General features: G+C 33.0%; 110 protein-coding genes, 1 tRNA gene, 1 pseudogene and 1 riboswitch (1 of these 113 only partly in view). Of the genes and pseudogenes, 78 read left to right on the top strand and 34 right to left on the bottom strand.

Annotation, left to right across the window (positions count from 1 at the left end):
- Positions 1 to 251: the end of a 1,4-dihydroxy-2-naphthoyl-CoA synthase gene (gene menB / locus MHB47_RS09100; RefSeq protein WP_002508054.1), read on the top strand. It extends 568 nt beyond the left edge of the window; only the last 251 of its 819 coding nucleotides appear in the window; its start codon lies beyond the left edge, outside the window; it ends in the stop codon at positions 249 to 251.
- 374 nt (positions 252 to 625) lie between these two features.
- Positions 626 to 1,078 (top strand): MarR family winged helix-turn-helix transcriptional regulator, encoded by a 453-nt coding sequence (locus tag MHB47_RS09095; RefSeq protein ID WP_002508053.1) that lies wholly within the window; start codon positions 626 to 628, stop codon positions 1,076 to 1,078.
- Positions 1,079 to 1,149: 71 nt separating this feature from the next.
- On the opposite strand, the gene MHB47_RS09090 is transcribed toward MHB47_RS09095, so the two are convergent.
- The gene (locus MHB47_RS09090) at positions 1,150 to 2,313 is read right to left on the bottom strand and encodes an aminotransferase class I/II-fold pyridoxal phosphate-dependent enzyme (protein ID WP_340756277.1); all 1,164 of its coding nucleotides are present in this window, start codon (positions 2,311 to 2,313) and stop codon (positions 1,150 to 1,152) included.
- Positions 2,314 to 2,436: 123 nt separating this feature from the next.
- On the bottom strand, positions 2,437 to 3,441 hold the full coding sequence (locus MHB47_RS09085; RefSeq protein ID WP_340756275.1) for an acyltransferase family protein: 1,005 nt from the start codon (positions 3,439 to 3,441) through the stop codon (positions 2,437 to 2,439).
- A 204-nt stretch (positions 3,442 to 3,645) separates the two neighbouring features.
- Here MHB47_RS09085 and MHB47_RS09080 point away from each other — a divergent pair, with 204 nt between their 5' ends.
- On the top strand, positions 3,646 to 4,068 hold the full coding sequence (locus MHB47_RS09080) for a MarR family transcriptional regulator (RefSeq protein ID WP_340756273.1): 423 nt from the start codon (positions 3,646 to 3,648) through the stop codon (positions 4,066 to 4,068).
- 142 nt (positions 4,069 to 4,210) lie between these two features.
- Here the strand turns inward: MHB47_RS09080 and MHB47_RS09075 are convergent, their stop codons facing one another.
- The 4 genes from MHB47_RS09075 to MHB47_RS09060 all read right to left on the bottom strand — a co-directional run bounded on the left by MHB47_RS09075 (position 4,211) and on the right by MHB47_RS09060 (position 11,972).
- Positions 4,211 to 9,442 (bottom strand): GW dipeptide domain-containing protein, encoded by a 5,232-nt coding sequence (locus tag MHB47_RS09075; protein ID WP_340756271.1) that lies wholly within the window; start codon positions 9,440 to 9,442, stop codon positions 4,211 to 4,213.
- A gap of 233 nt (positions 9,443 to 9,675) precedes the next feature.
- Complete coding sequence (locus tag MHB47_RS09070; protein WP_340756269.1) at positions 9,676 to 10,098, bottom strand: GNAT family N-acetyltransferase; 423 nt, start codon at positions 10,096 to 10,098, stop codon at positions 9,676 to 9,678.
- Positions 10,099 to 10,175: 77 nt separating this feature from the next.
- Entirely contained in the window at positions 10,176 to 10,646 is a 471-nt protein-coding gene (locus tag MHB47_RS09065) for a DUF2538 family protein (RefSeq protein WP_002508047.1), read from the bottom strand.
- A gap of 21 nt (positions 10,647 to 10,667) precedes the next feature.
- Complete coding sequence (locus MHB47_RS09060) at positions 10,668 to 11,972, bottom strand: LCP family protein (protein WP_340756267.1); 1,305 nt, start codon at positions 11,970 to 11,972, stop codon at positions 10,668 to 10,670.
- A 476-nt stretch (positions 11,973 to 12,448) separates the two neighbouring features.
- Here MHB47_RS09060 and MHB47_RS09055 point away from each other — a divergent pair, with 476 nt between their 5' ends.
- Complete coding sequence (locus MHB47_RS09055; protein ID WP_340756266.1) at positions 12,449 to 14,107, top strand: phospho-sugar mutase; 1,659 nt, start codon at positions 12,449 to 12,451, stop codon at positions 14,105 to 14,107.
- A 19-nt stretch (positions 14,108 to 14,126) separates the two neighbouring features.
- Complete coding sequence (locus tag MHB47_RS09050; RefSeq protein WP_340756264.1) at positions 14,127 to 15,275, top strand: serine hydrolase domain-containing protein; 1,149 nt, start codon at positions 14,127 to 14,129, stop codon at positions 15,273 to 15,275.
- Positions 15,276 to 15,428: 153 nt separating this feature from the next.
- Here MHB47_RS09050 and rihC read toward each other — a convergent pair whose 3' ends face one another.
- The 6 genes from rihC to MHB47_RS09020 form a co-directional block, all read right to left on the bottom strand.
- Positions 15,429 to 16,337, bottom strand: coding sequence for a ribonucleoside hydrolase RihC (gene rihC, locus MHB47_RS09045; protein WP_340756262.1), 909 nt, complete (start codon positions 16,335 to 16,337; stop codon positions 15,429 to 15,431).
- A 204-nt stretch (positions 16,338 to 16,541) separates the two neighbouring features.
- Positions 16,542 to 16,832, bottom strand: a complete 291-nt coding sequence (qoxD, locus tag MHB47_RS09040; protein WP_002508041.1) for a cytochrome aa3 quinol oxidase subunit IV — start codon at positions 16,830 to 16,832, stop codon at positions 16,542 to 16,544.
- Positions 16,829 to 17,434: a cytochrome aa3 quinol oxidase subunit III gene (qoxC, locus tag MHB47_RS09035; protein WP_002508040.1), complete on the bottom strand. Its 606-nt coding sequence runs from the start codon at positions 17,432 to 17,434 to the stop codon at positions 16,829 to 16,831. Before qoxC ends, qoxD begins: the two co-directional genes overlap by 4 nt.
- Positions 17,424 to 19,412: a cytochrome aa3 quinol oxidase subunit I gene (gene qoxB, locus MHB47_RS09030; protein ID WP_021338631.1), complete on the bottom strand. Its 1,989-nt coding sequence runs from the start codon at positions 19,410 to 19,412 to the stop codon at positions 17,424 to 17,426. Before qoxB ends, qoxC begins: the two co-directional genes overlap by 11 nt.
- Positions 19,412 to 20,533, bottom strand: a complete 1,122-nt coding sequence (gene qoxA, locus MHB47_RS09025) for a cytochrome aa3 quinol oxidase subunit II (protein WP_340756259.1) — start codon at positions 20,531 to 20,533, stop codon at positions 19,412 to 19,414. The genes qoxB and qoxA overlap by 1 nt, the downstream gene beginning before the upstream one ends.
- A gap of 270 nt (positions 20,534 to 20,803) precedes the next feature.
- A complete protein-coding gene (locus tag MHB47_RS09020; protein WP_002508037.1) occupies positions 20,804 to 21,121 on the bottom strand; it encodes a DUF5011 domain-containing protein in 318 nt (105 codons plus the stop codon).
- Between the two features lie 226 nt (positions 21,122 to 21,347).
- Here MHB47_RS09020 and MHB47_RS09015 point away from each other — a divergent pair, with 226 nt between their 5' ends.
- Entirely contained in the window at positions 21,348 to 21,641 is a 294-nt protein-coding gene (locus tag MHB47_RS09015) for a hypothetical protein (protein ID WP_340756257.1), read from the top strand.
- Positions 21,642 to 21,828: 187 nt separating this feature from the next.
- On the opposite strand, the gene folD is transcribed toward MHB47_RS09015, so the two are convergent.
- Entirely contained in the window at positions 21,829 to 22,686 is an 858-nt protein-coding gene (folD, locus tag MHB47_RS09010) for a bifunctional methylenetetrahydrofolate dehydrogenase/methenyltetrahydrofolate cyclohydrolase FolD (RefSeq protein WP_340756255.1), read from the bottom strand.
- 202 nt (positions 22,687 to 22,888) lie between these two features.
- On the opposite strand from folD, the gene purE reads away from it, so the two are divergent.
- Genes purE through purD form a run of 11 tightly spaced genes read left to right on the top strand, consistent with a single transcriptional unit; the run spans position 22,889 to position 34,121 of the window.
- Positions 22,889 to 23,371, top strand: a complete 483-nt coding sequence (gene purE, locus MHB47_RS09005) for a 5-(carboxyamino)imidazole ribonucleotide mutase (RefSeq protein WP_340756253.1) — start codon at positions 22,889 to 22,891, stop codon at positions 23,369 to 23,371.
- Positions 23,358 to 24,491 carry a 5-(carboxyamino)imidazole ribonucleotide synthase gene (purK, locus tag MHB47_RS09000; protein ID WP_340756251.1) on the top strand — a complete coding sequence of 378 codons (1,134 nt, stop codon included), beginning with the start codon at positions 23,358 to 23,360 and terminating at the stop codon, positions 24,489 to 24,491. Before purE ends, purK begins: the two co-directional genes overlap by 14 nt.
- Positions 24,491 to 25,192 carry a phosphoribosylaminoimidazolesuccinocarboxamide synthase gene (gene purC, locus MHB47_RS08995; protein WP_021338637.1) on the top strand — a complete coding sequence of 234 codons (702 nt, stop codon included), beginning with the start codon at positions 24,491 to 24,493 and terminating at the stop codon, positions 25,190 to 25,192. The genes purK and purC overlap by 1 nt, the downstream gene beginning before the upstream one ends.
- A gap of 2 nt (positions 25,193 to 25,194) precedes the next feature.
- Complete coding sequence (gene purS / locus MHB47_RS08990; RefSeq protein ID WP_002508031.1) at positions 25,195 to 25,455, top strand: phosphoribosylformylglycinamidine synthase subunit PurS; 261 nt, start codon at positions 25,195 to 25,197, stop codon at positions 25,453 to 25,455.
- Positions 25,455 to 26,126, top strand: coding sequence for a phosphoribosylformylglycinamidine synthase I (gene purQ, locus MHB47_RS08985; protein WP_065337707.1), 672 nt, complete (start codon positions 25,455 to 25,457; stop codon positions 26,124 to 26,126). Before purS ends, purQ begins: the two co-directional genes overlap by 1 nt.
- Entirely contained in the window at positions 26,119 to 28,308 is a 2,190-nt protein-coding gene (gene purL / locus MHB47_RS08980) for a phosphoribosylformylglycinamidine synthase subunit PurL (RefSeq protein WP_340756247.1), read from the top strand. Before purQ ends, purL begins: the two co-directional genes overlap by 8 nt.
- Positions 28,287 to 29,774, top strand: a complete 1,488-nt coding sequence (gene purF, locus MHB47_RS08975) for an amidophosphoribosyltransferase (protein WP_340756245.1) — start codon at positions 28,287 to 28,289, stop codon at positions 29,772 to 29,774. The genes purL and purF overlap by 22 nt, the downstream gene beginning before the upstream one ends.
- Positions 29,767 to 30,795 (top strand): phosphoribosylformylglycinamidine cyclo-ligase, encoded by a 1,029-nt coding sequence (gene purM / locus MHB47_RS08970; RefSeq protein ID WP_340756243.1) that lies wholly within the window; start codon positions 29,767 to 29,769, stop codon positions 30,793 to 30,795. The genes purF and purM overlap by 8 nt, the downstream gene beginning before the upstream one ends.
- A gap of 2 nt (positions 30,796 to 30,797) precedes the next feature.
- A complete protein-coding gene (purN, locus tag MHB47_RS08965) occupies positions 30,798 to 31,364 on the top strand; it encodes a phosphoribosylglycinamide formyltransferase (protein ID WP_002508026.1) in 567 nt (188 codons plus the stop codon).
- A gap of 16 nt (positions 31,365 to 31,380) precedes the next feature.
- The gene (gene purH, locus MHB47_RS08960; protein ID WP_340756241.1) at positions 31,381 to 32,859 is read left to right on the top strand and encodes a bifunctional phosphoribosylaminoimidazolecarboxamide formyltransferase/IMP cyclohydrolase; all 1,479 of its coding nucleotides are present in this window, start codon (positions 31,381 to 31,383) and stop codon (positions 32,857 to 32,859) included.
- A gap of 23 nt (positions 32,860 to 32,882) precedes the next feature.
- On the top strand, positions 32,883 to 34,121 hold the full coding sequence (purD, locus tag MHB47_RS08955) for a phosphoribosylamine--glycine ligase (RefSeq protein WP_340756238.1): 1,239 nt from the start codon (positions 32,883 to 32,885) through the stop codon (positions 34,119 to 34,121).
- Positions 34,122 to 34,267: 146 nt separating this feature from the next.
- Here the strand turns inward: purD and MHB47_RS08950 are convergent, their stop codons facing one another.
- From MHB47_RS08950 to graF, 4 genes are all read right to left on the bottom strand, one after another.
- Positions 34,268 to 35,074, bottom strand: coding sequence for an energy-coupling factor transporter transmembrane component T family protein (locus MHB47_RS08950; protein ID WP_340756236.1), 807 nt, complete (start codon positions 35,072 to 35,074; stop codon positions 34,268 to 34,270).
- Positions 35,067 to 36,488, bottom strand: coding sequence for an ABC transporter ATP-binding protein (locus tag MHB47_RS08945; RefSeq protein WP_340756234.1), 1,422 nt, complete (start codon positions 36,486 to 36,488; stop codon positions 35,067 to 35,069). The genes MHB47_RS08950 and MHB47_RS08945 overlap by 8 nt, the downstream gene beginning before the upstream one ends.
- Positions 36,489 to 36,500: 12 nt before the next feature.
- Positions 36,501 to 37,076 (bottom strand): ECF transporter S component, encoded by a 576-nt coding sequence (locus tag MHB47_RS08940; protein WP_002508020.1) that lies wholly within the window; start codon positions 37,074 to 37,076, stop codon positions 36,501 to 36,503.
- An 84-nt stretch (positions 37,077 to 37,160) separates the two neighbouring features.
- Positions 37,161 to 37,262: riboswitch (TPP riboswitch) on the bottom strand.
- Between the two features lie 302 nt (positions 37,263 to 37,564).
- Positions 37,565 to 37,699, bottom strand: coding sequence for a glycopeptide resistance-associated protein GraF (gene graF, locus MHB47_RS08935; RefSeq protein WP_002508019.1), 135 nt, complete (start codon positions 37,697 to 37,699; stop codon positions 37,565 to 37,567).
- Positions 37,700 to 37,954: 255 nt separating this feature from the next.
- Here graF and auxA point away from each other — a divergent pair, with 255 nt between their 5' ends.
- The 5 genes from auxA to ptsP all read left to right on the top strand — a co-directional run bounded on the left by auxA (position 37,955) and on the right by ptsP (position 43,367).
- Positions 37,955 to 39,256 carry a lipoteichoic acid stability factor AuxA gene (gene auxA / locus MHB47_RS08930; RefSeq protein WP_340756231.1) on the top strand — a complete coding sequence of 434 codons (1,302 nt, stop codon included), beginning with the start codon at positions 37,955 to 37,957 and terminating at the stop codon, positions 39,254 to 39,256.
- A gap of 194 nt (positions 39,257 to 39,450) precedes the next feature.
- Complete coding sequence (locus MHB47_RS08925) at positions 39,451 to 40,620, top strand: class I SAM-dependent rRNA methyltransferase (RefSeq protein ID WP_002508017.1); 1,170 nt, start codon at positions 39,451 to 39,453, stop codon at positions 40,618 to 40,620.
- Between the two features lie 57 nt (positions 40,621 to 40,677).
- The gene (locus MHB47_RS08920) at positions 40,678 to 41,220 is read left to right on the top strand and encodes a hypothetical protein (RefSeq protein ID WP_021338646.1); all 543 of its coding nucleotides are present in this window, start codon (positions 40,678 to 40,680) and stop codon (positions 41,218 to 41,220) included.
- Between the two features lie 163 nt (positions 41,221 to 41,383).
- Positions 41,384 to 41,650: a phosphocarrier protein HPr gene (locus tag MHB47_RS08915; protein WP_002508015.1), complete on the top strand. Its 267-nt coding sequence runs from the start codon at positions 41,384 to 41,386 to the stop codon at positions 41,648 to 41,650.
- 1 nt (position 41,651) lies between these two features.
- A complete protein-coding gene (gene ptsP / locus MHB47_RS08910; RefSeq protein ID WP_002508014.1) occupies positions 41,652 to 43,367 on the top strand; it encodes a phosphoenolpyruvate--protein phosphotransferase in 1,716 nt (571 codons plus the stop codon).
- A 213-nt stretch (positions 43,368 to 43,580) separates the two neighbouring features.
- Here ptsP and MHB47_RS08905 read toward each other — a convergent pair whose 3' ends face one another.
- Positions 43,581 to 43,811 carry a glutaredoxin family protein gene (locus MHB47_RS08905; protein WP_002508013.1) on the bottom strand — a complete coding sequence of 77 codons (231 nt, stop codon included), beginning with the start codon at positions 43,809 to 43,811 and terminating at the stop codon, positions 43,581 to 43,583.
- A gap of 202 nt (positions 43,812 to 44,013) precedes the next feature.
- Here MHB47_RS08905 and MHB47_RS08900 point away from each other — a divergent pair, with 202 nt between their 5' ends.
- The 3 genes from MHB47_RS08900 (at position 44,014) to MHB47_RS08890 (ending at position 47,140) form a co-directional block, all read left to right on the top strand.
- Positions 44,014 to 45,366, top strand: coding sequence for a cytochrome ubiquinol oxidase subunit I (locus MHB47_RS08900; RefSeq protein ID WP_340756229.1), 1,353 nt, complete (start codon positions 44,014 to 44,016; stop codon positions 45,364 to 45,366).
- Positions 45,366 to 46,382 carry a cytochrome d ubiquinol oxidase subunit II gene (locus MHB47_RS08895; RefSeq protein ID WP_340756227.1) on the top strand — a complete coding sequence of 339 codons (1,017 nt, stop codon included), beginning with the start codon at positions 45,366 to 45,368 and terminating at the stop codon, positions 46,380 to 46,382. Before MHB47_RS08900 ends, MHB47_RS08895 begins: the two co-directional genes overlap by 1 nt.
- Positions 46,383 to 46,480: 98 nt before the next feature.
- On the top strand, positions 46,481 to 47,140 hold the full coding sequence (locus tag MHB47_RS08890) for a potassium channel family protein (RefSeq protein WP_002508010.1): 660 nt from the start codon (positions 46,481 to 46,483) through the stop codon (positions 47,138 to 47,140).
- Positions 47,141 to 47,486: 346 nt separating this feature from the next.
- On the opposite strand, the gene rnjA is transcribed toward MHB47_RS08890, so the two are convergent.
- Positions 47,487 to 49,343, bottom strand: coding sequence for a ribonuclease J1 (rnjA, locus tag MHB47_RS08885; protein ID WP_340756226.1), 1,857 nt, complete (start codon positions 49,341 to 49,343; stop codon positions 47,487 to 47,489).
- Positions 49,343 to 49,558 carry a DNA-dependent RNA polymerase subunit epsilon gene (locus MHB47_RS08880; protein WP_002508008.1) on the bottom strand — a complete coding sequence of 72 codons (216 nt, stop codon included), beginning with the start codon at positions 49,556 to 49,558 and terminating at the stop codon, positions 49,343 to 49,345. Before MHB47_RS08880 ends, rnjA begins: the two co-directional genes overlap by 1 nt.
- 482 nt (positions 49,559 to 50,040) lie before the next feature.
- Here MHB47_RS08880 and MHB47_RS08875 point away from each other — a divergent pair, with 482 nt between their 5' ends.
- On the top strand, positions 50,041 to 50,313 hold the full coding sequence (locus MHB47_RS08875; protein ID WP_340756225.1) for a hypothetical protein: 273 nt from the start codon (positions 50,041 to 50,043) through the stop codon (positions 50,311 to 50,313).
- Positions 50,314 to 50,373: 60 nt separating this feature from the next.
- Here MHB47_RS08875 and def read toward each other — a convergent pair whose 3' ends face one another.
- Positions 50,374 to 50,925 carry a peptide deformylase gene (def, locus tag MHB47_RS08870; RefSeq protein WP_340757305.1) on the bottom strand — a complete coding sequence of 184 codons (552 nt, stop codon included), beginning with the start codon at positions 50,923 to 50,925 and terminating at the stop codon, positions 50,374 to 50,376.
- A gap of 126 nt (positions 50,926 to 51,051) precedes the next feature.
- Between def and MHB47_RS08865 the strand changes: the two genes are divergently transcribed.
- The 12 genes from MHB47_RS08865 (at position 51,052) to MHB47_RS08810 (ending at position 63,308) form a co-directional block, all read left to right on the top strand.
- A complete protein-coding gene (locus MHB47_RS08865) occupies positions 51,052 to 51,678 on the top strand; it encodes a YkyA family protein (protein ID WP_340756223.1) in 627 nt (208 codons plus the stop codon).
- A 264-nt stretch (positions 51,679 to 51,942) separates the two neighbouring features.
- Positions 51,943 to 53,055, top strand: coding sequence for a pyruvate dehydrogenase (acetyl-transferring) E1 component subunit alpha (pdhA, locus tag MHB47_RS08860; protein ID WP_021338652.1), 1,113 nt, complete (start codon positions 51,943 to 51,945; stop codon positions 53,053 to 53,055).
- Positions 53,056 to 53,058: 3 nt separating this feature from the next.
- Complete coding sequence (locus MHB47_RS08855) at positions 53,059 to 54,036, top strand: alpha-ketoacid dehydrogenase subunit beta (RefSeq protein WP_002508003.1); 978 nt, start codon at positions 53,059 to 53,061, stop codon at positions 54,034 to 54,036.
- A 148-nt stretch (positions 54,037 to 54,184) separates the two neighbouring features.
- Entirely contained in the window at positions 54,185 to 55,480 is a 1,296-nt protein-coding gene (locus MHB47_RS08850) for a dihydrolipoamide acetyltransferase family protein (RefSeq protein WP_002508002.1), read from the top strand.
- Between the two features lie 3 nt (positions 55,481 to 55,483).
- Positions 55,484 to 56,890: a dihydrolipoyl dehydrogenase gene (gene lpdA / locus MHB47_RS08845; RefSeq protein ID WP_002508001.1), complete on the top strand. Its 1,407-nt coding sequence runs from the start codon at positions 55,484 to 55,486 to the stop codon at positions 56,888 to 56,890.
- A gap of 156 nt (positions 56,891 to 57,046) precedes the next feature.
- Positions 57,047 to 57,325: a UPF0223 family protein gene (locus MHB47_RS08840; protein WP_021338654.1), complete on the top strand. Its 279-nt coding sequence runs from the start codon at positions 57,047 to 57,049 to the stop codon at positions 57,323 to 57,325.
- Between the two features lie 192 nt (positions 57,326 to 57,517).
- Positions 57,518 to 58,618: an ABC transporter ATP-binding protein gene (locus tag MHB47_RS08835; protein ID WP_340756221.1), complete on the top strand. Its 1,101-nt coding sequence runs from the start codon at positions 57,518 to 57,520 to the stop codon at positions 58,616 to 58,618.
- Complete coding sequence (locus tag MHB47_RS08830) at positions 58,605 to 59,408, top strand: ABC transporter permease (protein ID WP_340756219.1); 804 nt, start codon at positions 58,605 to 58,607, stop codon at positions 59,406 to 59,408. Before MHB47_RS08835 ends, MHB47_RS08830 begins: the two co-directional genes overlap by 14 nt.
- Positions 59,409 to 59,413: 5 nt before the next feature.
- On the top strand, positions 59,414 to 60,223 hold the full coding sequence (locus tag MHB47_RS08825) for an ABC transporter permease (protein WP_340756217.1): 810 nt from the start codon (positions 59,414 to 59,416) through the stop codon (positions 60,221 to 60,223).
- Entirely contained in the window at positions 60,223 to 61,296 is a 1,074-nt protein-coding gene (locus tag MHB47_RS08820; protein WP_340756215.1) for an ABC transporter substrate-binding protein, read from the top strand. The genes MHB47_RS08825 and MHB47_RS08820 overlap by 1 nt, the downstream gene beginning before the upstream one ends.
- 73 nt (positions 61,297 to 61,369) lie before the next feature.
- Positions 61,370 to 62,599 carry a lipoteichoic acid stability factor AuxB gene (auxB, locus tag MHB47_RS08815; protein ID WP_340756213.1) on the top strand — a complete coding sequence of 410 codons (1,230 nt, stop codon included), beginning with the start codon at positions 61,370 to 61,372 and terminating at the stop codon, positions 62,597 to 62,599.
- Between the two features lie 193 nt (positions 62,600 to 62,792).
- Entirely contained in the window at positions 62,793 to 63,308 is a 516-nt protein-coding gene (locus MHB47_RS08810; protein ID WP_021338660.1) for a DUF4064 domain-containing protein, read from the top strand.
- Between the two features lie 101 nt (positions 63,309 to 63,409).
- On the opposite strand, the gene MHB47_RS08805 is transcribed toward MHB47_RS08810, so the two are convergent.
- On the bottom strand, positions 63,410 to 64,021 hold the full coding sequence (locus MHB47_RS08805; protein WP_021338661.1) for a YktB family protein: 612 nt from the start codon (positions 64,019 to 64,021) through the stop codon (positions 63,410 to 63,412).
- 263 nt (positions 64,022 to 64,284) lie between these two features.
- Here MHB47_RS08805 and MHB47_RS08800 point away from each other — a divergent pair, with 263 nt between their 5' ends.
- Positions 64,285 to 65,103 (top strand): inositol monophosphatase family protein, encoded by an 819-nt coding sequence (locus tag MHB47_RS08800; protein ID WP_021338662.1) that lies wholly within the window; start codon positions 64,285 to 64,287, stop codon positions 65,101 to 65,103.
- 102 nt (positions 65,104 to 65,205) lie between these two features.
- On the opposite strand, the gene MHB47_RS08795 is transcribed toward MHB47_RS08800, so the two are convergent.
- Positions 65,206 to 65,397: a DUF5325 family protein gene (locus MHB47_RS08795; protein WP_002507991.1), complete on the bottom strand. Its 192-nt coding sequence runs from the start codon at positions 65,395 to 65,397 to the stop codon at positions 65,206 to 65,208.
- A gap of 98 nt (positions 65,398 to 65,495) precedes the next feature.
- Between MHB47_RS08795 and typA the strand changes: the two genes are divergently transcribed.
- Positions 65,496 to 67,343, top strand: a complete 1,848-nt coding sequence (typA, locus tag MHB47_RS08790) for a translational GTPase TypA (protein ID WP_340756211.1) — start codon at positions 65,496 to 65,498, stop codon at positions 67,341 to 67,343.
- Positions 67,344 to 67,613: 270 nt separating this feature from the next.
- Here typA and MHB47_RS08785 read toward each other — a convergent pair whose 3' ends face one another.
- Positions 67,614 to 67,787, bottom strand: a complete 174-nt coding sequence (locus MHB47_RS08785) for a DUF2197 domain-containing protein (RefSeq protein ID WP_002507989.1) — start codon at positions 67,785 to 67,787, stop codon at positions 67,614 to 67,616.
- A gap of 2 nt (positions 67,788 to 67,789) precedes the next feature.
- Complete coding sequence (locus tag MHB47_RS08780) at positions 67,790 to 68,272, bottom strand: hypothetical protein (protein ID WP_002512269.1); 483 nt, start codon at positions 68,270 to 68,272, stop codon at positions 67,790 to 67,792.
- Between the two features lie 338 nt (positions 68,273 to 68,610).
- Here MHB47_RS08780 and MHB47_RS08775 point away from each other — a divergent pair, with 338 nt between their 5' ends.
- The 3 genes from MHB47_RS08775 (at position 68,611) to MHB47_RS08765 (ending at position 74,350) form a co-directional block, all read left to right on the top strand.
- Positions 68,611 to 68,868, top strand: coding sequence for a YlaN family protein (locus tag MHB47_RS08775; protein WP_031265880.1), 258 nt, complete (start codon positions 68,611 to 68,613; stop codon positions 68,866 to 68,868).
- Between the two features lie 387 nt (positions 68,869 to 69,255).
- On the top strand, positions 69,256 to 70,491 hold the full coding sequence (gene ftsW, locus MHB47_RS08770) for a cell division peptidoglycan polymerase FtsW (protein ID WP_340756209.1): 1,236 nt from the start codon (positions 69,256 to 69,258) through the stop codon (positions 70,489 to 70,491).
- A gap of 403 nt (positions 70,492 to 70,894) precedes the next feature.
- A complete protein-coding gene (locus MHB47_RS08765) occupies positions 70,895 to 74,350 on the top strand; it encodes a pyruvate carboxylase (protein WP_021338665.1) in 3,456 nt (1,151 codons plus the stop codon).
- 430 nt (positions 74,351 to 74,780) lie between these two features.
- Here the strand turns inward: MHB47_RS08765 and MHB47_RS08760 are convergent, their stop codons facing one another.
- Entirely contained in the window at positions 74,781 to 75,689 is a 909-nt protein-coding gene (locus MHB47_RS08760; RefSeq protein ID WP_107515200.1) for a COX15/CtaA family protein, read from the bottom strand.
- 284 nt (positions 75,690 to 75,973) lie between these two features.
- Between MHB47_RS08760 and cyoE the strand changes: the two genes are divergently transcribed.
- Both cyoE and MHB47_RS08750 read left to right on the top strand, forming a co-directional pair.
- The gene (gene cyoE / locus MHB47_RS08755) at positions 75,974 to 76,885 is read left to right on the top strand and encodes a heme o synthase (RefSeq protein WP_002507983.1); all 912 of its coding nucleotides are present in this window, start codon (positions 75,974 to 75,976) and stop codon (positions 76,883 to 76,885) included.
- 24 nt (positions 76,886 to 76,909) lie between these two features.
- Positions 76,910 to 77,371, top strand: a complete 462-nt coding sequence (locus MHB47_RS08750) for a DUF420 domain-containing protein (RefSeq protein ID WP_002507982.1) — start codon at positions 76,910 to 76,912, stop codon at positions 77,369 to 77,371.
- A 142-nt stretch (positions 77,372 to 77,513) separates the two neighbouring features.
- On the opposite strand, the gene MHB47_RS08745 is transcribed toward MHB47_RS08750, so the two are convergent.
- Entirely contained in the window at positions 77,514 to 79,772 is a 2,259-nt protein-coding gene (locus tag MHB47_RS08745) for an excinuclease ABC subunit UvrA (protein ID WP_340756205.1), read from the bottom strand.
- 187 nt (positions 79,773 to 79,959) lie between these two features.
- Here MHB47_RS08745 and MHB47_RS08740 point away from each other — a divergent pair, with 187 nt between their 5' ends.
- Both MHB47_RS08740 and MHB47_RS08735 read left to right on the top strand, forming a co-directional pair.
- Entirely contained in the window at positions 79,960 to 81,009 is a 1,050-nt protein-coding gene (locus MHB47_RS08740; RefSeq protein ID WP_340756203.1) for a CAP-associated domain-containing protein, read from the top strand.
- A 17-nt stretch (positions 81,010 to 81,026) separates the two neighbouring features.
- A complete protein-coding gene (locus tag MHB47_RS08735) occupies positions 81,027 to 81,461 on the top strand; it encodes a YlbF family regulator (protein WP_340756201.1) in 435 nt (144 codons plus the stop codon).
- A gap of 89 nt (positions 81,462 to 81,550) precedes the next feature.
- Here MHB47_RS08735 and MHB47_RS08730 read toward each other — a convergent pair whose 3' ends face one another.
- Complete coding sequence (locus tag MHB47_RS08730) at positions 81,551 to 82,471, bottom strand: glycerophosphodiester phosphodiesterase (RefSeq protein ID WP_021338668.1); 921 nt, start codon at positions 82,469 to 82,471, stop codon at positions 81,551 to 81,553.
- A gap of 129 nt (positions 82,472 to 82,600) precedes the next feature.
- Between MHB47_RS08730 and MHB47_RS08725 the strand changes: the two genes are divergently transcribed.
- Positions 82,601 to 82,852 carry a YlbG family protein gene (locus MHB47_RS08725; RefSeq protein ID WP_002507977.1) on the top strand — a complete coding sequence of 84 codons (252 nt, stop codon included), beginning with the start codon at positions 82,601 to 82,603 and terminating at the stop codon, positions 82,850 to 82,852.
- Between the two features lie 103 nt (positions 82,853 to 82,955).
- On the opposite strand, the gene MHB47_RS08720 is transcribed toward MHB47_RS08725, so the two are convergent.
- Positions 82,956 to 83,345, bottom strand: coding sequence for a DUF7147 family protein (locus tag MHB47_RS08720; RefSeq protein ID WP_340756200.1), 390 nt, complete (start codon positions 83,343 to 83,345; stop codon positions 82,956 to 82,958).
- 69 nt (positions 83,346 to 83,414) lie between these two features.
- On the opposite strand from MHB47_RS08720, the gene rsmD reads away from it, so the two are divergent.
- Positions 83,415 to 83,957, top strand: a complete 543-nt coding sequence (gene rsmD, locus MHB47_RS08715) for a 16S rRNA (guanine(966)-N(2))-methyltransferase RsmD (protein ID WP_002512273.1) — start codon at positions 83,415 to 83,417, stop codon at positions 83,955 to 83,957.
- A 1-nt stretch (position 83,958) separates the two neighbouring features.
- On the top strand, positions 83,959 to 84,444 hold the full coding sequence (coaD, locus tag MHB47_RS08710) for a pantetheine-phosphate adenylyltransferase (protein ID WP_002507974.1): 486 nt from the start codon (positions 83,959 to 83,961) through the stop codon (positions 84,442 to 84,444).
- Between the two features lie 165 nt (positions 84,445 to 84,609).
- Here the strand turns inward: coaD and MHB47_RS08705 are convergent, their stop codons facing one another.
- Positions 84,610 to 85,743: a nucleotidyltransferase gene (locus MHB47_RS08705; RefSeq protein ID WP_002507973.1), complete on the bottom strand. Its 1,134-nt coding sequence runs from the start codon at positions 85,741 to 85,743 to the stop codon at positions 84,610 to 84,612.
- Positions 85,744 to 85,869: 126 nt separating this feature from the next.
- Here MHB47_RS08705 and MHB47_RS08700 point away from each other — a divergent pair, with 126 nt between their 5' ends.
- From MHB47_RS08700 to pheT, 6 genes are all read left to right on the top strand, one after another.
- Positions 85,870 to 86,415 (top strand): YceD family protein, encoded by a 546-nt coding sequence (locus tag MHB47_RS08700; protein ID WP_002507972.1) that lies wholly within the window; start codon positions 85,870 to 85,872, stop codon positions 86,413 to 86,415.
- A gap of 84 nt (positions 86,416 to 86,499) precedes the next feature.
- Positions 86,500 to 86,673, top strand: coding sequence for a 50S ribosomal protein L32 (gene rpmF / locus MHB47_RS08695; RefSeq protein ID WP_002507971.1), 174 nt, complete (start codon positions 86,500 to 86,502; stop codon positions 86,671 to 86,673).
- 132 nt (positions 86,674 to 86,805) lie between these two features.
- Positions 86,806 to 87,747 carry a M23 family metallopeptidase gene (locus MHB47_RS08690; RefSeq protein WP_056935470.1) on the top strand — a complete coding sequence of 314 codons (942 nt, stop codon included), beginning with the start codon at positions 86,806 to 86,808 and terminating at the stop codon, positions 87,745 to 87,747.
- Positions 87,748 to 87,773: 26 nt separating this feature from the next.
- The gene (locus tag MHB47_RS08685) at positions 87,774 to 88,514 is read left to right on the top strand and encodes a TrmH family RNA methyltransferase (RefSeq protein WP_069818694.1); all 741 of its coding nucleotides are present in this window, start codon (positions 87,774 to 87,776) and stop codon (positions 88,512 to 88,514) included.
- A 337-nt stretch (positions 88,515 to 88,851) separates the two neighbouring features.
- Complete coding sequence (gene pheS, locus MHB47_RS08680; protein ID WP_002512277.1) at positions 88,852 to 89,910, top strand: phenylalanine--tRNA ligase subunit alpha; 1,059 nt, start codon at positions 88,852 to 88,854, stop codon at positions 89,908 to 89,910.
- Positions 89,910 to 92,312, top strand: a complete 2,403-nt coding sequence (pheT, locus tag MHB47_RS08675; protein ID WP_340756195.1) for a phenylalanine--tRNA ligase subunit beta — start codon at positions 89,910 to 89,912, stop codon at positions 92,310 to 92,312. The genes pheS and pheT overlap by 1 nt, the downstream gene beginning before the upstream one ends.
- 91 nt (positions 92,313 to 92,403) lie before the next feature.
- On the opposite strand, the gene rnhC is transcribed toward pheT, so the two are convergent.
- Positions 92,404 to 93,345 (bottom strand): ribonuclease HIII, encoded by a 942-nt coding sequence (rnhC, locus tag MHB47_RS08670; RefSeq protein ID WP_340756193.1) that lies wholly within the window; start codon positions 93,343 to 93,345, stop codon positions 92,404 to 92,406.
- A 315-nt stretch (positions 93,346 to 93,660) separates the two neighbouring features.
- Here rnhC and zapA point away from each other — a divergent pair, with 315 nt between their 5' ends.
- The 13 genes from zapA to MHB47_RS08605 all read left to right on the top strand — a co-directional run bounded on the left by zapA (position 93,661) and on the right by MHB47_RS08605 (position 107,139).
- A complete protein-coding gene (zapA, locus tag MHB47_RS08665; protein ID WP_002507965.1) occupies positions 93,661 to 93,927 on the top strand; it encodes a cell division protein ZapA in 267 nt (88 codons plus the stop codon).
- Positions 93,927 to 94,448 (top strand): CvpA family protein, encoded by a 522-nt coding sequence (locus tag MHB47_RS08660; protein ID WP_002512279.1) that lies wholly within the window; start codon positions 93,927 to 93,929, stop codon positions 94,446 to 94,448. The genes zapA and MHB47_RS08660 overlap by 1 nt, the downstream gene beginning before the upstream one ends.
- 119 nt (positions 94,449 to 94,567) lie before the next feature.
- On the top strand, positions 94,568 to 96,280 hold the full coding sequence (gene polX / locus MHB47_RS08655; protein ID WP_340756191.1) for a DNA polymerase/3'-5' exonuclease PolX: 1,713 nt from the start codon (positions 94,568 to 94,570) through the stop codon (positions 96,278 to 96,280).
- A 9-nt stretch (positions 96,281 to 96,289) separates the two neighbouring features.
- Positions 96,290 to 98,638, top strand: coding sequence for an endonuclease MutS2 (locus tag MHB47_RS08650; protein WP_056935474.1), 2,349 nt, complete (start codon positions 96,290 to 96,292; stop codon positions 98,636 to 98,638).
- 81 nt (positions 98,639 to 98,719) lie between these two features.
- Complete coding sequence (gene trxA, locus MHB47_RS08645) at positions 98,720 to 99,034, top strand: thioredoxin (protein ID WP_002507961.1); 315 nt, start codon at positions 98,720 to 98,722, stop codon at positions 99,032 to 99,034.
- Between the two features lie 247 nt (positions 99,035 to 99,281).
- Complete coding sequence (uvrC, locus tag MHB47_RS08640; protein ID WP_340756188.1) at positions 99,282 to 101,069, top strand: excinuclease ABC subunit UvrC; 1,788 nt, start codon at positions 99,282 to 99,284, stop codon at positions 101,067 to 101,069.
- 340 nt (positions 101,070 to 101,409) lie between these two features.
- Positions 101,410 to 102,021, top strand: a complete 612-nt coding sequence (locus tag MHB47_RS08635) for a succinate dehydrogenase cytochrome b558 subunit (protein ID WP_002507959.1) — start codon at positions 101,410 to 101,412, stop codon at positions 102,019 to 102,021.
- 45 nt (positions 102,022 to 102,066) lie between these two features.
- On the top strand, positions 102,067 to 103,830 hold the full coding sequence (gene sdhA / locus MHB47_RS08630) for a succinate dehydrogenase flavoprotein subunit (protein WP_002507958.1): 1,764 nt from the start codon (positions 102,067 to 102,069) through the stop codon (positions 103,828 to 103,830).
- Positions 103,831 to 103,832: 2 nt separating this feature from the next.
- Positions 103,833 to 104,654, top strand: a complete 822-nt coding sequence (sdhB, locus tag MHB47_RS08625; protein WP_002507957.1) for a succinate dehydrogenase iron-sulfur subunit — start codon at positions 103,833 to 103,835, stop codon at positions 104,652 to 104,654.
- Positions 104,655 to 104,929: 275 nt separating this feature from the next.
- Positions 104,930 to 105,724, top strand: coding sequence for a glutamate racemase (racE, locus tag MHB47_RS08620; protein WP_340756185.1), 795 nt, complete (start codon positions 104,930 to 104,932; stop codon positions 105,722 to 105,724).
- Positions 105,725 to 105,741: 17 nt separating this feature from the next.
- A complete protein-coding gene (locus MHB47_RS08615) occupies positions 105,742 to 106,323 on the top strand; it encodes an XTP/dITP diphosphatase (RefSeq protein WP_107510662.1) in 582 nt (193 codons plus the stop codon).
- Positions 106,324 to 106,833: a metallophosphoesterase gene (locus MHB47_RS08610; protein ID WP_340756182.1), complete on the top strand. Its 510-nt coding sequence runs from the start codon at positions 106,324 to 106,326 to the stop codon at positions 106,831 to 106,833. It abuts the gene before it with no gap.
- 232 nt (positions 106,834 to 107,065) lie between these two features.
- Positions 107,066 to 107,139: transfer RNA gene (locus tag MHB47_RS08605), tRNA-Arg, on the top strand.
- Between the two features lie 131 nt (positions 107,140 to 107,270).
- Here the strand turns inward: MHB47_RS08605 and MHB47_RS08600 are convergent.
- Positions 107,271 to 107,522, bottom strand: a pseudogene (locus MHB47_RS08600) (tyrosine-type recombinase/integrase); the annotation flags it as partial.
- A gap of 506 nt (positions 107,523 to 108,028) precedes the next feature.
- On the opposite strand from MHB47_RS08600, the gene MHB47_RS08595 reads away from it, so the two are divergent.
- From MHB47_RS08595 to MHB47_RS08575, 5 genes are all read left to right on the top strand, one after another.
- Positions 108,029 to 108,250, top strand: coding sequence for a phage holin (locus tag MHB47_RS08595; protein WP_340756180.1), 222 nt, complete (start codon positions 108,029 to 108,031; stop codon positions 108,248 to 108,250).
- Between the two features lie 163 nt (positions 108,251 to 108,413).
- Entirely contained in the window at positions 108,414 to 108,521 is a 108-nt protein-coding gene (locus tag MHB47_RS08590; RefSeq protein ID WP_021338680.1) for a putative holin-like toxin, read from the top strand.
- A 296-nt stretch (positions 108,522 to 108,817) separates the two neighbouring features.
- Entirely contained in the window at positions 108,818 to 108,925 is a 108-nt protein-coding gene (locus MHB47_RS08585) for a putative holin-like toxin (RefSeq protein ID WP_081330575.1), read from the top strand.
- 380 nt (positions 108,926 to 109,305) lie between these two features.
- Positions 109,306 to 110,076: a glycerophosphodiester phosphodiesterase gene (locus MHB47_RS08580; RefSeq protein WP_340756177.1), complete on the top strand. Its 771-nt coding sequence runs from the start codon at positions 109,306 to 109,308 to the stop codon at positions 110,074 to 110,076.
- A 277-nt stretch (positions 110,077 to 110,353) separates the two neighbouring features.
- The gene (locus MHB47_RS08575) at positions 110,354 to 112,237 is read left to right on the top strand and encodes a glycosyltransferase family 2 protein (RefSeq protein WP_340756176.1); all 1,884 of its coding nucleotides are present in this window, start codon (positions 110,354 to 110,356) and stop codon (positions 112,235 to 112,237) included.
- A 74-nt stretch (positions 112,238 to 112,311) separates the two neighbouring features.
- On the opposite strand, the gene MHB47_RS08570 is transcribed toward MHB47_RS08575, so the two are convergent.
- Entirely contained in the window at positions 112,312 to 112,857 is a 546-nt protein-coding gene (locus MHB47_RS08570; protein ID WP_340756174.1) for a GNAT family N-acetyltransferase, read from the bottom strand.
- Positions 112,858 to 113,236: 379 nt separating this feature from the next.
- Between MHB47_RS08570 and MHB47_RS08565 the strand changes: the two genes are divergently transcribed.
- The 4 genes from MHB47_RS08565 (at position 113,237) to MHB47_RS08550 (ending at position 114,563) form a co-directional block, all read left to right on the top strand.
- Positions 113,237 to 113,371, top strand: a complete 135-nt coding sequence (locus MHB47_RS08565; protein WP_002507947.1) for a beta-class phenol-soluble modulin — start codon at positions 113,237 to 113,239, stop codon at positions 113,369 to 113,371.
- A gap of 46 nt (positions 113,372 to 113,417) precedes the next feature.
- Entirely contained in the window at positions 113,418 to 113,552 is a 135-nt protein-coding gene (locus MHB47_RS08560; protein WP_340756172.1) for a beta-class phenol-soluble modulin, read from the top strand.
- 43 nt (positions 113,553 to 113,595) lie between these two features.
- A complete protein-coding gene (locus tag MHB47_RS08555) occupies positions 113,596 to 113,730 on the top strand; it encodes a beta-class phenol-soluble modulin (RefSeq protein WP_340756171.1) in 135 nt (44 codons plus the stop codon).
- A gap of 146 nt (positions 113,731 to 113,876) precedes the next feature.
- Positions 113,877 to 114,563, top strand: a complete 687-nt coding sequence (locus MHB47_RS08550) for a YjjG family noncanonical pyrimidine nucleotidase (protein ID WP_002507944.1) — start codon at positions 113,877 to 113,879, stop codon at positions 114,561 to 114,563.
- Positions 114,564 to 114,779: 216 nt separating this feature from the next.
- On the opposite strand, the gene MHB47_RS08545 is transcribed toward MHB47_RS08550, so the two are convergent.
- A complete protein-coding gene (locus tag MHB47_RS08545; RefSeq protein WP_021338686.1) occupies positions 114,780 to 115,220 on the bottom strand; it encodes an N-acetyltransferase in 441 nt (146 codons plus the stop codon).
- Positions 115,221 to 115,343: the final 123 nt, after the last annotated feature.

The raw sequence follows: 115,343 nt of genomic DNA, 5'->3' as shown, positions 1-115,343 counted from the left end.
CAGTAGTACCACTAGACGAAGTAGAAGATGAAACTGTTAGATGGTGTGAAGACATTAAGAAACATTCACCAACTGCTTTAAGATTCCTAAAAGCTGCTATGAACGCAGATACAGATGGCTTAGCTGGACTTCAACAAATGGCTGGAGATGCAACATTACTTTACTATACAACGGATGAAGCAAAAGAAGGTAGAGATGCGTTTAAAGAAAAACGTGATCCTGATTTTGATCAATTCCCTAAATTCCCGTAAGGAATTATTATATTAACCGTTATTGAGAGGTTAACATATACTGTCGACAAAGTATCAGACTTTGTCGACATTTTTTTGCGCTTTTTTGCAAGTACAACTTCGACTTTACTATGTACCCTTATACGGAATCATCTAAGATATGGTTTCGGTACATTATTAGGACTTTATTCGGTGATTTTGCCCATAGTAAAAAGAATAAAAAAGATGAATAACTGGAATCATTACATAGATCTTATTTTTATATAAAAATAAGATAGTGTATCAATTTATAGTTAGAAATACGTTGCTTAAAAAACTCTTTTAATACTTATAATATATTTGACTATAATTTAAAAATATATTAATATTATAATGAAAAGAAATGAGGGAGAACAATGGCATCAGACGCTAACGACCAAATACGAAAAGAAATGTGCTACTTATTTTATATTACGAGTAAAGAAGTTGTAAATCGTTTTAATCGCTACTTAAAACAGTATGATATAAGCTTTCCTAACTATATTGTATTACTCTATATTGAAAACGATAAAAATGTTTATATTAAAACGTTATGTGATGAACTCTATTTAGATTCTGGTACTATAAGCCCTATAATTAAACGTTTAGAAAAAAAAGACCTAATTAATCGAATCAGAACAGAAGAAGATGAACGTAGAGTTAAAGTGAGATTAACAGAAAAAGGTTTGAAACTTAAAGAAGAATTCAGCAAAATCTCCGAAGATGTTATTCAACAATTTGATATGGAAGGTGAAGAGTCAGTTACTTATTATCAAATTTTAAAAGCGTTTGCTGAGAAAAATGTTTTTAAGAAAAATGAAGATTTATAAATATAAAGCACCCGCTAAACATTGAAGATAATTCAACATTTAGCGGGTGCTTTTGTGTCTATAATAAAAAATTATTGTTGATAGTATTCCTTAAGAAATTCTTCAAGCCTTCTCATACCTTCTTTTAAGGCATCAAGTTCATAAGCATAGGATATACGTACATGACCTTTACCTAAATCAGTAAAAGCTGAACCTGGTACCATTGCTACATGTGCTTTTTCAAGTACATTAATACAAAATTCAAAATCGTCATCAGTAAATTTTTTGATGCTAGGGAAGATATAAAAAGCACCTTCTGGCTTAGCATCAAGTTCAAATCCAAGAGACTCTAATTTTTGAATTAAAAAATCACGACGTTCAATATAAGCTTTATTCATATATTGTGGCGCTTCTAAGCCTTCATTTAAAGCAGCAATACAAGCAATTTGTGCTGGTACATTTGCACAAATACAATTATAAGCATGCATAAATGTTAACTTTTCAATTAAGTACTCAGGTCCAATTAAAAATCCAATACGGATACCAGTTGCAGAATGCGATTTACTTAAACCACCTACGAGTAAAAGTTGATCGCGGATAGCATCAAATTCTGCAAAAGAAGTATGTTTTCCACTAAATGTGTTTTCAGCATAAATTTCATCACTAATTATGAATATCTCTTTATCTTTCAAGGTCTCAGTGATTGCTTGCACCTCATCATACGATAATATGACGCCAGTAGGGTTAGTTGGATAGTTGAGTAATATTGCTTTTGTATTGTTCGTAATATGAGCTTCTATGGCCTCAGGAGTGATTTTATACTGAGACTGAGTTGTATCTACGAAAATTGGAACGCCACCCAGTGTTTTAATTAAAGGAATGTATCCTGCATAAATAGGGCCAGGAACAATAATTTCATCGCCTTGATTAATAATACTTCGTAATGCTGTATCTAATGCTTCACTAGCGCCATTAGTAATAATAATTTCTTCAGTACTATACTTAAAATGATAGCGTTGCTCAAAATATTCACTTACAGCGTTTCTTGTGTCAAATAATCCTTTATTATGCGAATAGGTTGTTTGATCTTCATTTATCGCATTAATGTATGCAGATTTAACTACATCTGGCATAGGAAAATCTGGTTGGCCAATTGTTAAATTGATACAGTTATCAATGTTCTTAATACGACTTGAAAATTGACGTATGCTTGGTGCGCTTAAATATTTAGCATTATTGTTTAAAGAAAGTTTCATTGATTATTTCACCTCGAGATTAAAAATACCGAATTGTATTTTTATATGTATGATTAATAGATATCATCAAATTATTTCTATCATAACATATTTAAAATAAATACAATTCGGTAAATGCTTTTATTAACCTTTGAATTTAGAAGGTGACTGCAAATTAATAACTGGGTTTGTCCATTTTGATACAAAACGTGTCGATAAAATATAAACAATGAAACATGTTGCACTTAAAAGATAAATATAAGTTAAAACAGATATTTCATCTTTAAACGGATGAAGACCGAAACCACGAACCACTCCGATTACAAGACCATGTAATAAATAGATATGCATTGTTCTACGTCCTATATAAGTAAAGAATTTTTCTTTTTCAGGTATTAAATTCAAGAAAGAAAACATTGTTGCTAAAATAATAAAATAAAGGAGTAATCTTTTGAACGGACTGTAAAGATCTTGTTTCCCTTCTAATGACATATATGGCGAATCACCTAACAACCAGTCTGAATTGATTGGATGAATGGTATAGATTATATAGAAGGCCACTAAAATTATAAAAGCAATAGGGACGAACTTTTTATTTCGTAAAATTTGAGTATGTTTACTTGTAAATAAATAACCTAAATAAAATATCGGAAAGAACATAATCGTTCTTGAAAAACTCAAATAATTATCAATATTGTCAGAATAACCAGCAAACAATGAAAAAATGATTGCTATTGGTAAGACAAAATAAGGTTTATAGTCTTTAACAATTACTAAAATCACATGAAAGAAGAATAATGTAAGTAGAAACCAAAGTGCGAACACTGGATCGAAAGGATCGAATTGAACGCTATCTTCTTTACCAGTTAAATAATAATATATAGAGAAAAAACTAAAGAAAATAATATAAGGTATTAATAGTTTTTTAGAGACTTTTTCTAAATAACCAGCTTCTCCTGCTTTTTTTGCAAAGTAACCAGAAATAAATAAAAATGCTGGCATATGAAAGCTGTATATTGTTAAGTACAGCGACGATAGATATGTACTCGCTTCATTGTATGGTTGTAATAAATGCCCAAAGACAACAAGAAAAATCAATATTGCTCTTGCATTGTCAAAAAAGTAATCTCTCTTTTTTAATTGTGCCATGCTTTTTCTCCTTTAAAAGTGCCGGGTGAATTTTATAATCACTGATACTAATTTATTATAAATCATATGAGAAATGCAACAAAATAGATCGATTTGTATTTTATTATTGTATATTATGTAGAATGACATTATAATATTAAGAAATATAATAGTGTCATTTGATTGGTAGTAACAAGTAAATTAACATAGTGGAGATGAAGCAACATGTACAAACAACTAGAACAATTAATTACACTGACGAGTAACGATTTGAACTTAGTAAGTAGAAGGTTTGGCCAACGTACAGATTTAACTTCAGAGCAATTAGAAATGTTAAGAATTTTATACAATTATGAAGTTTTATCTCAATATGACTTAACTATGAAAATTAATAAAGAACAATCAATTGTATCACGTTGGATAAAAAAACTTTGCCAAATGGGTTACATAACTAGTAAACAATCTAATAAAGATTTGAGATGTAAAGATTTAATGGTAACGGATAAGACAAGGGAACTCGTACAACAAATTAATGAGGTAAGGGTAGCTTTAATTGAAGCGCGCTGCCAAAATTTAACTTCACAAGACATAGAAGACTTAAACCATTTGCTATATAAATTAAACATTCGTCATGCTTATTTACGCTAGATTATTGGGTCTGATTAATTTATATGGAAGCATCAATATATAAATTTAAGAGTACATGTTTCACTCATAGAAAATATCTGTTGAGTGATCATGTACTCTTATTTTAATTGTATGAAAGTAAATATAGTATTGTAGACGTAATTTAAGCTTTATAAGTATTTACATCAAAATATTTACCTAATTTACCCATTGAATCATAGAACCCTTTAATACGTGTGGCATTGTGCTCTGCCCATCTTACGTCAGTTGCGTATTGATGTTCACCTGGATTTTCAGGGTTCCAACGCATTTTATAAAGTGTATTTTGGCCTTGGCTGATGTATGAACTTGAGATGAATTTAGCGCCACCAACGATTGCTTTTTTAACTGTATCCCAACCGTTAGATTTGGCAGTAGCGAAACCTTGTTTAACTGCATCGCTATCAACTGCTCCGATACCAAACATATTATAATATTTGTTTGGACCATCTGTTACGACTTTATCATCTACTACATCGCCACCGTTAGCAAGTTTTGAAGTACCATCGCCTGTTTCTAATAGGGCATGTGAGATTAAATAAACTTCATTTATATTGTAAGCCTTAGCTGCTTCACTGAATGCTTCGCCTTGACCTTCTAAAATGCCTTTACCAACTAAAAGTTTATCTAAATCTACTGAAGCAATATCTTGAGATTTATCTAAACGTAAGAATTGATATTTTTGAGTAGGGTCTTGTGCTAATTTACCAGTATCCATAGCATTTTTTATTTCGATAGGTGTAGCATCTTCCCATTTACCTGGTGTGTGTTGAATTTGAGGTTTGGTTTTTAAACCTGCTTGAATTGCAACAGCTTCATCTAGCGTTAGACCAGATTGATAATATTTGATTAATTCTTTGCGTAAGTCTTCTTCTTTAATCCAAACCATTTGGCCATTAGTTAGTTTGCCGTGATACCAAGTCACACCATTGATAACTTGTTTCTCGAATACTGTAAAGATACTTTCATAGAAATCATTTAATGAGCCTGCTGGTTGATCAGAAGTTGGATCTAAGTAGTAATTACCATCAGCATTATAAATAACATAATCAAATTTATAAGGTGTAGCTGCCGATTTAGTTACATTAGATGTTTGAGTTTCGGTTGCAACTTTATTATTTGTATTTGTATTTAAATCTTTAGCTGCAATCCATCCAGTCTTGTTATTAACATTACCGTACACGTATTCATCTTTATCCACTTTAACTGATTTAGAAGCATTAAATTGATTGTTTTTCACATTTTTTAATGAATCTAATTGTTGAGCTTTTGTACCCCAAGGTACTGCATAAAGTCCATTATTTGTAGATTTAACTGTGAATTGACCATTTTTAGCAGATGTTTTACTTAAATCACGTGTATTGATGTCTTTTGTATTAACCCAACCTAATGGCGTGTTTTGGTTAGAATTTTGAATTAATACGTAAGTGTTATCGCCTTGTGTACGTTGTTTTGTAACGTTAAATGTACGGCCTGATAATTTTGATGCATCTTTGGCTTTTGTATCATTAACTTTAGTCTTAATACCAGAATTTGTATTATTTAATTGACCAATTTTACTTACTGATTGGGTTGGGTTTGCTGTATTTTTAGTAGTAGCTTCATTAACTGTAATATCACCGGTTTGCATCCAACCTATATTACTATTCGTTTTGTTATCTGTTATTAAGTAGAAACTATTACTTCCAAGTGTAGCTTTTTTACTTAATTTATAAGTATTGCCATTCACATATGGTTTTTGTACACCTTGTTTGTCGTAAACTGAAGTGTAGACACCATGATTTGTTTTGGCTACAGTACCTTGTTGGTTAGTAAGATTAGTTACTGATAATTGACCTGTATTTGTAGGTGGGGCAACAGTTGAACTTGGTGAAGACAACTTACTTAAACTTACCCAACCAGATAAATCATTTACAGAGCCATAAACATAGTTTGTTTTGCCAATTTGTTGTTGTTTCGTTGCTTTAAATGTTTGGTTAGCGTTACCTGAAACAGTTCCAGCTTTTTGAGAGCTAGTACCCCAAGGGACTGTATATAAAATTTCGCCTGGTTTAATATTATAAGTTTTGTTTATCGCAGTAACAGGTTTAGCTGTGTTATAATCCACATCATTTTGGTGAACCCAACCAATTAAGTTCCCTTTGTTATAATCAGTTACCAGATAGAAATTTTCGTTGCCTATTTTGGCTGATTTTGTAACTTTTAGTGTTTGATTTGTACGATCAGTTTTTTTACCTTGGTGGTCATAAACTGTTGCATATAAGCCATCATTTGTAGTATTAATACGGCCAACACCATTATTAGCTTCTACTGTTAATGAACCTGTTTTTAGTGGGGTAACAGTACTACCAGTGTTACTAGAACCACCTGTACTACCTGAGCCACCAGTATTGCTAGAACCATCTGTATTTGTAGATTCGTCTTTGCCACTAGTACTACCTGAAGATGTTGCTCCCCAAGGTGCTACTTGACCAGTTTTAATTAAATATTTTTCATAGATTAGGTCATATAATTCATCATAACTGTAGTTATATGAAGCTAAGTAACCATGAGGGTCAGTATGATTAGAACCACCTAGGAAAGTACTAACGGCTTGGTGAGTCCAAACTGTACCTTGTCCATCGTACTCAGCACTATCTGGTGAAAGACCATAATATTGTAGGTTTGTTGCTGCATAATCAGCATAATTGTTAATTGAACGTGCAAATGAATCATAATCATGTGTATGAACTAACTCAACATGAATAAATCGATCGTTTGCAGCTGGACCAGCGCCCCAAGCAAGATAGTCAGTATTTGCAGTTTCAATAATACGATTACCGTCAATATATGCATGAACAAAAGCACTATTATAATTATTCTTCATGTAGTTAATTTCACCAGTAATAGTTGAGTTATCATTTGCAGTTTCGTGTAAAACGATACCTTCTGGTTTACCATAACGATAATTATATTGCGGTAAATAACTTGCAATATCTTGTTCATAATTTGGAGCTTGGAAGTTATTGTTACGAATATAGTTATTAAGTGATGAACTCACTTGTGGACTATATGCTGGTAGAGAACTTGTTGTGCCTGCTTCTCTTGTTATTGCAGAACGCGTTGAAAGCGTATTATTTACATTAGCTGATGCTACTCTTAATTTAGGAGTAGCTTCTGTACTTACTGTTGTCGCAGTAGTACTTGGCGTACTAGGCTTAGTTGCAACTGCTGTCGCAGTTGATGTTGCCTTACTATCTTCGCTTGTGCTTTGTTCACTTACGTCAGAAGAGGCATCTACTTTATTATCTTCAGAAGCTTTAACATCTTCATCATCTTGAACGTCTTCATTAGAAGCATCTTCTTCAGTAGCTTTAGCATCTTCAGAATTCTGTTCACTTACGTCAGAAGAAGTGTTGTCTTCTTTATTATCTTCAGAATCTTTAGCATCCTTATCATCTTGAACGTCTTTATCAGAAGTATCTTCTTCAGATTGTTGAGTATCTTCAGAATCTTGTTCGTCTAAGTCAGAAGAAGTATCTTCTTCAGATTGTTGAGCGTCTTCAGAATCTTGTTCGTTTAAGTCAGAAGAAGTGTTGTCTTCTTTATTATCTTCAGAAGCTGTAGCATCCTCATCATCTTGAACGTTTTTATCAGAAGCGTCTTCTTCAGACTGTTGAGTATCTTCAGAATCTTGTTCGTTTAAGTCAGCAGAAGTGTTGTCCTCTTTATTTTGTTCAGTAGATTGACTAGTTTCATCATCTTGAACGTTTTTATCAGAAGCGTCTTCTTCAGACTGTTGAGTATCTTCAGAATCTTGTTCGTTTAAGTCAGCAGAAGTATTGTCCTCTTTATTTTGTTCAGTAGATTGACTAGTTTCATCATCTTGAACGTCTTCATTAGAAGCATCTTCTTCAGTAGCTTTAGCATCTTCAGGATTCTGTTCGTTTACGTCAGAAGAAGTATTGTCCTCTTTATTTTGTTCAGTAGATTGATTAGTTTCATCATCTTGAACGTCTTCATTAGAAGCATCTTCTTCAGTAGCTTTAGCATCTTCAGGATTCTGTTCATTTATGTCAGAAGAAGTGTTGTTCTCTTTATTTTGTTCAGTAGATTGATTAGCTTCATCATCTTGAACCTCTTTGTCAGAAACATCTTCTTCAGTAGCTTTAGCATCTTCAGAATTCTGTTCGTTTACGTCAGAAGAAGTGTTGTCCTCTTTATTTTGTTCAGTAGATTGATTAGCTTCATCATCTTGAACCTCTTTGTCAGAAACATCTTCTTCAGTAGCTTTAGCATCTTCAGAATTCTGTTCGTTTACGTCAGAAGAAGTGTTGTCCTCTTTATTTTGTTCAGAATTTTGATTAGCTTGATTGTCTTGAACGTCTTTATTAGAAGTGTCTTCTTCAGTAGCTTTAGTATCTTCAGAATTTTGTTCGTTTACATCAGAAGAAGTGTTGTCCTCTTTATTTTGTTCAGAATTTTGATTAGCTTGATTGTCTTGAACGTCTTTATTAGAAGTGTCTTCTTCAGTAGCTTTAGTATCTTCAGAATTTTGTTCGTTTACATCAGAAGAAGTGTTATCTTGAGCTGTATTTTGTTCAGTAGCTTGCGTATTTTCAACAGTTTGATTGTTATTAATTGGAGTTGTTGTATCATCAGTTGAATTATCTTCATTATTTTGAACATTAGTATTTTCTTCAGATTGTTGAGCATTTTCAGAACTTTGTTCGTTTACGTCAGAAGAAGTGTTGTCCTGAGCTGTATTTTGTTCAGTAGTTTGCGTATTTTCAACAGCTTGACTGTTATCAACTGCAGTAGTTGCATCATCAGTTGAATTGCCTTCGTTGTGTTGAATATTTTGATTAGAAGTATCTTCTACAGATTGTTGAGTCTCTTCGGAATCTTGCTGGTTTAGGTCAGAAGAAGTATTGTTTTGAGCGGGATCTTGTTCAATACTTTGAGCATCTTCAGAATCCTGAGTGTTTTCAGTTACTTCATTAGCCTCAGATTGCGTGTTCGCTTGGTCTTCTTGGCCTGAAGTTTGTTGATTGTATGTATCTTGACTTGGTGTTTGCTCAGAGTTCAACTCATCTAATTCTGCATCGTAAGTATTAACTTCGTTTGCTAAGGTCTGTTCAACTTGTGTAGGGTCTTGGTATGATTGTGTACCTGAAATATTAGTGGTAGGTTTACTAACTTCAGATTTGATTTGTTCACTTTGTTTAAGTGTATTCTTATCATCTAACACATTCTCGTTTGTAGATTTATTTTGTACGTCATCTGCAGCTTGTGCTTGATGAGATGTTAAAGCTGTACCTGCTAACGTTAGTGCTACCATCGACGGTACTTTATAAGTAAACTTTTTCTTAGTCATTAAACTGCCCCTTTAACTATATAATTTAATGTCTATTATAATACGACTTTTGGAGGAGTGGTTTACTTTTTACTGATTTGTAATATAAAATTAATCTAATTAAGTTTTGGAAAAGTTATAACATCTGATTTAATGCGTTATAAAGCTTAATTTTGAAAATATTGAAATATTACACAAATCGAAATATTACAAAAGATAGTTGCAATATAAATACAAAAACATATTAAATTGGGTTAAATTGATTTTGTCATAGCAATATGATCAATATTTTCCTCAATAAAAATCTTTCCAAAAGGTTTATATCCTAGAGATTCATAAAAAGTTTGAGCGTGGCATTGTGCATTTAGCATTAAGGAATGATGGCCTTGATTTTTAGCGATTTCTTCTAAAAATTGCATGAGTAGTTTGCCATATCCAGATTTTCTATGAGATGAAATAATAGCAACTCTTTCTATTTTAACAGCATTGTCATAAGGACGAAATCTACCAGTGGCGAAGGGGATGTTGTTTTCATCATATCCAATGATATGTGTAGCAATAGCTTCGTATTGATCTATTTCATTTTCTAACGGTACACCTTGTTCAAGAACAAATACTTGTTTTCGTATACTGTATGCATCTTCCATCATGGAAGGCGTTGTAACAATTTTAAACATAACTATTCCTCGTTTCATTTATTTTAGTTAAAAAAACACCCTATCAAAGTTTAATATGATAGGGCGTTTTTTAATGATTATTGTGCTTCTTTTCTAATTATCGCAGTATATTGCCAAAAAATTCGCATTTGTGCAATATTCCAATTATTCATACCCATTGTAAAACCAGATGGTCTAAATAAATTAACATCTGTAACCTCTAGTGCAGCCGCAATAAGATATTGGATGGGTACGCTAATTTCTTTCATTGTTTCTGTAATACCATTTTGATTATAAACCCATGAAAACGGTAATTCTGATTCAAAAACATCAACTTTTTCGAATATTTCTGGAAGTCCAACAATATAACATGCACCATCGATGATAGGATTATTATCACTATCTTTATAGTATATGCGTAAAGCTTCATAGTTTTCACGGTGTTCATGATTGACATAGAAAAATTCATTTCTAAAAAGCGCCATATCTTTGCTGTGTATCATTTGTTGTTCTAAAACATTAAACATTCCGTTTATATGAGCAAGTTTTTCGTATGTTTTGCGTGACATATAGTGAGCTCCTCTCTACAGTTAATATTGATTAGTTGGTACTTCTTGAGTATTTTGTTGCTGATTAGGATCAATTTGTTGCTGGTCGGTATTCGGTTGTTGCTGATTATTATTGTTTTGTTGTTGGTTAGGGTTACCTTGTTGCTGATTAGGATCTACTTGTTGTTGATTAGGATCAATTTGTTGTTGATCGTTATTCTGTTGTTGTGAATTATCATTGTTTTCAGTGCCATTTAATTCTGATGAATTGTTTTCATCATCATCATTGGAAGTATCATTTTGATTTTTTCTAAGTAGACTACTGTCTAACTCTGTTTGTGGTACGAGTGTACCATAAAAATCAGTGACACGTTGATTTAAGAAATCACTTGTATCTTCAATCTTAGGTAAATTTAAATCATCACGTAGTAAATTTGAAGTGTCTTGAATACTATTAATATCTGGATTGTAATAATAGATTCCATTTAAGTAATCATCTTCACCTTCAAGTTGTTTACTTTTGATTTCAACATCATCTTTTAAATAAGATGTTGCAAGAGCTTTTACCTCATCATAGCTTAAATTATGTTTTGAATTATTCCCAACTATTTCAATAACATCATCTAGTTTACTAAAGGAACCAGCATTTTGTGCCTTAGCAAAGAGTTTTTTAATTAACTCCATTTGTCTTTGACCACGTTTTAAATCAGAATCATGATGTCGTGTTCTAGCGACTGCTAATGCTTCGTCGCCATTTAGTTTTTGATGTCCTTTTTCAACTTTTATTTTGCCACTGTCATCAGTATTTGGTTCACTGATGTCATAAGGGACATTATATTCAATGCCACCAAGTTCATCAACAGCATCTACGAATGCATCCATATTAATACGTACATAATAATCAACCGGTACGTTTAAAGTAGCTTCTACAGAATCCATTGAAGCTGTAGGTCCACCATAAGCATGTGCATGAGTGATTTTATCGTAATAACCTACTTTTGGAATATAACTGATTGTATCACGTGGAATGCTTAGCATTCTTATTTGTTCTTTATCGGAATTAAATGTTGAAAGAATCATTGCATCGGTTCTTGATTGTTCAGTACTTTGCCCATTTTTTTCTCGTCCACTATTTCCATCAATACCTAAAAATAAGATAGAAATAGGATCTTTAGAAGGATCGACTTTAGATTCACGAATGTTTGATTTCCTAGAGGAGTCACCATCGTTAAAAGAATTCTCAAAAGCGCCTTGAGATGATTTGAGTAGAATGATAGCAAATATAACCGGAACAACGACAAGAACTAAAGATAGAAATATTAAAAAATATTTTAAAAATTTATTCATGTTTGAAGCTCCCCATGTATATGATTTTGTACATGTTACTATATTATCGTTAAATGTTATAGCTCTTTTAACTATATTAAATATTTGTAAAGAAGAAAATGTACTATAACTTATAATTTTATTACTATAGCTAGTAAATATCAACTATGAATGTGTTATTTTCAAGTTTAAAGTAAAATTAAATCAGGGTATGTGAAGTATAATGCTTATATATTGGAATTTATCAGTAGAAACTAACAAAATTGTCATTTGCTTAGAAATGATTTATAGCGATACATGAGCTATAATATATAATAGAAATATCATCTTGTGAACAATAACTGTGTTTCAAGGAAATGACAAAATAATTATAAATATAAGAAAAAAGGGCTTTGCTACGTTATAATTTAAGAACAATGCTTTCTATAAAATATTTTTAAAATTAATAATTGAAATGGATATATCTTTAGCAAAAGATATGAGGAGGAAAAGCGAGTATGAAGCAAGAATGGTTAGATAAAATAGATGAGAGTTTAGTGAAAGATTTTTATGAAATACAAACAGAAACAGAAAAAGAAGAAGGGTTCAAAGGAAGTTTAGCTTTTGGAACTGCAGGTATTAGAAGCACTTTTGGCTTAGGACCAGGAAGATTAAATGCATTTACAATTCGCAAAGTGGCTTTAGGTTTAGCTCAATTTTTAAGAAGTAAAATTGATTCACCAACTGTAGTAATACACTTTGATACGAGATTTTTATCTAAAGCATTTTCACAAGAAATGGCTAGTGTGCTAGCTAATAATAATGTTATACCTATTTTGTCAGAAGATTATAAATCTACTCCAGAGTTATCATTTGCCGTTAGACATTTGAATGCAGATGCAGGTGTGATGATAACAGCTAGTCATAATCCTAAAAATTATAATGGTATAAAAATTTATGATGAAAAAGGTGGCCAATTATTACCTGATGAATCCGAACAACTTAGTAATTATATTAATACGATAGAATCTCCATTATCGATTAAAAAGGGCGATTTTGAAGTATTAAAAGAAAATAATAGAATTAAATATATTACTAGTGAAGTAACTGAAAAATATAAAAGTGAAGTTAAAGATTTAGTAGGTTCGATTGATGAAAAAGGTGCAAAAGTAGTATTAACCAGTTTACATGGTACAAGTTTACCGTTAGTTTCAAATATATTAACAGAATTGGATTACCAAAATTTTGTGATAGAAGAAGAGCAATCTACACCGGATGGTAATTTCCCAACTGTAGAAATTGCTAATCCTGAAGATGAAACTGCTTTTAATTACGGCCTAGCACTTGCAGAAAAAACAGACGCACAACTGATCATAGCTACAGACCCTGATGCAGATAGATTTGGTTTTATTGAGCGTTATGGAAAAAATGAATATAGATATTTTAATGGTAATGAAATTGGGTTACTGTTTATGAAATTGAGATTCCAAGAATTAGTTGAAGCGGGCGCACCACTTTACATTATTAAATCTATCGTCACAAGTGAGTTAGCAGAAAGATTAGCATTAGCGTTAGATGTACAAGTTAATAATGTGCTGACTGGATTTAAATATATTTCTGATTTAATTGAGCAAAAAGGTGCAGACAATGAGACGCAATTATTACTCGCATTTGAGGAAAGCCACGGCTATTTAGCGAAATCAATTTCTAGAGATAAAGATGCAATTCAAATGGTACCTTTATTAGTTAAATATAAAAATCTATTATCTAAAAATGGTTTAACATTTAAAGACACTATGGAAGATATTTATCAAAATATTGGTGCATTTAAAGATAGAACACTCGCACCGTCATTTGAAGGAGCCGAAGGTGTAGAAAAGATTTCGAATATAATGAGTCAATTTAGAAATAACGATATATTCTCAATTTGTGGTATGGATGTAAAACAAATAGAAGACTATCATACGGGTGAAAATAGAAATGTTATAGAGGGTACAACTGAAGCATTAACGTTACCGAAAACGGATTTAATTAGATTTATTTTTGATAATGGATTTATCGCGCTTAGACCATCTGGAACAGAGCCAAAAATTAAACTCTATTTCTCTCTGAATGTAGAAGATATAGATGCAATTACAGATCATTTTGAAAAAGACTATATTCAAAATATAGATTAATTTATGTAGAGGCAGCAAGATGACATCAAAAAAACTAAAACAACTTATGATTTTTTTAATCTTTATTTTAACAATAATCACTTTTACAATTGGATACAGATATTATCAAGATAATAAACAAGACACGAAATACCAAAGTATTCATACGAATAATTTGAAAACAGTAATGGATAAAAACAACCCACAAATAAACGCGATTCATCAATATTTAGAAAAAGTTAATTTTAACGGCACTGTAGCTGTTTTTGAACGTGGTCAACTTAAATTAAATAAAGGATATGGTTTCAAAAATTTTGAAACAGATGAAAAGAATAGGGCAGACACATTATATTTAATCGGATCTTCTCAAAAATTCACCACAGGATTAATGCTTAAGCAATTAGAAAATGAGCAAAAAATTAATATGAATGATGTGGTTCATCAATATTTGCCATGGTTCAAAACATCTAAACCTATTACATTAAATCAACTTATGCTTCATCAAAGTGGTTTATATAAATATAAAGCTTCAACTTCTTATAAAGATCTAGACAGTGCAGTACAGTCAATACAGCGCAAAGGTATTGAGACTAAATTTTATAATAAAGATAGATATAATGATGCTAATTATTTAGTTTTATCTCGTGTGATAGAAGAAGTAACTGGTAAATCTTTTTCAAAGAATTTCGAAAACAGATTATCAAAGCCATACGGATTGGAGCATACAGCATTTTTTAATGATGAAACTTTCAAAAAAGATATGGCGGAAGGCTATAAAAAAGATGAAAATACAGGTGAACCGGTTAAGCAGAAGCCTAATGTTTTAAACCAATATTACGGCGCTGGTAATTTATATATGACCCCTCATGATATGGGAAAATTGATATTAACTCTACAAAACAATGAACTGTTCAAAGATAATATAACAACGCCTTTACTACATGAAAGTTTAACGCCACGTTATCCAAAAGCGTATCGTTTTGGTTTTTATTCACTTCCTAATAAAAATCGAATTAATGGTGGTTTTTTTGGACAAGTATTTACGGCATATTTTAATGACGACTATATTGTGGTGCTTGGGACAAATTATGAAGATAATGATGTGAATAATGAGGAAAAGATAAAACACATTTTTAATAAATTACTAAAACAAGACAAACCTTATAATATAGTAGGGCAACGTTATTAATTACTTGATTATTGTAGTAACCTAAAGTGAAGTAATTTAAAACACTCCTAACTGCAAAGTGTAAAGGTATAACCTTTAACTTGATGACAGTATTAGGAGTGTTTTTTCTTAAGTATAAATAATAGTCATATTATGCTACAAATCATATTCAACTTATTTACAGTATTTTAGTGCATTGACGAACATGCCCTCAAACGTATCTGGATGAATGGACATGACCACTGAACAATTAGGGAAGCGAGATTTGAAATCAGTTACTGTTGCACCTTTTGTAAACGTACCATTCGTTTCTATTTGTACATCGGCTTCCTGTACATTGAATTTTTCAGGATGAAGCAAATAAAGCACAGTATATGCATCGTATACATTAATCCCTTTTTCAAAATCATCGCCTTTGTAATGCTTGAAGAGTTGATGCAACATATCACCAGTTTCATTTAGTGTTGGTAGTTTATTTACAAATGCATGGCTTAATGTTGAACTTCTTGCTACATCAAGTCCTACCATGGTTAAAGGCAAACCAGAATTAAAAACGATTTGTGCAGCTTCAGGGTCACAATAAATATTAAATTCCGCTAAAGGGGTGACATTACCACGGCCTGCGCTGCCTCCCATTAATACAATTTCCTTAATATAATCTTTTACTTCTGGATAAGTAGAAAGTAATAAGGCAATATTCGTTAATGGACCTATTGGTATAAGAGTTATAGGAATCTCACTACTTATTAAAGCTTTTCGCATTGCTTCTACAGCATGTGTTGAAGCTAAATCTTTTTCATTTACTTTAGGAAATGGATAACCATCCATACCTGACTCACCATGAACTTGGCTTGCATCTACAATCTCAGAAACTAATGGTTGAGAAGCCCCTCTATGAACGGGTACGTCACTTGCAAAGAATTGCTTGAGTTTCAACGTATTTGCTGTAGTTTTCTCAATGCCAACATTACCATTAATTGTAGTAATCATTCGTAGGTCAAAGTTGGGATGATTCAGCGCGATACTTATAGCAGCGGCATCATCAATACCAGGATCGGTATCTATAATGATTGGTTGTTTCATAATTGTTAAGTCCTCCTAAATCATTTTGTTATTGTATGGATCCATTTTACATTGTTTTCTTTTAAAAGTGTTGTATATAAATTAATGTGTATTTATATTGAGCATAAAAGTAGGGAAGAAACATAAAATTTAACGGGAACTAACTTCTATAATTTAATTAATAATAAAAAAAAGACTTCTCTAAAAGAGAAGTCTTTTCTTGGATTATAAGTGAGCTGAGTGTCCACCTTGCATTACCCAATAAGTACCAATAACAGTAATTAAAGTAATGATAATCGCAAATATAACTTTAAATGCTTGTAAGTTTCCGTCTCTACCTTCAGTTAAGTGCATGAACATTAATAATTGAACTGCAGCTTGTATAAAAGCAAAACCAAAAATGATGGTAATCTTAACGTTAAGTTCCATAGATGTGTATAAAGTTACAAACACTGCTAATATTGTCAGAACGATTGAGGCAATAAAACCTACTGTGTGTTTTACTATTGTATTCATCCGCTAAACACCATCCCTATCATATATACGGCAGTGAAGATGAAGATCCATACAACATCTAAAAAGTGCCAATATAAGCTTACTATAAATAATTTAGGAGCATTGTCTTTATTTAATCCTCGCATAGCTACTTGAATTAATAAGCAGATAATCCAGACGATACCTAACGATACGTGGGCACCATGTGTTCCTAATAGTATAAAGAAACTAGACCAATAAGAACCAATAGAAAGGTTAACACCTTCATGTACATAGTGTATGAATTCATAGATTTCAAAGCCCACGAACACGACACCTAATAATACAGTGATAATCATCCAAATCATCATTAATTTTTCTTTTTCTTTTCTCATGTAGTAAATTGCAATACCACATGTATAAGAACTAATCAATAAAGCGAATGTCATTATCAAAACGAGGGGCAATTCAAATAACTCGGTAGTCATTTTACCACCATAATCGCCACCATGTTGCAGTGTTAGTAACGCTGCAAACAACGTACCAAATAATGAGAATTCAGCTGTAAGGAAAATCCAAAAGCCAAGCTTATTTAATTCACCTTCATGCGAACGTTGATCAATTGTGTTTGCATCATGACTCATGACTTACAGCCTCCTTTTCTTTTATTCGTGCTTCACGTAAACGTTTTTCAGTTTCAATTACTTCAGAAACTGGAATATGATAACCGTGATCTACTTGGAAACTACGGTAAATCATAGTTCCGAAAATACCAATTAAACAAAGAATAGCCGGTAGCATTGTTTCAAAGACTAGGAAGAAACCACCAATAGTGAAGAATATTCCCATCCAAAAACCAACTGGCGTATTATTCGGCATGTGGATATCTGTGTAATTATGGTTATCTAAATAATGACGACCATGTTCTTTCATATCAACAAATGTATCATAGTCGTTCCAGTCTGGTGTGATAGCAAAGTTGTATTTAGGTGGCATCGCAGCTGCAGTTGACCATTCTAAAGTACGACCTAAGCCATCCCAATTATCACCAGTTGCTTCACGTGGTGCTTTGAAGAAGCTGTAAACAATACTTGCGACTAAGAACATAAAGCCTAATGCCATTAATAGGGCACCGAAAGTTGAAATTACGTTTAGTAACCACCAACCATCTTCAGGCATATAAGTGTATAAACGACGTGGCATACCATCAAGACCTAGTATGAATTGAGGTATGAAACAAATGTTGAAACCAATTACAAAGAACCAGAAACACCATTTATTTAATGTCTCGTTCAGCTTAAATCCAGTCATCTTAGGCCACCAGAATATTAAAGCTCCTAGACAGGCAAATACAACCCCCGCTACTAATGTGTAGTGGAAATGGGCTACTAAGAAGTACGTGTTGTGGTATTGGTAATCTGCTGCTGCCATAGAAAGCATAATACCAGTTACCCCACCAATTAAGAAGTTAGGTATGAATCCTAATGCGAATAGCATTGGTGATTCAAAGGTAATACGACCTTGGTAAAGTGTGAATAACCAGTTAAATATTTTGACACCGGTTGGTATACCAATAAGCATTGTTGAAATCGAGAAGAATGAGTTAATTAATGCACCATTACCCATTGTGAAGAAATGGTGAACCCAAACTAAGAAACTTAAGAATGCGATACCTGCAGTCGCCCAAACCATACTTTGGTGACCAAATAGGCGTTTACGCGCAAATGTTGGAATGATTTCAGAGTATATACCGAATGCTGGTAGGATAACAATGTATACTTCGGGGTGCCCCCATACCCAGAAGAAGTTAGCCCAAAGCATTGGCATACCACCATTAGCAACTGTAAAGAATGCTGTACCGAATATATTATCGGTTGTAAATAGTGCTAATGCTACTGTTAGTACTGGGAAAGCCAAGATAACGATTAAAGCCGTAATGAAAGTAGTAACCGTAAACATTGGCATTTCCATAAATTTCATTGTAGGTGTTTTCATTCTAAGTATAGTTACAAAGAAGTTAATACCTGTCATCAGTGTACCGATACCAGAAATCTGTATTGCAATTAAGTAATAATTGACACCTGGCCCGGGACTGAATTCGCCTGCGAGTGGTGCATAGTTAGTCCAACCAGCTGCAGGTGAGCCTCCGATTATAAATGACAGGTTGAATAAAATCATACCTGAGAAGAATAACCAGAAACTTACGCTATTTAATACAGGGAATGCAACGTCTCGAGCACCAATTTGTAAAGGTACAATGACATTCCATAAACCAAATATGAAAGGCATTGCCATAAAGATAATCATGATAACACCGTGTGTACTAAAAACTTCGTTATAGTGATTTGAGTCCAAGAACGTATTGTTAGGAATCGCTAATTGTGTACGCATCATTAATGCGTCAATACCACCACGAACGAACATTAATACGGCACAGATTAAGTACATTGCCCCGATTTTCTTATGGTCGACAGATGTGAACCATTCTCTGTATAAATATTTCCATAATTTAAAATAAGTAATTACTGCGATTAGTCCAATGATTCCAAATGGGGCACCGATTTGTGCCATTGTAATCATCCAAGAACCTTCAACAAGTAATTGATCCCATGGAAAATTCATTAATGTCCACCTCCAGATTCATGCTCTTTTTTCTCTATTTCAGATACTTTTTCGTCTTTAGCACCTTTAGAGATTTTGTCCATTTCCTCGACGTTATGTTTTTCTTCGTCTTTGAATTCACTGTTGTATGGTTCATCGTTGCCAAGAATCATGGCTTTCATACCATGTCTCTCATAGTTCGCATTTGTGATTTGCGGTTTACGTGCAGGTTGATCAGGTTCATCTAACACATCTTCAGTTAATTCTTCTTCAGTGTTAAAGTTCGGATCTTTTTGTACGTAATTGTAGCGATCATAAGCGTGGAAAATATACTCAGGATCTGCTGCAGGATCAACAAATGCTAGATGGGTACCACTGAAAGTTAACTCTTCATTTTCAGTAGTTGGTAAAAGTTGCTTATCAAATGTATCTTGATCTAACTCTTTTTTACTTTGAGCATCTTTGACCCAATCGTTAAATTCACTTTGACTTACTGAGTTAACATCGAAAGTTTGACGAGAAAAACCTTCACCATTGAAGTTTGAGTTACGTCCACGGAACGTACCTTCTTCACTGGATGTTAATGTCCAGTCCATCGTCATACCTGTCATCGCGTATTTCTGACCACCAAGTTGTGGTATCCAGAAACTTGTCATCATATCCATTGATTGGAGTTTGAAAACAACTGGACGATCTTTCGGTATTGTTAAGTGATTAACAGTTTCAATTTTTTCTTCAGGATAACTAAAGAACCACTTGTAACCAGCACTTGTAGCATAAACTACAATTGGATCATCCTCTTTGTCTGGTGTTTCCTCATACATGTAAAGTGATTTAACCGTTGGAATGGCTATAGCAATTACAATGAGAATTGGAATAATGAACCAGATCGATTCAAGTAAAAAACTATGATGCATCTTTCCTGTTTCCTCTGTCTTGCCCATTCTATATTTGAATAGAAAGACTGTGAACAAGAGAATTACAGCGACAACTATAGCAAGCATGAAGATGATTGAATAGATAATCAAGAACTTCGTATCACTTGCCATTGGCCCTTTTGGGTTTAAAACTTCTACATTCTCACAACCACTAAGTAAAATTAGCGAGCCAAAGAGTAGAAGCAAAGACTTAAATTTTGACACTTTTTTGACCTCCTAATACTACAATTGTAGGGCTTAACATCAATTTTAAGATATTACGCAATTATTACAAGTGTTTGTGCGAAAAAAATTATTGTAAAATTAAAAGAAACCCAACAGAACCAATGTCTGACGGGCTTTTAAAGATTTGTTAAAATTATGTGTACATTTTGTGAAAAGTGTCATAATTAAGTCGAAAGGGTAATTTTGTCTTAAAAATTGTGATAATCGTTATCATTTACGATTTTTGAGACTATGTATGAAACTTAAGTGTTACTTAACTTCAACATAACGTATAGATTTTTTTACAGCGCCATTTGAATCTTCAACTTTGTATTCAACTTTATACTTTCCAGTTTTATTTGTATTTATATCTCCATCAACGGTAATTTTATGAGTTAAATCGCCATCTTCTTTATCAAAGGCACTTACACCATTAAGTAAATTGTAATCGTCACCTTTTTCGATGATTGTATCATTAGTACCTTTTAGTTCTGGTGTTGAATTATCAGTAGCTTCTGCACTTAAGTTAGGTGACACAAGTGTTGCAGATACGCCTAACGCTGATAATGACTGTATTAGTTTATTCATAACGTTAACCTCCGTATGACCGTCATTTGTTTTATTCAACTATACTATACTTTAAATGAGTTTAGAATACATCGTACTATAGTCTTAATATAACCTATGACTTTGAATCTAGCTGTAATTTTCAGTAAACATTTAGTAAATTGAACGTTCTGCGAGTTTTGACATAATAAACTTCAAATAATATTAAATTTAATTCGAAAGTCTTGGGGGAGGATTTTAACTGAAAATGAAAGATCTCAGTCATTTTATATTTGAACAATATATTATTATAGATGTAGAAAGTGGAAAATTGGAATGTCATGTAAAAGACACTATTTATATAGTAGAAGGTGGATCTAAATTATTCACATTTACAGTAAAGAGAGATGTTGATAAGGATTATGAAGATGGAGTTTCTTCAATGGTAGATGATAAATTTAAAGTAGGTAAGTTTATTTCAAGAGATTCAGAAATATATGGAGGAAGTTTTTTCTTAAAATCTATTATCACAACTTTACGACAAAAAGGTATAAATGGATAGAAAATAAAGTTCGAATCATTTATACCCAAAATAAGTACTGGTGTGAAATTATTATTTAGATGTTTAGATGAAGCATTTGAATTTTGAATATTATATAAAAAGAGAGGTTAGATTTCACATTGTGACATCTAACCTCTCTTTCTTAAAATATTAATTGTAACAATACGTAATAATCATTCTAGAATGATTATTCAATACCTCTACGCATTTTTTCCGCCATAAGTGTATTATTTAAAACCATAGTAATAGTCATCGGGCCAACGCCACCAGGAACTGGAGTAATTGCGCCTGCAACTTCTTTTACTTCATCATAAGCAATATCACCTTTTAATTTACCATTTTCGTCTGGTGTGTTACCAACATCAATTACAACTGCGCCTTCTTTGACATCTTCTTTTGTAACTAATCCCGGACGACCAACAGCACTAACGATGACATCAGCATTTTTTAAATAACTTTGCATATCCTTAGTTCTTGAATGAAGAATCGTAACAGATGCATTTTTTTGTAATAATAATTTAGATACTGGTTGTCCTACGATATGACTACGTCCGATAACAACTGCATCTTTACCTTCTAAATCAATGTCAGCATGATTTAATAATTCCATAATGCCTAAAGGTGTACATGGAACGAAAGTTTGTTGGTCTATATAAAGTTTACCAATATTTTCAGGGTGGAAGCCATCCACATCTTTTGCTGGATCTATAGATTCTATAACTTTTTGTTCACTTACTTGTTTTGGTAAAGGTACTTGTACTAATATACCGCTCACAGTATCATCTTCATTTAAACGTTTAAGTTCGTTTAGAACGTCTTCTTCAGATGTTGATTCATCTAAATGTACGATTTCAGAAATCATACCAATTTTTTCTGCTGCTTTCTTTTTAGAATTTACATAACTTTGACTTGCACCATCGTTACCTACAAGTATTACAGATAATTTAGGTGTGTAACCCTTAGATTGCAAAGCTTCAACTTGATCTTTAAGACCTTGTCTGTAATCTTTTGCAATTTGTTTCCCGTCTAAAATTTTAGCGACCATGAAAAAATCCTCCTCCAATGTGTACTTTACTTAACTTTAACATAAAAAACTTGATGAATAACAACCAAAAGACGTAGATTGAATCATTTTTTTGATTTAAAGTTCGATTTTTGATTGAAAAAGCACCATTTAATTGTTATGCTATATCTGTAATATACATCTAATAGTAGTAACATTTCAAATTTCTGAAAGGGTGTTCATTGTGAAAGTGGTAGTTATAATGGGGAGTTCTTCTGATTGGGAGACAATGAAAGAAAGTTGTCTTATGCTAGACCAATTAGAAATTCCTTACGATAAAAAAGTAGTCTCAGCGCATCGTACGCCACAATTAATGTTTGAATTTTCTAAAGAAGCAAGAGAAAAAGGATATGATGTCATTATTGCTGGAGCAGGTGGTGCGGCACATTTACCAGGTATGGTAGCATCAATGACAACATTACCCGTGATTGGGGTACCAATCGAGTCAAAAAGTTTAAAAGGATTAGATTCGCTATTATCTATCGTTCAAATGCCAGGAGGTATACCAGTAGCAACAACTGCGATAGGCAAAGCTGGTGCCAAAAATGCAGGCGTGTTAGCGGCTAGAATTTTAAGTATTGGCAATAAAATAGTCCAAAAGAATTTGGAAAATTTCGAAAAATCATTAGTTGAGAAAGTGAGTGAAATGCAACATGAGCTTCAGTAAATTAAAATTCGGTTCGACTATTGGAATTATTGGCGGAGGTCAGCTAGGTAAAATGATGGCACAATCTGCCCAAAAAATGGGATTTAAAGTCATTGTACTTGATCCTGATCAAGAATGCCCATGTCAATATGTTGCACATGAATTTATTAATGCCGCTTACGATAATCAAGAAGCTTTAAATCAACTTGGTGAATCATCGGACGTCATTACTTACGAATTTGAAAACATTTCAGCAAGTCAATTACAAACATTAGTTTCAAAATATAATGTTCCTCAAGGTTATCAAGCAATTCAGTTACTACAAGACCGATTGACTGAAAAACAAACGTTGCAAGCAGCACAAACTCAAATTGCACCATTTGTTCAATTATCTGAACCGAGTGATTTGAATCAAGCAATTGAAAATATTGGTTATCCATTTATCGTAAAAACACGTTTCGGTGGTTATGATGGTAAAGGTCAAGTTTTGGTTAAAGATGCAACTTATATTGATGAAGCAAAGTCGCTTGTTGATAAACAAGAATGTGTAGCCGAACAATTTCTAGACTTACAAAAAGAGGTTTCACTTACAGTGACGATTGGCAATGATAATCAAATCACGTACTTTCCACTCCAAGAAAATGAACATCAACATCAAATACTTTTTAAAACAATTGTACCAGCCCGTACAGATATAGAAAAAGAACAAGAAGCACAAAATGAAGTTAAAAAAATTATTGATCACATCCATTTTGTAGGTACATTTACCGTTGAATTCTTCATCGATACACATAATCATTTATATGTTAATGAAATTGCACCGAGACCACATAATTCAGGACACTATTCAATAGAAGCATGTGATTACTCTCAATTTGATACACATATATTAGCAATTACAGGACAAAAATTACCACAATCTATTGAATTGCTAAAACCTGCAGTAATGATGAATTTATTAGGTAGAGATTTAGATCTTTTAGAAGATCAATTTGCTGACCATCCAGATTGGCATGTGCATATATATGGTAAAAACACACGTAAATCAGATAGAAAAATGGGTCATTTAACTGTTTTAACTGATGATGTGACTCGTTCTGAAGAAACATTGTTAAACAGATTTGAAGGGAGATACAACTAATGTCTTTGTTATATGAAGGGAAAGCGAAAAGAATTTTCTCAACTGGAGAACCTGAAATACTACGCGTTGAATATAAAGATGAAGTGACAGCTGGAAATGGGGCGAAAAAAGATTTCATAGAAGGTAAAGGACGATTAAACAATCAAATTACTACTAGAATTTTTAATTTTATAAAAGCTCAAGGCGTGAATAGTCACTTTATTGAACAGACTTCTGAAACTGAACAACTTGTGAAATCGGTAGATATTATTCCTTTGGAAGTAGTAGTAAGAAATATTGCAGCTGGTTCTATAACAAAGAGATTAGGTTTTGAAAAAGGTCATGAATTTGATGCTCCACTTGTAGAGTTTTTCTATAAAAATGATGATTTAAATGATCCATTGATTACAGAAGATCATATTAAGTTATTACACATAGCAACAGATGATGAAATTGCTATTTTAAAAGAAGCAGCTAAAGAAATAAACGCGATACTTGTTCAATTAATGGATAAAATGGATTTAAGGTTAGTTGACTTTAAAATCGAATTTGGGCGTACGACAGATGGTCAAATTATATTAGCTGACGAAATTTCACCAGACACTTGTCGCATATGGGATAAACATAGCGATACAAATTTTGATAAAGATGTATATCGTGAAGACACGGGATCAATTATTGAAACATATCAAACTTTCTTAAATAAATTGGAGGCACTATAAAAATGAAAACAATCGAATTACACATCACTTTACAACCGCAAGTACTTGATACACAAGGACAAGCATTAAACCGCGCAGTACATGATTTAGGATATAAACAAGTGAACGATATTCGCGTAGGTAAAGTTTTATATATGACAATTGATGAAGCAACTGACGAAGCTGTACACAATGTGGTTACAACACTAAGTGAAAAATTATTTGCTAATACTGTAATTGAAGAATATAGTTACAAAGTTTTGGATGAAGGAGAGAAAGCTTAATGAAATTTGCAGTGTTGAAATTTCCAGGATCAAACTGTGACCGAGATATGTATAACGCGGCAGTGAAATCTGGTGTCCAAGCAGAATTTGTAGATTATAGAAATACTTCTTTAGAAGGGTTTGATGGTGTACTTATACCTGGCGGCTTCTCATTTGGAGATTATTTACGCTCAGGTGCGATGGCGAGTGTTGCACCGATTACTGAAGAAGTTAAACGTTTTGCAGATGAAGGGAAACCAGTTTTAGGTGTATGTAATGGTTTTCAAATTTTGACTGAAATTGGACTGTTACCAGGTGCATTATTGCATAACGACTCGCATTTATTTGTGAGCCGTAATGAAACTTTAAAAGTTGTAAATAATAAAACGATGTATACCAATTTATATGAAGCAAATGAAGAAGTAATTTATCCGGTTGCACATGGTGAAGGGCACTATTACTGTACACCAGAAATGTATGAAGCATTAGAAGCCAACAATCAAATTGTTTTAAAATATCTGGACAATCCGAATGGTTCGTATAATGACATAGCCGGAATTATTAACGAAAAAGGAAATGTATGCGGTATGATGCCACATCCAGAACGCGCAATTGAGTCAATTCTAGGCACTGATAGTGGAGTGAAATTATTTGAAGCAATGGTAAATAGTTGGAGGGAACAAAATGTCTAAATTTTTAGAACCAAGCTCAGAGGAAATTAAATTAGAACGCTTATATAAAGATATGGGTTTAACTGATAAAGAATACGACAAAGTTTGTGAAATCTTAGGACGTGCACCTAATTTTACTGAAATAGGTATTTTTTCTGTAATGTGGAGTGAACATTGTTCATACAAACATTCAAAGCCATTTTTAACACAATTCCCAACTACTGGTAAACATGTATTAATGGGACCAGGTGAAGGCGCTGGTGTCGTGGATATTGGTGATGATCAAGCAGTAGTATTCAAAGTTGAATCACATAATCATCCTTCAGCAGTAGAACCTTATCAAGGCGCAGCTACAGGAGTGGGCGGCATCATTAGAGATATCGTTTCTATGGGTGCAAGACCTATCAATTTACTAAATAGTTTACGCTTTGGTGAATTAACAGAGAAACAAAATCGTCGTTTATTACGTGGTGTTGTCGCTGGTATCGGTGGTTATGGTAACTGTATTGGTATTCCAACTACTGCAGGTGAAATTGAGTTCGATAGTAGATATGATGGCAACCCTTTAGTTAATGCTATGTGTGTAGGTGTTATCGACCACGACATGATTCAAAAAGGGACTGCAAAAGGTGAAGGCAACCCAGTGATTTATGTTGGATTAAAAACTGGCCGCGATGGTATTCATGGTGCTACATTTGCTTCTGAAGAACTAAGTGAAGATAGCGAAAGCAAACGACCATCTGTTCAAATTGGCGATCCATTTGTTGGTAAAAAACTAATGGAAGCAACACTTGAAGCAATTACATTTGACGAACTTGTGGGGATACAAGATATGGGTGCAGCCGGACTTACTTCTTCATCTTCAGAGATGGCAGCAAAAGGTGGCAGTGGTTTACACCTTAAACTTGAAAATGTACCAACTAGAGAAGAAGGCATTTCACCATATGAAATGATGCTCTCTGAAACGCAAGAACGTATGCTACTTGTTGTTGAAAAAGGTACAGAGGATAAATTTTTGGAATTATTCGACAAGCATGAATTAGATAGTGCAGTAATTGGTGAAGTGACAAATACAGACCGTTTTGTTCTTACTTATGAAGACGAAGTATATGCTGACATACCAGTACAACCGTTATCAGACGAAGCACCTGTATACACTCTAGAAGGTGAAGCACCAGAATATAGTACAGCAAAAAATGATTATAGTAATATTGATGTGGAAAATGTGTTTGACCAATTACTACAACATCCTACAATTGCATCAAAGCGTTATTTATATGAACAATATGACCAACAAGTCGGTGCAAACACCATTGTAAAACCTGGTTTGCAATCATCTGTAGTACGTGTTGAAGGTACAAATAAAGCTATTGCATCCACAATTGATGGTGAAGCACGTTACGTATTTAATAATCCGTATGAAGGCGGAAAAATGGTCGTCGCTGAAGCATATCGCAATTTAATATCTGTAGGTGCTACACCATTAGCTATGACTGATTGTTTGAATTATGGTTCTCCAGAAAATAAAGAAATCTATCAACAACTTGCAGACTCAACAAAAGGTATGGCAGAAGCTTGTGAAGTCTTAAGTACTCCTGTCGTGTCTGGTAACGTGTCGTTATATAACGAAAATAGAGAAGCATCTATTTTCCCAACACCGGTTGTAGGTATGGTTGGATTAATTGAAGATATTCAATATCTAAATGAATTTACTCCGCATGCAGGAGATACTTTATACATTGTTGGTGAAACAAAAGACGATTTTGGCGGAAGTCAAATTGAGAAACTACTTTACAAAGAGGTCAATCATGAGTTTGAAGCGATTGATTTATCGGACGAAGTACGTAAAGGCGAATCTATTAAACAAGTAATTCGTAATGGTGTTGCATCACATGTACAAACAGTTGGTAAGGGTGGATTACTAGTGACATTGGCTCGTATAAGTGCACATTACCAATTAGGTATGAACGTTAATTTAGATGTTACAAATGAACAACTTTTCAGTGAAACACAAGGTCGTTATGTTGTTGCAGTTAAAGAAGGTCAATCGTTCGATGTAGAAAACGCAGTAGAAATTGGTAAGTTAACTCAAGACAACCATTTCCTCGTATCAAACAAGGAAGTTCAAGTAACACGAGAAGTTAAAAATCTGAATGAATTATGGGAAGGGGCTATTCCTAAATGTATGACTACAGTGGATTAAATGAAGAGTGTGGTGTATTTGGAATTTGGGATCATCCGGAAGCTGCACAGTTAACATATATGGGGTTACACAGTTTACAACACCGTGGCCAAGAAGGCGCTGGTATCGTGTGTTCGGATGGCGAATCACTTGTTGGACAACGCGGTATGGGTTTACTTACTGAAGCAATTTCAGATACCCAACTTGAATCTTTTAAATCCTATAAACATGCAATTGGTCATGTACGTTATGCCACTTCTGGTAATAAAGGAATAGAAAATATCCAACCATTTTTATATCATTTTTATGATATGAGTGCCGCAGTTTGTCATAACGGTAATCTAATTAATGCACAAAGTTTAAAAAGATCGTTAGAACATCAAGGTTCTATTTTTCATTCTTCATCAGATACAGAAGTAATTATGCATTTAATACGTAGAAGTAAGGCACCAACCTTTGAAGATGCGCTTCAAGAAAGTTTGAGAAAAATCAAAGGTGGCTTTACTTTCGCATTATTAACGAAAGATGCGTTATACGGTGCAGTTGATCCTAATGCAATTCGCCCGTTAGTTGTAGGCAAAATGAAGACTGGTGCATATATCATTGCTAGTGAAACATGTGCGATTGATGTATTAGGCGCAGAATTTGTGCAAGATATTCATGCAGGTGAATATGTTGTGATTAATGACGAGGGTATTAGAGTAGAGTCTTATACAAGACATACGACAACTGCAATTTCAGCAATGGAATACATTTATTTCGCAAGACCTGATTCTACGATTGCTGGTAAAAATGTTCATGCGATTAGAAAACAATCAGGTAAACAGCTTGCCCAAGAAAGCCCAGCTAATAATGCTGACATGGTCATTGGTGTGCCAAACTCTTCTCTATCTGCGGCTTCAGGTTATGCAGAGGAAAGCGGATTACCTTATGAGATGGGACTTGTTAAAAATCAATACGTAGCACGTACATTTATTCAACCTACGCAAGAACTACGAGAGCAAGGCGTACGAGTTAAGCTGTCTGCAGTTAAAGATATCGTTCATAATAAAAATATTGTACTTGTTGATGATTCCATTGTAAGGGGTACGACAAGTAAACGCATTGTACAAATGTTAAAAGACGCTGGTGCAAATGAAGTGCACGTTCGTATTGCATCACCAGAGTTCATGTTCCCAAGTTTTTATGGTATAGATGTCTCGACTACAGCTGAACTGATTTCTGCGAATAAATCGCCTCAAGAAATTAGCGAGCATATTGGATCAGATTCCTTAGCATACTTAACTGTCGATGGACTTATTCAATCTATTGGACTGAATGAAGATGCACCATACAGTGGTTTATGTGTAGAAAGTTTTACTGGAGATTATCCAGCTGGACTTTATGACTATGAGTCTGACTATCTAGAGCATTTAAGTGAGCGTCAAAAGGAATATTTAGCAAATCATACACAATACTTTGATAAAGAGGGGAATTTAAATGTCTAAAGCATACCAACAAGCAGGTGTCGACATTAACGCAGGTTATGAAGCGGTAGATCGTATGTCGAGTCATGTCAAAAGAACGATGCGTAAGGAAGTACTTGGTGGACTTGGCGGTTTCGGCGCAACATTTGATTTGTCACAATTGAATATGAAAGCACCATTACTTGTTTCAGGAACTGATGGTGTTGGAACAAAGTTGAAATTAGCTATAGATAACAATAAGCACGATACAATAGGTGTCGATGCCGTTGCAATGTGTGTGAATGATATTTTAACAACCGGTGCAGAGCCACTTTATTTCTTAGATTATATCGCAACACATAAAGTGATTCCAGAAGTCGTTGAACAGATTGTCAAAGGGGTAAGCGATGGCTGTGAAGAAACAAACACTGCACTTATTGGTGGAGAAACAGCTGAAATGGGAGAAATGTATCACGAAGGAGAATATGATTTAGCAGGTTTTGCTGTAGGCGCTGTAGAAAAAGATGAATATATCGATGGTACTTCAGTAGCACCAGGACAAGTCATTATAGGTCTCGAATCTAGTGGTATTCATTCAAATGGTTATAGTTTAGTTAGAAATTTAATTAAAAAATCTGGCATTAACTTAAATGATAAGTTTGATGAACAACGCACATATCTAAATGTCTTTTTAGAACCTACACGCTTATATGTTAAACCAGTGCTTGCTGTCAAAGATGCAGTGAAAATCCATGCAATGACGCATATTACTGGCGGTGGTTTCTATGAAAACATTCCTAGAGCTTTGCCTGAAGGAGTTACGGCAAAAATTAATACGTCACAATTCCCAACACCACCAATATTTGACTGGTTACAAGCACAAGGAGAAATCTCAACTGAAGAAATGTATAACGTTTTTAACATGGGTGTTGGCTTTACATTAATTGTAGACAAAGAAAATGAAGCAGCAGTGTTAAATATATTGAAACAACAACAAGTTAAAGCATACCAAATTGGTGAAATTGTTAAAGGTGATCAGCCAATTCAATTATTGGAGGTATAACTGTGACTAAAATAGCTATTTTTGCGTCAGGATCAGGCAGTAACTTTGAAAGCATCATGACTCAAATCGAAGAAGGTAATTTACCGAATATAGAAGTCACTGCCTTATATACAGACCAAGTAAATGCGTATTGTATTGAGCGTGCTAGAAAATATAATTTAGATGTTCATATCAATGAACTTAAAAATTTTCCTTCTAAAGCAGATTATGAGCGCAAAATTATCGAATGGCTTACTTCAGAACAAGTAGAATGGATTGTCCTAGCTGGTTATATGAAACTGATTGGTGAAAATATATTAAAAGCATACAATAGACGTATTATTAATATACACCCTTCACTGTTACCTAAATATAAAGGTAAAGATGCAGTAGGCCAAGCTCTGGAGAGTGGCGACACGATTACAGGTACAACAGTGCATTATGTGGACAGTGGGATGGACACAGGAGAAATTATCGAACAATGGACATGTGATATATATACGGACGATACTAAAGAACAACTAGAAGAAAGAATTAAAGTGATGGAACATAAGTTATATCCGAAAGTGATATCCAAAATCATTCAATAAGAGGTGCCAATACAAAATGAAAAAAGCAATTTTAAGTGTGTCTAATAAAAGTGGTGTTGTGGCATTTGCCCAATCTTTAAACCAATTAGGGTATGAGTTATATTCTACAGGTGGCACGATGCAAGCTTTAGTTGAAGCAAATGTTCCAGTAAAATCAATTTCAGAATTAACACAATTTGAAGAAATTATGGATGGAAGAGTTAAAACATTACATCCATCAGTTCATGGTGGTATACTAGCTGATCGTGATAAGCCAGAGCATTTGGAACAATTAAAAGAGCAACATATTGATCTTATAGATATGGTTGTAGTTAATCTATATCCATTTAAAGAAACTGTAGCGAATCCTGACGTTACAGAAGGTGATGCAATTGAAAACATCGATATCGGTGGACCAACTATGTTACGTGCTGCAGCTAAAAACTTTAAGCACGTGACGACAGTCGTACATCCAGCAGATTATAATGAAGTTATCGAAAAATTGAAAAATGACGATTTGGATGAAGCGTACCGTAAGTCACTTATGATTAAAGTGTTTGATCACACAAATCAATATGATGCAGCAATTGTTGAATTCTTTAAAAATAATAAAGAAAGTTTACGTTATGGCGAAAATCCACAACAATCAGCACAGTTTGTTCGCACATCTACTGCAGCGCACACACTTGGAGGCGCTAAACAGTTACATGGTAAACAATTAAGCTATAACAATATTAAAGATGCAGATGCAGCTTTATCACTTGTTAAGCAATTTGAACAACCAGCGGCAGTAGCGGTAAAACATATGAATCCTTGTGGTGTAGGTGTTGGAGAAACAATTAATGATGCTTATCAACATGCCTTTGAAGCGGATAGTCAATCTATTTTCGGTGGAATCGTTGCTTTAAATAGATCTGTAGATAGTACGTTGGCAGAAACTTTACATGAAATATTCTTAGAAGTTATCATTGCTCCAAAATTCACACAAGAAGCATTAGACATTTTAAATAAAAAGAAAAATATAAGACTTTTAGAAATTGATATGACGATTGATAATAGTGAACAAGAAGTCGTGTCTGTTTCAGGTGGTTATTTAGTACAAGATAAAGATAATGTGAAATTAACACGTGACGATATGAAAGTGGTTACGGAAGTTGAGCCTACTGAAGCACAATGGGATGCAATGTTATTAGGATGGAAAGTGGTTGCATCTGTGAAAAGTAATGCTGTCATTCTAAGTAATGCAAAACAAACAGTCGGTATTGGCGCAGGGCAAATGAACCGTGTTGGGTCAGCAGAAATCGCCATAGATCGTGCGATAGAAATGAATGATCAAGTTGCAATGGTATCAGATGGTTTCTTCCCAATGGATGATACAGTTGAATTAGCAGCTAAGTCAGGTATCAAAGCTATTATTCAACCAGGTGGATCAATTAAAGATCAAGCATCTATTGATATGGCGAACAAATATGGTATTGCAATGGTAACTACAGGCGTTCGACACTTTAAACATTAAGGGAATTGGAGGCAATATACTTTATGAAAGTACTTGTAATTGGTGCAGGTGGTAGAGAGCACGTAATAGCGCACAAACTGAAGCAATCACCACTTGTTAATGAAATATTTGCAATCCCAGGTAATGACGCAATGTCGAAAGTTGCACAGGTACATAGTGAAATAGCAGAAACAGAACATGAACAAATTGTAGCATTTGCACAACAACATGGTATTACATGGGCAATCATTGGCCCTGAACAACCTTTAACAGAAGGGTTAACTGACAAATTAGAAGCTGCACAAATAAAAGTATTTGGACCTAATCGAGCAGCAGCACAAATAGAAGGTTCTAAATTATTTGCGAAAGAATTAATGAAAAAATATGATATTCCAACTGCTGAATATACTCAAATTAGAAATAAGCAAGATGCATTAATTTATATTCAATCATGTGAATATCCAGTTGTATTGAAAAAAGATGGATTAGCAGCAGGTAAAGGGGTTATCATTGCGGAAAGTTATGAGGAAGCATTATCGGGTGTAGAAGAACTATACCAAGAAGAAGAAGGAATCGTGGTTTTTGAACAATTTCTTGAGGGTGAAGAATTCTCATTAATGACTTTCGTAAATAATGACTATGCTGTGCCGTTTGATTGTATAGCTCAAGACCATAAACGTGCATTTGATGGTGACTTAGGTCCAAACACTGGAGGAATGGGGGCGTATTGTCCTGTGCCTCATATTGAGGATCCTATTATCAAACGAACAAACGATGAAATTGCACAGCCTATTGCAAAAGCATTGGTTAATGAAGGCTACTCATTTTTTGGTGTACTTTACATTGGAGCAATTATTACAGATGAAGGTCCAAAAGTGATTGAGTTTAATGCACGTTTCGGCGATCCCGAAGCTCAAGTGCTTTTAACTCGTATGGAAAGTGATTTGATGCAGCATATTTTAGATTTAGAAGCTAAAAAACCAATCCAATTTCAATGGAAAGTCGATTCCGTAGTAGGTGTTATGCTTGCATCTAAAGGTTATCCAGCAAATTATGAAAAGGGTAAAACTGTTTCTGGCTTCGATTTAGATGGTCAATACTTTGTAAGTGGATTAAAAAAAGAACAAGATATATATGTGACATCTGGTGGCCGTGTCATTCTAGCTTTAGGTGAGGGAAAAGATATTGCAAGTGCAAAAGCTAAAGCGTATGAAGCAGTCGATAAAATTAAAAGCAATGCATTGTTTTATCGAAAGGATATTAGTGATAAAGCACTTAAATAGCAATTAAAGTAATTTATAAATGATTATTTTGAATTATATAAATGTAATCAAGAAAATTGAATTAGCTACCAAAAAAGCGTTAAGACAAAATGGTTTAAGTTTTGTCTTAACGCTTTTTATTTAAATTATATGGATAGTAAAGTGATTCAGTAAATACTTGAAATACGCACATCATTAATTCCTGTGATTGGAATATATTGTGCTAGGAAATATGCAACGATTAAAATAGAACTTACAACTACGATTAATAAAAAATCTTTATACGAGAAAGGTGCATAATAATAGTATGTTCTAGGTCCGTCTTTAAATCCTTTTTTCTCCATAGCAACTGACAATTGATGTGCTTTTCTGATGTTTTGACTTAGTAGTGGTATTACAAGGTGTTTTAAACGTTGAAACCCTCTATAATTACGTGAACCAATCATTTGATAGCGCATTTTCAATGATTTTCTGAGTTCGAACAATGAAGTGAACATCAAAGGTACCATTCTAATTGCTGCCATAAAGGCATAAGCTACTTTAGGTTTAACTTTGAGATGTTGCATAAGACTATAGAAAATCATGACGATTTGTGATGTGAAGGCAATTAAAATTCCAAAAAGAGAAACTGTTGTCGTACGCATTGCTAAATGTAGACCACGATATAAACTTTCGGTAGTAATTTGAATAAAGCCTAGCTTAAATATCGTGTGTGTCCCATCACCATAAAAAATCATGAATAAAGCAGATATCAAACTAAAAGTCACAGTAAAGAGTATGAAAACAAAAGTGACCTTGAATTTTAAACCATTAAATAAAAGTAGAAATATCAACATTAATAATGTTATATAGAGCATATAATCAAATTGATGTACAAAGATTACAAAGAAAAACAAAATGACTGCAATTGCTAATTTAGTAATAATGTTGACGTCATCAACAAATGAATAGTGTTTTTTCCACATCTCAAACATAAGTATCACCCTTTAATTCAGTTAATTGATGTTGATCGACATGGAGTCTACGGGTCGGATACCGTGCAATAATTTCTGAATCATGCGTCACCATTACAATCGTTTGTCCATTTTGTATACGGTTTTGGAATAATTTAATAAGGTTAAATGTATTATGACTATCGAGACCAAAGGTAGGTTCATCAAGTAAAATAAAGTCAGAAGATGAACTTAGTGCAATAGCAACGCTTAGACGTCTTTTTTGGCCTGTAGACAGTTCAAATGGATGCTGTGTTTTAACGGCTTGTAAATTTAGTATTTCAAGCATGTTTTGAGTCTCTCGCTCAGCTTCAGCAGTTGAACGGTTTTTATTCTTATATTGAATGTAAATTTCATCATATACAGAATGTGTAATAAATTGTAATTCTGGGTTTTGGTAAACTAAATACATATGCTTTGCGGCGGTTTTAATTTTTGATAGAGTATGATTGTTAAAATACATTTTTCCGTCATATTTAATTAGTTGCATCATCGATTCTAATAAGGACGTTTTGCCACTACCATTTGAGCCAGTAATGGTAATCCATTCGCCAGCATAAATGTTTAATTCTGATATGTTGATCAGTTGCTGTTTACCGCGTTTAATCAAACCGTTTTTAAATTTAAAGCTATCATCTGATTGTTGTGTAGTTGCATCATTTTGAGTTTTCGATGATGGTGGGGCGTATTGCCAAGCATTAGGATGCCAAACACCATATTCTGTTAATAGATGCTCATAGTCATGCAATATCTTATTAGGAGGTGCATCGGCTATTATGGCACCATCATAATTTAATAGAATGACACGATCAACATGTTGCCAAATATGTTCTACTTTGTGTTCTACAATTAACACAGTTTGGTCATGCCACAATGATTTTATTTTTTGCCATAAATCCGCAGTTGCATCCACATCTAGCATTGCTGTTGGTTCATCTAAGAATAGGGTGTTTGCTTGTTGTAACAAAGTTTCTGCAATTGCTAATTTTTGTTTCATTCCACCACTCAATTGATTAATATGTTGATTTTCATCGACATTTAAATCTACTGCTGACAAGGCAGATTGAATTCGGCTTTCCATTTCATCACGTGGTACGCGCAAATTTTCTAAAATAAAAGCCAGTTCCTCATATACTTTAGGCATACAAAATTGAGTGTCTGGATCTTGAAAAATAACGCCACAATCTTCTTCAATTTGTAATTCATCATATTTCATAGGTAAATCAATTAGATTAGGAACGATACCACTTAAAACGTTTAATAACGTACTTTTACCTGAACCAGAAGGACCTAAGAGCAACACTTTTTCTTTGTTTTTTATATGAAGTGTTAAATTATCAAATATTTTATTATTACTGTTAGGGTATTTTAAGCGTAAATTTTTTGTGACTATCAACTTTATTGCTCCTTATAAATTGTCATAATCGCTCTGAGTTGCAGGTCTGAATAATTTAGTGACACCGGTTTGATCTAAGGCTTTTACAATATAGTAAGATAAAAGTCCAGCCACAACAATTCCACTTATAAGTCGAAATACGATATATAGCATAAGGTTCCAACCAGCTATTTCACCGAGATAACCGTAAGCAAAATCCAAGGGTAAAGTTGATACTGAGGCTAAGAAACCAGCCAACATTGCAACCATTGCTGAGCGAGATTTATATCTGAAAAGTGCAAAGATGAGTTCACATGCTAAACCTTGTATTAAAGCATAAATCATTGTAGCGATATCAAAACGGCCCATAACGATGGTTTCGCCGGCACCTGCAGCAAATTCAGCTAAAATAGCAATGCCTGCTTTAGGAATAATAAGATAAGCTACTATAGCTGCCATAAACCAAGCGCCGTATGTTAGTTCTTCAAAATGTAGACCTGTAACTTGTAACGCTTTATAGACAAAATTCCAAATATTATAAATGACAGCGAAAACTACTGCTATTAATACAGTTACCAGTATCTCAGAAAGTTTTAATCCTTTTGACATATATACTCCTCCTATATAAAAAAACGCACAACCTTCTAGAAAGGTGCGCGTTAAATACAGGCATACGGATACCATTTTTTATAAAAGTATCGCAGTACACTTTCCTACGCTAGTTTAATCTAGATCAGGTTCAAAGGGTTTGAGGGTATACCTCATCTCAGTCACTAAACACCCCTAGTGCGAATGATTATTTAATTTAACTCTAATGTATGATTTTTAATCACTTCTGTCAAGGTTGTAAATAAAATTAATCAAAAATATTATGTATTCAAAATATATTGAGCCTTTCACTATATAAAACACTCTAAATGATTTAAGTTAGGCGAAAGGTGAGGGAAGATAACATAAAGCTAAAAAAGAGAGCGAAACAGTAATCAAAAAATTGACTCTGTAATCTCGCTCCCACAAAGTAGAATAGCTATCAAATAACTACTACTAGTATAATAATTAAGTCTGATACGTTTATATACGTCTGATTTACGCTTTAATTAATCAAATGTATCTTGAATATTTTTTTGCGTTTCTTCGCTATTTTCTTCAGACGAATCTTTTTCATCTTTTAATTTATCTTCAGTTTCTTTAGCTTTTTCAGCTGCTTTTTTATTTAATTCTTCTTTACTCATAAACAAAACACTCCTTCATGTTTTAATCATCTATACAATATAAATACCACGAAGAAAAAGAGGTAAACAAAAGTACTTAAAAAATGAAGGATAAAACTGTAAAATTAAAAGTAATATTAAATAAATTGTTTAGAGTAAAGGTATATGTGGAAATTTGACTATACAACTAATTTATATCATACTATAGACTTATTTATTGAAATTATTAAAGACAAGAGCTAAATGTTAATATATAATAACTTTGAGGTGAATGGTATGTCTTTTATGAAGAAACACGCTGAGATATTATATAGTTATATTATAGGCATCGTTTCGCTTTTCACAGGTCTCATCATTTTAATTAATTTACCAATGATTCATAAATTAAATGGCAAAGGTAAAATTGATTTACACATTCATAATGTATGGGATTTTATAAACGCATTTTTTGCTGAAATAATTAGGGTAATGAGCAATTACATAGGGGATTTTCCAGTAGTTAGCGCCATTTTAATAATTATATTTGGCATTGGATTAATTATGCTAGGAATTACTTTATTTAGAACAACACGATATGACTACGATATTTCAATATTCTTTTTAGTTATTGGTATTCTATTCTTTATCATAACGCTAATTTTAATGACCCAAGTTTATAGTTTTTTCGCTATTATTTTCGTAATACCATTTGTAATTCACATTGGTTATATCGTTTATAAAGATGAGTTAAATATAGAGCATAGAAAATATCATTATTTATGGATTATTTTCAGTTATGGGTTTAGTTATTTGATAACACAATTGGTGTTATATGGAAGAATCGAGAGTGATGAAATTATACCAATCGACATCTTAAGTGTTAACACATTTTTCATAATTATGTGGTTACTGGGGCAAATGTCAATCTGGAATTTCTTATTCTTAAGAAGATCATTGCCATTAACAAAACAGGAATTAGGCGAAGAAGAACCAGAATTATCTAGAACGAGTAAGGACACTGTAACGAACCAAACGATGGAACGTTGGAAGACTTTACAAGACAAAACGACAGAATTCACACGTAAAACTCGCAGAAGTGTAGATATTCAGAAAGTAAGAGATAAGAAAGATAAATTTATTGAAAAATGGAAGAACATTATTGATATACAAGAAGATGATGTTCCAAATTGGATGAAGAAACCGAAATGGATTAAACCGAGTTATGTAGAATTATTTTGTGGTGCTGTTTTATTATTCTTCACATTAATTGAATTTAATAATAGAAATTCATTATTCGTTTCTGGTAATTGGGAGATTGGCCAAACACAATATGTTATTGAATGGATAACGTTGTTCATCTTAATGATCATCATCATTATTTATATTTTAACGACATTGACGAATTATTTGAAAGGCCGATTTTATTATTTACAATTATTTATGGTAAGTTTATTGTTCTTTAAATTATTCACTGAATTTATGAATATAATGGTTCATGGGCTATTACTTTCAATCTTCATTACACCGATTCTAGTTATGATGTTAATTGCAATTGTGGTAGCGTTTATAATTAAATTGCGAGAACCTTCTAGAGATTAAGAACTTAATACTGTTGTTTGACGAACCTATCTTCCAATTGGTTGGAAGATAGGTTTTTTTATTAAAAAAGATAAATGCTTAGTCAAAACGTTTGAGCTAAATGAATATTAATGATGTTACGATGTACTTGAAATGATAAAATAAGTAAGCGACAGATAAATATAAAAAAATAGTAGAAAGGCTGACATAATTTTATGAAAACTGCCACATTAAATAGAGGTAAAGAAACAAAATATTTAAATGAATATCCATTGGTAAGCGAAGATGATATTTACGCACACGATCACTTACACGAAGGAGATTTATTTCAATTATTAAATGATAAAGACCAGTATATTGCAACAGCATATGTTGGACGTCAGCATAAAGGTATCGGTTGGGTATTGAGTTATTCGCGTGATGAAATTGTTAACACACAATTTTTTGAAAGATTATTTGATATTGCGAAAAAAGAACGTGAATATTTTTATAATGTAGAGGGCACAAATGCATTTAGAGTATTTAACGGAGAAGGTGATGGTGTTGGTGGTCTTACAATCGACAATTACAACGGTCATTACTTAGTTCAATGGTATTCTAAAGGTATTTATAAGTTCCGTTATAATATTTTGAGTGCGCTGAAAGCAATATTTGGTTATACGTCAATTTTTGAAAAGTTACGTTTTAAAGATGCTAATGTAGAAGGTGGCTTCGTTGACGGAGATGCACCGGAATTCCCAATTGTCATCGAAGAAAACTTTACATTTTATAATGTGCATTTAAATGATGGGCCAATGACGGGCATCTTTTTAGATCAAAGAGAAGTAAGAAAGAAATTAAAAGACCAATACGCGCAAGATAAAAATTTATTGAATTTATTCAGTTATACAGGGGCATTCTCAGTTGTAGCTGCAGAAAATGCAGAGATGACAACAAGCGTTGATTTAGCTAACCGTTCTCGAGCGCTTACTGAAAGTAATTTCGGTTTAAATTCTATTGACCCAGCGTCACAATACATTTATGTTATGGATACTTTTAATTTCTATAATTATGCTCGTCGTCATGATTTCTTCTACGATACAATTGTTATCGATCCGCCAAGTTTTGCGAGAAATAAGAAAAAAACATTTTCTGTATTAAAAGACTACGATAAATTAATTGTTGGTGCACTCGATATACTTGGGCCTGAAGGTACATTGCTATTATGTACAAATAATAGTACGTTTTCACTAAAAGCTTTTAAAAATGTAGTTACAGAAACATTAACTAAAGAAGAAGTGGACTTTGAAATCATTGATGTCATGGGCTTGCCAAAAGATTTTAAGACGCATGCACACTATAAACCTTCAAAATATTTAAAAGCGATTTTTGTAAAAATACAGTAAAGTGTGAAAAAACGGGTATTATTCTTAGTGTATAGAATTTACTAAGGAGTGAACATAATGAGTTTTAAAAATAAAATCACGAATAACGTTACACAAAAAGTAGGAAATAAAGTCTTAAATATAGAAGATATAAATAATAAAGGTAGCATACCAACAACACATAGTGAAATTGAAGAACGACGCCAACGTGCAGAGGCTTTAGTAAGAAAAAAATCGATGCTATCATCTGGAGTAAGTGTAGTACCTATTCCTGGTTTAGGCTTCAGTGTAGATATTAAACTTATGAAAGATATCATTGAGGACGTAAATAAGATTTATGGTCTTGATCATAAACAAGTTAATACCATGGGAGATGACATGAAAGAACGTGTGCTAACTACTGCGGCAATTCAAGGCAGCCAATTTATTGGTAAAAAAGTATCAAGTGCTATTCTCAAAGTAGTTATTCGTGATGTAGCGAAACGTACTGCAGCAAAACAAACGAAATGGTTTCCGGTAGTAGGTCAAGCAATCACTGCTTCTATAAGTTATTATTTCATGAAAAAAATAGGTAATGATCATATTCAAAAATGTGAAAAAGTTGCTAAATCACTTGTGTAAAACTACAGCGTTTTCACAAATTGTTAAATAAACGCTGAATATTGTCATGTCATGGGTGCAAGGAATTGAATTTATATATATAATTTGGTAATCTTATTATATAAAACTTTGTTAGGTTTTATAATAAACTAACGATTCTAACTATACGAAGGAGAAATAAATTATGGAACAAAAATCATATGTAATTATCGATGAAACAGGTATTCACGCTCGTCCAGCGACAATGCTTGTTCAAACTGCCTCAAAATTTGATTCAGATATTCAATTAGAATATAACGGTAAAAAAGTTAACTTGAAATCAATCATGGGTGTTATGAGTTTAGGTGTAGGTAAAGATGCTGAAATCACTATCTACGCTGATGGTAGCGACGAAACAGACGCAATCGAAGCAATCACTGAGATTTTATCTAAAGAAGGATTAACTAAATAATATGACTAACTATATAAATGGCATTGCTGCATCTGATGGTGTAGCTATTGCTAAAGCATATTTATTAGTTGAACCAGATCTTTCATATAATAGTGAAAAGATTACAGATATCGACGCTGAAATTGCTAAGTTCAATGACGCCATCGAAACATCTAAAGTTGAGTTAACAAAAATAAGAAATAATGCTGAAAAAAATCTAGGTGCTGATAAAGCAGCGATTTTTGATGCTCATTTATTAGTTTTAGATGATCCAGAGTTAATTCAACCGATTGAAGACAAGATTAAAAATGACCAAGTTAACGCACCAACTGCATTATCTGAAGTAACTGGACAATTCATTACTATATTTGAAAATATGGATAATGAATACATGAAAGAACGTGCTGCTGATATTCGTGACGTTTCTAAACGTGTGTTAGCACATATTTTAGGTGTAGAGTTACCAAATCCTAGTATCATTGATGAAAGCGTTGTTATAATTGGAAACGATTTAACGCCTTCAGATACTGCTCAGTTAAATAAAGAATTCGTGCAAGGCTTTGTAACAAATATTGGTGGAAGAACATCACACTCAGCAATTATGAGCCGTTCTTTAGAAATACCTGCGGTTGTAGGTACAAAATCTATTACTGAAGACGTTAAACAAGGCGATATGATTATTGTTGACGGATTAACAGGCGAAGTAATTATTGATCCTACAGATGATGAAGTAATCGCTTATGAAAATAAACGTGAACGTTTCTTCGAAGATAAAAAGGAATTACAAAAATTGCGCAATGAAGAAACAAAAACAATTGATGGTAAACATGCTGAATTAGCTGCAAACATCGGTACACCTAATGATTTAACAGGTGTTATTGAAAATGGTGCAGAAGGTATTGGTTTATATCGTACGGAATTTTTATATATGGGTAGAGATGAAATGCCTACTGAGGATGAACAATTCGAAGCTTATAAAAAAGTTCTAGAAACGATGGAAGATAAACGTGTTGTTGTACGTACATTAGATATCGGTGGCGATAAAGAGTTACCATATCTAAATTTACCTGAAGAAATGAATCCATTCTTAGGTTATCGTGCGATTCGTTTATGTTTAGACCAACCTGATATTTTCAGACCACAACTTCGTGCATTATTACGTGCATCTGTTTACGGTAAATTAAATATCATGTTCCCAATGGTTGCAACAATCAATGAGTTCCGTGATGCTAAAGCATTATTACTTGAAGAAAAAGAAAACTTAAAACAAGAAGGTACAGATGTTTCTGATGATATTGAATTAGGTATCATGGTTGAAATTCCTTCAACTGCTGCATTAGCAGATGTCTTCGCAAAAGAAGTTGACTTCTTCAGTATTGGAACAAATGATTTAATTCAATATACAATGGCGGCTGACCGCATGTCTGAACGCGTTTCTTACTTGTATCAACCATACAATCCTTCAATTTTACGTTTAGTAAAACAAGTGATCGAAGCATCACATAAAGAAGGTAAATGGACTGGTATGTGTGGCGAAATGGCAGGCGACGAAATCGCTATTCCATTATTATTAGGCTTAGGATTAGATGAATTTTCAATGAGTGCTACATCAGTGCTTAAAGCGCGTCGTCAAATCAAAGGTTTAAGCCAAAATGAAATGGAAGAATTGTCACAAAGAGCAATTAATTGTGCAACTTCTGAAGAAGTACAAGAACTAGTTGAGCAATATGCTAAATAATAATTGAACATTTGAGTTCGAAAAAAGCTGATAGACCATTTATAGTGGGGCTATCAGCTTTTTTATTTTGCTATAAATTCAAAAAAATAGAATTAACGTAATAAGTCATTGCATGTTGTTAAACAGTAACTTTGTAATAACACTAAAAATCATATAGTTTAGAAAGTGAAAGATTTACTAATTCAAATGTAGGATAGCTACATTGCTTGATAATTATTCTATATTTAAAGTGTGGTTGATTTTATCAATGTCAATTTGGTACATTGGCTCATTATTCAACAAGATAAAAGGTGTGGCGAAAGCATCATAGTCTATCATTTCATTTCTATATTGGGAATTCGAGATGTTTTTTTCGCTATATGAGACGCCTTTATCTGACAAATAGTTTTTTATGAAAGTACAAGGTGGGCATTCATTTTGCGTATAAATTATTATTTTATCCATTAAAACTCGTCCTTCCTATTTTAAATTCGATATACTTTAATATAAGAAACTTTTTAAATTATTACAAATCTTTGAATTACATGCAAGTGGTCATTAATTTGTCACTATATTTTGAACGCAACTTATTTCAATACAACGTAAAGCAGTTTATAATGAATGAACGTTGTGATTTTTGTCACAAATAAATAAAAAAGGTGATATTATGGATTCAGTTGAATTAGCCCGTTTTTTAACTGCGATGACACTCGCGGTTCATATCATATTCGCAACGATTGGTGTGGGCGTGCCATTAATGTTTGCTGTTGCTGAATTTTTAGGTATAAAAAGAAATGATCCAAAATATATAACATTAGCCAAAAGATGGTCTAAAGGATATACCATTACGGTAGCTGTTGGTGTTGTGACAGGAACAATTATTGGACTGCAATTATCACTATTATGGCCAACCTTTATGCAAATAGGCGGTCATGTTATTGCATTACCATTATTTATGGAAACATTTGCTTTCTTCTTTGAAGCAATTTTCTTAAGTATTTATTTATATACATGGGATAGATTTAAGAGTAAATGGACTCATTTCCTTATTAGTATTCCTGTCATTATAGGTGGTACATTCTCAGCATTCTTCATTACAGCGGTCAATTCATTTATGAATACACCAGCTGGCTTTGAAATGAAGGATGGGAAAATGGTTAACGTTCAACCTTGGGCAGCAATGTTTAACGAATCATTCTTAATTAGATCATTCCACGTTGTTGCTACAGCACTTATGACGATGGCATTTGTACTTGCTGCAATTGCTGCATTTAAATTATTGAAAAATAAATTCAAAAAAGACACAGAATATCATAAAAAAGCATTGAAACTAACGATGATTCTTGGCGTAGTATTTACTTTAGGTTCTATGTTAGCTGGAGATTTATCAGCTAAGTTTCTACATCAAGAGCAACCAGAAAAACTTGCTGCTTATGAATGGCACTTTGAAACAGAGTCCAATGCAGATTTAATATTCTTTGGTAGTTTAGATGAAGAAACACAAGAAGTATCCGGTGCCATAAAAATACCTGGCATACTCAGTTTCTTGGCTGATAATAATACAGACACAGAAGTAAAAGGATTAAATGAGTTTCCAGAAGAACTGCATCCACCGATGATTGTACACTATTACTTTGATATTATGGTTTCTATGGGTGTATTCTGCTTGATTATATCAGGTGCGTTTATATTAACACTTATATTTAAGAAGTTACGCAAATTCACTTATTCAAAACCAATGTTGTATGGTGCATTGTTAACTGGACCAGCAGCAATGATTGCAATAGAAGCTGGGTGGTTCTTAACTGAACAAGGTCGTCAACCATGGTTGGTTCGTGGCTACCTTAAAGTAGCTGATGCTGCAACTCAAGCAGGTGGTTTAACACTCGTGACAATATTATTCGGTATTTTATATATAATATTAATCGTGACTACCGCATATGTATTAATTCGAATGTTCAGTAATAAACCAGCATATAAAGATGTAGAAGAAAATACACCAGAAAGAGGTGATGAGTAATGATATTTGCTTATATAGGTATTACAGTACTTGGAATATTCTTATTCTCTTATATTATTATCGCCTCTATTGATTTTGGTGCTGGGTTCTTTACTCTTCACGCAAAAGTGACTAAACAAGATAAACAAATTAACCATTTAATAGGTCGTTATTTAAATCCTGTGTGGGAAGTAACAAACGTATTCTTTGTATTCTTTTTCGTTGGCATTGTAGGTTTTTTCCCTGATGCAGCGAAATACTTTGGTACCGTACTACTCGTACCAGCTTCAATTGCATTAATATTACTAACAATTAGAGGTAGTTTTTACGCATTTGAAAATTATGGACCTGATTCAAAACTCATTTGGTTAGCAATGTACGGCTTGTCAGGATTGTTTATTCCAGCTGCGCTTGCTACAACGCTAACAATATCAGAAGGGGGCTTTATTACAGGTTCAGGTGATAATATAGATTTGAACTGGCTTGAATTAGCTTTGAGTCCTTATTCATGGTCTGTCGTATTCTTAGCCGTTATATCAGTGCTATACATTTCTTCAGGCTTCCTTACGTACTATGCTTCAAAAGCTAAAGATAAACCAGCATATGATTTATTAAGATATTGGTTCTTGTTCTGGGGACCGCCGATGATCGCAATTTCATTATTCGTATTTGTATCGTTAAGACTACAAAACGAAGCGCATTTCTTAAGCGCAGTAACTGATTATTGGTGGATGTTCCTACTAAGCTTTATATGCTTTATAGGTGTCATGGTACTTACACTAATAAAAAAATGGCACGGATTTGCATTTATCCTTGTTATACTACAAATGGCATTTGCATTTTTCGGATATGGCGCCAGCAAAATGCCATACATCTTATACCCATATGTTCGTATAGATGAAGGTGTCGTTAATAGTAGCATGGCCATTGCTTTAATTATTGCATTTGTTTTAGGTTTACTTTTACTCATTCCATCGTTAATATTATTATTAAGATTATTTGTTTTCGACAAAGATTATGTTGAAGGAAAAAAATAAATTAATTTTTTAAAATGAGGTAATGATAGTTATTCATTCGCTTGCTTAGGCTGATGAGTAGCTATCTTATCCGTGATTTTTTAAATTGGAGGACGCATATGGACAAAGAGTATGTGGTTATCGGCTTAGGTCGATTCGGTGGTAGTATAGTAAGAGAACTTAATGCATTAGATATGGATGTTATGGCAATTGATATGAATGAAGCACGTGTAAATGAATATAGTGATATTGCCACACATGCTGTCATTGCTGATACAACAGATGAAGCTGTTATGAAAAGTTTAGGCATCAGAAATTTTGATCACGTTATCGTAGCAATAGGTGAGAATATACAATCAAGTACATTAACAACGCTAATTTTAAAAGAGTTAGGCGTTAAGAAAGTAACAGCTAAAGCGCAAAATGATTATCACGCAAAAATTTTGAATAAAATTGGTGCGGATACAGTTGTCCATCCAGAAAGAGATATGGGAAGAAGAATCGCTCACAATGTCGCAAGTGCAAGTGTGTTAGATTATTTAGAACTTGCAGATGAACATTCAATTGTAGAGATTAAAGCGAGCGAAAAAATGGCTGGCCAAACCATTATAGAATTAGATATTCGAGCACAATTCGGGATAAGTATTATTGCTATAAAAAGAGGTAAAGAAATTTTAGTTTCTCCTGACCCTAATATTAGTATTGAGATCGGTGATATATTAATTATGATAGGGCATGATAATGACTTAAATCGTTTTGAGAAAAAAGTAGTTCGATAACAATGTAATATTGAAGAAGTCTCCAAAATTGGAGGCTTCTTTTTATTATTTCGATTATTATATTGGCAGTGGCTGACTGAACTGAAAATGCCCTTTTATCAATCTTTTAAAGAAATAAACAAGTATTCAACTTTAATAAAGATTATTAGTTCAAAACCACATAAAAATACTATTAATTAAACGAGGTGTGTTAATGAATGGTAAAAGGCTTAAAAAGTCCTATGTTAAGCAGTAGAAATTATGGAATTGCTTTTATGTAGTAAAATGTTCAGTTTCTATGAAATAGATTAGTCATAGCAAAACAGTCCACACATTGTTTTGACAATGTGTGGACTGTTTATAAGTCCTATGATTCAGATGATTGATTTGTTTCATCTTTTTTAGGTTTAGGTTTTGGATTGTTATTGTTATTGCTTTTTTTCTTGTTTTGATTGTTAGGTTTTGGATTTTTTGCTGGTGCTTTCGTGTTGTTGTTTTTAGGTTTGTCATTTTTAGAGCTAGGTTTCTTAGCAAATGATTGGTTGTTATCTTCATTTACTTTCATAATGACTGGTAAGATCATTGGTTTACGTGCAGTCTTTTCAAATAGATAAGGCTGTAACGTTTCAATGATTGACGATTTAATTTGATGCCATTGAATCTCTGGATTTTGATTTAATTTTGAAATAACATCCGTTTTGATTCTACGTTGTGCATCATAAATTAATTGTCCAGATTCACGCATGTATACAAAACCACGTGAGATAATATCAGGTCCAGAAAGTAGTTTGTTTGTTTTGAAGTCTATACTTACAACGACAATCACTAAACCTTCTTCTGATAATAGTTTACGATCACGAATAACTACATTACCGATATCACCAATACCACTACCATCAACTAATACATTACCTGATGGTATTCTACCAGCTTTTCTAGCAGAATCATGTGTCAGCGCTAAGACATCACCTATATCAAAAATAAATACATTATCTGGTTCAACGCCACACTCAACACCTGATTGACCATGCGCTTTTAGCATACGGTATTCACCATGGATTGGTAAAAAGAACTTAGGACGTAACAGACGTAACATTAATTGTTGATCGCCTTTAGAACCGTGACCAGAAGTATGAATATTAGATACTTTATTATGAATAACTTCTGCACCGGCACGATAAAGTGAATTTATTGTGCGATTAATACTTTTCGTATTACCTGGAATAGGTGAAGAACTAAATACAACTGTATCTTCAGGGATGATTTTAATTTGTTTATGCGTACCGTTGGCAATTCTAGATAATGCTGCCATTGGTTCACCTTGAGAACCTGTACATAGAATCAATAATTCATGCTTAGGCACAGTATTGATTTTATTTGGTTCAACAAATGTTTCTGGTGGTGCTTTGATATAGCCTAATTCCATACCAATCTTAATGTTGTTTTCCATTGAACGACCAAATGTAACAATTTTACGGTTGTGTTTAATTGCAGCTTCAACTGCTTGTTGAACACGATAGATGTTTGATGCAAATGTGGCGAATATGATTCGTCCATTACAATCATGGAATATCTTTTCAACATTTTGGCCGACTTCACGTTCACTTAAAGTAAAATCTGGTACAAGTGAATTGGTAGAGTCAGAAAGCAAACAAAGTACGCCTTCTTCACCTAATTTTGCCATTTTAGCTATATTTGCTGGTTCGCCAACTGGTGTGAAATCAAATTTGAAGTCACCCGTATGAACAATATTTCCTTCTGGCGTATTAACAATAACACCATATGCTTCTGGAATACTGTGTGTAGTTAAATAGAATGAAACTTCAAAATGTTTAGATTTGATGACACTACTTTCATCAATTTCAATAAGTTTTGCAGTTCTTAATAAATGATGTTCTTCTAATTTATTTCTGATTAAACCTAAAGCTAATGGTCCACCATATATAGGCACATTAATTTGCTTTAATAGGTAGGGCACACCACCTATATGGTCCTCATGTCCGTGAGTGATAAACAGACCAACAATTTTATCTTGGTTCTGCTCTAAATAAGTAATATCAGGAATGACATAGTCAATACCTAATAAATTATCATCAGGGAATTTGATACCTGCATCGATAATAACGATTTCGTCCTGATACTCAACGGCATAAGTATTTTTACCAATTTCGCCTAAGCCACCAAGAGCATAAACCGCAACTTCATTTTTATGAATTTGTTTCATTATTCAGCTTGCTCCACATTGAAGTGATCTGATTGTTTTTCATATTCTAAATGTGCGCCCTCTAATTTAGTAATAAATTCAATGTTAAAATTACGATCTTTTAAATATCTTCTTACTTGTTCTTCTGTTTGTCCTTCAACGTAAATTGTTTGTGTGTGTTCACGTACAATTACTTCTTCTTTGGTTTTTTGAAAAAACACTTTAAATACTGCCATTTTATATATTTCCTCCTAAAATCATGTTTGATTTTTAATTTTTTATATTAAAACCCTAGTAATATAAAAGTTTGAAGTACCCATTGGTTATTTGAAATTAACTGCACTTCTAATTATGCATGGACACTAATACTGTATATAAATAGAACATACTAGTTTTTGCTTAGTATGTTTCTAGGGAGATCTTCAGTTCGTTCGTTTAGAAAACTACAAACACTATGTTTCATATGTTTTCAGTTATTTCTCATTTTACATGATGTAGTAGAATAAATAAAGCAGTTTTATCTTTAGTACCTCTTTTAATAAGTACAAATAATTTCATTTTTATTATAATTAATATTTAATCTGCAAAATCAAATCTTTAGTTATGTAAAAAAGCTGCAAAAAATTATCATAAAACTTGAGTGCACGTTGAAAGTTAATTATGATGAAAGGGAGTTATTATTAATTATAGAAATGATAGATGGGTAAGGGTGATAGAAATGGATCGAGTAAAAAGAATTATAGAAGATGTTAAACGAGAAAAAAATCGACACGATAAAATATTTCAAGATATCACTTTTGAAATCCGTACAGAACAAGTAATCATGTTTTTTAATTATAATGAAATAATTGATACTGTAAATGGTGATCAAAATTACGTCAAACATAATCATGATCCAGAATTTATAGACATTAAAGAATTAAACGACTTAAAGACAGAACTTAAAAAAATAGATATACCATTTACTGAACGTAGAGATGACTTTATGTAAAAAATGCCGTTAGCTAATGAGAAATTCTCAAAGTGCTAACGGCATTTTATTTTTAATAGATTAAACTTCTACTGCATCTTCATGTGGTGTAAGTGGATTATTTGGATTAATATGATCATAAAACATTACACCATTAATATGGTCTATCTCATGTTGAACGACAACAGCTGGATAACCTTTTAAACGTAATTTTACGTCATTACCATCTATATCTGTTGCTTTTACTGTGATTCGATATTTACGGTGAACGAGTCCTGGAATGTTTTCATCTACACTTAGACAACCTTCGCCAGTTGGTAAATATGCTTCTTGAACACTGTGGCTCATGATTTTAGGGTTAACTAATGCTAAATCATAACTTTTGCCTTCACCGTCATCTGGTAAATAAACTGCTATCATTTTTTTTGCAATATTAATTTGTGGAGCAGCAAGGCCCACTCCTGAGCGAAGTCCATACTTATTAGCTGTTTCTTCATCTTGACTATTAATTAGAAATTCGCGCATAGATTTTAAAGTTTCACGATCTTCGTCAGAAAGCGGTATTGTTACATCTTTTGCTTTTTCACGAAGTGTTGGGTGACCATCTCGGATAATATCTTTCATTGTTATCATTTTGTTCATACACCTTCCTTAATATAAAATATACCAAAGTTTAACGCTTAAAATACAGTGATACATTTGATTTCTTATAAAATATTATATAATATAACACACAAATAAAGGAGGATTTCTCAAAAAATGAAATTAAAGTATAGCATCGGTGCGATACTCGCTTCTACAATGTTAGTAGCGGGGTGTACAACAGACAAAGGTGAAATAGAAGATTATAACGAAAAAGTACAAAAAGCATTTGATGAAGAGAAACCTGTGTCTTCAGTAGGGAAGAAGTTAAATAGTCTTGAACAAGACAAGCAAAAATTAGTAGAGAAAATTAATGGTAAAGACCAAGCAAAAGTGAAGGATACTTCGAAAAAAGTCGTGGACAATGTTGAAGAAAGAGAAAAAACATTTAAAAAAGAAGAAGAAGCTATAGATAACTCAGAAAAAGAATTTGAAAAAGCTGAAAAGCATGTCGATAATATAAGTGATGATGATAAGAAAAAAGAAGTGACACAATTGAATCAAGCGCTTAAAGATAAATACAAAGCACATGATGAATATGCCAAAGCATATAAAAACATTTTGAATAAGGAAAAAGATATGTTTGGCTATACTTCAGGTGATCAAGTAAATCAAGAACAAATAGACAAAAAAGCAGAAGCAGTTTCGAAAGCATATAAAAACATGAATAAAGCATTTGAAAAATACTCAGATGCAATGAATAAAGTGAACAAAGAAAAAGAAGATGTAGATAACCTTTCTTAAATTATAAAGCGGTAAATTTGAATTTTAAATTGCTACGTTATAGCATAAGTTATGAGGGCGCTTACAATTTTAAGGGAATTACTTTATAGCGACTTAGTTTTTAAATAGTACAGCGCCATGAAAAACAGTGGTACAGATTAAAAACTGTACTTGTCGTAAGTATTACAGAACTTTTTCAAATTATTTAACAGTGTAACAGTTTTGTGGTACAATATTGAAGGATAAAATAAGTTTCTATTATACGGGAAAGGTATGGTGAATTGAATGGCTCCGAAATTGAAAGCCCAATTCGATGCAGAGAAAGTATTGAAAGATACTGAATCTCAATTTGAAATGATCCAAATCTTGGATGAAGATGGTAACATCGTTAATGAAGATCTAGTACCAGATTTATCGGACGAGCAATTAGTTGAATTAATGGAGAGAATGGTTTGGACACGTATTCTTGATCAACGTTCTATTTCATTAAACAGACAAGGGAGATTAGGTTTCTACGCTCCGACAGCAGGACAAGAAGCTTCACAATTAGCTTCACAATATGCTTTAGAACAAGAAGATTTTATATTACCAGGTTACCGTGATGTTCCACAATTAATCTGGCAAGGTTTACCTTTAACTGAAGCCTTCTTATTCTCAAGAGGTCACTTTAAAGGAAACCAAATGCCTGAAGGCGTTAACGCATTAAGCCCACAAATTATTATCGGTGCTCAGTATGTTCAAACTGCTGGTGTAGCGCTTGGTATTAAAAAACGTGGTAAAAGTGCTGTAGCAATTACTTATACTGGTGATGGTGGTTCGTCACAAGGTGATTTCTATGAAGGTATTAACTTTGCTTCTGCATATAAAGCACCTGCAATTTTCGTTATACAAAACAACAACTATGCGATTTCAACACCACGTAGTAAGCAAACTGCTGCTATTACATTAGCTCAAAAAGCTATTGCAGTTGGTATCCCAGGTATTCAAGTTGATGGTATGGATGCTTTAGCAGTATACCAAGCAACTAAAGAAGCGCGTGATCGTGCTGTTAATGGTGAAGGTCCAACTTTAATTGAAACAATCACTTATCGTTATGGTCCACATACTATGGCTGGAGATGACCCAACGAAATACAGAACATCTGATGAAGATTCTGAGTGGGAGAAAAAGGATCCATTAGTTCGTTTCAGAAAATATCTTGAAAATAAAGGTCTATGGACTGGCGATAAAGAAAATGAAGTTATCGACCGTGCAAAAGCTGAAATTAAAGTTGCTATTAAAGAAGCAGACAATACTGAAAAACAAAAAGTTACTGACTTGATGGAAAATATGTATGAAGAAATGCCTCAAAATTTAGCAGAGCAATATGAAATCTATAAAGAGAAGGAGTCGAAGTAACCGATGGCACAAATGACAATGGTTCAAGCGATTAACAACGCGCTTAAAACCGAATTACAAAACGATGAGAATGTTTTACTTTTCGGTGAAGACGTCGGTGTTAACGGTGGTGTTTTCCGTGTAACTGAAGGTTTACAAAAAGAATTCGGTGAAGACCGTGTATTTGATACACCTTTAGCAGAATCTGGTATTGGTGGTTTAGCTTTAGGTTTATCTACTCAAGGATACCGTCCAGTAATGGAAGTACAATTCTTTGGATTTGTATTTGAAGTATTCGACTCTATAGCAGGACAAATTGCACGTACTCGTTTCCGTTCTGGTAACTCTAAACAATCACCTGTTACTATTCGTGCACCATTTGGTGGCGGCGTTCATACACCAGAATTACATGCTGACAACTTAGAAGGTCTTTTAGCTCAATCACCAGGTTTACACGTTGTAATCCCGTCTAACCCATATGATGCTAAAGGATTATTAATCTCAGCAATCAGAAGTAATGACCCGGTTGTATATTTAGAACATATGAAATTATACCGCTCTTTCCGTGATGAAGTACCTGAAGAAGAGTACACAATTGAAATTGGTAAAGCAAGCGTGAAACAAGAAGGTAATGACATTACACTTATTGCATATGGTGCAATGGTACAAGAGTCATTAAAAGCAGCAGAAGAGTTAGAAAAAGATGGTTATTCAGTAGAAGTTATTGACTTACGTACTGTTCAACCAATCGATATCGAAACACTTGTTGCTTCAGTAGAAAAAACAGGACGTGCTGTAGTAGTACAAGAAGCGCAACGTCAAGCGGGTGTTGGAGCAACAGTTGTTTCTGAATTAGCAGAACGCTCTATCCTTTCATTAGAAGCACCAATCGCTCGTGTTGCAGCGGCAGATACAGTTTATCCGTTTACACAAGCTGAAAATGTTTGGTTACCAAACAAAAATGACATCATTGAAAAAGCGAAAGAAACTTTAGAATTTTAATATATATTTAATGAAGTAGGATGATATCAGTTTAATTGATGCACCTACTTCATCCAAATTTATATTTATAGCATGAGATAGTGACTTAATTGTCCATCGCTCAATTTCTAATTTTTGACTTAATATGAATTTTTAGGAGGATAATAACGTGGCATTTGAATTTAAATTACCCGACATTGGTGAAGGTATCCACGAAGGTGAAATTGTAAAATGGTTTATTAAATCTGGAGATACAATTGAAGAGGACGATATTTTAGCTGAGGTACAAAACGATAAATCAGTTGTTGAAATCCCATCACCTGTTTCAGGTACTATTGAAGAAGTACTAGTAGATGAAGGTACTGTTGCAGTTGTTGGTGACACAATCGTAAAAATCGATTCACCAGATGCAGAAGATATGCAATTCAAAGGTAGTGAAAGTGACGATTCAGCAAGTGAAGAAACAGAAGCACCTGCAGAAGAAAGCACTAAAGAAGAAGCACCTGCACAAGCATCTAAAGACGAAGAAGTAGATGAAAGTAAACGCGTTAAAGCGATGCCTTCAGTTCGTAAATATGCTCGCGATAATGGTGTTAACATTAAAGCTGTTTCAGGTTCAGGTAAAAATGGCCGTACAACTAAAGAAGATGTGGACGCATACTTAAATGGTGGCGGAGAAGCAGCTTCAAATGAAAGCGCAGCTACAGCAACTGAAGAAACTTCAAGTGCAGCACAATCAGCACCAGTTTCTACAGAAGGTGAATTCCCAGAATCAACTGAGAAAATACCTGCAATGCGTAAAGCAATTGCTAAAGCAATGGTTAATTCAAAACAAACTGCACCTCACGTAACATTAATGGATGAAATTGATGTTCAAGAATTATGGGATCACCGTAAAAAATTCAAAGAAGTTGCAGCTGAACAAGGTACTAAATTAACTTTCTTACCTTATGTTGTTAAAGCACTTGTTTCTGCACTTAAAAAATATCCTGCGCTTAACACTTCATTTAACGAAGATGCTGGCGAAATCGTACACAAACATTATTGGAACATTGGTATTGCTGCTGACACTGACAGAGGACTATTAGTGCCTGTTGTTAAACATGCAGACCGTAAATCAATGTTTAGCATCTCAGACGAAATTAACGAACTTGCTGTTAAAGCACGTGACGGAAAATTAGCGGCAGATGAAATGAAACATGCTACATGTACAATTAGTAATATCGGTTCAGCTGGTGGACAATGGTTCACTCCAGTAATCAACCACCCAGAAGTAGCTATCTTAGGTATTGGCCGTATTGCACAAAAACCAATTGTTAAAGATGGTGAAATAGTAGCTGCGCCAGTATTATCATTATCATTAAGCTTTGACCACAGACAAATTGATGGTGCTACTGGACAAAATGCTATGAATCATATCAAACGTTTATTGAATAATCCAGAATTATTATTAATGGAGGGGTAAAATATGGTAGTTGGAGATTTCCCAATTGAAACAGACACTATTGTAATCGGAGCAGGACCAGGAGGCTATGTTGCAGCAATTCGTGCAGCACAGCTAGGTCAAAAAGTAACAATCGTTGAAAAAGGAACATTAGGTGGCGTATGTCTTAACGTTGGTTGTATTCCTTCTAAAGCATTGTTACACGCTTCACACCGTTATGATGAAACTAAGAACTCAGAAAATTTAGGTGTTATTGCTGAAAGTGTTTCACTTAATTTTAATAAAGTTCAAGAATTCAAACAATCAGTAGTTGAAAAATTAACTGGTGGCGTTGAAGGATTGTTAAAAGGTAATAAAGTAGAAATCGTTAAAGGCGAAGCTTACTTTGTTGATAACAATAGCTTACGTGTTATGGATGAGAAAAGTGCTCAAACATATAACTTTAAAAACGCGATCATTGCAACTGGTTCAAGACCAATTGAAATCCCTAACTTTGAGTTTGGAAATCGTGTAATTGACTCATCTGGCGCTCTAAATTTACAAGAAGTTCCTGGTAAATTAGTAGTTGTTGGTGGCGGTTATATTGGTTCTGAACTTGGAACTGCTTTTGCAAACTTTGGTTCTGAAGTTACTATTTTAGAAGGCGCTAAAGATATCTTAGGCGGTTTTGAAAAACAAATGACTCAGCCTGTTAAAAAAGGTATGAAAGAAAAAGGCGTTGATATTGTAACTGAAGCTATGGCTAAATCTGCTGAAGAAACTGAAAACGGTGTTAAAGTAACTTATGAAGTAAAAGGCGAAGAACAAACAATTGATGCTGATTACGTATTAGTTACTGTAGGTCGTCGTCCTAACACTGACGAATTAGGCTTAGAAGAATTAGGTCTTAAATTTGCAGAACGTGGATTAATCGAGGTAGACAAACAAAGCCGTACTTCAATTGAAAACATTTTTGCAATCGGTGATATTGTTCCTGGTTTACCACTTGCGCATAAAGCAAGCTATGAAGCTAAAGTTGCAGCTGAAGTAATCTCTGGTGAAGCATCAGAAGTAGATTACATCGGTATGCCTGCTGTATGTTTCACTGAGCCAGAACTTGCTCAAGTAGGTTATACAGAAGCTCAAGCTAAAGAAGAAGGATTAAAAATTACTGCTTCTAAATTCCCTTATGCAGCTAATGGCCGTGCGTTATCATTAGATGACACTACTGGCTTTGTTAAACTTATTACGCTTAAAGAAGATAATACTTTAGTAGGTGCTCAAGTAGTTGGTACTGGCGCATCTGATATTATTTCTGAACTAGGTTTAGCAATCGAAGCTGGTATGAATGCTGAAGATTTAGCATTAACTGTACATGCTCACCCAACATTAGGTGAAATGTCTATGGAAGCAGCTGAAAAAGCTATAGGTTTACCAGTACACACAATGTAATTTCATTGTTGTAACAGATATAACGATAGCCTTGTGGGGGCGGGAATATGAAATCAAATTTTGATTTCTGTCCCGCTCCTTTTTCATTTTAAAATGTAATATCTAAAATAAACTTTAACTATAAATATTCAATGGAAAAGTAGGAGGCATGCTTATATGGAGTATCAATATCCAATAGATCTTGATTGGTCAAATGACGAAATGATGCAAGTTGTGTCATTTTTCAATGCTGTGGAATCTTTTTATGAATCTGAGGTAGAAGGAAAATTATTAATTGATCGCTACAAACAATTTAAAACAATCGTTCCTGGGAAAGCAGAAGAAAAACAGATTTTTAAAGAATTCGAAAAAAGTAGTGGATATAATAGTTACCAAGCTGTTAAAACAGTTCAAACTGACAACAGTCAAACGTTTTTTAGCGCAACGAAAAAATAACTATTGTCATGTAAGCTATATTCTGATATTTTTATTAAGCATTAAACAAAATGTTTGATAAAAGTAAACAGGATATAGCTTTTTTTGCGAAATTTTATTATAGTGCACGTCATAAAAATACATAATCCTACACCAAATGAAACTCAAGTTATGATTGTTACAACCACGTCATATTTATAGGAGGAAGCACAAATGAATCCGTTATTATCTTTTAACGCAGTAAGTAAAGCTTATGATGATATACCAGTATTAAATAAAATCAATATAGATATTGAGTCAGGTCATTTCTATACATTACTTGGGCCTTCTGGTTGTGGTAAAACAACAATTTTAAAACTTATCGCAGGATTTGAACAAGCCGATGAAGGGGATATTATATATCGAAATCAGACAATTAATCATATACCATCAAACAGACGCAAAGTGAATACAGTATTTCAAGACTATGCTTTATTTCCTCATTTAAATGTCTATGAAAATATTGCTTTTGGATTAAAACTAAAGAAAATGAACAAAAGCGACATAAATAAAAAAGTGCAAGAAGCATTAAAACTTGTAAAACTCACTGGTTATGAAGATAGAACAATTGAAGGTATGAGTGGGGGACAAAAACAGCGTATTGCAATTGCACGTGCGATTGTGAATGAACCAGAAATATTATTATTAGATGAATCTTTATCAGCACTAGATTTAAAATTAAGAACCCAAATGCAATATGAATTAAGAGAAATACAGTCTAGATTAGGTATAACATTTATTTTTGTTACACATGATCAGGAAGAAGCTTTAGCGCTGAGTGATTATATATTTGTAATGAAAAATGGTGAAATTCAACAATTTGGCACACCTACTGATATATATGACGAACCAGTAAATCGCTTTGTTGCAGATTTTATTGGAGAATCAAATATTATTGTGGGTACTATGATTGAGGATTATGTGGTGAATATCTATGGTCAAGATTTAGAATGTGTAGATATGGGTATTTCACCACAAGAGCAAGTAGAAGTAGTGATTAGGCCAGAAGATATATCCTTGGTACAACCAGAGCAAGGTTTATTCGAAGTGACAGTTGTTTCTATGCTTTTCAGAGGCGTACATTATGAAATCAATTGTACTGATAGTAAAGGTTATAAATGGTTAGTTCATTCTACTAAAAAAGCAGAAGTTAATAGTAAAGTGGGTTTATACTTTGAACCAGAAACAATTCATATTATGGTGCCAGGTGAAAGTGAAGCTGAATTTGATAAGCGTATTCAAAGTTACGAGGAAATAAATCATGCGCAAGATTAATACATATCTATTTATACCCTATATACTGTGGATGGTTTTATTTATCATTGTTCCAGTAATCCTTCTTGTTTATTTCTCATTCATTGATATACAAGGACATTTTGGATTGGAAAATTATAAAAAGTTGATTTCACTAAAATATTTCAAAATGATTTGGGACTCGGTATGTTTTGCGGCAGCGATTACGTGTATGACGCTACTTATAAGCTATCCAGCTGCGTATTTTATAAGTTCATCTAAATATCAAAATGTATGGTTACTTATACTGATTGTACCAACTTGGATTAATTTACTACTGAAGACCTATGCATTTATAGGCATATTCAGTCATGATGGTATTATCAATCAAATATTGAATGTTTTATCTTTGCCTGAAATGGAATTGTTATTTACTGTTCCTGCGTTTTTAATAGTAGCAAGTTATATTTACATTCCATTTATGATTTTACCTATTTTCAATAGTATGAAGGATATTCCTGATAATATTTTGCAAGCTTCAAGTGATTTAGGTGCGAGCAAGCTAACAACATTTAGAAAAATTATTATACCACTCACGAAGCAAGGCGTATTGACAGGAATTCAAGTCACATTTATACCAGCATTATCGCTTTTTATGATTACAAGACTAATTGCAGGAAATAAAGTGATTAATATTGGGACGGCGATAGAAGAACAATTTCTAGTGATACAAAACTACGGAATGGGTTCTACGATTGCGTTGTTTTTAATTGTATTTATGGCGCTAGTCTTAATTATTACAAATACTAAAGCTACGAATGGGAAAAGGTGAATCATATGAAATGGTATGGAAAAATATATATCGGCATATTAATCGCTGTTTTATATGCTCCAATTTTATTTTTAATGCTTTATTCATTTAATGCTGCTGGTAATATGGTTCATTTTGATGGGTTTACTTTAGAACATTATCAATCATTATTTAGTAATGACCGATTAATGTCTGTTATTTTTAATACGATAGGTGTAGCATTGTTAGCCCCTGCATTTGCTACTGTGATAGGAACACTAGGTGCGATTGGTTTATATCATTTAAAAAATAAAAAAATAAAGGTTTCATTACTTACATTAAATAATGTTTTATTAGTGTCTTCTGATGTTGTTATAGGCGCTTCATTTTTGATTATGTTTACAGCAATCGGACATTTTACTGGTATGGGTCTCGGATTGATAACGGTACTTATTTCACACGTTGCTTTTTGTATTCCTATTGTGGTAATCATTGTGTTACCTAAACTGTATGAAATGAATAACCATACGTTAAATGCGGCACGTGATTTAGGTGCAACGGAGTTTCAAGTTTTGAATAAGGTCATGTTACCTCAGTTAATGCCAGCAATTATAGGTGGCTTTTTTATGGCATTGACCTATTCATTAGATGATTTCACTGTCAGTTTCTTTGTTACCGGTAATGGATTTAGTGTGCTTTCTGTGGAAGTTTATGCAATGGCAAGAAAAGGTATTAGCATGGAAATAAATGCGATATCTACACTTTTATTTGTCGGGATTATGTTCGGTATACTTGGTTATTATTTAATTAAAAATGTGCTTAAGCATAAAAAACAAGTGAAACGGGGTATATTATAATGAAACGTTTTTTACAGTTAATTATAATTTCTATCATCGTTGGTTTGATATGTTTATTTATCAGTCAAAAATTCACTTCAAAACACCATTCTAGCACTGGTGAAAAAATTTATGTTTATAATTGGGGAGAATATATTGATCCTAGTTTGTTAAAACAATTCCAAAAAGAAACAGGAATTGAAGTCGTCTACGAAACTTTTGATTCAAACGAAGCGATGGAGGCCAAAATAAAAAATGGTGGTACTCATTATGATGTTGCTTTTCCGAGTGACTATACAGTGCAAAAATTAAAAAGACAACAATTGTTATTACCTCTAAATCATGAGAAACTGCCTAATATGAAAAATCTTGATTCAGATTATCTCGATATGCCATTTGATGAAGATAATACATATTCAATACCTTATTTTTTTGGTACTGTGGGTATTCTTTACAATAAAAATGTATATCCAAATGATAACTTTGAATCGTGGGATCAGCTTTATAAAGTGAAATATAAAAATGATATATTATTAGTAGATGGTGCGAGAGAAATTATAGGTGTAGCTTTAAATAAATTAGGTTATAGTTTAAATGAGACACATTCATCGTATTTAGCAGAAGCTGAGAGAAATTTAACACATTTAGGTCCTAATGTAAAAGGCGTAGTAGGTGATGAAATTTCAATGATGTTAGAACAGCATGAAGCAAATGTTGCAGTAGTATGGAGCGGTGTAGCAGCTCCAATTGTACAACAAAATGAAGAATTTGATTATGTAGTTCCTAAAGAAGGTTCAAATCTGTGGTTTGATAATATGGTTATACCTAAGACAACACAAAATAAAGCAGGTGCCTATAAGTTTATGAACTTTTTATTAGATGCAGAGCATAGTAAACAAAATACAGAATGGGTGGGCTACGCGACGCCTAATAAATCAGCAAGAGCACAATTGCCTGCAAGTATAAAAAATGATGAGCGGTTTTATCCTACAAAGGAAGAACAAGCTAATTTAGAAGTTTATAAAGATTTAGGGAAAGAGACATTAAGTGAATATAATGAAAGATTTTTAAATTTTAAAATGTCACTAAAATAAGTCATAGTTAGTAGTTATTTTATCGTTAATTCGATATAATAGTTTGACAAGCAATATAAGGAGTTGTAAAGACATGTCAGGAGAGCAATATACTCAAGTTAGACGCCCGGTGAGTCGACTAGCAGAAAAAGTATTAGGTTGGTTGAGTTGGATATTCTTATTATTACTAACCATTATTACGATGTTTATTGCACTAGTATCATTTAGTAGTGAAGCATCAATACAAAATTTGGAGACTTCATTGAATGGCAATGATTTTATTCAACAAATATTAGCGAATAATGGATTAAATACAATCCAATTTGTAATATGGCTACAAAATGGCGTGTGGGCGATTATAGTATATTTCATCGTTTGTTTGCTTTTATCATTTTTAGCCTTAATTTCAATGAATATAAGAATTTTATCAGGATTCTTATTTTTAGTCGCAACGATAGTGACGTTACCATTAGTGTTGCTATTTGTACCGCTAATTATCCCAATTCTATTTTTAATCGTGGCAATCATGATGTTTGCACGAAAAGAAAAGGTAGAAACGGTGCCTGCATATTATGCAGAAGGATACCAAGAACGTTATTCAGATTATGAGCAACAATCAGAACCGAACTCACCTCAATACATTGAAAAGCAACAAACTTCTGACGTAGAACAACAACAAAGTAATGATAATCAATTAAGAAGAGGCGGTTATAGCTCTGAAGTTGCAGAAAAAGTAAACTCTGAAAATAATGCATCTGATGAAGAACCACAAGTACTTTCTAGACAAGCAAAATATAATTATAAGCAAAGAAAACACAATAATGTTAAAGATGACAGTCAAAGTACTGAAGATGAATTCGGTCAAGTTAGCAATGTATATAATGAAGATGGTGAAGCAGTTGCCAACGAAGACCAAAATAGCAAAGATGCAGTAACGAATGAGCAAGAAGAACAACAAGATAATGAAACAGAATTAGAAAATCAACGTATGGCGGAAGAAGAAGCACGCCGTAAACAAGAAGCGTACGAAGCGCAACAAAGAAAACAAGCTGAGCAAGAAGAACAACAACGCCGTAAACAAGAAGAAGCAGAAGAAGCTGCAAGATTGAAACAAGAAAAAGCAGAAGAAAAAGCACGTATTAAACAAGAGAAAAAAGAACGCAGAAAACGTGAAAAGGAAAAACGTAAACAACAACCAAGTGCAGCTAATCAGCGTAGAAAGAATTTCGAAGAACGTAAGAAAATCACTTCGCAAGATGCCGAAGAATCACAAGAGGTAAAGTCTAAAGAACAAAATGATTCTGAAACAAAAGACAAATCATAATAAAAGTTGTGTTATTTTTATAACAACTCCATTTGTTATTCGATTAATAAACTCGATTGCTCACATGATGTGCGGCAATCGGGTTTTTATTTATATTGCTCTAACAAAATATCATTTAGTGATAGGTCGTGGTTATTTTTAATTATTCATAAATTTGCTATGATATAATTAATGAATTTATAGGAGGAAGAGTATGAGTAGGAAAACAGAACGTATTCTAGCTTGGATAGCAAATAGTCTTAGTTTAATTTTCTTAATATTTTCGATAATTGTATATGCGTTCATCAACGTGCCAGAATTTAAAGAAGTGTTTAATGAAATGAATCAACAACAAGGTGTAGAAATGTCGCCAGAAGCATTTAAAGCTTCTATCATATTCCAAGGTGTCTTTACACTTATTTCAACGATTTTAGCTTTTATTGCAGTATTTACGATTAAAGGCAATCGTATATTAGCAGGATGTTTATTTATCGTTTCTGCTATTATTGGTATGTTTGGTGGCAACTTTATTGCGATGATTTTATGGTTTATTGTTGGTATTATGCTATTTGTTAAAAAAGACGACAATAATCAAGCTAATCACATTAATCAGATGCCAAATTATAACATTTATAATAACGAAAAAGAAAAACAAAAGCCCCAGCAGCAAGACATGGATCCTGAGGCAGAAATGAAACGAAAAAAAGATGATGACCCGTATATTTACTAAATGTATCTGACAATCATTTATAAAGATAAATTGGTAAAAATAGAAAAGCACGTTACTTAAATTCATTTTAAGTAACGTGCTTTTTAGATATTTCAGATGAATTATTTATAGAATTTGAGTAATTGTTCGAAGGTTTCTTCGAGGAAGTTCAAAAAGACTTTATCGCTTTGTAATTGTTCAGCATTTGGTGACAATGTACGAGCTACAAAGAACTCACCTTTTTTAACTTCTTTAACACGGTTGAGCGCTTTTGTTAGGTCTTCATCTGACATTTCATGAATGTAAAATTTTTCTTGGCTCATATGATCAGGACTAATGCTATAGTCATTTGGTAAATTTTTAAGTGTTTCAAATTGGTCCTCGAAAGCTTTTATTTGTTGTGCTTTGTCTTTTGTTTCATGCATGATACCATACATGACAAATAATTGATTTTCAAACAGACCTATTTGAAAATGAGGTTGCATTTTATAACCGCGTTTATTTGTAGCGAATGCGACCCATGTATCTTTTGGTGGGTTAACTTTTCGACGCGCATGTTTAGCTACGTGTGGATAAAATTTTTCACCGGTTACTGTTTCTAAATATTGTGCAAAATAATCACCTAATTCATTAAGCTGTGGTCGGATACGTTCATTTAACGCTTCCATTCTTGCATCAAGACCATCAACTGTGAATGCTTTGAAATCTTTAGGTTTAAATATGTATTTAGTCATTGGGGCCTCCTGTAAACATTATTTACGTTTGTATTGTAGCATAATATAATTGGATTAACATTGTCTTTGCCCATTTTGCACAGCTTAAAACATAACTTTATGGTGCGCGTGTAGAAAAGACTAAATAGGGTATACATGTAAGAAATCATAAAATATACAAAATATATTTTTATACATATTATTATTAGAAATTAGAAAAGTTAAGTATTAACTTTTTAAGTATTAATTACTGTATAATGAGAAGTCCATAAGGAGCTGATACAATGACTGTTTACGAGTTTGCTAAAGGTCTCATATTAGAGGCAGGGAACAATGTAAAAAAAATAATGAAAGAAGATATAGAGATAGAAACAAAATCAAATCCTAATGATTTAGTGACTAATGTAGATAAAGCTACAGAAAACTATATTTTTGAAAATATTTTAAAAACATATCCTAACCACCATGTCATTGGTGAAGAGGGGCATGGTCATGACCTTAACAACGTGACGGGTGTTGTGTGGGTCGTTGATCCAATTGATGGTACATTGAATTTTGTTCATCAAAAAGAAAATTTTGCAATTTCTATCGGTATTTATAATGATGGGCAGCCATATGCAGGATTTGTATATGATGTGATGAACGATGCACTATATCACGCTAAGGTTGGAGAAGGAGCATTCGAGAATGAAAATCGACTTCCTGAAATAAAATCGACAACTTTAAGTACAAGTATTATTGGCATTAATCCTAATTGGCTAACCAAGCCTCGTTTAGGAGAATTATTTAAACCTATAGTAGAAGAATCCAGGAGTGCCAGAGCTTATGGATCAGCTGCTTTAGAAATTATTCATGTCGCAACCGGAAAATTAGCTGGATATATTACACCTCGATTACAACCCTGGGATTTTGCTGGTGGTCACATCATCTTAAATGAAGTAGGTGGAAAAGGTACAGATTTAATGGGAGACGCATTATCAATTTATGAACCTAGTTCTATTGTAATGGCGAATAAACAATTACACGCTGAACTCATTGAACAACATTTTCAAAAAAATAATGAAATCATTGGATTATTGCAACAACGTTTAAAAAATAAATAATAAAAGATCATTTTAGAAGAAAAAACAGCCTATGAAAAGCGCCTCAATCCTATTTTTTAGAATTGAGACGCTTTTATAGATTGTATATAAAATTTGACTCGATTATAGCCAATCGTTTTCGCGATATTTCTTTTTTAAAGTGAAACCGTAACCAAATGTTGCAATGAATAATATAAGTGTTAAAATCATCAATGGAACATTTGTTGCAGCTAAACTAAAGCTAAATAAAAGCAAGAATACTACAGCTACTACAGCAAGTACCCAGAATATTGCTTTCGATTTTTTTTGTTGCATACTACCACACCTTTATAGTTTTCTTTAACCAATTATATGATATAATAAAAAAGTTGCAAAGAAAAGTGGGAATTTACTCGAGAAAGGAATTTGTATAAATGACTAATAGAAGAGAAGACGTTCGTAATATAGCTATCATCGCTCACGTTGACCATGGTAAAACAACACTAGTAGATGAGTTATTAAAACAATCAGGAATATTCCGTGAAAATGAACAAGTAGACGAAAGAGCAATGGATTCTAATGATATTGAAAGAGAACGTGGTATCACAATCCTTGCTAAAAATACAGCAGTTAACTATAAAGACAATCGAATTAATATTTTAGATACACCAGGACATGCTGACTTCGGTGGCGAAGTTGAGCGTATCATGAAAATGGTTGATGGTGTTGTACTTGTAGTAGATGCTTATGAAGGAACGATGCCACAAACACGTTTCGTATTGAAAAAAGCATTAGAGCAAAACTTAAAACCAGTTGTAGTTGTAAATAAAATTGATAAACCAGAAGCACGTGCTGAAGGTGTAGTAGATGAAGTATTAGACCTATTTATCGAGTTAGAAGCTTCTGACGAACAATTAGATTTCCCAGTCGTTTACGCATCAGCTGTAAATGGTACTGCAAGTTTAGATGCAGAAAAACAAGATGAAAACATGCAATCTTTATACGAAACAATTATCGATTATGTACCAGCACCAGTTGATAATAGAGAAGAGCCGCTACAATTCCAAATTGCACTATTAGACTATAGTGACTATTTAGGACGTATTGGTGTAGGACGTGTGTTCCGAGGAACAATGCGTGTAGGAGATAGTGTATCTTTAATTAAATTAGATGGTACTGTTAAAAACTTCCGTGTAACAAAAATCTTTGGTTTCTTCGGATTAAAACGTGAAGAAGTTAACGAAGCATATGCTGGTGATTTAATTGCCGTATCGGGCATGGAAGATATTAATGTTGGTGAAACAGTAACGCCAAGTGATCACCAAGATGCGTTACCTGTATTAAGAATTGATGAACCAACACTTGAAATGACATTTAGAGTTAACAATTCACCATTTGCAGGTCGTGAAGGCGATTATGTAACATCTCGTCAAATTCAAGAACGTCTTGATCAACAATTAGAAACAGACGTTTCATTAAAAGTTACACCAACTGAGTCACCAGATAAATGGATTGTTGCAGGTCGTGGAGAATTACATTTATCAATCTTAATAGAAAACATGAGACGTGAAGGCTTTGAATTACAAGTGTCTAAACCTCAAGTTATTTTAAAAGAGATTGATGGTGTGAAATGTGAACCGTTTGAACGTGTACAATGTGAAGTACCACAAGAATATACAGGTCCTGTAATCGAGTCATTAGGCCAACGTAAAGGTGAAATGCTTGATATGGTTACAACAGATAATGGCTTAACTCGTATTATCTTTATGGTTCCTGCTCGTGGTTTAATTGGTTATACTACAGAATTTATGTCTCAAACTCGTGGTTACGGTATCATTAACCATACATTTGATGAATTTAGACCACGTGTTAAAGGTCGTATCGGTGGCAGAAGAAATGGTGCACTTGTATCTCTTGATCAAGGTAAAGCTAGTGCTTATGCAATTATGGGCTTAGAAGACCGTGGTACAAACTTCATGGAACCTGGTACTGAAGTATATGAAGGTATGGTTGTTGGTGAACATAACCGTGATAATGACTTAACAGTTAATGTTACGAAAGAAAAGAACCAAACAAACGTACGTTCTGCTAATAAAGACCAAACTGTAAGTATGAAACGCCCAAGAATTTTAACATTAGAAGAAGCATTACAATTTATCAATGACGATGAACTTGTAGAAGTTACACCAGAAAATATTCGTATTAGAAAAACAGTTCTAGAAAAATCAGCGCGTGAAAAAGAATCTAAACGTATCAAACAATTGATGCAAGAAGATGAGTAATTAAAAAAGATTTGATATGAGAACCAAACTAGTTAATATTATCTAGTTTGGTTCTTTTCTTTTAAAATTGTCATTTAAAATAATGTGGTTAATAAAATTAAAAGTATATTGCTATTAATATTATATGTACTTGATGATTTATAACATATAAAAATAGCTAAGCATTTAACAATTTGAGCTGCATTTTAGTTACGGCTCATAATTATTGAACAATTAGCTATTATAATTATAAAGTTTGTTTATTAAATTATTGTGTAATAAAATTTTGTGTTAGAGATGATTGTAAGTTGTTACTTGATTGCGCTGTTTAGGTGTATCAAGTCTACTTTTACACTCATCACACATAAATGTGTGCATCGGATCATTTCTAAGTCTTTTCGCTTCTAATGTATTTTGATCGATAAATACTTCTGTATCACAAATAATACATTGAACTTTTTTCATACTTAGATCACCTCAATATGAGTAACGTATGCAAATTGGTAAGAATAACCTTCATTTGGAATGTAAACAAAGCTATCTACACTATAGTCATCATATAATCTTTTACCATCTTTAGCGAATTGGAAAAAGAGGTAAGGTAATAAATCAATCGGAACCTCAATGGCATCATTCTCATTATATAAACGGATGATCTTTGCAGAATCATGTGGTTCAGCATTCTTGAAAAAAGGTGTCATATTGATAACAAATGATTGTTCCAATACTGCACGTCTTTTATATTTAATTTCAGAATTTAATGTTGGTGGATTAGTTTGACCTTCCAAAATTGCACGATTCCATTCACGGTTATCGTCAAAATTGATTGGTTTTGTACCGTCGAATACACCTTTTTCTAAATCTTCAATTTGTACTTTTCTATCATCAAAAATCCAAGTTGTACTATCTAATGATATTGGAAATTTAACTGCGCCCTTAATTTGAATCATAGTCCCACTCCTATTTGTATATCTTATCTATCTTTATAACAAAAATATGTAAAAATGAACTTTTTGTGAATGTTTCTCACTTGTTAGTGAATACTTCTATACTCATTGTACATTAAAAACTGCGTTGAAATAAAACGTTTTCACAACGGATGTCAGTAGTCTGACGATTCTGTAAAAAATATATTTGAGATAAAGATTTCTTTAATATCAATATTATCACAAATAACACGGTTTAGTATATTAAGGAATTCACTTGCTTTTTATGAATCAGTAAGATACACTTCTACATATAAAGTTACAATTGATAGGGGGAGTATGTCTTGGTAAAAAATCAAAAAATGAACAATGCGGCATATGACCAGTTGAATAAAGATGCTGATAGGATTCTCCAACTTATAAAAGTACAAATGGATAATCTGACGTTACCTCAATGCCCGTTATATGAAGAAGTACTCGATACACAAATGTTTGGATTGCAAAAAGAAGTAGATTTTGCTGTTCAACTTGGTTTAGTCGATATAGAAGTGGGCAAAGATTTAATGCTACGATTAGAAAAAGAACTTTCTAAATTGCATGACGCATTTACTAATGTTTAATATGGTTAAATAAATAGATTTTTTGGCTGGAAAGATTTTAACCAGCTTTGAAAATACACACAACTTGAATAAGTAGTATCTTCAAAACTACATAACATATTTCAGAGTGGCTGGGACATCAATATATTGTTGATTGCATCGCAGCCATTTTCTTTTGCTCAAAATAGACAAATGACGAAATTAATGGTTAAAATAATGGTATTTAGTGTTATATTTGTTCGAAATATCATAGTGATGTTTGATATAATGTTAAAAGTGTAATTTATTTTTTATGAAATAGACCCAATATCTTAAGACGATTTACAACAATAAATATCGTTTTAATGTTACGAATTTGAGCTAGTAATGATAAATGATATTAATAATTAGAATTGGATGATATGTCAAATGAATAACATAAAACAATTTTTTCGATATATTGGTAGAAATGCCAAATATATTGATTATCCGTTAGTAATTACATATATTTTATTATGTCTTATAGGCTTAGTAATGGTATATAGTGCAAGTATGGTTGCAGCTACAAAAGGTTCATTGACAGGTGGCGTTCCAGTGACTGGGACTTACTTTTATACAAGACAATTAATGTATGTAATCATGAGTTTAATTCTTGTCTTTTTCATGGCCTTCTTTATGAATGTCAAATTCCTTGAATCCATCAGATTTCAGAAATGGATGATGATGATAATGGTTGCTTTACTTGTAGCCACTTTACTTGTAGGAAGTAATATTAATGGTTCGAAAAGTTGGCTCAATTTAGGGTTTATGAATCTACAAGCTTCGGAACTATTGAAAATTGCAATAATTGTATATATACCTTATATGATAGAAAAGAAACGACCAAAAGTTTTTAAAAATCCTAAACTATTAACATCACCAATTATTTTGGCTTCATTTTGTATAGCACTTGTGCTTTTACAAAGAGATGTAGGTCAAACATTATTAATCTTAATAATCTTCTTTTCAATCATATTTTATGCAGGCATTGGTGTTCAAAAATCACTTAAATATGGTTTGATGATTTTATTCGGTGTAGTTATTATAGGTGGGTTGTTCCTACTGTTAGGATTAGTTCCAGATTACTTGACTGCGCGTTTTAGTACATTAACTAATCCATTTAGTAATGAAGAAGGTACTGGGTATCATATTTCTAACTCCTTGATTGCAATCGGAAATGGCGGATTGTTTGGACGAGGGTTAGGTAATAGTATTATGAAATTAGGATACTTACCAGAGCCACATACTGATTTTATATTTTCGATTATTGCTGAAGAGTTAGGCTTGGTAGGCTGCGTCGTGGTTATAGGCTTACTATTCTTTATAGTTTACAGAGCATTTGAACTTGCAAATAAAACCAATTCTTACTTTTACAAGTTGGTCTGTGTAGGTATTGCAAGCTATATCGGTAGTCAAACGTTTGTTAACTTAGGTGGCATTTCAGGTACAATACCATTAACAGGTGTACCATTACCATTCATAAGCTTTGGTGGTTCTTCAATGATAAGTTTAAGTATCGCCATGGGTCTATTGCTAATTACAGCGAAACAAATTAAAATCGAAGAATTAAGAAAGAAAAAAGCAAATAAAATTAACAATAATGTAGGAATTTCTAGAAGATCATAAGTTACTTAATTATGGTAGTTATGATATAAATATGTAATTTGTAAAAGCAAACGTTACAACAGTAAAATGTTGAAAACGTTTGCTTATTTTTATAATCAGACATCTTAATTTTGAAAAACTTAGTGTTTTTAAAGTTAATGATAATAAAAAGTTATCAATTTTAATAACTTTTTATTATACTTAAGCTATGATATAATTCCATAGAAATGCGAGTATACTACAGTGTTTAGAGACTATCACATATAGATAAAATTTTATCAATCAGTGATCATAATTCAACAGTTTAAGAAGTGTTTCTAGAATAAACGAATAAACTTTTATTTGTATACATTGTTCGCATTTTGCTATAATGGTTTCTATATCAAACTTTTTAGAAAATTCAAATTTTAAGGGGGACCATGTTGTGAAAAAAATAAATAAACTTATGGTAGCCAATCGTGGAGAAATAGCAATAAGGATTTTTAGAGCAGCAACTGAGTTAAATGTACAAACAGTTGCGATTTATTCAAATGAAGATAAAGGGTCTTTACATAGATATAAAGCGGATGAATCATACTTAGTAGGCGAAGATTTAGGTCCTGCAGAATCATATTTAGATATTGAACGCATTTTAGAAGTGGCGAAACGTGCCGATGTAGATGCAATTCATCCTGGTTATGGTTTTTTAAGTGAAAATGAAACATTTGCACGTAGATGTCAGGAAGAAGGCATCAAATTTATTGGGCCACGTGTAGAGCATTTAGATATGTTTGGGGACAAAGTTAAAGCAAGATCAACAGCAATTAAAGCAGATTTAAGAGTTATCCCAGGTACTGATGGACCAATTGATAATCAAGAAGATGCTATAGCTTTTGCAAATGAAGCGGGCTATCCACTTATGATTAAAGCTACAAGCGGTGGCGGTGGTAAAGGCATGCGTATCGTCTATGCAGAAGATGAATTAGAGGACGCATTCCACCGTGCTAAGTCTGAAGCTGAAAAATCATTTGGTAATAGTGAAGTATATATTGAAAAATATATCGATAATCCAAAACATATAGAAGTTCAAATTATCGGTGATGAACATGGGAATATCGTTCACTTATATGAACGTGATTGCTCAGTGCAACGACGTCATCAAAAGGTAGTAGAAGTAGCACCTTCTGTTGCTTTGTCTGATGATTTAAGAGAACGTATTTCTGATGCTGCAATCCAACTCATGGAAAATATAAAATACGTTAACGCTGGTACTGTAGAATTTTTAGTATCAGGAGATGATTTCTATTTCATAGAAGTGAACCCACGTGTACAAGTTGAACATACAATTACTGAAATGATAACAGGCGTGGATATTGTAAAAACACAAATACTTGTAGCAGACGGTGAAGTATTATTTGATGATGAAATAAATATGCCAAAACAAGAAGATATTCGAACGTTAGGGTACGCTATACAATGTCGTATTACTACTGAAGATCCTACAAATGATTTCATGCCTGATTCGGGTAGAATCATAGCTTATCGTTCAAGTGGTGGCTTTGGTGTTAGATTAGATGCTGGTGATGGTTTCCAAGGTGCAGAAATTTCACCTTATTATGATTCATTACTTGTGAAACTATCTACTCATGCGATGTCATTTAAACAAGCAAATGAAAAAATGGATCGTTCGTTACAAGAAATGAGAATACGTGGTGTTAAAACCAATGTGCCATTCTTGATTAATGTGATGAGACATGAACAATTTAAAACCGGCGATTATACAACAAAATTCATCGAGAAAACGCCAGAGCTTTTTGATATAGCACCAACACTTGATCGTGGTACAAAAACACTAGAATATATAGGTAATGTTTCAATTAACGGTTTCCCGAATGTTGAAAAACGACCAAAACCAATTTATGAAGCATCTCCAATTCCAAAGATTGCTAAAAAAGAGGTTGAACAATTAGAAGGTACTAAGCAACTTTTAGACGCACAAGGCCCTAAAGCAGTTGCAGATTGGTTAAAACAACAAGAAGATGTATTAATAACAGACACAACATTTAGAGACGCACATCAATCATTACTTGCTACTCGTGTACGTACGAAAGATATGATGAACATCGCTTCTAAAACTGCAGATGTAATGAAAGATAGTTTTTCATTAGAAATGTGGGGTGGTGCAACATTTGATGTCGCATTTAACTTCTTAAAAGAAAACCCGTGGGAAAGATTAGAAAGATTAAGAAAAGCTGTTCCAAATGTACTATTCCAAATGTTACTACGTGCTTCTAATGCAGTCGGTTATAAAAATTACCCTGACAACGTAATTAAAAAGTTTGTCAAAGAGAGTGCAGATGCTGGAATTGATGTATTCCGTATATTTGATTCATTAAACTGGGTAGATCAAATGAAAGTAGCAAACGAAGCAGTACAAGAAGCAGGTAAAATTTCAGAAGGCGCAATTTGTTATACAGGTGATATTTTGAATCCGAATCGTTCTGACCTGTACACAATAGAATATTATGTAAATATGGCGAAAGAACTTGAAAGAGAAGGCTTCCATATTTTAGCGATTAAAGATATGGCGGGCTTATTGAAACCTAAAGCTGCGAATGAGTTAATTGGAGAATTAAAAGCTGCAGTAGATTTACCTATCCATCTGCATACGCATGATACAAGTGGTAATGGCATACTTGTATACAAACAAGCGATAGATGCTGGTGTAGATGTCATTGATACTGCTGTAGCGTCAATGAGTGGCCTAACAAGTCAACCAAGTTCTAATTCGTTATACTATGCATTAAACGGTTTTGGTAGAAATGTACGTGCGGATATTGATGGTATGGAAGAATTATCTCATTATTGGGGTACAGTGCGTCAGTATTACAGTGATTTTGAAAGTGATATTAAATCACCTAATACTGAAATTTACCAACACGAAATGCCAGGTGGACAATATTCAAACTTAAGTCAACAAGCTAAAAGTTTAGGTCTAGGCAATAGATTTAATGAAGTGAAAGAAATGTACAAACGTGTTAATTTCTTATTTGGCGATATTGTAAAAGTAACACCTTCTTCTAAAGTGGTAGGTGATATGGCTTTATACATGGTGCAAAATGATTTAGATGAGCAAACTATCATTGATGATGGCTATAAATTAGACTTCCCGGAATCTGTTGTATCATTCTTTAAAGGGGAAATTGGCCAACCAGTAAGTGGATTTAATAAACAATTGCAAAAAGTCATCCTAAAAGGTCAAACAGCTTTAACAGATAGACCAGGTGAATATTTAGAACCTGTAGATTTTGAAGCTGTAAGAAAAGAATTAGAAGAGAAACAAGAAAGAGAAGTTACAGAACAAGATATAATCAGTTATGTGTTATATCCTAAAGTTTATGAACAGTTTATCTCAACGCGAGAACAATTTGGTAATGTATCATTATTAGATACGCCAACATTCTTTTTCGGTATGAGATCTAACGAGACTGTAGAAATCGAAATTGATACAGGTAAGAGACTCATTATTACACTTAAGACAATTACAGAACCTGATGAAAAAGGTATTCGCACAATTTTCTATGATATGAATGGTCAAGCACGTCGTATCTTCATTCAAGATGAAAACGTCAAGGCAAGTGAAAGTGTGAAACCTAAAGCAGATAAATTAAATCCAAATCATATCGGCGCTCAAATGCCAGGTTCAGTTACTGAAGTCAAAATTTCAGAAGGTGAATCTGTTACGAGTGGTCAAGCTTTATTAATTACAGAAGCAATGAAAATGGAAACTACAATCCAATCACCATTTGATGGTGTGGTTAAGAAGGTTACAGTTCAAAGTGGAGAAGCAATCCAAACAGGTGACTTATTAATTGAAATTGAGAAAGAGCCAGTAGATTAAATTTTTTATTCTACAATCAAACAGCCGTCAGATTTCTTAAATGGGAATTTGACGGCTGTTTTATATGTCAAAAACTTTAATAGAAATGGGTAGTTCTAAAAGTCGACAAAGTCTCTGAATTTTTTGTGTTGTACACTTTCCGCGGGACACTCTCAGTCTGTAGTCTTCAACTAGTGCTTCCTCAACAAGTCAGGAGTCCGCTCAAAGCATTGTCATTTTTAAATAATCAATAATTAATTAGTTGAATTATTATAAATGCAACAAATAACAATGAATATATAACCCACTTAATGAAAAATATCTTTAGTATATATTGATTTTAATGCTGAAAAGTAGCTTTAATGAATATTATCAATAAAAAAACCAAATGCTTTTTTAGCATTTGGTTTATCTACGTACTTATACTGTTTATGAACCAATAAAATCTAAGTTATCCGCCACTTCGAATTGTTCGAAGCATTAGTACTATAAAGTAAGCTATTAAGCCAAACAATATAGTGATAAATAGCGCATGTAACAAAGCAATGAATAGATTAACATTTGTCATCATAGATAAAGCACCTGTAATAACTTGTAAAACTACTAAGACAAAGGCAGATGTATAACCAAAACGTATTGTACGATTATGGCTATAATTTTTTACTGCATGGATAAATGTTAGTAATATCCAAATGAAAGCAATTAAAGCCATACCTCTATGCGTAAAGTTTACCCAGTCTTGTACATTATGCGGTATGATATCGTCAAATGGCAGTGGCCATTTACCATATGCTAAGCTGGCTTCTTTGTGTCTTACTAGTGCTCCCGTGTATATAGTTAAATATACAACAATTGCCATAATCCATGTATAAATTCTTAATGGTTTTCTGATAAATAGTTCATCAGCTTCATATTTTTGATCAATTTCAAAAATAATTAAAGTTAAGACAAACACTGATGAAAATGAAATCAATGAAATACCAAAGTGTAAAGCTAACGTATAAGAATTTTGTTGCCACATTACTGCTGCTGCACCAACAAGCGCTTGGATGACTAAGAATCCAACACTTATAATACTTAACGGTTTTACTTCTTTAATATAACCAATATGTTTCCAAGCAACTATCGCTAACCATAAGACAACAAGCATGGATATGCCTGAAACTGCACGGTGACTTAATTCAATCAACGTTTGAATTGGTAAATTTTGAGGTAAAAATGCACCATGACATAATGGCCAGTCAGAGCCACATCCATCTGCTGAACCAGTCTTGGTAACTAAGGCACCACCCAATTGAACAAAAGCCATAATGAGTGTTGCTAAAACAGATAACCATTTTAGGTTTTTTTTGCTAAACAAGAATTAACCCCCCACTTATATGTAAAATTCTTGAGACATTAAATTACATTCAGATGTACCATTATTTGTTGTAATTATTGTAATTATTAATCTCGAAAAAACATACTTATAAAATTTAAATAAATCTTAACTAACATTATAACAAGAAATATAGATTAAATTGTGTCACAAAAATGACTATTTGTGAAAGTCGCTAAAGTGTCACAAATAACTTTACATAAATGTAGTCAATAACACAAATTTAATATATCATTGTATTATATGAAAAAAATAGGAGGGAAATTATGAACAAAGAACAAACTTTGTCACATAATTCTAGTCGTGTAACTTTTAAAGAGTTACAGCAAATCATCAAAACAGGACTTGTACAAGGAAACTTACTGCCTGCATTTGCTGGTTCATGGCTTGCAATTGTGTTGGCGAATCATTCCTTCCTCTCGTCAATACCACAAATCTTAATGATGTTGGTGGGCTCTACGTTAATTATGGGGGGCGCATGTGCTTTAAATAATTACTATGATCAAGATATTGACAGTATCATGCCAAGTAAACAACAGAGACCAACAGTTAATGAGAGAATCTCAGACAGAAATCTATTGATTCTCAGTTTTGGAATGATGCTTATAGGGGAGGCATTTCTATTTGCGTTAAACATACCTTCGGGAGTAATTGGCTTGATAGGAATCGTTGGGTATGTTTCGTTTTATTCTATTTGGTCTAAACGTCATACGGTTTGGAATACAGTAATTGGTAGTTTTCCAGGTGCAGTGCCACCATTAATTGGTTGGACTGCAATAGAAGGAAACATCAGTTTGGTAGCAGTAGCACTATTCTTAGTAGTATTCTGTTGGCAACCGGTTCATTTTTATGCGTTAGCAATTAAGCGTAAAGATGAATATTCATTAGCAAATATTCCAATGCTACCATCCGTTAAAGGGTTTAGTCGTACGAGAGTAAGCATGTTAATATGGCTTGTTTTCTTATTACCACTACCATTTTTACTTAGCACTTTAGGCACAACGTTTATTGTAATCGCAACATTGTTGAATTTAGGTTGGGTGTACATGTGGTTAACAAGCTTTAAGAAAGATTTAGATGAAACGAAATGGGCAACAAAAATGTTTATTTATTCATTGAATTATTTAGTAGTATTCTTTGTGCTCGTTGTCGTCGTGTCATTAATTCAAATGTTCTAATAATTAATAATGAGGATGTATTATATGAATTTACCAATTTTACCTACTTTAAGTACAAGTTTTATTATTATTAGTGCGATCTTAGTTGCAATAGGTTGGCGCAAAATTTGGAAGAGAGAAATTGAAAGTCATAAAAAAGTAATGCTAAGCGCAGCGTTTTTTGCACTCGCATTCTTTATCATTTATGCTTCAAGAACGATTTTCGTTGGTAATACTGCTTTCGGCGGTCCAGATTCAGTGAAAATTTATTACACAATATTCTTAGTATTCCATATCAATTTAGCAACAATTGGTGCAATTTTAGGTGTATCACAAATCATCACGGCCTTTAAAGAGAAATTTAAAGTGCATAGATTTGTCGGCCCGATTGCATCGATTATATGGTTCTTTACTGCAATTACTGGTGTAGCAGTTTATGCTTTACTCTATGTAATTTATCCTGGCGGAGAGACTACATCGCTAATTAAAGCAACATTTGGATTGTAACTAATATTTTTGACTTACTGTTAGTCATTTTACGGAAAGATTATCGGCATATAATAAAAATGGTAAGCAATCAAATTTTGATTGCTTACCATTTTTTAATTACAGCGATATCGTTAATAAACAACAATACCGAAGGTTCAATCTAGTTACCTAAATATCTTAGTAAATGTTTTGCAGTTACAGAAGCTTTAATGTCTAATAACCCTTTTGTTTTTCCTTCATATAGCAATTGACCACCTTGTCCACCAGCATAAGGGCCTATATCAATGATCCAGTCTGCATGAGTCATCATGGTTAAGTTATGTTCTATTACTACTACTGTGTTGCTGTCATCAATAAGTTGATTAAAACAGTCTAATAAGATAGGTATGTCATCTTCATGCAATCCTGTTGTAGGTTCATCGAAGACAAAAGTTTGGTGATTTACAGTACGTGTTAAATATTTACTTAGTTTCACACGTTGAATTTCGCCGCCTGATAATGTATTTAATGTTTGACCTAATGTCATATAATTAAGTCCCGTAGATTTTAAAGCATTTAAAGGTGTTGAAATATTGTGTTTTGAATGGAAGAATTCGATTGCTTCATCTACAGTTAGCGCAAGAATATCTGCGATTGAATAACCAGCTATTTTTGCATCAAGAACTTCTGGTTTATATCTTAAGCCGTCACAAACATCACATGTTTGAGTAAAATCTGGCATAAATGCAAGCTCAGTTTTTAAAATTCCTTTACCATGACACTCTGGACAGGCGCCTTCTGAATTATAACTAAACATAGATTTTTTTAATCCAGTTTCTTCACTGAAATAGCTTCGTACTTCATCAAATATATTTAAATAAGTGAGTAAGTTAGAACGACTTGATGCATGTACAGGTTTTTGATCAATAAAAATAGTGTCTTGTAACTGACCTAATCCTTCATGAATTAAAGAACTTTTGCCGGAACCTGCGACACCAGTCACTACAGTCATAGCTTGTTTAGGTATTTTAGTTGAAACATTTTTTAAATTATTACGAGAAATATTAGAAAGTTTAATATAATCTTGGATTTCTCTAGGTTGTGATTTAAGATTATGCATTCTTCGTAAAGCAACGCCTGTACTCGTAGTTGATTTTAATAAAGTATTGTAAGACCCGGTAAATGTAATTTCTCCACCGTTTTTTCCAGCAAGTGGACCTAAATCTACAACGTGATCAGCAATTCGTATAACATCAGGGTCATGTTCAACGACCAACACAGTATTTCCTTTGTCTTTTAAAGATTGTATGATTTCATTTATACGTTGTATGTCATCAGGATGCAAACCAACACTAGGCTCATCTATAATGTAAACTAAATCGCTTAGAGGGCTATTAAGGTGTCTTATTAATTTAATACGTTGTGATTCACCACCAGAAAGCGTGGTAGTTTCTCTAGATAAAGTTAGGTAATTAAGCCCGATATAACTTAAAGATTGTAGCTGTTTTTGTAGTGGTTCAATGATGACGCGGGCTTTATCTGAGTGAATGTTTTTAATGAAATCTAATGCATCATCAATGGATAATTGAGTGAAATCTGAGATGTCAAAACCATTAATTTTACATTTTAAAATATCTGGATGTAATCTTTTTCCATGACATTTCGGACATTCTTTTGAAGTTACGACACGATCTATGGCATCTCTAAATTTATTTTTTTCAAAATTATCATTGAGTAAAAAAGAACGTCTAAACCGATGAATTAAACCTTCGAATTTGGCTGTTTTAGGCCAATTATCAGGTGGGTTTTTCAGTTTAGTAGGCTTTGTATATAGCAATGTATTAAGTTCTTCTTGTGTATAATCTTTTAATTTTTTATCATTATCAAATAACCCTGTATACAAATAACGCTTTCCTCTCCAACTATCTGGTCTAAAAGAGGGGAATCGTATCGCATCTTCATTTAATGATTTATTGAAATCTAACAGCTCATTTAAGTCTATATCTTCCACATAGCCTAGACCTGAGCATGTATCGCACATCCCTTTAGGATTGTTAAATGAGAATATGTCAGAGTAACCCACAAAAGGTTCTCCGATTCGAGACCATAATAATCTCACTGAAGCATATATATCAGATATTGTACCTACTGTAGAGCGCGAATTACCACCCAATCGTTTTTGGTTGATAATCATAGCAACTGGTAGGTGTTCAATCAAATCTACTTTTGGTTTTGAATATTGAGTTAATTGATGTTGTATATATGTAGAATATGTTTCATTTAAAAGACGTTCTGACTCGGCAGCAATGGTATTAAATACTAGTGAAGATTTTCCTGAACCTGAGCGACCAGTAAAAACCGTTATTTGATGCTTGGGTATATCGACAGAAACATTTTTCAAATTATTTTGTTTTGCACCGTGAATACGAATTGTTGTCATGACTTTCACCTCTCAATTATCACTATACCCAAAAAAGGGTGATGTATCACTTGTATCGCTGAATCGTAAAAATGTGTATTTTAAATGACCTGTGCTAATCTTAACAAAGAATTTACAACGTCATACCTTGCTTGTGACATAATGAAACATGTACAATAAATGAAAGTAATATATAGGTGGGTGAGCGATGAAAAAACTAATAATTAAAATTGTTGGTGTATTATTATTAATTTGTTTTTTAATTTATCTATTTTACTCACCGCGTTTAAAGTTTGACGTACTCGAAAATCCTAATAAAGATTCAACAAAAACGACTCAAAATAAGGATGCTCAAAAAACTGAGACAAACGCTGAAAACCCTAAACCTGAAAAGGGCGTAAGTACGTGGGTTGGTCAAAGCTTAGATGAATTAACTGATAAATATGGTCAAGCTGATCGAGTTTATCCATATAAAAATAATTTTAAAAATTATGTATTTAAGCAAAAAGATAAATATTATTTGATTACTACTAAAAAAGGGATTGTTAAGTCTGTTTATGCGACAGGTAAAGATGCTAATGTAAATCCAATAAAGATACAGGATGATGCGTCAAACGTTTTTGAAAAATATAGTATCAATCCAGAACCAATGATTTCTGTAAATGGTAAGCAATATCAATTAGAATTATCTGATTCAGATATGAAAACACAAGCATTAATTAAATTCAAAGATATCTATGCTCAAGTCTACATAGATCAGCAATCTAATGAGGTAGTCGCGGTTAGATATTTAGATAGTGAAGCTTTGGCAGCATTTAAACCGTATCAAATGTTATCTACCAAAGAAGATAAAGAAGTTAAAAGTAAATATAGTAATATTACTTATGAGCAAAACTCAAATCAGCTGACTACACTTTATGAAATTACAAATGAAATGAGAAAGTTAAAGGATGCTGAGCCATTGAAGGTTAATAATCAATTGACGCATATTGCCTCATTTAACTTGTATGAAGCAATTGGTACTGATAGTGTTGAATTTACTGAAGATGCTTTAAAACAACAGTTAAATGAGCAAGAAGTGCCATTTGTATCTGCTAGTCAAAATGTAGGCTATGATTTTAACGAAGTTCCAACTTTAATACATAGTTGGCTCAACTCAGATATTCATAGATCTAGGATGTTAAACTCTAAATATAATGAAATGGGTGGCGAAGTAACGAATGGTTACTACACAATTATTTTTGTTGAAGATAAATAGAAAGGAGATTTGTAACGATGATTACTGAAGAAACATTAACAGTGCTTGATGAAATTGAAGCACTTAGTGATAAAATACTTGAATCAAGATTATATAAAGAATATAAAGAGGCTGAACAACAATTAACGGATAATGATGAGGCACACTTACTATACCAAGCATTTTTGAAATCAAAAGATAAATATGATGAAATTATGCGTTTTGGTAAATACCACCCTGATTACCAAACAGTGATGTTGGACACACGTAAACGTAAACGTGCGTATGAAATGTTGCCAGTTGTAATGGATTTTAAACAAAAAGAAGTTTTACTACAGGATTTAATAGATGAAGTGATTGTTAAAATTGCATACGCTGTTTCTGAAAATGTAAAAATTGAAACAGGCAATCCATTTTTCCAAAAAGATGCAAGTGGTTGTGCTACAGGTGGATCATGTAACTGTTCTCTTTAAGCTGAATTTTAAGAGTTATCAATAAGAAATATTGAAAAAGCTGGGACGCCTCATTGAGGTTTCCCAGCTTTATTGTGAAGCATGCGTTGCTAGTGATAAGTATGTTTAAAGCGTTCTGCTAAATCGGGTCTATCAGTAACAAGGGTATGCGCACCATTAAAAATCAAATCATTCATTAAGTCGAGATTATTCACACCATAATAACCTGGAATGATATCACGTGTGTTTAGCCATTGAATGAATCTTGGTGAAGTTAGTTTAATACCTTTGAATGAAACAGGCATTTGGAAAGTGTGCGCACGTGGTTGAAAGCTATTGCCTAGTCCTAAATAGAACTTTAAGAAACCTTCTGCAACTTCACTTTGACCTGCGCCAATGGCTACTGTACCATTACTTATTATATTAAAACGTTCAATTTGTTTACTATGGAAACTTGTTACTAATACGCGATCTTGAGCATTATTAGCAACAATATCCTCAAATATAATTTCTGGTACAAGATGGCCATGTTCACTTTCAGGGTCATCTTTTAAATCAACATTAATCAATTGATTTGGATATAATTTAAGTAATTCATCAAAAGATAAAATATAAGCATCTTTGTGGCCTCTATAAGGTTTATGACCGTTTATATCTACAAAATGATATCCTGAATCTAACTGTTTTATCTCTGCTAAAGTATGTTCGGATACTTTACCTGACCCGTTAGTCGTACGATCCACGTCTACATCATGGAAAACGATGAGTTTTCGATCTTTTGTAAGTCTTACATCTGTTTCAAATCCATCAATCCCGTGTGCTGCTGCATTATCAAAAGCAAGTTTAGTTTGCTCTGGTCTTACAGCCATGCCACCACGATGGGCAAATATATATGGTGCAGGTTTAGAAAAGAAAGATGGTATACTTTGATTATTCGGTTTAGCTTTATATTTAGTAAGTAAAAATACACTGCCGACTAAACCAAGTGTACTTAAAAATCCGCCCTTAATTAATTTATTGATTTTTGTCACGAGCAATCCTCCTCAGTTTTGAGTATATAAAGTAATATAGCAAATGTTTGTGATACATCAAAATAATTGTTATTTCTAAAAATAAAAAGACATGATATTATATAAAGGCTAATAATTGGAGTGAAAAATATGAACACTATAGCTAGAACAAGTTTGATAATTTATTTAAAACATATGAAACACGAAAGACAAGTAAGAAAGTTTGGCCATATTGTAAGTGTAAATAGACAACAACGCTATGTTGTAATGTATATAAATGAAGAAGAAGCGGATCAAATTGTTGAAAAATTAATGAAGCTCAAATATGTAAAGGATATTGAAGGCTCACCTTATAAATATTTGAAAAAGGTTTATGAAAAAGAACAGCATGAAATATCTTGATTTTTTGTATCTGATTAAAAGAAATGTAGCTAAAGAGTTAATATGAATGAGTTAAAAAGCCACAATAGTACAGTGATTGTCTACAGTGGCTTATTTTATTCAATTATTGCAATGGTGGAATCCATCTCTGTAGTCTTAAAACACTGATTAAGTAGTTAAAATATAAATCGATGTCGTGGAAGGTTTCACTAGGTTGTACATCTACCTCTTTGATATCTATATTATATAGTCTTGCTTGCTCATTGATCATTTCAAACTTTTTATTGGAATTAGGATAGGGATAATTTAAAGCATTAACCATGATATACATAGCTTGGAAGTGATTTTCACTTGTAGGATGCATAACGATTGCTACTGAAGAAGTTTTTTTCTCGAAAGTAGCAGCGTGGAAATAAACAATATGGTCGATACGTTTGAAATTATATTCTATTAAAGTGTTAAATTCGAATAAGTCTGTGAGGCCTTCGCCTAATTTTATAAATGATTGTTTCATTATTGTATCCTCCTTATCATGCAGTATGCATTATATAAAATTTGATTTAAGAATGGAAGTGTTAATAATATGAGAGTGATTTCAGGAATACATAAAAGTAAAGCGCTAGAGAGCATAGAAGGGCGCAATACCAGACCTACAATGGATAAAGTGAAAGAGGGCATTTTTAATAGTCTTCATGAAGTTTCAGGAATAGGCTTAGATTTATATGCAGGTAGCGGGTCTTTAGGTATCGAAGCTTTGTCTCGTGGTATTGATAAAATGATTTTTGTAGATCAAAATTTTAAAGCCGTTAAAGTGATTAAAGCAAATTTAAAGAGTTTGAATATAGAATCGCAAACTGAAGTATATAAAAACAATGCAGACCGTGCGTTGAAAGCACTTTCGAAACGAGATATTCAATTTGATGTAATCTTTTTGGACCCCCCATATGAAAAAGGACTAATAGATGAAGCGTTGAAAGAAATCGCAAAGTTTAATTTATTAAAAGAAAGTGGTATTATCGTTTGTGAGTTCAATCATCACGAAAAAATTAATACTGATCCTTTCCATGTGATAAAGCGTTATCATTATGGACTGACAGACACTTTGTTATTAGAAAAAGGAGATTAAAATGTCTACAACTAAAGCAGTTATTCCCGGAAGTTTTGATCCAATTACCTATGGGCATATAGATATTATAGATAGAAGTGCTGATCGCTTTGATGAGCTTCACATTTGTGTCTTGAAAAACAGTAGTAAAGCAGGAACATTTTCAATTGAAGAACGCATAGAATTGATTAAAGAATCAGTGAAACATTTGGATAACGTTACAGTACATCATTTTAATGGTTTACTTGTTGATTTTTGTGACGATATTGGTGCGCAGACAATAATCAGAGGTTTGAGAGCTGTAAGTGACTTTGAATATGAATTGAGACTGACTTCAATGAATAAAAAGCTAAATAGTGATGTAGAAACAATGTATATGATGACTAGTACAAATTACTCGTTTATTAGTTCAAGTGTTGTTAAAGAAGTTGCTGCATATAAGGCGAATGTTTCAGATTTTGTTCCAGTACATGTGGAAAAAGCATTGAATAAAAAATTTAGAAAATAACTATAAGAACCAAATGCTACATAACAAATTGGAAAATGGCTCTAGACTTTGTATGAAATCGCTGAACTGTAGCTATTCAAGTAGGCAACTGGATAATTAAAAATGGCTGACTTCATACTTTTAGGCATGCGGTCAGCCATTTTTAATTTATGATTATTACACTTTTTAAACACGTATGACAGGTGTATTGAAGTCGGTAGCGGTATTATTAGAAAGAAAATTATAAATTTGAGTGGCGTGTATTTCGTTCGTAAAATAATGCGCGTTTTGTTTGTTGACTTGTGTTATATAATTACGCTCTGGAAAAGTGTTCTTTAAATATTTTAAATACTGTTGTCCTTTTTGTGTCATGCCCAATACTCTAACTGCTTCAATTGTTGAAGGTTTATCTTGTTGTTTGAAATTCAGTAAAATGTTCATAAGTAAACGTTGGATATGCGTATATGTATAACGCTTTGACTTAATTAATTTCATTAAATGTTCAAAAGAAGTAGCTTCATTGATTAAATGCACTAAACGATGTTCTAACCCTTCACTCATTAAGTGGATTTGTTCTAAAGTTTGCACATCTTGGCTTAAAATTGCGTATTTGATATAAGTGAAGGTATCTTCAATTGAAACTTGGGGCGCTTCATAAAGAGTTTGAGCCGATTCAGGAACAACTTTTTTCCATTGGTCATCACCTGTTTGAATTGATTTACGAATCGAAGTACCACTTGCAAAAGCAAAGTTTGAAATCAAATCATCATGATGAGCGCTTTGTTCTCGAGTTATCGTCCAGGGTTGGATGGTTGGTGCCCATTTTTGAATCGCACGCACATATGATATCCCTAAAGTGTTATTAGGTGATGAAAGTAATGAATGGTCAGAGATAAGTTCACTAATGATTCGTGGATAGCTTTTACCTTCTTTAGATTTCTCTGAAAATTGTGGTGAATCTTCTACTTTATTCATTTCTTGTGCAAGTGATAAAAATGCATTTATATCACCAGATTCACTTCCGAATGATAAATGATTAACATTTAAATAATCTGCGACTTGAACTGCAGTCTCTGCAAAATATTGTCCTGCAGAAATTGCAGAGTAGGCAGGTAATTCAATAACTAAGTCGACAGCGGTTAACGCCATTTGTGTTCGCGTAAATTTATTATAAATTGCTGGTTGGCCTCTCATTACAAAGTTTCCACTCATAATTGCGACAGAAACTTCAGCTTCAGTAATTGACTTTGATTTCTGTGCATGGTATAAGTGACCATTGTGGAAAGGATTATATTCTGTGACTAGTGCAACGCTTTTCATTTGCAATTCTTCCTTTCAGAATTCATTATATATATTGTAACAGATGTAAATGTGTTAAGAAAAAATCTTGACAACTTATGTCTATAAAGTTAAAATAAATTTTGTGCTTGTTAGAGGTGAAGCCCTATGAAATGGTCAATAACACAATTAAGAAAATTCCAAGATAAACCATTTGAATTCCATCAAACGGTTAATTTTGATCATTTAGTAAAATCATTAGATTTAATAGATCTATCTGATATTGATGTTGAAGGTGAATTAACCGTCAGATCAAATGAAGTCATTGCAGATATGCATATAACTGGAACGTATACGATGCCGTGTGCACGTACTTTAGTTCCTGTAGAAACTCCTATAGATATTAAATCCCAAGAGATTTTTGATTTAGAAGGATATGATGAATATAGTAATGGCGAAGATAAAGATGAACATTACCATGATGCAACAAACGGTATGATAAATCTAAAAGATATTACTGAAGAACTAGTTATCATTGGAAAACCAATGCGTGTTTTTTCAAACGAAAGCGATCAGATGTTAAGTGAAGGCAATGGTTGGGAAGTTATTGACGAAGAAGAAGCGGTTGAGCTTGCAAAAGATAAGGAAGAATCTGAATCTAAGCAAATTGATCCTAGGCTTCAAAAACTACAACAATTATATGACGAAGAGTAATAGCGGATTTTAATAATCTATAGTATAATGGATTATTGAATCTGAAAATTTCTATTTAGTGTTTGAATATAAGGAGGATATATCATGGCAGTACCAAAAAGAAGAACGTCAAAAACAAGAAAAAATAAACGTCGTACGCATTTCAAAATTTCAGTACCTGGTATGACAGAGTGCCCAAGTTGTGGAGAATATAAATTATCTCACCGCGTGTGTAAGAACTGTGGTTCATACAATGGCGAAGACGTTGTATCAAAATAATTTCATTTAATTAAATGGCTTAATAATAGCCTATACTAATCGTTCACTAATTATTCACTTGATAATTTTTGAGCGATTTTTTATGTTAGTGATAGGTAGTATTTATATTCAGCTGATAGGTTGTGTAAAATTATGGAAACAATTAATGCACAAATAATTATAAATAAAATAGAAAATAGTGATGCCATCTGGCTTTATGAGCATTTTAGTGATTATTTTCAAGAAATTTCTTCTTATAAAGAATTTAAGAAGTTATTAAGTGCGTATAACAGTATTAGAGGAACAAACAGGTTGTATAAGCATTTACATATAAATCGTCAAGATGAGTATATTTGGTTTGATACTAATATGGAATCAGGTGCAAGTGTTATTTTAAATAAATATCAAGAAATTATTGGTATGGCACTAATACCGATTAAGCAATCACATTCAATTAAATTCTCGAAATGTAGTTATACAATCCCTTTACAAGAAGATTGGCTAGTTCATACTGGTGGCGCAAATGAGTTGTTAAATCATCACTATAGATATAAAAATCAACGTAATGCTTTTGATTTTGTAAAAGTAATAGAAGGTTTCACATATAAAGGTGACCCCACAGAGTGCGAGAATTATTTTAGTTATAATGCACCTATTTTAGCTCCGGCAAACGGGGTAGTAGAAGAAGTTGTAGACGGGATTCCTGATTGCACACCTGGAGAATATAATACAATGCATCCCGAAGGTAATTACATAGTTATTAAGCACGGTCGTAATGAATATAGTATGATAGCACATATTAAACCGTATTCGTTCAAAATTGAGAAAGGTGATACATTATTACGTGGACAACATATCGCAAATGTAGGTAATTCAGGAAATGCTTCTGAGCCACATGTACACTTTCAAGTGATGAATCATAAAGATATCCAAACTACTCAAACGTTGAAAATTAAATTTCTCAATAACGCTTCACCAGTTAAAGGTGATATAGTAACATATACAGGAGATAATATTTTAGTGGAAAGTGAAAGCCAGTTTTCTACATTTTTTAAAAATATTAGTACAAATATTAAGCATAAATTTAAGAGTTAAAAATACTAAAATAAAGAGGCTATGCTATGGAAATGATTACTTCGGCTCAAAATAGTAAAGTTAAAAATGCAATTAAATTAAAAAAGAAACGTGAAAGAGATAAGACAGGACGCGCACTTATCGAGGGTTATCATTTAATTGAAGAAGCTTATAAAAGCAATTTAAAAATTGAACAATTGTATGTCGTAGATATTGAAAGACTTGATGATGGCATGATTAATCATGCTGAAGAAGTATTTGAAATTAATTTAAAAGTTGCTGAAGCATTATCAGGTACAGTTACACCACAAGGCTTCTTTGCGGTGATTGAAAAACCTGTTCATGAAACAGCGAATGCACAACAAGTGCTACTAATAGACTGTATCCAAGATCCAGGTAATTTAGGAACATTAATCCGCACCGCAGATGCTGCCGGATTAGATTTAATTGTGCTTGAAAAAGGTACAGCAGACCCTTATCAAGATAAAGTTATGCGTGCGAGTCAAGGCAGCGTCTTTCATATTCCAATTGTGTCACAAGATTTAAGTGAATTTATTGATGGCTTTGAAGGGGGAGTGTATGGTACTGCATTGGACAATGCAGTACCATATAATCAAATACAAAGTGAAGAAAAGTTCGCGCTACTTTTAGGTAATGAAGGTGAAGGTGTAAACCCTGAATTATTGAGTAAAACGTCTCAAAATTTAACAATACCTATCTATGGCAAGGCAGAAAGTTTAAATGTAGCAATAGCTGGTAGTATCGTGATGTATCACTTGAAAGGTTGACCCTTTAATCAATTATCGTATATAATATAGTTAATGATATTTCAAAATAAATATTAACCTTTAAAAAGACGTAGACTATTTTCATACAGTTGCTTAAGGGAGATTATCCGAAGACTGCAAGATAATCCACTGTATTTAGTTTTTTTCACCTTTTTGGTTACTTAAAGAAATTTAAGTCGGACTTCATTTCCGTTATCAATGACAACAAGTGTATGCTTAGGCATAAATTTGGGTGGTACCACGGAAGGCTTTCGTCCCAGTTTCAAGGGATGAAAGTCTTTTTTGCGTTTTTACAAAAAATCACTACACATTAAGATTTTAAATAGGAGGACTATGTATGGCACAGACAGAAGCGATGACTGAGATTAAGCAGCAAGCATTAGTTGATATTAATGAAGCTCAAAATGAAAAAGAATTACAAGATGTAAAAGTTAAATATTTAGGTAAAAAAGGGTCAGTTACTGGTTTGATGAAACATATGAAAGATTTATCTAATGAAGAAAAACCAGCCTATGGTCAACAAGTGAATGAAGTGAGACAAGCAATTGAAGGTGAAATTGAATCACGTCATGAACTTTTAGCGCATGAACAATTAGAACAACAATTAAAAGAAGAACAAATTGATGTTACATTACCTGGCCGTAAAATTTCAATAGGCTCTAAACACCCTTTAACAAGAACGATTGAAGAGATTGAAGATTTATTCTTAGGTTTAGGTTACGAAATTGTTGACGGTTTTGAAGTAGAGAAAGATTATTATAACTTTGAAGCGCTAAACTTACCTAAATCACATCCTGCAAGAGACATGCAAGATAGCTTTTATATTACAGATGAAATATTAATGCGTACACACACGTCTCCTGTTCAAGCAAGAACGATGGAGGAACGCAATGGCCAAGGTCCTGTAAAAATTTTATGTCCTGGTAAAGTTTATCGACGCGATTCTGATGATGCAACGCACAGTCATCAATTTACTCAAATTGAAGGTTTAGTTGTAGATGAAAATATTAAAATGAGTGATTTGAAAGGTACGTTAGAATTATTAGCTAAACAATTATTTGGTGAAGAGAGAGAAATTAGACTACGTCCAAGTTACTTCCCATTCACTGAACCTTCTGTAGAAGTAGACGTTTCATGTTTCAAATGTAAAGGTGAAGGCTGTAATGTTTGTAAGGAAACTGGTTGGATAGAAATTCTAGGAGCTGGTATGGTGCATCCTAATGTATTAGAGATGGCAGGTTTTGATTCAAATAAATATACTGGCTTTGCATTTGGTATGGGTCCTGATCGAATTGCAATGTTGAAATATGGTATTGAGGATATACGTCATTTCTATACAAATGATGTACGTTTCTTAGATCAATTTAAAGCTGTAGAAGATAGAGGTGAAAAGTAATGTTTATTTCAAAAGAATGGTTAGAAAGTTATGTAGATATTAATGAACCAGTTAATGTACTTGCAGAAAGAATTACACGTACTGGTATTGAAGTAGATGATATTGTAGATTATACAAAAGAAATCAAGAACTTAGTTGTCGGATACGTACAATCTAAAGCGCCTCATCCAGATGCTGACAAGCTAAATATATGTTTAGTAGACATTGGTGAAGCAGAACCGGTTCAAATCGTGTGTGGTGCACCTAATGTTGATGCTGGTCAGACAGTCATTGTAGCAACAGTAGGTGGCAGATTACCTGGCGGCATAAAAATTAAACGTGCTAAATTACGTGGAGAACGTTCAGAGGGTATGATTTGTTCCCTTCAAGAAATTGGTGTGCCAAGCAATCTTGTCCCTAAAAAATTTGAAGATGGTATTTATGTCTTTTCGTCTGAAGTGACTCCAAGTACAGACGCTATGACTGCACTATATTTAAATGACCAAGTGATGGAATTTGATTTAACACCAAACAGAGCTGACGCATTAAGTATGATAGGTACAGCTTATGAAACAGCAGCGTTATACAATGTGTCAATGAAGAAACCAGAAACAAATAGTAATGAGGTTTCTGAACAAACGTCAGATGAAATCAGCGTGAACATTCAAAATAAAGATAAGGTAGCATATTACAGCGCAAGAGTGGTGAATGGTCTAACAATCGCGCCATCTCCAGAGTGGATGCAAATGCGTTTAATCAAAGCAGGCATTCGCCCAATCAATAACGTCGTAGATATATCAAACTATGTACTTTTAGAATACGGTCAACCACTACACATGTTTGATAAAGATCAAATAGGTTCAAGTCAAATAGAAGTACGTCAAGCTCATGCTGATGAAAAAATGACTACTCTAGATGATCAAGAAAGAATATTGAAAGACAGTGATATTGTTATTACAAATGGCACAAATCCAATAGCAATAGCTGGTGTAATGGGTGGCGATTTCTCAGAAGTGACTGAATCAACAACGAATGTTGTGATTGAAGGCGCGATTTTTGACCCTGTTTCTATTAGACATACTTCAAGAAGATTAAACTTAAGAAGTGAAGCCTCTAGTCGTTTTGAAAAAGGTATTGCGACAGAATTTGTAGATGAAGCGGTAGATAGAGCCTGTTATTTACTACAAACTTATGCGGGCGGTTCAGTAACTCAAGGTCGTGTGGCAGAAGGCGATTTAGGTCAATTTGTTACCCCAATTGAAATTTCTATTGATAAAGTAAATACAACAGTAGGTTTTGAACTATCAGCGGAAGAAATTGAAGCGATTTTTGTACAATTAGGATTTGGAACAACTAGAAATGAAGATATCTTAACTGTTATGGTACCGTCTCGTCGTAAAGACATTACAATAAAAGAAGATTTAATTGAAGAAATTGCACGTATGTATGGTTATGACGAAATCCCATCAACATTACCTGTGTTTGAGGAAGTAACACATGGTGCTTTAACGGATAGACAAGGTAAGTCTCGTGTCGTGAAAGCAACACTAGAAGGTGCTGGTTTAAGTCAAGCAATAAATTATTCATTGGTAGACAAACAAAGAGCGAAAGATTTCGCACTACAAGAACGCGCTACAATTGATTTATTAATGCCGATGAGTGAGGCGCATGCTACTTTGCGACAAAGTTTGATACCTTATTTAATCGATGCAGTTTCCTATAACGTCGCACGTAAAAATAATAATGTGCGCTTGTATGAACTAGGGCGTGTATTCTTTGGTAATGGCGAAAGTGAATTACCAGATGAAGTTGAATATTTAAGTGGCATCTTAACAGGTGATTACACAGTTAATGCTTGGCAAGGTAAGAAAGAAGAAGTTGATTTCTTTGTTGTCAAAGGTATCGTAGATCGCATTGCCGAAAAACTGGATATCCAATTTGACTATGAATCTGGAGAAATTGATGGCTTACATCCTGGTAGAACAGCTATGGTTAAATTAAACGATGAAATCATTGGTTTTGTTGGTGAATTACATCCTCAAGTTGAAAAAGAAAATGACTTAAAACGCACATACGTTTTTGAATTAAATTATGAGAAATTGATGGCTGTCTCAGTTGGATATATTAATTATCAACCAATCCCTAGATTCCCAGGTGTATCAAGAGATATTGCTTTAGTTATCAATCGTACAATACCTTCAGCAAAATTAGTGAAAGTCATTGAAAATCATGGTGGAGAAATTTTACAAAAAGCCGAAGTATTTGATGTTTATGAAGGCGAACACATTGCTGAAGATGAGAAATCAATTGCAATTCGTTTAGCTTATTTAGATACACAACAAACACTTACAGATGACAAAGTAAATGCAGTACATGAAGACATCTTAGTTGCTTTACAAGCAGAAGGTGCAACAATTAGATAAAATAGTGTAATTTAAAAACCTTGGCAGACCATTATTATGGGATGCCAAGGTTTTTATGCTAAAGGTATAATGTTAATAGTAAATTTATTTGCTAACGATGTTTCTTTTGTACTAATTTTTCTGCTTTTGAACGGTTAGCAAAATGCTTTTTAGTAATAGAGTCTAGATAGTCAATGCCTTTACGATCAATGATTTTAGCTGCTGCAAGGTCGACTTTATTGCTAGCTCCTTTAGGAATCTCTGTTTTAGCAGAACGCGAGAGACTATCCATATTTTTAACAAAGGCATAACGTGAAATAATACTGGCTGCCGCAATTGCTATAGATTTAGATTCACCTTTTGTTTCGAATTTTGTTTTAGTACTGAATGGTAAATCGGTTAGAGCATAGCGTTTATATACACCAGCCTCAGCAAATTGATCAATGACAATATAGTCTAATGCATCAGTATCTATCTTTTGTGTTACATTTTTGATTGCTTCGTTATGTAATACTGCTTTCATTTTAACTTGTGACCAGCCAGATTTTTGTTTTTCGTTATATTTTTCATTGTGCATAGTTAACAAAGAATGAGGGATAAAAGTTACAAGTTGTTCAGCTAATTCAACGATTTTTGCATCAGTCAATTTCTTAGAATCATCAACACCAAGCGTTTTTAATACTTGTACATTCTTTTTGGAAACATAAGCAGCACATACAGTAAGTGGACCAAAATAATCACCACTGCCTGCTTCATCACTACCAATACATTGATAATTGTTATATCGAATAGTCTTATTAGTGCTAGAAGTTTTTTTAACTGAATTCGTTTTAGATTGTGCAAGTTTAGCTGTATTAGGTAAGAGTTGAGATGCTATATTATCTGCATCTTTACCTTGAAACATGACTTTATTTGAATTGTAAATTGAAATTGAAGTGCTTTTATATTTGGTTTTGCCTTTCATTCCTTGAGAAACATTCGATGTATCAAATTGAATTTTAGACATTAATTGCTGGATTTCTTGATTTGTTAATTTAAGTACAACATTTGTCATGTTTTTTGGCCTCACTTTATATGGATTACTAATATTTATATTTCAACAATGAATATCATATCACAAGTATAAATAACCGAGCTACTAGTGAAAGCACCATCTATTAAAAGTTTATGTAGAGGCGTTTTCATTTACATTGTCAAAAATGTTATAAATAACAAATATTTCAAATATTACAAATCACACCTCTTACAAAATAATATTTTGTCGTGTATAATGGTTCGTAATAAATAGTATAAATTACTAAATTAAACACTTAAAAGAATCAATAAGAGAATGAATTCGGAAATATAAACAAAAGTCAGGAGTTATTATATGGGAGAGTTTAAAAATCGGATTAACGTCACTATAAATGATCAGCGTTATACAATTGTCGGAGAGGACAATCCTGAACATATCCGTTATGTAGCACATCTCGTCGATGAAAGGATTAAAGAACTGGGTAGTAAGAGTGCAGGTTTAGACACGACAAGAAAAGCAATATTAACAGCAGTAAACATTATGCATGAAAAAGTACAATTAGAAGAGGAAAATCATCGTCTGCAACAAGAAATAAAACAACTGAAAAACAGTGATGAATAATGATTTTTGATATATTAATTGTAATTGTTTTTATTTACATAGGAATGATTGGATTTAGAAGAGGTGTATGGTTTAGTGCATTACATCTAGGGGCTACGTTGTTTTCATTATGGGTAGCGCAACGATTTTATTTGCAAATATCTCAACGATTGGAATTATTTATACCTTTTCCTAAAACACAGGCTTACGATTTGAATTATGCTTTTCAATTTGATAACCTACAACAGCGATTCGACCACATTATTGCATTTTTAATCGTAGCGACAATTACCAAGATAATTTGTTATGGGGTTATTGTTGTCTTTGATAAGGTTATTCAATACCGAGGGCTCAATTTAATAAGTCGATTTATTGGTATGTTAATGGGAATAATATCTTCAATTATTATCTGCACAACATTATTGTATAGTGCAGCACTTTATCCATTAGAATTCATACAACAGCAACTTTCAAGCTCGATTATTGCAGAATATATGTTATTACATACACCTTATGTGTCGACGTTTGTATTAAACATATAGCTAGCATAATTTTCGTAAAATATATAGATTTTTAAAATACAGGAGGTCAGGGCATAACCAATTTACTGATGAACGCATAACAGTAATCTGTCTTGACCTTTTTTTATGGAGTGAAAGTAATGACAAAAAAAGATATTATTCAATTATTAGAAAAAATAGCTACTTATATGGAATTAAAAGGTGAAAACACATTTAAAGTTTCAGCTTATAGAAAAGCAGCTCAAAGTCTTGAAATAGATGAACGTCCACTTGATCAAATAGAGGATGTCACAGAGTTAAAAGGCATTGGTAAAGGTGTAGGAGACGTAATTAAAGAATATCAACAAGAAGGAAATTCTTCGACATTAGAGTCACTACAAAAAGAAGTACCAGAAGGGCTAATCCCTTTACTGAAAATACAAGGATTAGGTAGCAAGAAAATAGCGAAACTTTATAAAGAATTAAATATAGACGGTAAAGAAGCATTACAAAAAGCTTGTGAAGCTGGTGAAGTGAGTGAATTAAGCGGCTTTGCTAAAAAAACGGAACAAAATATCTTAGAGGCAGTTAAAGCGCTTGGTGCGAAAAAAGATAAATACCCTATTGATCAAATGCGAGGCTTAAACATTGAAATTAATGAACATTTATCCTCAATTGAAGGTATCGAACAATACGAAGTTGCTGGTAGTTATAGAAGATTTAAAGAAATGAGTAAAGATTTAGACTATATTATAAGTACAAATGAACCAACTAAAGTACAACAGGCATTACTTGATATACCTAATAAAGTTAAAGAAGTAGCTGTTGGACAAACAAAAGTATCATTAGAAGTAACTTATGATGATGAAACAATAGGTGTAGATTTCAGGTTAATCGAACCTTCAGCTTTCTATCACACACTACAGCATTTCACTGGTTCTAAAGATCATAATATTCGTATTCGTCAGTTAGCTAAAGAAAAAGATGAAAAAGTGAGTGAATATGGCATTGAACAAGCAAATGGCGAATTGCTACAATATCAAAGTGAAAAAGAAATTTATGATCATTTCGGTGTGAAATGGATTGACCCAGCAATGCGTGAAGATGGAAGCGAGTTTGATAAAGACCTGTCAGAAATTATAAAATTAGATGACATTAATGGTGATATTCATATGCATACGACGTATAGTGATGGTGCATTCAGTATAGAAGAGATGATAGAAGCAAACATTGCTAAAGGCCATCAATTCATGGTGATTACAGATCACTCTCAAAGCTTAAAAGTTGCCAATGGTTTGTCAGTTGAGCGCCTATTACGCCAAAATGAAGAGATCAAAGCCTTGAATAATAAATATGAAGAAATTGATATTTACTCAGGTATTGAAATGGACATACTTCCTGATGGCCGTTTAGACTATGACGATGAAGTATTGGCGCAATTAGATTATGTTATTGCAGCAATACATCAAAGTTTTAACCAATCGCAGGAAGACATTATGAAACGCTTAGAAAACGCGTGTCGCAATCCATATGTTAGACATATTGCACATCCAACTGGTCGTATTATTGGTAAACGCCCAGGTTATGAACCAGATATTGATAGATTATGTGAAATTGCCGAAGAGACAAACACGATTTTAGAAATTAATGCAAACCCTAAACGGTTAGATCTAAATGCCGAAACAGTTAAAAAACATCCGAATGTTAAATTAACTATTAATACGGATGCCCATCACGTAAATCATCTTGAATTCATGAAGTACGGTGTGGCGACTGCACAAAAAGGGTTTGTTAAAAAAGACAGAGTAATCAATACGATGTCACGAGAGGCGTTTAAATCGCTTATAGAAAATAACATTAAATTGAAGAAATAGAGGGATTATATGAGACAGAAATCATTAAATGTCCTGGAATTCGACAAAATAAAAGCACTTGTAGAGAATGAAACAATAAGTGATTTAGGTAAAGAAAAAGTTGTAGCGATGACTCCAGCAACTGATTTCAATACTGTCGAATTTCAAATGAATGAAACAGATGAAATAGCTCAAATCTATAATAAGCATCGCATGCCAAGTTTAAGTGGTTTAGCAAAAATATCTTCATTTATTCATAGAGCGACAATTGGTGGCGTGCTTAATGTTAGCGAATTAAATGTAATTAAACGCTTAATACAAATACAAAATCAATATAAAACATTTTATAATAGTTTGTTAAACGAAGAAGAAGAAATTAATTACCCAATTCTAAACGATAGAATGGAACAACTCCCTGTTTTATCAGACTTGTATCAAAATATACATCAAAAATGTGATGCTTATGATTTATTTGATGATGCTAGTTACGAATTACAAGGTATTAGAAGTAAGATTTCTAAAACAACGCAACGCATAAAACAAAATTTAGATAAAATTGTAAAGCATCAAGGCAACCAGAAAAAACTTTCTGATGCAATTGTGACAGTACGTAATGATCGTAATGTTATACCAGTAAAAGCTGAGTATCGTCAAGATTTTAACGGGATTGTCCATGATCAATCAGCTTCTGGTCAAACATTGTATATAGAACCTTCCTCAATTGTAGAAATGAGTAATCAAATTAGTAGTTTCCGTAACGATGAAGCGGTAGAGCGTGAACGTATATTGACTGAACTAACTGTACAGGTTGCTGAAGAAGCAGACGCTTGTTTGATTTCAGAATCTATTATGGGTCAAATTGATTTTTTAACAGCTAAAGCACGTTATGCAAGATCAATTAAAGGTACGAAACCAGAATTTACTACGGATAGAACTGTTTATCTACCAAAAGCATTTCATCCGTTGTTAGATAGAACCTCTGTTGTGGCGAACACGATTGAATTTGCTCAAGATATAGAAACTGTGATTATAACGGGACCAAATACGGGTGGTAAAACGGTAACGCTCAAGACACTGGGATTAATTATTGCTATGGCTCAATCAGGCATGCTAATTCCTACACTTGATGGCAGTAAATTAAGTATTTTTGAAAATGTGTATTGTGACATTGGTGACGAACAATCCATTGAGCAGTCTTTATCAACGTTTTCTTCTCATATGAAAAATATTGTAGAAATACTTCAAGACGCTACTAAAAATAGTTTGATTTTATTTGATGAATTAGGTGCAGGGACAGACCCAAGTGAAGGGGCTGCATTAGCAATGAGCATATTAGATCATGTACATGAAATTGGTTCACTTGTAATGGCTACGACACACTATCCTGAATTAAAAGCATATAGCTATAATAGGGAAGGCGTAATGAATGCGAGTGTAGAATTTGATGTTAATACATTAAGTCCGACTTATAAATTATTAATGGGTGTTCCTGGACGGTCAAACGCGTTTGATATTTCTAAAAAATTAGGACTTAATATGCAAGTGATTCAAAAAGCCAAATCAATGATTGGGCAAGATGAACAAGAAATTAATGAAATGATTGCCTCATTAGAACATAATTCTAAACGTGTTGACGAACAACGTATTGAATTAGATCAGCTAGTAAGAGAAGCACAAGAAGCGCGTGATGCACTTGCTAAACAGTATGCGCAATATCAAAATTATGAAAAACAACTTTTAAGTGAAGCGAAAGAAAAAGCGAATCAACGTGTGAAATCGGCTACGAGAGAAGCAGATGACATTCTTAAAGAGTTACGTGATCTTAGAGATAAAAAAGGTGCTGATGTTAAAGAGCATGAGTTAATTGATAAGAAGAAACAGCTTGAAGACCAGTACGAAGCTAAATCACTGAAACAAAATGTTCAAAAGCAAAAATGGGACGAGATTAAAGCTGGAGATGAAGTGAAAGTACTGACGTATGGCCAAAAAGGTGAAGTGTTAGAGCTAATAGGCGATAAAGAAGCGGTAGTACAGATGGGTATCATAAAAATGAAATTACCATTAGAAGATTTAGAGAAAACGAAGAAAACCAAAGAAACACCTGCCAAGATGATTAAACGAGAAAACCGACAAAGTATTAAAATGGAACTTGATTTACGTGGTTATCGATATGATGAAGCCATGGTAGCTGTTGATCAATATTTAGACCAAGCAGTGTTGAGTAATTATGAACAAGTTTATATTATTCATGGTAAAGGTACAGGTGCTTTGCAAAAAGGTGTGCAAAAACATTTAAAACGACATAAAAGTGTGTCATCATATAGAAACGGAATGCCAAGCGAAGGTGGGTTTGGCGTTACCGTGGCAGAATTAAAATAAGCGTGAGCAAGAAATATGCAGAATGCTATAAAGTCTGTTATAATTTCTTCATCATTTGAAATTTAAGGAGGATTGGCAGTTATGGCAATCGTAAAAGCAACAGATTCAAACTTTGATGAAAACATCAAATCAGGTGTAAATTTAGTAGATTTTTGGGCAACATGGTGTGGCCCTTGTAAGATGATTGCTCCAGTATTAGAAGAATTAGCTGGTGACTATGATGGCAAAGCTAATATTTTAAAACTTGATGTAGATGAAAATCCATCAACAGCTGCTAAATTTGAAGTTATGAGTATCCCAACTTTAATTGTATTTAAAGATGGCGAACCAGTAGATAAAGTAGTAGGTTTCCAACCTAAAGAAAACTTAGCAGAAGTAATCGAGAAACATTTATAGTAAATCACTAGCAAAGCTGGGACATTAATTTAATTAATGTCCCAGTTTTCAATTTATTAGCGTTTCAATAGATTGTTTAATACGTAGGTACTATTTATAATAGATTGTAGGTAATATTTAACAACTCAAACAATGAGATGTATATATGATTAAAAATTATTAACTGAAACATGATGTATATTTACTTTCATGTCGTTGTATTATAAAGATTTAAAGGAAATATGAAGTGAAAGGAGGAGACATAAACGTGGAGACGTATCAAGAACAAATCAAACAGAAACTCACAGTTGTACCAACTGAACCAGGTTGTTATTTGATGAAAGATCGTAATGATCAAATTATTTATGTCGGTAAAGCGAAGAAATTAAGAAACAGATTAAGGTCTTATTTTACTGGAGCTCACGATGCAAAGACAACACGTTTAGTTGGAGAGATTCGAAATTTTGAATTTATTGTCACGTCTAGTGAGACAGAATCACTGTTATTGGAGCTTAACCTTATCAAACAATATCAACCAAGATATAATATTTTATTAAAAGACGATAAAAGTTATCCATTTATTAAAATTACTAAAGAAAAATATCCGCGGTTAATTGTTACAAGAACAGTTAAAAAGGGTACCGGCAAGTATTTTGGCCCTTATCCTAATGCCTATTCTGCGCAAGAGACAAAAAAATTACTTGATCGTATTTATCCATTTAGAAAATGTGATAAAATGCCTGACAAATTGTGTTTATATTATCATATTGGTCAATGCCTCGGTCCATGTGTCTATCCAGTTGAATTAGAAAAGTATGCAGAAATGACCAAAGAGGTTTCAGATTTCTTAAATGGTGAAGATAAAACGATTTTGCATAATTTAGAACAAAATATGAAAGATGCGAGTGAAACGTTAGATTTTGAAAGAGCAAAAGAGTATAGAGATTTAATTCAGCATATTCATAATTTAACTAAAAAACAAAAAATCACAACATCAGACTATACAATAAGAGATGTTTTTGGTTATAGCGTATCTAAAGGTTGGATGTGTATTCAAGTATTTTTCGTTCGTCAAGGTAATATGATTAAACGTGATGCAACGATGATACCAATACAACAAACAGAAGAAGAAGAATTCTATACTTTTATCGGTCAATTTTATGATTTGAATCAACACTTGTTACCTAAAGAAGTGCACATTCCGCAACATTTAGATAAAGCAATGGTTGGTTCAGTCGTAGATACGAAAATTGTCCAACCTATGAAAGGGAAAAAGAAAGAATTGGTAGATTTAGCGAATCATAATGCTGAAGTAACGCTTGAAAATAAATTCGAATTAATCGCAAAAGACGAGTCCCGAACAGTTAAAGCAATTGAAGAGCTTGGTGACCGTATGGGCATTCAAACACCAATTAGAATTGAAGCGTTTGATAATTCTAATATACAAGGTGTCAATCCAGTTTCCGCTATGGTGTCGTTTATTGATGGTAAACCAAATAAAAAAGGATATCGAAAATATAAAATTAAAACAGTAGATGGGCCAGATGATTATAAATCAATGCGTGAAGTGGTACGTAGACGCTATACGCGTGTCCTAAATGAAGGCGCACCATTGCCAGATTTAATTATTGTAGATGGTGGTAAAGGGCATATGAGTGGTGTGATAGATGTGCTTGAGAATGAATTAGGATTAGATATCCCTGTTTCTGGCCTTCGTAAAAATGATAAGCATCAAACGTCAGAGATATTATATGGAGAAAGTGCTGAAATCGTTCCGCTCAAAAAAAACAGCCAAGCATTTTATCTGTTACAAAGGATACAAGATGAAGTGCATAGATTTGCTATTACTTTTCATAGACAAACACGCCAAAAAACAGGTTTGCAATCAGTATTAGATACAGTAGATGGTATTGGTGCCAAGCGTAAAACGAAATTGTTGCGAACGTTTGGTTCAATTAAAAAAATGAAAGAAGCAAGTATTGATGATTTGAAAGCATCAGGCTTACCACAAAATGTAGCCCAAAATTTACATCAAGCCTTATATGATAAAAAATAAAATGTTTATGGCATGAGAATCATTCTCATGCCCAAATTGTTTTTAATTAGTGTTACAATAGCAAATAAGAGGAATTCTTTTTTTAAAAGTATGTGGAAGCGTTTTCTAATTGAGAAAAATTATCATTTGAAATCAAACCTTTTAAACATTGAGTAATATTCAATTAAGGATTCGCTTAAATGTTTAGAATCATACGGCATAATATTATATTGCAACAAACATATAATATTATAATTTAGTGTTGTACGTTTGTTTTTGAAAGAAATTATGTAATCGCTTTATATATTTCTAAGAAAGAATTTCAAAAAAAATCAACTGTTTCACAGGGGGGAACTTCCTTTTGGCATACTCGAAAAATCAATTCTATTTAAGACGTTTACATTCTTTACTTGGTGTCATACCTATAGGTGGATTTTTAATATTCCATTTACTCGTAAACCACCAAGCGACGAAAGGTGCAGAAGCATTTAACCAAGCGGCTGGATTCATTGAATCCTTACCTTTCTTAATTGTATTGGAATTTGTATTGATTTACATTCCGATTCTGTATCACGCAGTTTATGGTGTACATATTGCCTTTACGGCAAAAGAGAACGTAGGGCATTACTCAGCTTTTAGAAACTGGATGTTCCTACTACAACGTATAACAGGTGTTATCACTTTTGTGTTTGTTGCTATTCATGTATGGCAAACACGTATTCAACGTGCGTTAGGCCATGAAGTTAACTTCGACATGGTGCATGACATTGTAACTAACCCATTTTGGTTGGTTTTCTATATTGTCTGTTTATTAGCTGTTACATTCCACTTTGCGAATGGTTTATGGTCATTCTTAGTAACATGGGGTGTATTACAATCACAAAAATCGCAACAAATTTTCACATGGGTTTCATTAGTGGTATTTATCGTAGTTTCATACATTGGTATAAGTGCTATTCTTGCGTTTTTATAAGATAAAAAATAAGTTTTAGATTTATATTTAGGGGAGTGACAATTTATGGCAGAGAAGAAAGTTATTGTTGTCGGTGGAGGACTTGCCGGTCTAATGTCAACAATTAAAGCAGCAGAACAAGGAGCACATGTCGACTTGTTCTCACTTGTTCCTGTTAAACGTTCACACTCTGTGTGCGCACAAGGTGGAATCAACGGAGCAGTAAATACAAAAGGTGAAGGCGACTCGCCTGCAGTTCACTTAGACGATACAATATATGGTGGAGATTTCTTAGCAAACCAACCACCAGTTCAAGCAATGACAGATGCAGCACCTAAGATCATTCATTTACTAGACCGTATGGGTGTAATGTTCAATAGAACGAATGAAGGTTTATTAGACTTCAGACGTTTTGGTGGAACAATGCATCACAGAACAGCATACGCTGGTGCAACAACTGGTCAACAGCTACTATACGCTTTAGACGAACAAGTTCGTAGTTTTGAAGTAGATGGTTTAGTTACTAAATACGAAGGCTGGGAATTCTTAGGTATAGTTAAAGATGATGACAACATGGCAAGAGGTATCGTTGCTCAAAACGTGACGACATCTGGTATTGAATCATTTGGTTCTGATGCAGTTATCATGGCTACAGGCGGTCCAGGTATTATCTTTGGTAAGACAACGAACTCAATGATTAACACAGGTTCAGCAGCATCAATTGTTTATCAACAAGGTGCAATGTATGCAAATGGTGAATTTATTCAAATCCATCCAACAGCAATTCCTGGTGATGATAAACTTAGATTAATGAGTGAATCTGCGCGTGGTGAAGGTGGACGTATTTGGACTTATAAAGATGGTAAACCTTGGTACTTCTTAGAAGAGAAATACCCAGACTACGGTAACCTTGTACCACGTGACGTTGCTACCCGTGAAATCTTTGACGTCTGCGTAAACCAAAAATTAGGTATCAACGGTGAAAACATGGTTTACCTTGATTTATCACATAAAGATCCACATGAATTAGATGTAAAATTAGGTGGTATCATTGAGATTTATGAGAAATTCACAGGTGATGATCCTCGTAAAGTACCAATGAAAATCTTCCCTGCAGTGCATTACTCAATGGGCGGGCTATATGTAGATTACGATCAAATGACAAATATCAAAGGCTTGTTCGCAGCTGGAGAATGTGATTATTCACAACATGGTGGTAACCGTTTAGGTGCCAACTCACTATTGTCAGCAATTTATGGTGGTACAGTTGCAGGTCCAAATGCTATTGAATATATTTCTAACATTGAAACTTCTTACGCTGACTTAGATGATAGTATCTTTGAAAAACGTGTAAAAGAAGAACAAGAGAAATTTGATAAATTACTCAATATGCAAGGTTCAGAAAATGCGTACAAATTGCATAGAGAGCTCGGAGAAGTTATGACAGCTAACGTAACCGTTGTTCGTGAAAATAAAACTTTATTAGAAACTGATAAAAAGATTTTAGAATTAATGGAGCGTTATAACAATATTGATATTGAAGATACTCAAACTTGGAGTAACCAAGCAGTATTCTTCACTCGTCAATTATGGAACATGCTTGTACTTGCCCGTGTAATTACAATCGGTGCATACAACCGAAATGAATCTCGTGGTGCACATTACAAACCAGAATTCCCTGATAGAAATGATGAAGAATGGTTAAAAACTACTTTAGCAACATATCAAGGAAAAACAGAAGCGCCTAAATTCACTTACGAAGATGTTGATATAAGCTTAATTCCACCTCGTAAACGAGACTACTCTACGACGTCTAAAGGAGGTAAATAATTATGGCAGATACAAAAGAAGTAAATGAAACGGCAGCGCAAGAAGAACAAAACCAACAACCAAGCCAAAAATCAATCAAATTAATTATTAAACGTCAAGATACAGAAGAATCAAAACCTTATGAGGAAGAGTTTGAAATTCCTTATAGAGAAAACTTAAACGTTATAGCATGTTTAATGGAAATCAGACGTAACCCAATTAACAGTAAAGGTGAAAAAACAACACCTGTAATCTGGGATATGAACTGTTTAGAAGAAGTATGTGGTGCTTGTTCAATGGTGATTAACGGACAAGCAAGACAATCATGTTCTGCAATTGTTGATCAATTAGAACAACCAATTAAATTAGAACCAATGAGTACTTTCCCAGTGATTCGTGACTTACAAGTTGACCGTACTAGAATGTTCGATAACTTGAAACGTATGAAAGCTTGGGTTCCAATTGATGGTACTTACGATTTAGGTCCTGGACCTCGTATGCCTGAGAAAAAACGTCAAACAGCTTATGAATTATCAAAATGTATGACATGTGGTGTATGTTTAGAAGTTTGTCCTAACGTTACAAGTAGTAATGATTTCGTTGGTGCACAAGCAATCTCACAAGTTAGATTATTTAATTTACACCCAACAGGCTCAATGACAAAAGATGAACGTCTTGAAGCCTTAATGGGTGGCGGTGGACTACAAGCATGTGGTAACTCTCAAAACTGTGTCAATGCATGTCCTAAAGGTATTCCTTTAACAACATCGATTGCAGCATTAAATAGAGAAACATCATTCCACATGTTTAAATCATTCTTTGGTTCAGATCACCAAGTCAATTAATAGCGTATAATATAAACAAAAGACTTAACATCTATTTAAAACAGATGTTAAGTCTTTTTATTTTGAAAATCTTAAGATTTTAAAGGAACATGAGATATGGCTAGAGTCTTTTATCGCTCCTTTATATTGTTTTACTAGGTGTCATAATTTGCTAATTGGTATAATTATATATGTATAGCAAAAAATAATATTGTATTTCAGTCTTGATAAATGATTTTGAAAACAAGGCTGTGCTACAATAAAGGACAAGCAAATGAATAAGGATGTAATTGAATATGGAGAAACCAATTGGTGTAATAGACTCGGGTGTCGGTGGGTTAACAGTAGCAAAAGAAATCATGCGCCAACTACCTCACGAAACAATTTATTATTTGGGTGATATTAAACGTTGCCCTTATGGCCCGAGAGAAGGCGCAGAAGTTAGGAAATTCACAACAGAATTAGCTGAAAAGCTGATGGAATTTGATATAAAAATGCTTGTTATTGCTTGTAATACTGCGACGGCAGTTGCTTTAAAATATTTACAAAAATTATTAGCTATACCAGTCATTGGTGTCATTGAGCCTGGTGCGAGAACAGCAATTATGACAACGAAAAATAATGATGTTTTAATCTTGGGTACAGAAGGTACAATTAAATCTGAGGCTTATAGATATCACATTAAAAACATTAATCCTAATGTAGAAGTTTCTGGTATCGCATGTCCTGGCTTTGTTCCTTTAGTTGAAGAAATGCGTTATAAAGATCCTACAATAACTAGTATTATCGTGCATCAAACATTGAAACATTGGAGAAATAGTAATGCAGATACTGTTATATTAGGTTGTACGCATTATCCTTTACTTTATCAGCCAATAAACGATTATTTTGGTGGCGAAAAAGTGGTGATTTCTTCTGGTTTAGAGACAGCACGTGAAGTAAGCGCATTATTAACGTTTAGTAATGAACATGCTGCTTATACAGCTCACCCAGAACATAGATTTTTTGCTACGGGTGAAACAGAGCATATCGAACGTATAATAGAAGAATGGTTAAATATGAAAACGAAAGTAGAAAAAATAGAAGTATAGAAAGAGGGAACATAATAGTGGAGGATATTGTAATTGCATCAAATAATAAAGGTAAGATAAATGATTTTAAAGTTATTTTTCCAGATTTTAATGTCATTAGCATTTCTGAAATTATTGAAGATTTTGATGTGGAAGAAACTGGTAATACTTTTGAAGCCAATGCAAAATTAAAATCAGAAGCAGCGGCAAAAGCATTAAACAAACGTGTGATTGCAGACGATAGTGGACTCGAAGTATTTGCTTTAAATGGAGAGCCAGGTGTTTACTCAGCTCGATATGCTGGCACGGCTAAAGATGATGATGCTAATATTGAAAAAGTCCTTTCCAAATTAGGTGGGTCAACAAATCGTAGTGCGCAGTTCGTATGTGTAATTAGCATGAGTGCGCCTAATGAAGAAACAGTTCAATTTAAAGGCACAGTCCAAGGAGAAATTACATTAAATAAAATCGGTGAAAATGGGTTTGGTTACGATCCGATATTTTATATAGATGACAAAAATAAAACAATGGCTCAACTCACTGTTGAAGAAAAAAGCGAAATAAGTCATAGGGGTAGAGCAATAGAGAAATTACAACATTATTTAGAAGGTGATGCTTAAATGACAAAATGGATTATAGTCAGTGATAATCACACTGAACAAGGCGTGCTTTTTGATGTTATCAATCATCATGAAGATGCAGATGTTGCATTGCATTTAGGTGATTCTGAATTTGCTTATGATGATAGTGAACTCAGTCATTTTCATAGAGTAAAAGGAAATACAGATTTTTCTCCAGAATTTCCAAATGAAGAAAAAATAGAAAATAATGGCATTCATGCTTTCTCCACGCATGGTCATTTATATAGTGTTAATCGTACAAGAATGAAATTAGCTGAAAAAGCTACAGCGTTAGGTTGTGAATTTGCTTTTTATGGTCATACACACGTGGCAAAATATGAAAATATTGGTGGCGTTCATGTTATTAATCCTGGTAGTGTTTCACAATCACGAAGCCGAGTTGAAGAAACTTATGCAGAATTATTGATCAATGAAGAAGACCAAAGCGCAAAATTAAATTTTCGTAATCGAAATCACGATATAATTGATAGTGAAACATTTAGTATATAATATGATTAGTGCATATTCGAGTCATTATGGATATGCGCTTCTATATATTATTAAAATGGATAAATAATTAATATGGCAGTTTCAGCGGTTGTTTTAAATTAAATTTCAAAAATAGTATGAAAATAAGATAAAAGGTTTATTATAGTGAAAAATCATATTTATTTTTAATGCTCGGAGTATTGCTTTATTAGGCTAAGTTAGATATAATTATTCTTGTGTTCAAAAAGATTATGTCCTGGTAGCTCAGTTGGATAGAGCAATGGCCTTCTAAGCCATCGGTCGGGGGTTCGAATCCCTCCCAGGACACTAAAGCAGTAAAACTACATACCTTTTAAAACTAAGAACCCCGTAACGATGGGGTTCTTTTTATTTTGTTTACTATACGATACAATAGAAAACAATTTTTTATAGCACCGGCATGGCACCGAAAATACATTTTACATTGCTGATAAAATTTCAATCGCTTTTTTATTTTCTTCAAGATATTTTTCTTCTAATAAATGGGAATATATTTCAGTAGTAACAGTGATGTTTTTATGACCAAGTCTTTTGGAAATATAATAGATGGATATATCGTTTGCGAGGAGATAAGAGCAATGCGTATGTCTTAATGCATGTGAAGTGATCTGTTTAATACCATGTAAGTTACAGGACTGTTTTAATTGCTTGTTAACAGCGTTAATAGTAAGTGTAGTCACAAAAGGACACTAAGAGAATCAATTACATATTATTCAAAAAAGAACCCGGTTGCGACGGGGTTCTTTTTTTGAATCTTATACTTATCAGCTTGAAATATTTTGATTATAACGTAGTGAAAAAAGGTCATTAAAAGTAATGGTCAGGAGATTAAAAATTATAGTAAAATAAGAGCGAGCAAGTTGGATAGATGGTGGCTAATCTCATTATAAATGGGGTGATGCCTATGAAATATGGTTTGACTCCTAGAAAGGAGTAACATTGGCCTAGTATTAGTTAGTAAAAATGACCATAAAAAATAACCATCTCTAGCTTTGGCGAGTTGTAGATGGTTACTAAATAACTATCAAAGCCACCGTCTTTTTAACGGGCTCACTAGGGCGATACACTTATGGTGTGTTGCCCTTTTTCTATCTATAAATTAACACAACACATAAATATTATCAATTGATTAAGTCGGCATATTCATGTCGGCTTTTTATTTTAAGGAGGAAAAAGTATGAATGTAAAAGTAACAGTAATCGTAAGAGTATTAAGTTTAATTTTGGTGTTAGTGAACCAGTGGTTGTCAAATAAAGGAGTGAGTCCTATTCCAGTGGATGAGTCAACACTAATGACTATCGCAGTCGCATTAATCACGATGTGGGAAGATAACCCATTTACAGATGCAGCTAAGTGTTCTTTTTTTGAATCTTATACTTATCAGCTTGAAATATTTTGATTATAACGTAGTGAAAAAAGGTCATTAAAAGTAATGGTCATGAGATTAAAAATTATAGTAAAATAAGAGCGAGCAAGTTGGATAGATGGTGGCTAATCTCAGTATAAAGTGAGGTGGTGCTTATGAAAGTGCCGTTAAAATCTTTAGAAAGGAGATGCCTTGTGTGGTTTCAATTGTAGAAGTGCTTCACTTAATGTTAGGTTTCGGTACGTTCATCGTTACCTTGTTAGGTTTAGTTATTACAATTGTCAAATTAAACCATAAAAAATAACCTTCTATTCGCTTTGGCTGGCAGTAGAAGGTTATACTATAACTAGATACAGAGGCCACCGTCTTTTAACGGGCTCACTTGGGCGACACTTATGGTGTGTTGCCCTTTTTCTATCTATAAATTATCACAATATAAAAATATAATCAAATTCTATAGGTCGACAAAAGTAATAGTATGTAGAAAAAATATAGTGAAATAAGAGCGAGCAAGTTGGATAGATGGTGGCTAATCTCAGTATAAAGTGAAGTGGTGCTTATGAAAGTACCGTCAACAACTTTAGAAAGGAGACGCCTTGTGTGGTTTCAATTGTAGAAGCGCTTCACTTAATGTTAGGTTTCGGTACGTTCATCGTTACCTTGTTAGGTTTAGTTATTACAATTGTTAAATTAAACCATAAAAAATAACCGTCTCTAACTTTGGCCAGTTCCGAGATGGTTGGTTTTAAAATCAGCTAATTAAAGAATGGTCACCGTCTTTTTAACAGGCTCAGTTGGGCGATACACATATGGTGTGTTGCCCTTTTTCTATCTATAAATTATCACAATATAAATATATTATCTAATTTTTATAAGTCGTCTCATTGTATTGGCTATTTATTATATAACTAAATAAATCTAAAACATTTGTGTATATGGTATATTAAATATACGGATAATACAATATAATTAAAAAGTTAAGAAAAAAATATTTTACATAGTTTTTTTTAAAATGAAATGGGGCGATGTAAATAAAGAGAGAATCATTTTACACATATGTTTTACCTGGAATCATTCTGATTATTATAGTGTCTATAATAATATTCATACCAAAAGTTAAATGGTATGAAGGAACTGAAAAAAAACCGTTAATAATTGCCCATAGAGGTGCTAGTGGTTATGAACCTGAACATAGTTTCCCAGCGTATGATAAAGCAATTCATGAAATGAATATTGACTATTTGGAATTGGACTTACAAATAACTAAGGACGATAATTTAGTGGTTATGCATGATGAATCAATAGATAGGACTACAAATGGCAAAGGTAAGGTGGAAGACTATACAATTGAAAAACTAAAAAAAATGAAGTTAAAAGATAAGAAAGAGCGAAGTTTGGAGATTCCAACTTTTGATGAGGTTTTAGATCAATATGGTAACAATGTTAAATACTATATTGAGTTAAAAAATGCTAAAGATAATCCTAATATGGCACATATTACGGTAGAAAAATTAAAGAATAAAAGGTTATTTAATTCTAAATACATAGTTATACAATCCTTCGATGATAGAGCTTTAAAAACAATTAAAAATGAGGATGAAAACATACCATTGGTTAAATTAATTTATGATAATGAATTAAACAAATTAGACGATAATATGTTAGAAAGTATAAGCAGTTATAGTTATGCAGTTGGAATTTCGCATAAAAAAATAGATCGTGAACTAATAGGAAGTATTGAAAATAATGCTATGCAAGTACACGCATTTACTGTGAACAATGAGAATGACTATAGATTTTTGAAACAAATAGGAGTGAAAGGATTTTTTACAAATTATGGAGATGATATTGTAAAGTAATAAATAATAATAGACGCTTTAATATGAGAGAAAGATATATTCCAATTATAATTTTCACTAAATTTAATACTTGAATGATTAGTATTTTAAAATAATCCATTTAAAGTGTTGTGTATTACCATTTTATGTTATTTTGAGGTAGTAGTTTTTAAAATATTAATGAATACATAACAAACGATTTTTATGCATATTTAAAAAATTAATGAATTATAAAAATAAGTAGGGATTATTTATATTATATAATGAATACTAAATAATCTAAAAGGGGAATTAGGAATTGGAAAAATTGCTGTCTATCATTGTACCAGTGTATAACAAGGAATTATTTCTTAATGAATGTATAGAATCAATTGGGGCATTAAATATTGATGAAAATAAAATTGAAGCGATATTTATAGACGATTGTTCTAGCGATAACTCATTAAAAATAATTGAAGGATATAAAAATAAATACAGTTTTTTAAAACTCATTAAATTAGAAGAAAACACGGGTAGTCCTGCTGAACCTAGAAACGTGGGTATTAAAAATGCGAATGGGAAATACATAACTTTTCTTGATGCCGATGATTGGTTAGATTCAATTGGTTTGCCGATGTTGTTAAACCAAGCTGAAGAGAACAATGCCGATGTTGCGTTTGGACATAGTATTAAACATACGGATAAAGCGATTAGCAAATTAGGAAGATTCACTTCGTATAAAGTTGCAAATGATTTAGTGCCATATGAAATTAATAAGATATTTAGAGCAGTTGGGCCACCAGGGAAAATTATTAAAAGAGATATCATTGTTGAGAATAAAATAGAGTTCAAGCATATGAAATTTGGTGAAGATAAATTGTTCTTTATCAATGCTATTTCTAAATGTAAAACAGCTTCTATGAATTCAACGCCTGTTTATCATGTGAATAGATATTCGTATAATCAATCACTTGTAGGTGAAACAAATATTATAGAAAAAACACATTTTAATTTATTGGTACTACAAGAAGTGTTGAAATTGGATATACCTAAGTCTGCAAAATTTCAATCATTGAGTCGACTTGTAGAGGTAGATTTCATTTCTAGATTATTTAATAATAGCAGATTTCTAAAAAGTGAAAATAAAGCCGTATTCTATAATCTATTTCAACAAATGATAGACACTTTAAATGAGCATGATAAAAATGTTGAAGATTATATCATTGGGGATAAATATAAAAACATTTATCAAATGCTTATAAATAAAGAATATGATAAACTTTTTGACTTTATCGGCATGCTATTAAAAGGTGGAAAGGCAGATAGATATGTGAAAGATAATCAAATTCACTTTTTAATGCCGGAAACTATAAAAGATTATTTACCAATGAAAGAAGAGTTATTTGCTGTTTATGAAGGCTCGCATCTTATTGGTAATGAATTAAGAGAAGTTATAAGAGTTTATAAAGCCCCAGAGACTACAATTGATCAAGTGTTACTTACTAAAATTAATTATGAGCTCAATGCAATCGAAGTTGAATTCTCTGAAGATGAGCATCGATTATACGTAAAAACTGAGGATTTAAGTAAGTGCGACTTTGACTTTAATATTAATTTAATTCACGATAAATATAAGAAGTATACGATTAACATGAATTTACCTAATGCAACGCAGACGCTCAAACTTAATAGACAAAATTTCAAGTCTGAATTTATTGTGAATGAAAAAAAATCTAGAAAGACAGAAGCGCCTAATAAATATTTCACTTATAATCCAATAACGATTGGCATAGCGAAAAAGGTCAATTTATATAAAGATGTGGAGTTTGAAGAGCGCGCAGATGCTAATGTTGAAATAGGTGAGATAATAGAAATTAAAAACATTGGCTATACTAAAAAGAATACGCCAAGACTCATCACAGTTGATGGATTAGTACTAACAGCTAATCAAAAGTTTATTTATCGTGTTGCTACTAGTAACTCTAATCGATATATTTATGAGAAACCTGAAACAGTGATTATTACAAAAGAATGTAAGGAATATCAAAATAGGGACTTTAGCGGTGAAGCTTTGAAAGAGCTTAAGGTAAATGAAAAAGTAACTATTCAGAAAGTAGTAGCTTCTTCAAAGGGTACGCCACGACTTAAAACAATGCATGGCACATTTATTACCGCAAATAGAAATTTTGTTAAAGAGGTTTAATTAAAAAAGAACTGTGACTTTATAGATATTGCAAGGAGATTCCAATTTTGGAGTCTCCTTTTTAATTTTTAACTTTATCGATGAAAATTACTTTGAAATTCGTTGCGTAAGATACTCATATATAAGTCTGTTTCATAATTTCCATTTATATAAGAACCTTCACGATCGCTACCCTCAATTATAAAACCTGCATTTTTATAAGACTTTATAGCTCTATAATTATATGATAGGACTCTTAAGTAAACTTTATTCACTTCTAAGTGATTAAAGGCATATTCTAAAATTTGATGCGTTACTTGAGTGCCAATTCCTTTATTCCAAAAATTCGGGTTAAATATGCCTATTGCAAATTTTGCTTTATTATTTATTTTATCTAAAGATAAACGAGCTTGTCCTATAAATAAAGCGTCATAGTCAATTACCCATTCATATGGGTTATTAATAATCCTCGAAATTAGTAATTTAGCACCAGATTTTTGCTTTTCTGTTTCTACATTCATATCAGAGCCATACATTCTCAAAAGTTCTTCATTAAATGGGACTGAGAGATAATCTTCAATATCACTTGTTTGAGCATCCCTAAGATGTATATGTTTATTAATTTTAAGCACTGCTTTCATAATATTCCTCCCAATCTATTAAGATAGTCTGTTGAATTTATTTATATAAGCATACTACAAAGTAATTCTACTTATACATTAATTTTTAAAGTTTCTGATAAAATTAATGGTTTTCTAACATGGAATTAATAATACATTAATGTTATAAAGTGTAATTTAATTGTACAAAATACAATTGAGGATTCATAACTGTTTTAAACTGGCAATTAAATAACAGATAAAGCAATTTTATGATTAAGTAAGGAATATTAAACAATATAACTAAGGATTATCTTATATTATATATAACAAGCGATACACAAACTAAATATTTTTATTAAGTATCGTTTTCAACATGATTTTCAGTCAGAGAAATCTTATTTTATAAGGAGTGTTTATAATGGAAGGTTTATTTGAAGCAATTAAAAATACAGTACAAGCTGGTATTGCAGGAGATGGCATCAAAATTGGAAGTGGCGTTTTAGACATCATTTCTAATGGAGCAGCATTAATTTCTCAAGCATTAGGATTTTAATCTAAGTAGATTTCAAAAAAATAATACTTTAAAGGAGATAATCGATATGTCAGATTTATTTAACGCAATAAAAGAAACGGTACAAGCTGGTATTGCAGGAGACGGAGCTAAATTAGGGACAAGAATTGTAGATATCGTATCAAGCAGTGTAGGTCTATTAGGACAATTATTCGGATTCTAGTAAAAATAAATTATAAAACTTATAAACAGAGGAGAGATTTTTTATGACTAAATTAACAGAAGCTATTGCAAATACTATACAAGCAGCACAATCAGGTAATGGTGTGGAATTAGGGACAAGCATTGTAGATATAGTATCAAGCGGCGCTGGATTATTAGGACAATTGTTTGGATTCTAATTATTAAAATAGAAAGCAGTGGTCAGGGTAACAACCTTGGCCATTTTTTTGTGTGTTCAAAATGTGTATACTGTTATTGTGTGAACATAAACAATAAGTGCATCTAATTATAATAATGAATATGTATAAAAAGAGGAGAAATAAAAATGAATTCTAAAAGCCTGCTCATAGATTTTGATGATACAATTGTAGATTTTCATGATGCAGAATCACATGCATTTTTCAAAATGACAGAAAGATATAAATTAATCGCTAATCATGACGATTTAAAAACATTTATGAAAGTGAATCAAGCGCATTGGGAAGCTTTTCAAATTAATAAATTAACGAAAGAAGAAGTTTTAAGCAAACGATTTGAAGTATATTTTGATTTACATGAAATGACTGTGGATGGTAAAGAAGCGGATCACATATTTAGAGATGAATTAGCGAAAGCACCAATAAAATTCTTTCCTGACACAGTTGAAACATTAAAGTATTTAAAACAAAATCATGATTTATATATTGTGACGAATGGTGTGTTAGAAACGCAAGAGCGCCGTATTGAGAAGGCGCAGTTTGGTCAATTATTTAAAGGTGTTTTTGTTTCAGAACAAACAGGTTACCAAAAACCGATGCCTGAATTTTTTGATTATGTATTTAAGGAAATCGGTGAAGACAAACGAGATAATGCCATAATTGTCGGAGATTCTATGACGTCAGATATATTAGGCGGCAAAAATGCCCAAATTGACACGTGTTGGTTTAATCCTAGAAATAAAATAAATGAAACTGATATCAAACCAGATTTTACAATAACATCACTCAATGAACTATTAATTTATATGGAATAAAAGAGAGAAAGAATACGAAATCAAATTGTATTTCAGATTTCTGCCCATACTCGGCTGACTAAAGAGGATTTCAAGAGTTGGAATGGTCGTATAAAAACTACGCGTATACATTAATGTATACGCGTAGTTTTTTAAAGTTGAAAACAAATATATTGAGTGTCGGACTGCTGATGAAAATAAATAACTAAGACATATGTTTATCTTTCGTACTCTTGTTTATGGTGTCCAAACTAGAACATCATGTCCATCCTTGTTTACTGCATTTACGTCTTTGAATCCTTGTTTAATAAAGAATGCTTTAGATTGATTACGAGCGATTACTTTAATAGGAAGTCCTTGTTTTTTCGCGAAATCTAATAACTCTTTACCGTAACCGCGATTTTGAAAGTCGTTTAATACTTCTAATTTCCACAAAACGTTGTAATCGTCGAAATCAGGGAAGTAGACTTCTTCAACATCCCCTTTACGATACAATGCCATTCTTGCACCTAATCTATCACCAATTTGAATACCATAAAAAGGTGAATCTGAACTCGCATCTATCATTTCTCCACGTAATTCATCAACCATATACAAGTCTTTGTTGCCGAAGTTTCTAAAATCTTCGAATAATTCGTCTGTTTTATAATTTATATCGAGACGTTTCACGTTACTCATAGCGTCTTCCCCCTTTGTACTATTATATTTTATTATACCTTATTTCTAATGATATTTCACAAAAATGACGACACGAAACATACTATTAAAGTGGTCTGTATACGATACTTATTTCAAATACAT

Origin of the sequence: Staphylococcus sp. FSL K6-3157 (assembly GCF_038005145.1) — a bacterium.
Taxonomy (GTDB): Bacteria; Bacillota; Bacilli; order Staphylococcales; family Staphylococcaceae; genus Staphylococcus; species Staphylococcus equorum.
Note: the sequence above shows the minus strand (reverse complement) of the source record. Positions and strands in the feature narration are given on the sequence as shown.

Bases quoted from the DNA above. Each gene is read 5' to 3' on its own strand.
- MHB47_RS09065 (WP_002508047.1), bottom strand. From the start codon at position 10,646: ATGTCACGCAAAACATACGAAAAACTTGCTCATATAAACGGAATGTTT.
- MHB47_RS08830 (WP_340756219.1), top strand. From the start codon at position 58,605: ATGCGCAAGATTAATACATATCTATTTATACCCTATATACTGTGGATG.
- MHB47_RS08915 (WP_002508015.1), top strand. From the start codon at position 41,384: ATGGAACAAAAATCATATGTAATTATCGATGAAACAGGTATTCACGCT.
- MHB47_RS08900 (WP_340756229.1), top strand. From the start codon at position 44,014: ATGGATTCAGTTGAATTAGCCCGTTTTTTAACTGCGATGACACTCGCG.
- MHB47_RS08690 (WP_056935470.1), top strand. From the start codon at position 86,806: ATGGAAACAATTAATGCACAAATAATTATAAATAAAATAGAAAATAGT.
- purK (WP_340756251.1), top strand. From the start codon at position 23,358: ATGAGCTTCAGTAAATTAAAATTCGGTTCGACTATTGGAATTATTGGC.
- purM (WP_340756243.1), top strand. From the start codon at position 29,767: ATGTCTAAAGCATACCAACAAGCAGGTGTCGACATTAACGCAGGTTAT.
- cyoE (WP_002507983.1), top strand. From the start codon at position 75,974: ATGAACAAAGAACAAACTTTGTCACATAATTCTAGTCGTGTAACTTTT.
- purL (WP_340756247.1), top strand. From the start codon at position 26,119: ATGTCTAAATTTTTAGAACCAAGCTCAGAGGAAATTAAATTAGAACGC.
- rihC (WP_340756262.1), bottom strand. From the start codon at position 16,337: ATGAAACAACCAATCATTATAGATACCGATCCTGGTATTGATGATGCC.
- MHB47_RS08795 (WP_002507991.1), bottom strand. From the start codon at position 65,397: ATGCAACAAAAAAAATCGAAAGCAATATTCTGGGTACTTGCTGTAGTA.
- MHB47_RS08855 (WP_002508003.1), top strand. From the start codon at position 53,059: ATGGCACAAATGACAATGGTTCAAGCGATTAACAACGCGCTTAAAACC.
- graF (WP_002508019.1), bottom strand. From the start codon at position 37,699: ATGAGTAAAGAAGAATTAAATAAAAAAGCAGCTGAAAAAGCTAAAGAA.
- MHB47_RS08820 (WP_340756215.1), top strand. From the start codon at position 60,223: ATGAAACGTTTTTTACAGTTAATTATAATTTCTATCATCGTTGGTTTG.
- MHB47_RS08745 (WP_340756205.1), bottom strand. From the start codon at position 79,772: ATGACAACAATTCGTATTCACGGTGCAAAACAAAATAATTTGAAAAAT.
- MHB47_RS08720 (WP_340756200.1), bottom strand. From the start codon at position 83,345: ATGAAACAATCATTTATAAAATTAGGCGAAGGCCTCACAGACTTATTC.
- purH (WP_340756241.1), top strand. From the start codon at position 31,381: ATGAAAAAAGCAATTTTAAGTGTGTCTAATAAAAGTGGTGTTGTGGCA.
- MHB47_RS09020 (WP_002508037.1), bottom strand. From the start codon at position 21,121: ATGAATAAACTAATACAGTCATTATCAGCGTTAGGCGTATCTGCAACA.
- purS (WP_002508031.1), top strand. From the start codon at position 25,195: ATGAAAACAATCGAATTACACATCACTTTACAACCGCAAGTACTTGAT.
- MHB47_RS08950 (WP_340756236.1), bottom strand. From the start codon at position 35,074: ATGTTTGAGATGTGGAAAAAACACTATTCATTTGTTGATGACGTCAAC.
- MHB47_RS09095 (WP_002508053.1), top strand. From the start codon at position 626: ATGGCATCAGACGCTAACGACCAAATACGAAAAGAAATGTGCTACTTA.
- MHB47_RS08685 (WP_069818694.1), top strand. From the start codon at position 87,774: ATGGAAATGATTACTTCGGCTCAAAATAGTAAAGTTAAAAATGCAATT.
- MHB47_RS08565 (WP_002507947.1), top strand. From the start codon at position 113,237: ATGGAAGGTTTATTTGAAGCAATTAAAAATACAGTACAAGCTGGTATT.
- MHB47_RS09070 (WP_340756269.1), bottom strand. From the start codon at position 10,098: ATGTTTAAAATTGTTACAACGCCTTCCATGATGGAAGATGCATACAGT.
- MHB47_RS08750 (WP_002507982.1), top strand. From the start codon at position 76,910: ATGAATTTACCAATTTTACCTACTTTAAGTACAAGTTTTATTATTATT.
- zapA (WP_002507965.1), top strand. From the start codon at position 93,661: ATGGGAGAGTTTAAAAATCGGATTAACGTCACTATAAATGATCAGCGT.
- rnjA (WP_340756226.1), bottom strand. From the start codon at position 49,343: ATGAAACAAATTCATAAAAATGAAGTTGCGGTTTATGCTCTTGGTGGC.
- MHB47_RS08570 (WP_340756174.1), bottom strand. From the start codon at position 112,857: ATGAAAGCAGTGCTTAAAATTAATAAACATATACATCTTAGGGATGCT.
- MHB47_RS08550 (WP_002507944.1), top strand. From the start codon at position 113,877: ATGAATTCTAAAAGCCTGCTCATAGATTTTGATGATACAATTGTAGAT.
- MHB47_RS08810 (WP_021338660.1), top strand. From the start codon at position 62,793: ATGAGTAGGAAAACAGAACGTATTCTAGCTTGGATAGCAAATAGTCTT.
- MHB47_RS08940 (WP_002508020.1), bottom strand. From the start codon at position 37,076: ATGTCAAAAGGATTAAAACTTTCTGAGATACTGGTAACTGTATTAATA.
- MHB47_RS08780 (WP_002512269.1), bottom strand. From the start codon at position 68,272: ATGATTCAAATTAAGGGCGCAGTTAAATTTCCAATATCATTAGATAGT.
- MHB47_RS08560 (WP_340756172.1), top strand. From the start codon at position 113,418: ATGTCAGATTTATTTAACGCAATAAAAGAAACGGTACAAGCTGGTATT.
- MHB47_RS08895 (WP_340756227.1), top strand. From the start codon at position 45,366: ATGATATTTGCTTATATAGGTATTACAGTACTTGGAATATTCTTATTC.
- purF (WP_340756245.1), top strand. From the start codon at position 28,287: ATGTATGACTACAGTGGATTAAATGAAGAGTGTGGTGTATTTGGAATT.
- MHB47_RS09060 (WP_340756267.1), bottom strand. From the start codon at position 11,972: ATGAATAAATTTTTAAAATATTTTTTAATATTTCTATCTTTAGTTCTT.
- MHB47_RS08650 (WP_056935474.1), top strand. From the start codon at position 96,290: ATGAGACAGAAATCATTAAATGTCCTGGAATTCGACAAAATAAAAGCA.
- MHB47_RS09090 (WP_340756277.1), bottom strand. From the start codon at position 2,313: ATGAAACTTTCTTTAAACAATAATGCTAAATATTTAAGCGCACCAAGC.
- coaD (WP_002507974.1), top strand. From the start codon at position 83,959: ATGTCTACAACTAAAGCAGTTATTCCCGGAAGTTTTGATCCAATTACC.
- MHB47_RS09050 (WP_340756264.1), top strand. From the start codon at position 14,127: ATGACATCAAAAAAACTAAAACAACTTATGATTTTTTTAATCTTTATT.
- MHB47_RS09015 (WP_340756257.1), top strand. From the start codon at position 21,348: ATGAAAGATCTCAGTCATTTTATATTTGAACAATATATTATTATAGAT.
- MHB47_RS09085 (WP_340756275.1), bottom strand. From the start codon at position 3,441: ATGGCACAATTAAAAAAGAGAGATTACTTTTTTGACAATGCAAGAGCA.
- qoxC (WP_002508040.1), bottom strand. From the start codon at position 17,434: ATGAGTCATGATGCAAACACAATTGATCAACGTTCGCATGAAGGTGAA.
- MHB47_RS08890 (WP_002508010.1), top strand. From the start codon at position 46,481: ATGGACAAAGAGTATGTGGTTATCGGCTTAGGTCGATTCGGTGGTAGT.
- MHB47_RS08610 (WP_340756182.1), top strand. From the start codon at position 106,324: ATGACAAAATGGATTATAGTCAGTGATAATCACACTGAACAAGGCGTG.
- MHB47_RS08920 (WP_021338646.1), top strand. From the start codon at position 40,678: ATGAGTTTTAAAAATAAAATCACGAATAACGTTACACAAAAAGTAGGA.
- MHB47_RS08740 (WP_340756203.1), top strand. From the start codon at position 79,960: ATGAAAAAACTAATAATTAAAATTGTTGGTGTATTATTATTAATTTGT.
- purC (WP_021338637.1), top strand. From the start codon at position 24,491: ATGTCTTTGTTATATGAAGGGAAAGCGAAAAGAATTTTCTCAACTGGA.
- MHB47_RS08875 (WP_340756225.1), top strand. From the start codon at position 50,041: ATGGATCGAGTAAAAAGAATTATAGAAGATGTTAAACGAGAAAAAAAT.
- pdhA (WP_021338652.1), top strand. From the start codon at position 51,943: ATGGCTCCGAAATTGAAAGCCCAATTCGATGCAGAGAAAGTATTGAAA.
- racE (WP_340756185.1), top strand. From the start codon at position 104,930: ATGGAGAAACCAATTGGTGTAATAGACTCGGGTGTCGGTGGGTTAACA.
- trxA (WP_002507961.1), top strand. From the start codon at position 98,720: ATGGCAATCGTAAAAGCAACAGATTCAAACTTTGATGAAAACATCAAA.
- MHB47_RS08905 (WP_002508013.1), bottom strand. From the start codon at position 43,811: ATGGATAAAATAATAATTTATACGCAAAATGAATGCCCACCTTGTACT.
- def (WP_340757305.1), bottom strand. From the start codon at position 50,925: ATGATAACAATGAAAGATATTATCCGAGATGGTCACCCAACACTTCGT.
- MHB47_RS08725 (WP_002507977.1), top strand. From the start codon at position 82,601: ATGAACACTATAGCTAGAACAAGTTTGATAATTTATTTAAAACATATG.
- auxA (WP_340756231.1), top strand. From the start codon at position 37,955: ATGTCTTTTATGAAGAAACACGCTGAGATATTATATAGTTATATTATA.
- MHB47_RS09055 (WP_340756266.1), top strand. From the start codon at position 12,449: ATGAAGCAAGAATGGTTAGATAAAATAGATGAGAGTTTAGTGAAAGAT.
- MHB47_RS08865 (WP_340756223.1), top strand. From the start codon at position 51,052: ATGAAATTAAAGTATAGCATCGGTGCGATACTCGCTTCTACAATGTTA.
- MHB47_RS08545 (WP_021338686.1), bottom strand. From the start codon at position 115,220: ATGAGTAACGTGAAACGTCTCGATATAAATTATAAAACAGACGAATTA.
- MHB47_RS08825 (WP_340756217.1), top strand. From the start codon at position 59,414: ATGAAATGGTATGGAAAAATATATATCGGCATATTAATCGCTGTTTTA.
- MHB47_RS08660 (WP_002512279.1), top strand. From the start codon at position 93,927: ATGATTTTTGATATATTAATTGTAATTGTTTTTATTTACATAGGAATG.
- MHB47_RS08555 (WP_340756171.1), top strand. From the start codon at position 113,596: ATGACTAAATTAACAGAAGCTATTGCAAATACTATACAAGCAGCACAA.
- sdhA (WP_002507958.1), top strand. From the start codon at position 102,067: ATGGCAGAGAAGAAAGTTATTGTTGTCGGTGGAGGACTTGCCGGTCTA.
- MHB47_RS08800 (WP_021338662.1), top strand. From the start codon at position 64,285: ATGACTGTTTACGAGTTTGCTAAAGGTCTCATATTAGAGGCAGGGAAC.
- MHB47_RS08705 (WP_002507973.1), bottom strand. From the start codon at position 85,743: ATGAAAAGCGTTGCACTAGTCACAGAATATAATCCTTTCCACAATGGT.
- auxB (WP_340756213.1), top strand. From the start codon at position 61,370: ATGTCAGGAGAGCAATATACTCAAGTTAGACGCCCGGTGAGTCGACTA.
- MHB47_RS08785 (WP_002507989.1), bottom strand. From the start codon at position 67,787: ATGAAAAAAGTTCAATGTATTATTTGTGATACAGAAGTATTTATCGAT.
- MHB47_RS08595 (WP_340756180.1), top strand. From the start codon at position 108,029: ATGAATGTAAAAGTAACAGTAATCGTAAGAGTATTAAGTTTAATTTTG.
- MHB47_RS08925 (WP_002508017.1), top strand. From the start codon at position 39,451: ATGAAAACTGCCACATTAAATAGAGGTAAAGAAACAAAATATTTAAAT.
- qoxD (WP_002508041.1), bottom strand. From the start codon at position 16,832: ATGAATACAATAGTAAAACACACAGTAGGTTTTATTGCCTCAATCGTT.
- lpdA (WP_002508001.1), top strand. From the start codon at position 55,484: ATGGTAGTTGGAGATTTCCCAATTGAAACAGACACTATTGTAATCGGA.
- folD (WP_340756255.1), bottom strand. From the start codon at position 22,686: ATGGTCGCTAAAATTTTAGACGGGAAACAAATTGCAAAAGATTACAGA.
- MHB47_RS08805 (WP_021338661.1), bottom strand. From the start codon at position 64,021: ATGACTAAATACATATTTAAACCTAAAGATTTCAAAGCATTCACAGTT.
- MHB47_RS08840 (WP_021338654.1), top strand. From the start codon at position 57,047: ATGGAGTATCAATATCCAATAGATCTTGATTGGTCAAATGACGAAATG.
- MHB47_RS08735 (WP_340756201.1), top strand. From the start codon at position 81,027: ATGATTACTGAAGAAACATTAACAGTGCTTGATGAAATTGAAGCACTT.
- sdhB (WP_002507957.1), top strand. From the start codon at position 103,833: ATGGCAGATACAAAAGAAGTAAATGAAACGGCAGCGCAAGAAGAACAA.
- MHB47_RS08835 (WP_340756221.1), top strand. From the start codon at position 57,518: ATGAATCCGTTATTATCTTTTAACGCAGTAAGTAAAGCTTATGATGAT.
- MHB47_RS08775 (WP_031265880.1), top strand. From the start codon at position 68,611: ATGAACAATGCGGCATATGACCAGTTGAATAAAGATGCTGATAGGATT.
- ptsP (WP_002508014.1), top strand. From the start codon at position 41,652: ATGACTAACTATATAAATGGCATTGCTGCATCTGATGGTGTAGCTATT.
- pheT (WP_340756195.1), top strand. From the start codon at position 89,910: ATGTTTATTTCAAAAGAATGGTTAGAAAGTTATGTAGATATTAATGAA.
- typA (WP_340756211.1), top strand. From the start codon at position 65,496: ATGACTAATAGAAGAGAAGACGTTCGTAATATAGCTATCATCGCTCAC.
- rpmF (WP_002507971.1), top strand. From the start codon at position 86,500: ATGGCAGTACCAAAAAGAAGAACGTCAAAAACAAGAAAAAATAAACGT.
- rsmD (WP_002512273.1), top strand. From the start codon at position 83,415: ATGAGAGTGATTTCAGGAATACATAAAAGTAAAGCGCTAGAGAGCATA.
- MHB47_RS09075 (WP_340756271.1), bottom strand. From the start codon at position 9,442: ATGACTAAGAAAAAGTTTACTTATAAAGTACCGTCGATGGTAGCACTA.
- purQ (WP_065337707.1), top strand. From the start codon at position 25,455: ATGAAATTTGCAGTGTTGAAATTTCCAGGATCAAACTGTGACCGAGAT.
- MHB47_RS08880 (WP_002508008.1), bottom strand. From the start codon at position 49,558: ATGGCAGTATTTAAAGTGTTTTTTCAAAAAACCAAAGAAGAAGTAATT.
- MHB47_RS08700 (WP_002507972.1), top strand. From the start codon at position 85,870: ATGAAATGGTCAATAACACAATTAAGAAAATTCCAAGATAAACCATTT.
- MHB47_RS09080 (WP_340756273.1), top strand. From the start codon at position 3,646: ATGTACAAACAACTAGAACAATTAATTACACTGACGAGTAACGATTTG.
- polX (WP_340756191.1), top strand. From the start codon at position 94,568: ATGACAAAAAAAGATATTATTCAATTATTAGAAAAAATAGCTACTTAT.
- ftsW (WP_340756209.1), top strand. From the start codon at position 69,256: ATGAATAACATAAAACAATTTTTTCGATATATTGGTAGAAATGCCAAA.
- pheS (WP_002512277.1), top strand. From the start codon at position 88,852: ATGGCACAGACAGAAGCGATGACTGAGATTAAGCAGCAAGCATTAGTT.
- purD (WP_340756238.1), top strand. From the start codon at position 32,883: ATGAAAGTACTTGTAATTGGTGCAGGTGGTAGAGAGCACGTAATAGCG.
- rnhC (WP_340756193.1), bottom strand. From the start codon at position 93,345: ATGACAAATGTTGTACTTAAATTAACAAATCAAGAAATCCAGCAATTA.
- qoxB (WP_021338631.1), bottom strand. From the start codon at position 19,412: ATGAATTTTCCATGGGATCAATTACTTGTTGAAGGTTCTTGGATGATT.